At 69.4% G+C, this 111,643-nt stretch carries 114 protein-coding genes and 1 tRNA gene (2 of these 115 running past the window's edge); 69 read left to right on the forward strand and 46 right to left on the reverse strand.

Annotated features, from left to right (window positions below; all coding sequences use genetic code 11):
• A protein-coding gene (locus ACYVOK_RS17220; RefSeq protein WP_460663442.1) for a WD40 repeat domain-containing protein crosses the window boundary here: on the forward strand, positions 1-136 show its end. The gene continues 1,382 nt to the left of window position 1, outside the view; the window shows 136 of its 1,518 coding nt (coding positions 1,383-1,518); the start codon falls outside the window, past its left edge; it ends in the stop codon at positions 134-136.
• Here ACYVOK_RS17220 and ACYVOK_RS17225 read toward each other — a convergent pair.
• Entirely contained in the window at positions 133-912 is a 780-nt protein-coding gene (locus ACYVOK_RS17225) for an SDR family NAD(P)-dependent oxidoreductase (protein WP_460663443.1), read from the reverse strand. The two genes, ACYVOK_RS17220 and ACYVOK_RS17225, sit on opposite strands and share 4 nt — an antisense overlap.
• A gap of 254 nt (positions 913-1,166) precedes the next feature.
• Here ACYVOK_RS17225 and ACYVOK_RS17230 point away from each other — a divergent pair, with 254 nt between their 5' ends.
• A complete protein-coding gene (locus tag ACYVOK_RS17230; protein WP_460663444.1) occupies positions 1,167-2,390 on the forward strand; it encodes an MFS transporter in 1,224 nt (407 codons plus the stop codon).
• Positions 2,387-2,881, forward strand: coding sequence for an AAA family ATPase (locus ACYVOK_RS17235; protein WP_460663445.1), 495 nt, complete (start codon positions 2,387-2,389; stop codon positions 2,879-2,881). Before ACYVOK_RS17230 ends, ACYVOK_RS17235 begins: the two co-directional genes overlap by 4 nt.
• On the opposite strand, the gene ACYVOK_RS17240 is transcribed toward ACYVOK_RS17235, so the two are convergent.
• Positions 2,871-5,843 carry an AfsR/SARP family transcriptional regulator gene (locus ACYVOK_RS17240; protein ID WP_460663446.1) on the reverse strand — a complete coding sequence of 991 codons (2,973 nt, stop codon included), beginning with the start codon at positions 5,841-5,843 and terminating at the stop codon, positions 2,871-2,873. The two genes, ACYVOK_RS17235 and ACYVOK_RS17240, sit on opposite strands and share 11 nt — an antisense overlap.
• 133 nt (positions 5,844-5,976) lie before the next feature.
• Between ACYVOK_RS17240 and ACYVOK_RS17245 the strand changes: the two genes are divergently transcribed.
• Entirely contained in the window at positions 5,977-6,741 is a 765-nt protein-coding gene (locus tag ACYVOK_RS17245) for a sulfite exporter TauE/SafE family protein (RefSeq protein WP_460663447.1), read from the forward strand.
• Positions 6,742-6,772: 31 nt separating this feature from the next.
• Here ACYVOK_RS17245 and ACYVOK_RS17250 read toward each other — a convergent pair whose 3' ends face one another.
• From ACYVOK_RS17250 to ACYVOK_RS17265, 4 genes are read right to left on the reverse strand one after another with little or no spacing between them, the layout of a single operon-like run.
• Complete coding sequence (locus ACYVOK_RS17250) at positions 6,773-7,786, reverse strand: LacI family DNA-binding transcriptional regulator (RefSeq protein ID WP_460663448.1); 1,014 nt, start codon at positions 7,784-7,786, stop codon at positions 6,773-6,775.
• A 17-nt stretch (positions 7,787-7,803) separates the two neighbouring features.
• Entirely contained in the window at positions 7,804-8,694 is an 891-nt protein-coding gene (locus ACYVOK_RS17255) for a carbohydrate ABC transporter permease (protein ID WP_460663449.1), read from the reverse strand.
• On the reverse strand, positions 8,691-9,605 hold the full coding sequence (locus ACYVOK_RS17260) for a carbohydrate ABC transporter permease (RefSeq protein ID WP_460663450.1): 915 nt from the start codon (positions 9,603-9,605) through the stop codon (positions 8,691-8,693). The genes ACYVOK_RS17255 and ACYVOK_RS17260 overlap by 4 nt, the downstream gene beginning before the upstream one ends.
• On the reverse strand, positions 9,602-10,924 hold the full coding sequence (locus ACYVOK_RS17265) for an ABC transporter substrate-binding protein (RefSeq protein WP_460663451.1): 1,323 nt from the start codon (positions 10,922-10,924) through the stop codon (positions 9,602-9,604). The genes ACYVOK_RS17260 and ACYVOK_RS17265 overlap by 4 nt, the downstream gene beginning before the upstream one ends.
• Positions 10,925-11,103: 179 nt before the next feature.
• On the opposite strand from ACYVOK_RS17265, the gene ACYVOK_RS17270 reads away from it, so the two are divergent.
• From ACYVOK_RS17270 to ACYVOK_RS17280, 3 genes are all read left to right on the forward strand, one after another.
• Positions 11,104-13,098, forward strand: a complete 1,995-nt coding sequence (locus tag ACYVOK_RS17270) for a beta-galactosidase (protein WP_460663709.1) — start codon at positions 11,104-11,106, stop codon at positions 13,096-13,098.
• Positions 13,099-13,371: 273 nt separating this feature from the next.
• The gene (locus ACYVOK_RS17275; RefSeq protein ID WP_460663452.1) at positions 13,372-14,688 is read left to right on the forward strand and encodes a glycoside hydrolase family 53 protein; all 1,317 of its coding nucleotides are present in this window, start codon (positions 13,372-13,374) and stop codon (positions 14,686-14,688) included.
• Positions 14,689-14,760: 72 nt separating this feature from the next.
• Entirely contained in the window at positions 14,761-16,029 is a 1,269-nt protein-coding gene (locus tag ACYVOK_RS17280; protein WP_460663453.1) for a D-arabinono-1,4-lactone oxidase, read from the forward strand.
• Positions 16,030-16,195: 166 nt separating this feature from the next.
• Here the strand turns inward: ACYVOK_RS17280 and ACYVOK_RS17285 are convergent, their stop codons facing one another.
• Entirely contained in the window at positions 16,196-16,699 is a 504-nt protein-coding gene (locus tag ACYVOK_RS17285) for a MarR family winged helix-turn-helix transcriptional regulator (RefSeq protein ID WP_460663454.1), read from the reverse strand.
• Positions 16,696-17,985 (reverse strand): nicotinate phosphoribosyltransferase, encoded by a 1,290-nt coding sequence (locus ACYVOK_RS17290; protein ID WP_460663710.1) that lies wholly within the window; start codon positions 17,983-17,985, stop codon positions 16,696-16,698. The genes ACYVOK_RS17285 and ACYVOK_RS17290 overlap by 4 nt, the downstream gene beginning before the upstream one ends.
• Positions 17,986-18,091: 106 nt before the next feature.
• Here ACYVOK_RS17290 and clpS point away from each other — a divergent pair, with 106 nt between their 5' ends.
• The 10 genes from clpS (at position 18,092) to ACYVOK_RS17340 (ending at position 28,236) form a co-directional block, all read left to right on the forward strand.
• Positions 18,092-18,379: an ATP-dependent Clp protease adapter ClpS gene (gene clpS / locus ACYVOK_RS17295; RefSeq protein WP_460663455.1), complete on the forward strand. Its 288-nt coding sequence runs from the start codon at positions 18,092-18,094 to the stop codon at positions 18,377-18,379.
• On the forward strand, positions 18,376-18,927 hold the full coding sequence (locus ACYVOK_RS17300; RefSeq protein WP_460663456.1) for a DUF2017 domain-containing protein: 552 nt from the start codon (positions 18,376-18,378) through the stop codon (positions 18,925-18,927). The genes clpS and ACYVOK_RS17300 overlap by 4 nt, the downstream gene beginning before the upstream one ends.
• A complete protein-coding gene (ileS, locus tag ACYVOK_RS17305; protein ID WP_460663457.1) occupies positions 18,928-21,996 on the forward strand; it encodes an isoleucine--tRNA ligase in 3,069 nt (1,022 codons plus the stop codon).
• A 10-nt stretch (positions 21,997-22,006) separates the two neighbouring features.
• Complete coding sequence (locus ACYVOK_RS17310; protein ID WP_460663458.1) at positions 22,007-22,984, forward strand: aldo/keto reductase; 978 nt, start codon at positions 22,007-22,009, stop codon at positions 22,982-22,984.
• Between the two features lie 71 nt (positions 22,985-23,055).
• Positions 23,056-23,511 (forward strand): M67 family metallopeptidase, encoded by a 456-nt coding sequence (locus ACYVOK_RS17315; RefSeq protein ID WP_460663459.1) that lies wholly within the window; start codon positions 23,056-23,058, stop codon positions 23,509-23,511.
• Positions 23,512-23,790 (forward strand): MoaD family protein, encoded by a 279-nt coding sequence (locus tag ACYVOK_RS17320; RefSeq protein ID WP_460663460.1) that lies wholly within the window; start codon positions 23,512-23,514, stop codon positions 23,788-23,790.
• Positions 23,791-23,792: 2 nt separating this feature from the next.
• Complete coding sequence (locus ACYVOK_RS17325; protein ID WP_460663461.1) at positions 23,793-24,740, forward strand: PLP-dependent cysteine synthase family protein; 948 nt, start codon at positions 23,793-23,795, stop codon at positions 24,738-24,740.
• A gap of 117 nt (positions 24,741-24,857) precedes the next feature.
• Entirely contained in the window at positions 24,858-25,568 is a 711-nt protein-coding gene (locus ACYVOK_RS17330) for a hypothetical protein (RefSeq protein ID WP_460663462.1), read from the forward strand.
• A gap of 44 nt (positions 25,569-25,612) precedes the next feature.
• The gene (locus ACYVOK_RS17335; protein ID WP_460663463.1) at positions 25,613-27,586 is read left to right on the forward strand and encodes a sensor histidine kinase; all 1,974 of its coding nucleotides are present in this window, start codon (positions 25,613-25,615) and stop codon (positions 27,584-27,586) included.
• Positions 27,583-28,236 carry a response regulator gene (locus ACYVOK_RS17340; RefSeq protein WP_460663464.1) on the forward strand — a complete coding sequence of 218 codons (654 nt, stop codon included), beginning with the start codon at positions 27,583-27,585 and terminating at the stop codon, positions 28,234-28,236. Before ACYVOK_RS17335 ends, ACYVOK_RS17340 begins: the two co-directional genes overlap by 4 nt.
• Positions 28,237-28,395: 159 nt before the next feature.
• Here ACYVOK_RS17340 and ACYVOK_RS17345 read toward each other — a convergent pair whose 3' ends face one another.
• The gene (locus ACYVOK_RS17345; RefSeq protein ID WP_460663465.1) at positions 28,396-28,767 is read right to left on the reverse strand and encodes a hypothetical protein; all 372 of its coding nucleotides are present in this window, start codon (positions 28,765-28,767) and stop codon (positions 28,396-28,398) included.
• A 257-nt stretch (positions 28,768-29,024) separates the two neighbouring features.
• Between ACYVOK_RS17345 and murI the strand changes: the two genes are divergently transcribed.
• Positions 29,025-29,828 (forward strand): glutamate racemase, encoded by an 804-nt coding sequence (gene murI / locus ACYVOK_RS17350; RefSeq protein WP_460663466.1) that lies wholly within the window; start codon positions 29,025-29,027, stop codon positions 29,826-29,828.
• A gap of 176 nt (positions 29,829-30,004) precedes the next feature.
• Positions 30,005-30,751 carry an MBL fold metallo-hydrolase gene (locus ACYVOK_RS17355; RefSeq protein WP_460663467.1) on the forward strand — a complete coding sequence of 249 codons (747 nt, stop codon included), beginning with the start codon at positions 30,005-30,007 and terminating at the stop codon, positions 30,749-30,751.
• A 12-nt stretch (positions 30,752-30,763) separates the two neighbouring features.
• On the opposite strand, the gene ACYVOK_RS17360 is transcribed toward ACYVOK_RS17355, so the two are convergent.
• Both ACYVOK_RS17360 and ACYVOK_RS17365 read right to left on the reverse strand, forming a co-directional pair.
• Positions 30,764-31,603, reverse strand: a complete 840-nt coding sequence (locus ACYVOK_RS17360; RefSeq protein WP_460663468.1) for an SAM hydroxide adenosyltransferase — start codon at positions 31,601-31,603, stop codon at positions 30,764-30,766.
• A 166-nt stretch (positions 31,604-31,769) separates the two neighbouring features.
• Positions 31,770-32,942, reverse strand: coding sequence for a Gfo/Idh/MocA family protein (locus tag ACYVOK_RS17365; protein ID WP_460663469.1), 1,173 nt, complete (start codon positions 32,940-32,942; stop codon positions 31,770-31,772).
• 172 nt (positions 32,943-33,114) lie between these two features.
• On the opposite strand from ACYVOK_RS17365, the gene rph reads away from it, so the two are divergent.
• Genes rph through ACYVOK_RS17380 form a run of 3 tightly spaced genes read left to right on the forward strand, consistent with a single transcriptional unit; the run spans position 33,115 to position 35,029 of the window.
• Positions 33,115-33,831: a ribonuclease PH gene (gene rph / locus ACYVOK_RS17370; RefSeq protein WP_460663470.1), complete on the forward strand. Its 717-nt coding sequence runs from the start codon at positions 33,115-33,117 to the stop codon at positions 33,829-33,831.
• Positions 33,828-34,433, forward strand: coding sequence for an RdgB/HAM1 family non-canonical purine NTP pyrophosphatase (rdgB, locus tag ACYVOK_RS17375; RefSeq protein WP_460663471.1), 606 nt, complete (start codon positions 33,828-33,830; stop codon positions 34,431-34,433). Before rph ends, rdgB begins: the two co-directional genes overlap by 4 nt.
• A 5-nt stretch (positions 34,434-34,438) precedes the next feature.
• Positions 34,439-35,029 carry a hypothetical protein gene (locus tag ACYVOK_RS17380; protein WP_460663472.1) on the forward strand — a complete coding sequence of 197 codons (591 nt, stop codon included), beginning with the start codon at positions 34,439-34,441 and terminating at the stop codon, positions 35,027-35,029.
• 12 nt (positions 35,030-35,041) lie between these two features.
• On the opposite strand, the gene ACYVOK_RS17385 is transcribed toward ACYVOK_RS17380, so the two are convergent.
• The 3 genes from ACYVOK_RS17385 to bcp form a co-directional block, all read right to left on the reverse strand.
• Positions 35,042-35,122: transfer RNA gene (locus ACYVOK_RS17385), tRNA-Leu, on the reverse strand.
• Between the two features lie 58 nt (positions 35,123-35,180).
• Positions 35,181-36,821, reverse strand: a complete 1,641-nt coding sequence (locus ACYVOK_RS17390; protein ID WP_460663473.1) for a substrate-binding domain-containing protein — start codon at positions 36,819-36,821, stop codon at positions 35,181-35,183.
• A gap of 346 nt (positions 36,822-37,167) precedes the next feature.
• Entirely contained in the window at positions 37,168-37,635 is a 468-nt protein-coding gene (gene bcp, locus ACYVOK_RS17395) for a thioredoxin-dependent thiol peroxidase (protein WP_460663474.1), read from the reverse strand.
• Positions 37,636-37,699: 64 nt separating this feature from the next.
• On the opposite strand from bcp, the gene ACYVOK_RS17400 reads away from it, so the two are divergent.
• The 3 genes from ACYVOK_RS17400 to ACYVOK_RS17410 all read left to right on the forward strand — a co-directional run bounded on the left by ACYVOK_RS17400 (position 37,700) and on the right by ACYVOK_RS17410 (position 39,416).
• The gene (locus tag ACYVOK_RS17400) at positions 37,700-38,743 is read left to right on the forward strand and encodes a glucose 1-dehydrogenase (protein WP_460663475.1); all 1,044 of its coding nucleotides are present in this window, start codon (positions 37,700-37,702) and stop codon (positions 38,741-38,743) included.
• A gap of 74 nt (positions 38,744-38,817) precedes the next feature.
• The gene (locus tag ACYVOK_RS17405; RefSeq protein ID WP_460663476.1) at positions 38,818-39,081 is read left to right on the forward strand and encodes a DUF3618 domain-containing protein; all 264 of its coding nucleotides are present in this window, start codon (positions 38,818-38,820) and stop codon (positions 39,079-39,081) included.
• The gene (locus ACYVOK_RS17410; protein ID WP_185759412.1) at positions 39,078-39,416 is read left to right on the forward strand and encodes a GroES family chaperonin; all 339 of its coding nucleotides are present in this window, start codon (positions 39,078-39,080) and stop codon (positions 39,414-39,416) included. The genes ACYVOK_RS17405 and ACYVOK_RS17410 overlap by 4 nt, the downstream gene beginning before the upstream one ends.
• Positions 39,417-39,449: 33 nt before the next feature.
• Here the strand turns inward: ACYVOK_RS17410 and ACYVOK_RS17415 are convergent, their stop codons facing one another.
• From ACYVOK_RS17415 to ACYVOK_RS17425, 3 genes are all read right to left on the reverse strand, one after another.
• Positions 39,450-39,740, reverse strand: coding sequence for a hypothetical protein (locus tag ACYVOK_RS17415; RefSeq protein ID WP_460663477.1), 291 nt, complete (start codon positions 39,738-39,740; stop codon positions 39,450-39,452).
• 370 nt (positions 39,741-40,110) lie between these two features.
• A complete protein-coding gene (locus tag ACYVOK_RS17420) occupies positions 40,111-41,229 on the reverse strand; it encodes an amidohydrolase family protein (protein ID WP_460663478.1) in 1,119 nt (372 codons plus the stop codon).
• 2 nt (positions 41,230-41,231) lie between these two features.
• The gene (locus ACYVOK_RS17425) at positions 41,232-42,296 is read right to left on the reverse strand and encodes an FAD-dependent oxidoreductase (RefSeq protein WP_460663479.1); all 1,065 of its coding nucleotides are present in this window, start codon (positions 42,294-42,296) and stop codon (positions 41,232-41,234) included.
• 159 nt (positions 42,297-42,455) lie between these two features.
• On the opposite strand from ACYVOK_RS17425, the gene ACYVOK_RS17430 reads away from it, so the two are divergent.
• Genes ACYVOK_RS17430 through dapC form a run of 3 tightly spaced genes read left to right on the forward strand, consistent with a single transcriptional unit; the run spans position 42,456 to position 45,083 of the window.
• Positions 42,456-43,052 carry a TetR/AcrR family transcriptional regulator gene (locus ACYVOK_RS17430; RefSeq protein WP_460663480.1) on the forward strand — a complete coding sequence of 199 codons (597 nt, stop codon included), beginning with the start codon at positions 42,456-42,458 and terminating at the stop codon, positions 43,050-43,052.
• 28 nt (positions 43,053-43,080) lie between these two features.
• A complete protein-coding gene (locus tag ACYVOK_RS17435; protein WP_460663481.1) occupies positions 43,081-43,962 on the forward strand; it encodes an alpha/beta fold hydrolase in 882 nt (293 codons plus the stop codon).
• Positions 43,963-43,982: 20 nt separating this feature from the next.
• Entirely contained in the window at positions 43,983-45,083 is a 1,101-nt protein-coding gene (dapC, locus tag ACYVOK_RS17440; RefSeq protein WP_460663711.1) for a succinyldiaminopimelate transaminase, read from the forward strand.
• 107 nt (positions 45,084-45,190) lie between these two features.
• On the opposite strand, the gene ACYVOK_RS17445 is transcribed toward dapC, so the two are convergent.
• Complete coding sequence (locus ACYVOK_RS17445; protein WP_460663482.1) at positions 45,191-45,547, reverse strand: hypothetical protein; 357 nt, start codon at positions 45,545-45,547, stop codon at positions 45,191-45,193.
• Here ACYVOK_RS17445 and ACYVOK_RS17450 point away from each other — a divergent pair.
• From ACYVOK_RS17450 to ACYVOK_RS17470, 5 genes are all read left to right on the forward strand, one after another.
• The gene (locus ACYVOK_RS17450; RefSeq protein WP_460663483.1) at positions 45,516-46,592 is read left to right on the forward strand and encodes a M15 family metallopeptidase; all 1,077 of its coding nucleotides are present in this window, start codon (positions 45,516-45,518) and stop codon (positions 46,590-46,592) included. The two genes, ACYVOK_RS17445 and ACYVOK_RS17450, sit on opposite strands and share 32 nt — an antisense overlap.
• 119 nt (positions 46,593-46,711) lie before the next feature.
• A complete protein-coding gene (locus ACYVOK_RS17455; protein WP_460663484.1) occupies positions 46,712-47,368 on the forward strand; it encodes a hypothetical protein in 657 nt (218 codons plus the stop codon).
• 45 nt (positions 47,369-47,413) lie between these two features.
• A complete protein-coding gene (locus ACYVOK_RS17460; protein ID WP_460663485.1) occupies positions 47,414-48,568 on the forward strand; it encodes an amino acid deaminase/aldolase in 1,155 nt (384 codons plus the stop codon).
• Positions 48,565-49,863, forward strand: a complete 1,299-nt coding sequence (locus ACYVOK_RS17465) for a D-arabinono-1,4-lactone oxidase (RefSeq protein WP_460663486.1) — start codon at positions 48,565-48,567, stop codon at positions 49,861-49,863. Before ACYVOK_RS17460 ends, ACYVOK_RS17465 begins: the two co-directional genes overlap by 4 nt.
• A 42-nt stretch (positions 49,864-49,905) precedes the next feature.
• Positions 49,906-50,628: a PIG-L deacetylase family protein gene (locus ACYVOK_RS17470; RefSeq protein ID WP_460663487.1), complete on the forward strand. Its 723-nt coding sequence runs from the start codon at positions 49,906-49,908 to the stop codon at positions 50,626-50,628.
• 46 nt (positions 50,629-50,674) lie between these two features.
• On the opposite strand, the gene ACYVOK_RS17475 is transcribed toward ACYVOK_RS17470, so the two are convergent.
• The 4 genes from ACYVOK_RS17475 to gndA form a co-directional block, all read right to left on the reverse strand.
• Complete coding sequence (locus ACYVOK_RS17475) at positions 50,675-50,866, reverse strand: hypothetical protein (protein WP_460663488.1); 192 nt, start codon at positions 50,864-50,866, stop codon at positions 50,675-50,677.
• Between the two features lie 53 nt (positions 50,867-50,919).
• On the reverse strand, positions 50,920-51,456 hold the full coding sequence (locus ACYVOK_RS17480; protein ID WP_460663489.1) for a DUF6817 domain-containing protein: 537 nt from the start codon (positions 51,454-51,456) through the stop codon (positions 50,920-50,922).
• 272 nt (positions 51,457-51,728) lie between these two features.
• Complete coding sequence (locus tag ACYVOK_RS17485; RefSeq protein WP_460663490.1) at positions 51,729-52,199, reverse strand: DUF6319 family protein; 471 nt, start codon at positions 52,197-52,199, stop codon at positions 51,729-51,731.
• Positions 52,200-52,374: 175 nt separating this feature from the next.
• Positions 52,375-53,814 carry an NADP-dependent phosphogluconate dehydrogenase gene (gndA, locus tag ACYVOK_RS17490; RefSeq protein WP_460663491.1) on the reverse strand — a complete coding sequence of 480 codons (1,440 nt, stop codon included), beginning with the start codon at positions 53,812-53,814 and terminating at the stop codon, positions 52,375-52,377.
• Between the two features lie 178 nt (positions 53,815-53,992).
• Here gndA and ACYVOK_RS17495 point away from each other — a divergent pair, with 178 nt between their 5' ends.
• From ACYVOK_RS17495 to ACYVOK_RS17515, 5 genes are read left to right on the forward strand one after another with little or no spacing between them, the layout of a single operon-like run.
• Positions 53,993-57,166, forward strand: a complete 3,174-nt coding sequence (locus ACYVOK_RS17495) for a DUF2961 domain-containing protein (protein WP_460663492.1) — start codon at positions 53,993-53,995, stop codon at positions 57,164-57,166.
• On the forward strand, positions 57,163-58,806 hold the full coding sequence (locus ACYVOK_RS17500; protein WP_460663493.1) for a family 43 glycosylhydrolase: 1,644 nt from the start codon (positions 57,163-57,165) through the stop codon (positions 58,804-58,806). The genes ACYVOK_RS17495 and ACYVOK_RS17500 overlap by 4 nt, the downstream gene beginning before the upstream one ends.
• A 9-nt stretch (positions 58,807-58,815) precedes the next feature.
• On the forward strand, positions 58,816-59,349 hold the full coding sequence (locus tag ACYVOK_RS17505) for an isochorismatase family protein (protein ID WP_460663494.1): 534 nt from the start codon (positions 58,816-58,818) through the stop codon (positions 59,347-59,349).
• 39 nt (positions 59,350-59,388) lie between these two features.
• Positions 59,389-60,696 (forward strand): cytochrome P450, encoded by a 1,308-nt coding sequence (locus ACYVOK_RS17510; protein ID WP_460663495.1) that lies wholly within the window; start codon positions 59,389-59,391, stop codon positions 60,694-60,696.
• The gene (locus ACYVOK_RS17515) at positions 60,696-61,079 is read left to right on the forward strand and encodes a VOC family protein (protein WP_460663496.1); all 384 of its coding nucleotides are present in this window, start codon (positions 60,696-60,698) and stop codon (positions 61,077-61,079) included. Before ACYVOK_RS17510 ends, ACYVOK_RS17515 begins: the two co-directional genes overlap by 1 nt.
• A 13-nt stretch (positions 61,080-61,092) precedes the next feature.
• Here ACYVOK_RS17515 and ACYVOK_RS17520 read toward each other — a convergent pair whose 3' ends face one another.
• The gene (locus ACYVOK_RS17520) at positions 61,093-61,917 is read right to left on the reverse strand and encodes an NAD(P)H-binding protein (RefSeq protein ID WP_460663497.1); all 825 of its coding nucleotides are present in this window, start codon (positions 61,915-61,917) and stop codon (positions 61,093-61,095) included.
• A gap of 107 nt (positions 61,918-62,024) precedes the next feature.
• Positions 62,025-63,230 (reverse strand): tyrosine--tRNA ligase, encoded by a 1,206-nt coding sequence (gene tyrS, locus ACYVOK_RS17525; protein WP_460663498.1) that lies wholly within the window; start codon positions 63,228-63,230, stop codon positions 62,025-62,027.
• Between the two features lie 222 nt (positions 63,231-63,452).
• Here tyrS and idi point away from each other — a divergent pair, with 222 nt between their 5' ends.
• On the forward strand, positions 63,453-64,028 hold the full coding sequence (gene idi / locus ACYVOK_RS17530; RefSeq protein WP_460663499.1) for an isopentenyl-diphosphate Delta-isomerase: 576 nt from the start codon (positions 63,453-63,455) through the stop codon (positions 64,026-64,028).
• Positions 64,025-64,933 (forward strand): GNAT family N-acetyltransferase, encoded by a 909-nt coding sequence (locus tag ACYVOK_RS17535; protein ID WP_460663500.1) that lies wholly within the window; start codon positions 64,025-64,027, stop codon positions 64,931-64,933. Before idi ends, ACYVOK_RS17535 begins: the two co-directional genes overlap by 4 nt.
• On the opposite strand, the gene ACYVOK_RS17540 is transcribed toward ACYVOK_RS17535, so the two are convergent.
• The 4 genes from ACYVOK_RS17540 to ACYVOK_RS17555 all read right to left on the reverse strand — a co-directional run bounded on the left by ACYVOK_RS17540 (position 64,898) and on the right by ACYVOK_RS17555 (position 67,928).
• Complete coding sequence (locus tag ACYVOK_RS17540; protein ID WP_460663501.1) at positions 64,898-65,362, reverse strand: ketopantoate reductase C-terminal domain-containing protein; 465 nt, start codon at positions 65,360-65,362, stop codon at positions 64,898-64,900. The genes ACYVOK_RS17535 and ACYVOK_RS17540 overlap by 36 nt on opposite strands.
• Complete coding sequence (locus tag ACYVOK_RS17545; RefSeq protein ID WP_460663502.1) at positions 65,338-65,781, reverse strand: 2-dehydropantoate 2-reductase N-terminal domain-containing protein; 444 nt, start codon at positions 65,779-65,781, stop codon at positions 65,338-65,340. Before ACYVOK_RS17545 ends, ACYVOK_RS17540 begins: the two co-directional genes overlap by 25 nt.
• A gap of 17 nt (positions 65,782-65,798) precedes the next feature.
• A complete protein-coding gene (locus tag ACYVOK_RS17550) occupies positions 65,799-67,175 on the reverse strand; it encodes a HAMP domain-containing sensor histidine kinase (protein ID WP_460663503.1) in 1,377 nt (458 codons plus the stop codon).
• Between the two features lie 69 nt (positions 67,176-67,244).
• Complete coding sequence (locus tag ACYVOK_RS17555; RefSeq protein ID WP_460663504.1) at positions 67,245-67,928, reverse strand: response regulator; 684 nt, start codon at positions 67,926-67,928, stop codon at positions 67,245-67,247.
• A 166-nt stretch (positions 67,929-68,094) separates the two neighbouring features.
• Between ACYVOK_RS17555 and ACYVOK_RS17560 the strand changes: the two genes are divergently transcribed.
• The 6 genes from ACYVOK_RS17560 (at position 68,095) to ACYVOK_RS17585 (ending at position 75,618) form a co-directional block, all read left to right on the forward strand.
• Positions 68,095-69,888 carry an ABC transporter substrate-binding protein gene (locus tag ACYVOK_RS17560; protein WP_460663505.1) on the forward strand — a complete coding sequence of 598 codons (1,794 nt, stop codon included), beginning with the start codon at positions 68,095-68,097 and terminating at the stop codon, positions 69,886-69,888.
• Positions 69,889-69,892: 4 nt separating this feature from the next.
• A complete protein-coding gene (locus ACYVOK_RS17565; protein ID WP_460663506.1) occupies positions 69,893-70,870 on the forward strand; it encodes an ABC transporter ATP-binding protein in 978 nt (325 codons plus the stop codon).
• Positions 70,867-71,880, forward strand: a complete 1,014-nt coding sequence (locus ACYVOK_RS17570) for an ABC transporter ATP-binding protein (protein ID WP_460663507.1) — start codon at positions 70,867-70,869, stop codon at positions 71,878-71,880. Before ACYVOK_RS17565 ends, ACYVOK_RS17570 begins: the two co-directional genes overlap by 4 nt.
• Positions 71,877-72,803 carry an ABC transporter permease gene (locus ACYVOK_RS17575; protein ID WP_460663508.1) on the forward strand — a complete coding sequence of 309 codons (927 nt, stop codon included), beginning with the start codon at positions 71,877-71,879 and terminating at the stop codon, positions 72,801-72,803. The genes ACYVOK_RS17570 and ACYVOK_RS17575 overlap by 4 nt, the downstream gene beginning before the upstream one ends.
• 67 nt (positions 72,804-72,870) lie before the next feature.
• Positions 72,871-73,830: an ABC transporter permease gene (locus ACYVOK_RS17580; RefSeq protein ID WP_460663509.1), complete on the forward strand. Its 960-nt coding sequence runs from the start codon at positions 72,871-72,873 to the stop codon at positions 73,828-73,830.
• A gap of 189 nt (positions 73,831-74,019) precedes the next feature.
• Positions 74,020-75,618, forward strand: coding sequence for an ABC-F family ATP-binding cassette domain-containing protein (locus ACYVOK_RS17585; RefSeq protein WP_460663510.1), 1,599 nt, complete (start codon positions 74,020-74,022; stop codon positions 75,616-75,618).
• On the opposite strand, the gene ACYVOK_RS17590 is transcribed toward ACYVOK_RS17585, so the two are convergent.
• A complete protein-coding gene (locus ACYVOK_RS17590; protein WP_460663511.1) occupies positions 75,591-76,142 on the reverse strand; it encodes a DinB family protein in 552 nt (183 codons plus the stop codon). The two genes, ACYVOK_RS17585 and ACYVOK_RS17590, sit on opposite strands and share 28 nt — an antisense overlap.
• 70 nt (positions 76,143-76,212) lie before the next feature.
• On the opposite strand from ACYVOK_RS17590, the gene ACYVOK_RS17595 reads away from it, so the two are divergent.
• Both ACYVOK_RS17595 and ACYVOK_RS17600 read left to right on the forward strand, forming a co-directional pair.
• The gene (locus ACYVOK_RS17595) at positions 76,213-76,617 is read left to right on the forward strand and encodes an ArsR/SmtB family transcription factor (protein ID WP_460663512.1); all 405 of its coding nucleotides are present in this window, start codon (positions 76,213-76,215) and stop codon (positions 76,615-76,617) included.
• Positions 76,618-76,732: 115 nt separating this feature from the next.
• Positions 76,733-77,731 carry a cation diffusion facilitator family transporter gene (locus ACYVOK_RS17600; RefSeq protein WP_460663513.1) on the forward strand — a complete coding sequence of 333 codons (999 nt, stop codon included), beginning with the start codon at positions 76,733-76,735 and terminating at the stop codon, positions 77,729-77,731.
• Here the strand turns inward: ACYVOK_RS17600 and ACYVOK_RS17605 are convergent.
• A complete protein-coding gene (locus ACYVOK_RS17605) occupies positions 77,685-78,197 on the reverse strand; it encodes a GNAT family N-acetyltransferase (protein ID WP_460663514.1) in 513 nt (170 codons plus the stop codon). The two genes, ACYVOK_RS17600 and ACYVOK_RS17605, sit on opposite strands and share 47 nt — an antisense overlap.
• An 88-nt stretch (positions 78,198-78,285) precedes the next feature.
• Here ACYVOK_RS17605 and ACYVOK_RS17610 point away from each other — a divergent pair, with 88 nt between their 5' ends.
• Entirely contained in the window at positions 78,286-78,573 is a 288-nt protein-coding gene (locus ACYVOK_RS17610; protein ID WP_460663515.1) for a DUF1905 domain-containing protein, read from the forward strand.
• On the opposite strand, the gene ACYVOK_RS17615 is transcribed toward ACYVOK_RS17610, so the two are convergent.
• The 6 genes from ACYVOK_RS17615 to ACYVOK_RS17640 form a co-directional block, all read right to left on the reverse strand.
• On the reverse strand, positions 78,566-80,728 hold the full coding sequence (locus ACYVOK_RS17615; RefSeq protein ID WP_460663516.1) for a glycoside hydrolase family 31 protein: 2,163 nt from the start codon (positions 80,726-80,728) through the stop codon (positions 78,566-78,568). The two genes, ACYVOK_RS17610 and ACYVOK_RS17615, sit on opposite strands and share 8 nt — an antisense overlap.
• Positions 80,729-81,787, reverse strand: coding sequence for a glycoside hydrolase family 15 protein (locus ACYVOK_RS17620; RefSeq protein ID WP_460663517.1), 1,059 nt, complete (start codon positions 81,785-81,787; stop codon positions 80,729-80,731). It abuts the gene before it with no gap.
• 179 nt (positions 81,788-81,966) lie between these two features.
• On the reverse strand, positions 81,967-83,217 hold the full coding sequence (locus ACYVOK_RS17625) for an ABC transporter substrate-binding protein (protein ID WP_460663518.1): 1,251 nt from the start codon (positions 83,215-83,217) through the stop codon (positions 81,967-81,969).
• A 14-nt stretch (positions 83,218-83,231) separates the two neighbouring features.
• Entirely contained in the window at positions 83,232-84,035 is an 804-nt protein-coding gene (locus ACYVOK_RS17630; protein WP_460663519.1) for a carbohydrate ABC transporter permease, read from the reverse strand.
• Positions 84,028-84,966, reverse strand: coding sequence for a carbohydrate ABC transporter permease (locus ACYVOK_RS17635; RefSeq protein WP_460663520.1), 939 nt, complete (start codon positions 84,964-84,966; stop codon positions 84,028-84,030). Before ACYVOK_RS17635 ends, ACYVOK_RS17630 begins: the two co-directional genes overlap by 8 nt.
• Complete coding sequence (locus tag ACYVOK_RS17640) at positions 84,963-86,147, reverse strand: ROK family protein (RefSeq protein ID WP_460663521.1); 1,185 nt, start codon at positions 86,145-86,147, stop codon at positions 84,963-84,965. Before ACYVOK_RS17640 ends, ACYVOK_RS17635 begins: the two co-directional genes overlap by 4 nt.
• Positions 86,148-86,471: 324 nt before the next feature.
• Here ACYVOK_RS17640 and ACYVOK_RS17645 point away from each other — a divergent pair, with 324 nt between their 5' ends.
• Entirely contained in the window at positions 86,472-86,762 is a 291-nt protein-coding gene (locus ACYVOK_RS17645) for a hypothetical protein (protein WP_460663522.1), read from the forward strand.
• Between the two features lie 76 nt (positions 86,763-86,838).
• Entirely contained in the window at positions 86,839-87,993 is a 1,155-nt protein-coding gene (locus ACYVOK_RS17650; protein ID WP_460663523.1) for an epoxide hydrolase family protein, read from the forward strand.
• A 175-nt stretch (positions 87,994-88,168) separates the two neighbouring features.
• On the opposite strand, the gene ACYVOK_RS17655 is transcribed toward ACYVOK_RS17650, so the two are convergent.
• Complete coding sequence (locus tag ACYVOK_RS17655) at positions 88,169-88,726, reverse strand: hemerythrin domain-containing protein (RefSeq protein ID WP_460663524.1); 558 nt, start codon at positions 88,724-88,726, stop codon at positions 88,169-88,171.
• A 90-nt stretch (positions 88,727-88,816) separates the two neighbouring features.
• On the opposite strand from ACYVOK_RS17655, the gene ACYVOK_RS17660 reads away from it, so the two are divergent.
• The gene (locus ACYVOK_RS17660) at positions 88,817-89,443 is read left to right on the forward strand and encodes a DUF2461 domain-containing protein (protein ID WP_460663525.1); all 627 of its coding nucleotides are present in this window, start codon (positions 88,817-88,819) and stop codon (positions 89,441-89,443) included.
• A gap of 2 nt (positions 89,444-89,445) precedes the next feature.
• Here ACYVOK_RS17660 and ACYVOK_RS17665 read toward each other — a convergent pair whose 3' ends face one another.
• Complete coding sequence (locus tag ACYVOK_RS17665) at positions 89,446-90,315, reverse strand: helix-turn-helix domain-containing protein (RefSeq protein ID WP_460663526.1); 870 nt, start codon at positions 90,313-90,315, stop codon at positions 89,446-89,448.
• A gap of 448 nt (positions 90,316-90,763) precedes the next feature.
• On the opposite strand from ACYVOK_RS17665, the gene ACYVOK_RS17670 reads away from it, so the two are divergent.
• Both ACYVOK_RS17670 and ACYVOK_RS17675 read left to right on the forward strand, forming a co-directional pair.
• Positions 90,764-90,955, forward strand: coding sequence for a hypothetical protein (locus ACYVOK_RS17670; RefSeq protein ID WP_460663527.1), 192 nt, complete (start codon positions 90,764-90,766; stop codon positions 90,953-90,955).
• A gap of 29 nt (positions 90,956-90,984) precedes the next feature.
• Positions 90,985-91,170, forward strand: coding sequence for a hypothetical protein (locus ACYVOK_RS17675; protein WP_460663528.1), 186 nt, complete (start codon positions 90,985-90,987; stop codon positions 91,168-91,170).
• A 347-nt stretch (positions 91,171-91,517) separates the two neighbouring features.
• On the opposite strand, the gene ACYVOK_RS17680 is transcribed toward ACYVOK_RS17675, so the two are convergent.
• Complete coding sequence (locus ACYVOK_RS17680; protein WP_460663529.1) at positions 91,518-91,751, reverse strand: DUF397 domain-containing protein; 234 nt, start codon at positions 91,749-91,751, stop codon at positions 91,518-91,520.
• Between the two features lie 803 nt (positions 91,752-92,554).
• Between ACYVOK_RS17680 and ACYVOK_RS17685 the strand changes: the two genes are divergently transcribed.
• Positions 92,555-93,382, forward strand: coding sequence for an SAM-dependent methyltransferase (locus ACYVOK_RS17685; RefSeq protein WP_460663530.1), 828 nt, complete (start codon positions 92,555-92,557; stop codon positions 93,380-93,382).
• Positions 93,383-93,476: 94 nt separating this feature from the next.
• Here ACYVOK_RS17685 and ACYVOK_RS17690 read toward each other — a convergent pair whose 3' ends face one another.
• On the reverse strand, positions 93,477-94,964 hold the full coding sequence (locus ACYVOK_RS17690; RefSeq protein ID WP_460663531.1) for an FAD-dependent oxidoreductase: 1,488 nt from the start codon (positions 94,962-94,964) through the stop codon (positions 93,477-93,479).
• Between the two features lie 28 nt (positions 94,965-94,992).
• Positions 94,993-95,427, reverse strand: coding sequence for an SRPBCC family protein (locus ACYVOK_RS17695; protein WP_460663532.1), 435 nt, complete (start codon positions 95,425-95,427; stop codon positions 94,993-94,995).
• Between the two features lie 136 nt (positions 95,428-95,563).
• Here ACYVOK_RS17695 and ACYVOK_RS17700 point away from each other — a divergent pair, with 136 nt between their 5' ends.
• The 4 genes from ACYVOK_RS17700 to ACYVOK_RS17715 all read left to right on the forward strand — a co-directional run bounded on the left by ACYVOK_RS17700 (position 95,564) and on the right by ACYVOK_RS17715 (position 98,031).
• Positions 95,564-96,040, forward strand: coding sequence for an Hsp20/alpha crystallin family protein (locus ACYVOK_RS17700; RefSeq protein WP_460663533.1), 477 nt, complete (start codon positions 95,564-95,566; stop codon positions 96,038-96,040).
• Positions 96,041-96,054: 14 nt separating this feature from the next.
• Positions 96,055-96,720, forward strand: coding sequence for a hypothetical protein (locus ACYVOK_RS17705; RefSeq protein ID WP_460663534.1), 666 nt, complete (start codon positions 96,055-96,057; stop codon positions 96,718-96,720).
• Between the two features lie 2 nt (positions 96,721-96,722).
• Positions 96,723-97,109 carry a VOC family protein gene (locus tag ACYVOK_RS17710; RefSeq protein ID WP_460663535.1) on the forward strand — a complete coding sequence of 129 codons (387 nt, stop codon included), beginning with the start codon at positions 96,723-96,725 and terminating at the stop codon, positions 97,107-97,109.
• A gap of 97 nt (positions 97,110-97,206) precedes the next feature.
• Positions 97,207-98,031, forward strand: a complete 825-nt coding sequence (locus ACYVOK_RS17715) for a sigma-70 family RNA polymerase sigma factor (RefSeq protein WP_460663536.1) — start codon at positions 97,207-97,209, stop codon at positions 98,029-98,031.
• A gap of 16 nt (positions 98,032-98,047) precedes the next feature.
• Here the strand turns inward: ACYVOK_RS17715 and ACYVOK_RS17720 are convergent, their stop codons facing one another.
• On the reverse strand, positions 98,048-99,577 hold the full coding sequence (locus tag ACYVOK_RS17720) for an FAD-dependent oxidoreductase (protein ID WP_460663537.1): 1,530 nt from the start codon (positions 99,575-99,577) through the stop codon (positions 98,048-98,050).
• 77 nt (positions 99,578-99,654) lie between these two features.
• Between ACYVOK_RS17720 and ACYVOK_RS17725 the strand changes: the two genes are divergently transcribed.
• Complete coding sequence (locus tag ACYVOK_RS17725; protein WP_460663538.1) at positions 99,655-100,434, forward strand: DUF2231 domain-containing protein; 780 nt, start codon at positions 99,655-99,657, stop codon at positions 100,432-100,434.
• Here ACYVOK_RS17725 and ACYVOK_RS17730 read toward each other — a convergent pair.
• Positions 100,431-101,888, reverse strand: coding sequence for an alpha/beta hydrolase (locus ACYVOK_RS17730; RefSeq protein WP_460663539.1), 1,458 nt, complete (start codon positions 101,886-101,888; stop codon positions 100,431-100,433). The two genes, ACYVOK_RS17725 and ACYVOK_RS17730, sit on opposite strands and share 4 nt — an antisense overlap.
• Before the next feature lie 118 nt (positions 101,889-102,006).
• On the opposite strand from ACYVOK_RS17730, the gene ACYVOK_RS17735 reads away from it, so the two are divergent.
• The 3 genes from ACYVOK_RS17735 to ACYVOK_RS17745 are packed head-to-tail and all read left to right on the forward strand — an operon-like array spanning position 102,007 to position 105,326.
• Complete coding sequence (locus tag ACYVOK_RS17735; protein ID WP_460663540.1) at positions 102,007-103,122, forward strand: NAD(P)/FAD-dependent oxidoreductase; 1,116 nt, start codon at positions 102,007-102,009, stop codon at positions 103,120-103,122.
• Positions 103,123-103,157: 35 nt separating this feature from the next.
• The gene (locus tag ACYVOK_RS17740) at positions 103,158-104,243 is read left to right on the forward strand and encodes a baeRF2 domain-containing protein (RefSeq protein ID WP_460663541.1); all 1,086 of its coding nucleotides are present in this window, start codon (positions 103,158-103,160) and stop codon (positions 104,241-104,243) included.
• A 21-nt stretch (positions 104,244-104,264) separates the two neighbouring features.
• Entirely contained in the window at positions 104,265-105,326 is a 1,062-nt protein-coding gene (locus ACYVOK_RS17745; protein WP_460663542.1) for an NAD(P)-dependent oxidoreductase, read from the forward strand.
• On the opposite strand, the gene ACYVOK_RS17750 is transcribed toward ACYVOK_RS17745, so the two are convergent.
• Complete coding sequence (locus tag ACYVOK_RS17750) at positions 105,319-106,245, reverse strand: GbsR/MarR family transcriptional regulator (RefSeq protein ID WP_460663543.1); 927 nt, start codon at positions 106,243-106,245, stop codon at positions 105,319-105,321. The genes ACYVOK_RS17745 and ACYVOK_RS17750 overlap by 8 nt on opposite strands.
• 188 nt (positions 106,246-106,433) lie before the next feature.
• On the opposite strand from ACYVOK_RS17750, the gene ACYVOK_RS17755 reads away from it, so the two are divergent.
• Together ACYVOK_RS17755 and ACYVOK_RS17760 are read left to right on the forward strand one after the other, a co-directional pair.
• Complete coding sequence (locus ACYVOK_RS17755) at positions 106,434-107,306, forward strand: ABC transporter ATP-binding protein (RefSeq protein WP_460663544.1); 873 nt, start codon at positions 106,434-106,436, stop codon at positions 107,304-107,306.
• Positions 107,303-108,145 carry an ABC transporter permease gene (locus tag ACYVOK_RS17760; RefSeq protein ID WP_460663545.1) on the forward strand — a complete coding sequence of 281 codons (843 nt, stop codon included), beginning with the start codon at positions 107,303-107,305 and terminating at the stop codon, positions 108,143-108,145. Before ACYVOK_RS17755 ends, ACYVOK_RS17760 begins: the two co-directional genes overlap by 4 nt.
• Before the next feature lie 11 nt (positions 108,146-108,156).
• On the opposite strand, the gene ACYVOK_RS17765 is transcribed toward ACYVOK_RS17760, so the two are convergent.
• Positions 108,157-108,510: a VOC family protein gene (locus ACYVOK_RS17765; protein WP_460663546.1), complete on the reverse strand. Its 354-nt coding sequence runs from the start codon at positions 108,508-108,510 to the stop codon at positions 108,157-108,159.
• Positions 108,511-108,586: 76 nt separating this feature from the next.
• On the opposite strand from ACYVOK_RS17765, the gene ACYVOK_RS17770 reads away from it, so the two are divergent.
• The 4 genes from ACYVOK_RS17770 to ACYVOK_RS17785 all read left to right on the forward strand — a co-directional run bounded on the left by ACYVOK_RS17770 (position 108,587) and on the right by ACYVOK_RS17785 (position 111,562).
• The gene (locus ACYVOK_RS17770) at positions 108,587-109,603 is read left to right on the forward strand and encodes a zinc-dependent alcohol dehydrogenase family protein (protein WP_460663547.1); all 1,017 of its coding nucleotides are present in this window, start codon (positions 108,587-108,589) and stop codon (positions 109,601-109,603) included.
• 220 nt (positions 109,604-109,823) lie between these two features.
• Entirely contained in the window at positions 109,824-110,087 is a 264-nt protein-coding gene (locus ACYVOK_RS17775) for a hypothetical protein (protein WP_460663548.1), read from the forward strand.
• 68 nt (positions 110,088-110,155) lie between these two features.
• Positions 110,156-110,557 carry a ChaB family protein gene (locus ACYVOK_RS17780; protein WP_460663549.1) on the forward strand — a complete coding sequence of 134 codons (402 nt, stop codon included), beginning with the start codon at positions 110,156-110,158 and terminating at the stop codon, positions 110,555-110,557.
• Between the two features lie 186 nt (positions 110,558-110,743).
• On the forward strand, positions 110,744-111,562 hold the full coding sequence (locus ACYVOK_RS17785) for a MerR family transcriptional regulator (protein ID WP_460663550.1): 819 nt from the start codon (positions 110,744-110,746) through the stop codon (positions 111,560-111,562).
• On the opposite strand, the gene ACYVOK_RS17790 is transcribed toward ACYVOK_RS17785, so the two are convergent.
• Positions 111,546-111,643: the 3' portion of an alpha-N-arabinofuranosidase gene (locus ACYVOK_RS17790; RefSeq protein ID WP_460663551.1), read on the reverse strand. The gene runs 1,429 nt beyond the window's last position; the window shows 98 of its 1,527 coding nt (coding positions 1,430-1,527); its start codon lies off the right edge, out of view — the gene reads right to left on this strand; the stop codon is at positions 111,546-111,548. The two genes, ACYVOK_RS17785 and ACYVOK_RS17790, sit on opposite strands and share 17 nt — an antisense overlap.

Consider the following 111,643-nt stretch of genomic DNA (forward strand, 5'->3'; position numbering starts at 1 on the left):
CTTCTGGCAGAAGCCTGTCGTGACGACGTTCAGCGACACCGGCCTGACGAGCGGCCAAACGGTCTCCTACCGCGTCGTGGTGACCGATGGCCGCAACGCCAGGCAGGGGCCGGCCGCCGCGGTGCGGATCCGCTAGGCGGGCAGCAGATGGCCGCCGGTGACCCGGACGATCTCGCCCTGGATCGCGGTCGTCCGCGGTGAGGTGAGGAACAGGATCGCGTCCGCGACATCGGCGGTGTCCGGCAGTTTGCGGGCGCTGAACGTGGTCGCGATCTGTTCGACCGCAGGTCTCGGGATCACCCGGTGTTCGCCGTTCTCCAGCGTGATACCGGGCATCACGAGGTTGACCAGTACGCCGTCCTTGCCCAGATCGTGCTGGAGACTGGCGACCAGCCCGTGCAGCCCGGCCTTCGCGGCGCCGTACGGCCAGGCACCGGCCAGGCCGCGCTCAGCCAGATCCGTCGAGATCAGCACCAGCCGGCCGTGTGCCGACCGCCGCAGCGCCGGTGCCGCCTGCTGCACGAGGTGGTAGTTGCCCTCGAGGTTGGCCCGCATCACCGGCACCCACCACTCGGCTCGGCCGTCCTCGATCTTCTCCGGCCGCTCGTCGAACCCGGCGTTGCCCCAGTCGACCGCGTTGGCGACCACCACATCGAGCCCGCCCCAGTGCGTCACGGTCGCGTCCACAGCCGCCGCGATCGTCTCCGGCTCGTTCAGATCCATCGGTACGACGTACGCCGTACCGCCCGCCGTCTCGATCTCCTCCGCCACCGCCTCGGCCGCGTCCTTGCGCGAGTTGTACGTGATCGCGACCCGAGCCCCTTCCTGTCCGTACCCGATCGCTGTGGTCCGCCCGATCCCGGACGACCCACCCGTGACCAGCACCGCCGCATCCCGCAACCCCAGATCCATCGAAATCCTCCACATAGTTAGTCGGCTAATCAGAAACTTAGCCGCCTAACCAATCGCAGGCAAGCCGGCCCGGGTAAATCCGCTTGGCCGGGTGGTCGGCGGGTGGCTAGGGTGCGGGGGAGTCGAGTTTCGAGGAGTTGGAGATGCCCGGTCACTCGAGCACGCGCTGACCTGCCCCTGTCATCGCGTGCTGCTTCCGGTGTAAGCGGCGCGGTTTCTCCTGCCCGATTCCGGGCTGACTCGAAGGACTCCTCGTGTCGCTGTCGTCGCGCGCGCCCAGCCTGTGGGCGGATCGTGATTTTCTGAAGCTCTGGATCGGCCAGAGCGCCTCGCTGTTCGCCGTTCACGCCAGTCAGGTGACGTTGCCGCTGGTGGCAGTCGTGTCGCTGGGCGCCGGCGCTGCTCAGCTCGGCGGACTGCGGGCCGCGCAGCAGGTGCCGATCCTGCTGTTCTCGCTGTTCGCCGGCGTACTGGTCGATCGCTGGCGGGCTCGCGCCATGATGGTGTACGCCGACCTCGGCCGGGCCGTGCTGCTCGGGCTCGTGCCGATCGCGTGGACTCTCGGACTGCCGTTCCTGTACGTCGTCGCCTTCGTCGGCGGAGTGTTCAGCGTCTGCTTCGACGTCGCGTACCAGGCGTCGTTCCCGCGGCTGGTCCGGCGTGAGCAGTTGGCACAGGGCAACAGCATCCTCGAGAGCAGCCGCTCCGTCGCGCAGATCTCCGGACCGGCCCTCGGCGGCGGGCTGGTGTCGTTGCTGACAGCACCTTTCGCCGTCCTGGGCAGTGCCTTCTGCTTCGTCGTCTCGGTCGTGTCGATCTGGCGGATCCGCGGTCTCGACACGCCTCCGTCGGGTCGGTCCGGCAGCATCCGGGAAGGCCTGAAAGTTGTGGTCGGCGACAGGTCGCTGCGTGCCGTGGCAGTGGCGACGTGCATCTACCAGTTCTTCTTCACCGCCGTGATGACCGTGTACCTGCTGTTCCTGGTGCGCTCGCTGGAGTTGCCGGGTGCGGTCGTGGGCGTCGTCCTCGCCGCCTTCGGCCCGGGCGCACTGCTCGGCTCCCTGCTGTCCGGCTGGATGCCCCGCCGGTTCGGCTACGGCCGCGTTGTCGTGTTCGCCGCCCTCGTCTCCGATCTGGTGATGCTCTGTACGCCGGTCGTCCACGGCTCGGGCGTCTTCACGATCGGCGCGCTGATCGCGATCAACTTCCTGTACGGCGTGTTCAGCCAGAGCGTCGACGTCGCCGTCACGGCCATCCGGCAGGCGGTCACCCCCGCGCCGCTGCACGGCCGCGTCGTCGGCACGATCAACTTCCTCGGCATGGGCCTGACCCCGGTCGGCGCTCTGCTGGGCGGCCTGGCGGCCGGCATGGTCGGCGCCCGCGCGGCCCTGGCCGTCACCATCGTCGGCCTCTTCCTGTCCCCGCTCGCTCTGAGCCTGTCCCCGCTGGCACGGCTGGGACGTAGCCTGGCGCGGTGAAGCGGATTCTGGTCACCGGGGTGTCAGGGGTGGGGAAGTCGACGGTTGTGGCGCGACTGGCCGAACTCGGTCACCGGGCCGTGGACCTCGATTCTCCCGAGTGGTCGGAGTGGGTGGACAGTCCGGACGGTGAAGGACCGTCGCCGCTACAGCCTGGGAAGGACTGGGTGTGGCGGGAGGACCGGGTGCGGGAGTTGCTGGCGGCGGACGGCGACGGCGTACTGTTCGTCAGCGGCTGTGCGCCGAACCTGGGAGCGTTCCGGGATCGGTTCGACGGAGTCGTGCTGTTGAGTGTGACGGCCGAAGTGATGACCGAACGGCTCGCCCACCGGACGACCAACGACTACGGCAAGCACCCGGAGGAACTCGCTCGCAGTCTCGAGTTCAAGGAGACGGTCGAGCCGTTGCTGCGGGCAACTGCGGATCTGGAGCTGGACGGCGCCGCGCCGCTCGAGCAGGTGGTGACCGAGATCCTCCGGTTCAGCCGTTGATCTCGGCGAGGCGGCCGCGGAGGATGGCCGACCGCGGTGGGGCGAACTCGTCGGTGATGGCCAGGGCCTGTTCGAGATAGTCGATCGCCTTCTGCGGATCGCCGGTCGCGAGGGCGTGGTCGGCCAGGCCCTCCAAGGCCGACACAAGATACATGTGGTCCTTGTCGCCGCTCGCGCCGTTCGCCACCACCTCGAACGACTGGCGGGCGCCGTCGGTGTCACCGGTCGCCAGCAGCGTCTCGCCGAGCGCGAGCCGGATCGTCCACTGGGTCGGGAGCTGGCCGGTCATGTCGGCGGCGATCAGCGCTTCGCGCTGGAGGTCGACGGCCTTCTCCAAGTTGCCGCGGAGACGATGCACCCGGCCCAGCTGCGCCAGCGCGTAAGGAAGGCTGAAGATGCTGTCCAGCTCCACTGCTGTCCGGTGCGCCTCGGTGGCCGTCTCGACGGCGTCGTCGAGACGGTCGATGCCGAGGTAGCAGCTGGTCAGCCCGCTCAGGGCGTCGGCCATCAGGCCCGAGGGGCCGAACCGCCGCAGCAGGTTCAACGACTCCTGGTACGCCTGGATCGCGGCGTCGTAGTCGCGTGCGTTGCCGCGTGCGATGCCGGTGAAGACCAGCGCACGGGCGAGCAGTCGGTCGTCGTTCAGATCGCGGGCGATGTCGATCGCCTTCTGGAGGGTCGGCAGCGCTTCGCCGTACGGGTCCAGCGTCTGCAGGCAGATGCCGAGGGTCGAGTAGAGCTGCGAGCGGACCCGCGGATCCCCATCCTCGGGCAGGCGCTCCAGAGCTCGATGGAGTACGTCGACCGCTGCTCGTGCGCCCTGTTGACCCCGGACCAGGCGTGCCGTCGCATGCAGTATTCGTGCCTCGGCGTTCCGGTCGCCCAGACGGCGGGTCGCTTCGAGGGCGAGCTCGAGGACCCTCGTGTGCTGCTGGATCTTGCCGCGCTGCTGGAGCAGCACACAGCAGCACAGCCCCAGCATCCAGGCGTGATCAAGACGATCGGTCTCGGCTGCCTGCTCGACTGCGGCCGCGAGATTGGTGGCCTCCGCGTCCGCCCACGCCACCGACTCACGGATCGTCGCGATGCTCGGCAGGGGGACGGGAGGGCGCTCGGCGAGTTCGAGGAAGTCCGGGCTTGCCTGCTGCAGGAGCGGGTGCGAGGACGCCTGGAGGTAGTACTCGAGGAGGCGGTCGAGCGCCGCATCGAGGTCCGCCGCAGAGTCCGTGCTGCGGGCCAGGTCCGCGGCGTAGTGGCGGATGAGATCGTGGAACTGGTACCGGCCGGGCGTCGGCTGGAGGAGCAGGTTGGCGTCGACCAGGGACTCGGCGAGGTCGGCGGCCTCGTCCGGACTGCGGTCGAGCAGGGCGGCGGCGCCGTACTCGTCGAGGTCGCGGCCGGGCAGCAGGCCGAGGAGGCGGAACGTGCGCTGCTGGTCGGCGCTCAGCTGCGCGTAGGACAGCTGGAAGGCGGCCGCGATACCGAGGCCGTCGGCGCTGAGCTCGGTCAGGCGGCGGCCGACCCGATCGAGCCGCTGGTTGATATGGGCAACGGTCCAGCCGGGCCGGTGGCGGAGCCGGGCGCCCGCGATCCGGAGCGCGAGCGGAAGGTTTCCGCAGCGCTCGATCAGTCCGTTGCTGGCCGCAACATCGGCGCCGACGCGGTCGGCGCCGACGAGTTGGGCGAGGAGTGCGGCCGCGTCGTCGGCGGCGAGGAGTTCGAGGTGCAGGCGTTCGCGGACGTCGAGGCCGGTGAGCTGGTTGCGGCTGGTGACGAGGACGCCGCACGTCGGTGAGCCGGGGAGCAACGGCTCGACCGTCGCACTGTCGGGGGCGTTGTCCAGTACGACGAGCAGCCGCCGCCCGGCCACCGTCGTACGCCAGAGGGCCTGGGCCTCCTCGAGCGTGTGCGGGATCGCGGGACCCGGCACGCCGACGCCGGTGAGCAGATGCTCGAGGGCGGACTTGACGTCGAGCGGTGCCCGGCCGGGGGTGTGGCCGTGCAGATCGACGAAGAGGAGCCCGTCGGGATACCTGCTGCCGGCCTGGCGGGCGGCGTTGACCGCGAGGGCTGTCTTGCCGACACCGGCCATGCCGTCGATGGCGACGATCGGGGGAGCGGAGGCGCCGGCGTTGCCGAGTGCGGTGGCGAGGCGGGTCAGTTCCGTGGTGCGGCCGACGAAGGTGGCACCGGCGTACGGGAGTTCGTCACGGACCCGCGGCGGGGCCTCGTTGCGGAGGATGGTCTGGTGGATCTCGCGCAGCGCGGGCCCCGGCTCGACGCCCAGTTGGTCGACGAGAGTTGCGCGAGTGCGCGTGTAGACGTCGAGGGCGTCCGCCTGGCGGCCGTCGGCGGAGAGCGCGCGCATCAGTTGTCCGGCCAGGTGCTCGTCGAACGGCCTCGCGGCGACGGCCGGCACGAGTTCGGCGATCAGTTCCGCGTGCCGGCCGCGGTCGAGGTCGACGTCGACGCGGTCGGCGAAGACCTTGTCGCGGCGCTCGGTGAGGCGGAGTCGCTGGGCGGCCAGATACTGACCGGGCAGACCGGCCAGTGGTTCGCCGCGGAAGAGGTCGAGAGCGCGCCGGTACTCGTCCGCGGCGGCATCGAGATCACCGCGGTCACGGTGCCGGCCGGCCGTGCGTACGGCGGTCTCGAACACGGTGATGTCGAGCGCGTCGTCCGGAAGCCGCAGTACGTAGCCGTCCGTCGTCCGGTCGAGGACATCCGTCGGCAGAGTGCGGCGTAGCCGGTAGATGTACGGCGGCAGCACCTTGAGACCCGTCCCCGGTGGCTTGTCGTGCCAGACCAGGTCCAGGAGTTCCTCAGGTGGGCAGATCTGGTTCGCCCGCAGCGCCAGCACCGCCAGCAACGCCTGTTGCCGGTGAGGGCCGGGCGCAATCGTCCGGCCGTGCCATTGAACCCGGAGCGGCCCCAGCAGGTCGATCCGTAGCGGGCGGTTCACTCAGTGCAGTCTGCCCTGCCGAGGGTTCAGGCCTCAATGGACATCTCACGAGCTGAGGCCGGGGGCCCAATAGGCTGGACCGCATGGACTCCTCGGCCCCGCACAGCTGCACATTGCCTGGTCGCGGGCCGTCGTGACCGGGCCGGAGCATCTGGCCGTCGTCGCAGCCGGTCTCGGCGCGGGAGTGCTGACCTCGACGGTCGGCGTCGCGTCCTTGCTCAGCTTCCCGGTCCTGATCGCGCTCGGGATCCCGCCGGTGGTCGCGAACACGTCAAACACCCTCGGGCTGCTGCCCGCCTCGCTGAGCGGCTCGTTCGGGTACCGGCGGGAGTTGCGCGAGATACGGCGGCCGACCACGACCGCGGTCATCCTGACCTGCGCGATCGGCGCGGTCGGTGGTGCCGCGCTGCTGCTGGCCCTGCCGCCCGGGGTGTTCGCCGCGGTGGCGCCGTGGCTGATCCTGTTCACCTGCCTGATCGTCGGCGTCCAGCCGTGGATCACGAAGTGGCTGCGGTCGCGGCACGAGCACCCGCACACCGAGCGGACCACGATGTCGCCGGCGACCACGGTCTTCGCCGCGCTGACCGGTGTGTACGGCGGCTACTTCGGCGCCGGCGCGGGTGTGATGATGATGGCGGTGCTCGGCCTCGGGCTCGATCTCGACCTGCGGATCGTCAACGCGCTCAAGACCCTCGCGTTGCTGGCCGCTAACCTGGTCGCCGGCCTGATCTTCGTCTTCGTCGCCGACCTCGACCTGACCGTCGCGGGTTTGCTGGCGGCCGGCTCGGTCGTCGGCGGGTACGTCGGTTCGCACATCGGCCGCCGCCTCCCGGCCACGCTGTTGCGCGTCCTGATCGTCCTGGCCGGCATCGTCGCCGCCGTACTGATGCTGGGCTAGTGCGTCGAGACGAGCACGCGCCGGCGGGACGTCAGGTGGAGTCGCGACGGACCAAGGTGGTGGGCAGGATCACGGCGGCCGGTTGCTCGCCGTTGATGACGTCGCCGAGGAGCCGGACCATTTCGGAGCTGATCCGTTCGAAGGGCTGGCGCATCGTAGTGAGGGGCGGGGTCAGGGCCGCGGCGAGATAGGAGTCGTCGAACCCGCCGACGGCGACGTCGCCTGGCACCCGCCGACCCTGCGCGGCCAGCGTGGTCAGCGCACCGGCCGCCATCAGGTCGGAGGCCACGAACACCGCGTCGATGTCCGGCCTGCGCTCCAGCAGCTCCGCCATCGCCCGTTGTCCACCGAGTCGCGAATAGTCGCCGTGGGCAACGAGCGACTCGTCGTACGCGTCACTCAGCTCGTCGCGGTAGCCCTGCAGCCGCTGGACGCCGCCGGGGGTGTCGAGCGGTCCGGTGATGGTGGCGATCCGTTGCCGGCCGGTGTCGCGCAGGTGCCGGACCATCTCGCGTGCCCCGGCCACGTCGTCGGCGGCGACGTACCCGATCTTCCCCTCGTACCCGAGCGGCGTACCGCACGCGACCGTCGGGATGCCGTCGCGGAGCAGGGTCCCGACCACGGGGTTCCCGGCGTGGGACGAGATGAGCAGTACGCCGTCGACGTGGCCGGCCGTGACGTAGTCGGTGACGCGGCGCCGTTCCTCCGCTGTACCGGCGACCATCAGCAGCAGCGGCATGTCGCGCTTGGCCAGCGCGTCCGCGGCACCGCGGAGCAGGACCGAGAAGTTCGGGTCCTCGAACAGGAGCTGCTGGGGCTCGGTGAGCAGGAAGGCGACCGAGTTCGCCCGGCCGGTGACCAGGCTGCGGGCGTGCCGGTTGGCGGCGTACCCGGTGGACTTGATGGCGGCCTGGACCGCGGTGAGCGCCTCGGGCGAGACCCAGTGGCCGCCGTTCAGTACCCGGGAGACGGTGCCCCGGGAAACTCCGGCGACGGCGGCCACGTCCTTGATCGTGGGTCGCCTGCGGCCGCCGTTCTGCTCCACAGTGCCCGAGTCTAGTGTCAACTCTTCACCGCACCCGCCGCGAGATCGACCTTCCAGTAGCGCTGCAAGGTGAGGAAGAGGGCCAGCAGCGGGATGATCGACAGCAGTGAGCCGGTGACGACCGAGGTGTAGAGGCTCGGCTGGGACGCGCCCTGGTTGAGCAGCCCGGACAGTCCGACCGTGAGCGGGAACAGGTGGTCGTTGCCGAGCATGATGTACGGGAGCAGGAAGTTGTTCCAGATCGCCACGAACTGGAACAGGAACACCGTCACCAGCCCGGGCGCCATCAACGGAACCGCGATCGACCGGAAGATCAGGAAATCACCGGCCCCGTCGGTCCGGGCGGCCTCCACCAGATCGTCGGGTACGGCGGCCGCCGCGTAGATCCGGGCCAGGTAGATGCCGTACGGACTGATGATGCTCGGCAGCAGCACAGCCCAGTAGGTGTTGGTCAGCCCGACCTTGGCCAGCAGCAGGTACTGCGGAACCGCCAGCACCACGCTCGGTACGAGGACCCCGGCGAGCAGCACGTTGAACGCCGCCTGCTTGCCGGCGAAGGTGTACTTCGCCAACCCGTAGCCGGCGGCCGCCGAGACGAACGTCGACAACAGCCCACCGACACCGGCGTACAGCGCGGTGTTCGCCATCCACCGCCAGAACAGCCCGCCGCGGTAGGCGGTCAGGTCGGCGATGTTGCCGAACAGGTGCGTCGACGGGCTGAACGTGAACGTGGAGAACAGTTCCGCACCGCTCTTCGACGAGGCGATGACCACCCACGCCACTGGCAGCAGGCAGTACACGGCGCCGACCAGCAGGATCCCGGTCGCGACCGGACTGTGGGTCCGAGGCCGGCGTACGGCGGTCTGCACGACCGGGACGGTGCGCTCGGGGGTCATGGTCGTCGTCATCGGTTCTCCTGACCGAACGCGCGGTTCTGGACCAGCCGCAGGAAGCCGAACGACAGCACGAACGTCGCCATCGCGAGGATGACCGAGGTCGCCGCCGCCGAGTGGATGTCGTCGCGGGTGAACGCGTCCCGGTACACCTTCATCAACGGGGTCCAGGTGCTCGAGATGGTGTTGGTCAGCGGCCGCAGCGTCACCGGCTCGGCGAACACCTGCAGGGTCGCGATGATCGAGAAGACGAACGTCATGATCAGCGACGGCAGCACCACCGGGACCTTGATCCGCCAGGCGATCGCGATCTGGCCGCAGCCGTCCAGTTCGGCGGCCTCGTAGATCTCGGTCGGGATCGCCTTGAGCGCGGTGTAGATCACCACCATGTTGAACCCGACGCCACCCCAGACGGCGATGTTGGCGACCGCGAAGATGACCGACCCGGACGACAAGAGGTCGGGAAGCGCCCAGCCCAACCGGTCGGCGGCGTAGTGGAACGGGCTCACCGACGGCAGGTAGAGGAAACCCCACAGCAACGAGGAGATGACGGCCGGTACGGCGTACGGCAGGAAGATCGCCAACCGTGAGAACCTCCGGGCCCGGGCCCGCGGTGTGTCCAGCAGCAACGCGAACAGCAGGGCCAGTCCGAGCATGGCCGGTACGACGATCACGCCGTACGCCGCCACCCGCAGCACGCTCGAGGCGAACTCCGGATCGGTCAGCGCCTTGGTGTAGTTGGAGAACCCGGCCCACACCTGTTCGCGGGATCCCTTGCCGAGCCCGAGCCCGCGCACCTTGACGGTGCGCAGGCTCAGGTACACCGCGTACGCGATCGGCAGGGCGAGGAAGGCCGTGAACAGCACCACCGCCGGGGCGAGGAAGGCGTACGGCGCCAGGGGCCTACGCCGGGGGGTCGTGCTCACTTGACCGAGAACCCGGAGCTCTTGAGGTTGTCGAGTGTGGTCTTCTGCATCGTCTTCACCGCGGCCGTGAAGCCTTCCTTCGACTTCGCCCGGGCGGCCTTGCCGAACTCGTCGGTGTAGGCGGAGTAGGCGACGTTGACGTTCGGGCCGAAGGTGAAGCTGCGGGCGGTCTTGGCGATCTCGGCCGCCTTCGGGTAGAAGTCCGGCTGGTTGGCGAAGAACGGCGGTGCCGCGGACAGCGCCTGAGCCTGGCCCGGCTGGTCGGCCGGGTAGACGCCGCTGGTCTTGGCCAGTGCGCTGACGGCCTCGGGTGAGGTGTTGAGCCATTCGACGAACTCGGCCGCTTCGGCGGGGTGCTTGGACTGCGACGTCACGGAGGTCGCCGAGCCGCCCCAGTTGCCGGTGGCGGGCTGGTCCGGAGTCCACTGCGGCAGCGGAGCCATCGCCCACTTGCCCTTGGTGGCGGCGGCGTTGCCCTCCAGCACGCCTGGCGCCCAGATGGCCGAGAGCCAGCCGACCTGGGTGCCGTTGTTGAGCGCGGCGTTCCACTCCGGCGTGTACATCGGCTTGTTGTCGATCACGCCCTCGGCGACCAGGCCGCCCCAGTAGTCGGCGACCTTCAGCGTCGGCTCGTCGTCGATCGACACGGACCAGGATTCACCGTCGATGCTCCACCAGGACGCACCGGCCTGCTGGGCCAGTCCGGCGAACCAGCCGGGGTCGTTGGCCGAGAAGGTACCGAGGTACTTCTTCGGGTCGGCGGCGCGCAGCTTGCGGGCGACCTGCGCGTACTCGTCCCAGGTGGTCGGCACCTGCAGGCCGTACTGCTTGAAGATGTCCGTGCGGTAGTAGAACATCATCGGCCCGGAGTCCTGCGGTACGCCGTACACCGCGTCCGTGCCGAGAGTGATCGACTTCCAGACGGTCTCCGGGAAGTGGCCCGCGACGCCCGGGTCGAGGTGCTTCGAGATGTCCGCGAGCGCGTCGGCCGACACCAGCGTCGGGATCTTCTGGTACTCGGCCTGCATCAGGTCCGGGGCGCCGCTGCCGGCTTTGATCGCGGTCAGCAGCTTGGTGACCGCCGGGTCGCCACCGTCCTGCTTGTTCACGGTGACCTGGATCTCGGGGTGCGCGGCGTTCCAGGTCGCCACCACCTTGTCCATGTTCGGGGCCCAGGTCCAGAACGTGAGCTTCACGTTCTGCTGCCGCGTCTGCTGGGCGGCCGGCTCGTCGCTCGCGCCGGTGCCGGAGCAGCCCACCAGCAGCAGCGCGGCTCCGGCGGCCAGAGCGGTCAGCCGGCGGCGGGGGTTTCGTCGCATCGCTTGTCTCCTCCTCGGGGAGTGCCCGGTGTCGGGGGCGCCAACTGCGACCCAGCGGGCTGTGCACGTTCACAGTGATATTCGGGTCCAAATCTTGTCAACACTTCGATTCATCCTGTTTCCTTGCTGATACGTCCGGCCGATCGGCTGTGTGCGTGCACAGAAAGTGAGGCGTGTCGATGGGTGCGGGCTGGCTTCCGGGGATTTCGTCGATCAGCTACGGCGGTGACTACAACCCCGAGCAGTGGCCGGAGGAGACCTGGCCCGAGGACATCGAACTGATGCGGCAGGCCGGCGTGAACCTGGTCAGCATCGGGGTCTTCTCCTGGGCCCTGATCGAGCCGCGGCCCGGTGAGTACGACTTCGGCTGGATGGACCGGCTGTTCGCGCTGCTGCACGACGCCGGCATCCGGATCAGCCTCGGTACGCCGACCGCCTCGCCGCCGGCCTGGTTCTTCCACCAGCACCCCGAGGCCCGGGTGGTGACCCGCGACGGAACGGTCCTCGGCTTCGGTTCGCGTGGCATGGCCAGCCCCAGTTCACCGGCGTACCGGGACGCCAGTACGTCGATCGCCCGCCAGCTGGCGCGTCGCTACGGCAAGCACCCGGCACTGGCCGTTTGGCATGTGCACAACGAGTACGGCGCTCCCGTGTCGGAGTGCTACTCGGAGCAGAGCATCCGCGCCTTCCGCCGGTGGCTGCAGGAACGCTACGGCTCGCTCGACGCGCTCAACCAGGCCTGGGGTACGGCGTTCTGGGGCCAGCGCTACGTGGAGTGGGAACACGTCTCCGCGCCGGCCGTGTCGGCGAGCGTGGTGAATCCGGCCCAGCGACTGGACTTCGCCCGGTTCAGTTCCGACGCGCTGCTGCGGTGCTTCGTCGCCGAACGGGACGCGATCCGGGCCGAGTGTCCCGACGTCCCGATCACGACCAACTTCATGGCCGGTACCTGCCCCTCGGTCGACCTGTGGAAGTGGGCCGAGGCGGTGGACATCGTTGCCAACGACCACTACCTGGTCGCCGAGGATCCCCGCAGCCACGTCGGTCTGGCGCTGTCGGCGGACCTGACCCGGTCGATCGCCCGCGGCCGCCCGTGGATCCTGATGGAGCACTCGACCTCAGGGGTGAACTGGCAGCCGCGCAACCTGGCGAAGCGGCCCGGCGAACTGGCCCGCAACGCCCTCACGCATCTGGGCCGCGGCGCCGATGCGGTGATGTTCTTCCAGTGGCGGGCGTCCCGGTCCGGCGCGGAGAAGTTCCACTCGGCGATGCTGCCACACGCCGGCACCGGCAGCCGGATCTGGTCGGAGGTGTGTGCGCTGGGCGACGGACTGGGCCGGCTCGCCGAAGTGCTCGGCTCCGAAGTGCGCGCGGACGTCGCCGTCCTCTGGGACTGGGAGTCGTTCTGGGCGCAGGACCTGGAGTGGCGGCCGAGCGAGGACCTGTCCCACCGCGAGCGGGTCGACACCTTCTACGACCGGCTCTGGCGCGACGGGATCACCGTCGACTTCGCGCATCCGGAGTCCGACCTGTCGGCGTACCGATTGGTCGTCGCGCCGGCGTCGTACCTGCTCACAGAGGTTGCTGCGGGCAACCTTCGGCGGTACGTCGAGAGCGGCGGAACGCTGGTGGTGTCGTACTTCTCGGCGATCGTGGACGAGAACGACGCCGTCCACGCGGGTGGCTACGTGGCACCGCTGCGGGACGTGCTCGGACTGACCGTCGAGGAGTTCCTGCCGTTGCGGGCCGGTGAGACGGTCCGGCTGACCGGTGGGCTGACCGGCGACGTCTGGTCGGACGACGTCGCTCTGGAAGGCGCCGAGGTGATCGCCGCCTTCGAGGACGGGCCGGGGGAAGGGAAGCCGGCCGTCACGCGGAACGTGCTCGGCGCCGGTTCGGCGTACTACATCGCCACCCGGCTCGGCGTGGACGAGTTGGCCGTCGTACTGCGTCAGGCGTACGACGACGCGGGGATCGTGCCGGCGGACGGCCTGCCCGAGGTGGAGCTGATCCGGCGCCACGGCAGCGACGCCGACTACCTGATCGCGGTGAATCACGGCACCCGGCCGGTGGACCTGCCGGCCGGTGGCACCGATCTGCTGACCGGAGAGGCGGGTGACTCGCTGAAGCTCGACGCCGGCGGTGTCCGCGTCGTCCGGGTGGCACGACGCTAGGAGGGTTCAGATGAGACCGATCACCCGAAGGACCGCACTCGGCGGCGCGGCGGCCGTGATGCTCGGCGGTGCCGGGACCCGGCCGGCCATGGCCGCGAGCGGCGTGGTCAACCCAGGCTTCGAGCAAGGACTCGGTGGCTGGCAGGTGCTGGGCGACGTGAGTGCGGCGAAGATCGAGGGTGGCGGCCGGACTGGTGACCGGCTGACGCACTGGGCGGCCGCCGACTACCGCGTCACGACACGCCAGACGGTCGAGTTGCCGGGCCGCGGCTGGTGGACCGTGAGTGGGCCAAGTCCGGTGGCGCGCTCAACGCGAGCACGGTGTCGGTCCACGGCTGCGGACCGGCAGCCCGGATCGTGGTCGCGCAGACCGTGCAGGACGACCAGTGGGTCCGCTCCGCGGTCTCGGTGTACGCCGATCGCCGGAAGCCGTGCACGATCGAGCTGACCACGTCCGGGCCGGGTGGCACCTGGGCGAGCTTCGACGACGTCGGCCTGGCCGCCGGGCGGGTCGAGCGGACGATCCGTGGTGGCGACCTGTCCGGGCTGGCGAAGAACGAGGCGTTCGGTGCCGCCTACTTCGACGCGGACGGACGCCGCGGCGACGCCGTCCGGATCCTGGCCGGGGCCGGGATGAACCTCGGCCGGCTGAAGGTCTGGGTCGATCCGGCGGACGGTTTCAACGACAAGGCCCACGTGGTCGCCACCGGGAAGCGGATCAAGGCAGCCGGGATGAAGCTGCTGGTCGACTTCCACTACTCCGACCGCTGGACCGACCCGGGGGCGCAGGGCATCCCGGCCGCCTGGCGGAACTTCACGCCGGCCCAGTTGGCGGACGCGGTGGCCGCGCACACTCGCGACGTACTCCAGGCCTTGAAAGCGGCCGGCGCAACGGCGGACTACGTCCAGGTCGGCAACGAGATCAACCCCGGGATGCTCTGGCCGTGGGGCCAGACCTGGGACGTCGATCCGTCGGACCAGGTGGTCGGCGCGCAGTGGGACAACCTGGCGTCGTTCCTGACCGCCGGTTCGCGCGCGGTGAAGTCGGTCGACCGGTCGACCAAGGTGCTGCTGCACCTGACCAACATCAACAACGGCATCGGCAGCCTGACCTGGTGGTTCGACGAGGTGGTCGCCCGGAACGTGCCGTTCGACCTGATCGGGCTGTCGTACTACGGGTACTGGCACGGCAGCCTGGCCGACCTGCAGGAGGCGATCACCACGCTGTCCGCCCGGTACGACCGGGACGTGCTGAACGTGGAGACGGCGTACCCGTTCACGCTGGCCGACGACACGCCCGCCTTCGAGAACATCATCCGCGAGCCGGGTCAACTCGTCCCGGGCTACCCCGCGACGCCGGCCGGGCAGTCTGCCGCGTTCCGCGCCGTACAGGACGCGGTGGCCTCGGCCGAAGGCGGCCGCGGCATCGGGACCGTCTACTGGGAACCAGCCTGGACCGCGGTCGCCGGTGCCGGCTGGGATCCGGCGGACCCGTCGTCCGGCAACGCGTGGGAGAACCAGGCACTGTTCGATTTCACCGGCAGGCTGCTCCCCGCCGCCCGAAACCTTTCGCTGCTCGCCAAGGGATAAGACCCCTCGGTCCCGGCCCCGGCCGATGTGCGAGAGTCGGGGCCGAACGCCGTGTGAGAGAAGGGGCCGACGATGACGCAGCTGACCAACTGGGCCGGGAACATCAGCTTCGCGAGTCCGCTGCATCGCCCGCGGTCGGTGGCGGAGTTGCAGGAGATCGTCGCGCGTAGCGAGAAGGTCCGCGTCCTCGGCACCGGGCACTCGTTCAACCGGGTCGCCGACAGCACCGGCGCACTGGTCAGCGTCGCCGACCTGCCGACGGTGATCGAGGTCGGCGACGGCGGCGTGACCGTCTCGGCCGGGCTGAGGTACGGCGAGATCACCGGCGCGCTCCAGTCGCGCGGACTCGCCCTGCACAACCTCGGATCACTGCCGCACATCTCGGTGGCCGGGGCGTGCTCGACCGGGACGCACGGCTCCGGTGACACCAACGGCCCGCTCGCCGACGCGGTCAACGCGATCACGTTCGTCGACGCCGAAGGCGACCTCGTCACACTGACCCGTGACCACCCCGACTTCGCCGGCTCGATCATCTCGCTCGGCGCGCTCGGGGTGACGGTCAGCCTCACACTCGACGTGCAACCGTCGTACGAGATCAGCCAGGTCGTGTACGACGGTCTGCCGGTGGACCGGCTCGGCAGCGACTTCGCCGAGGTGATGGCGAGTGCGTACAGCGTGAGTGCGTTCACCGACTGGGTCGACCCGGATGTGATGGTCTGGCGCAAGCAGCGGGCCGGTGCGCCGATCGAAGCTGCGCCCGATTCCTTCCCCACCCCACCGCCCCGGTCGTGGCTCGGTGCTCACATCGCGGACGGGCCGCGGCACCCGATCAAGTCGATGCCGGCCGAGTACGCGACCCAGCAGGGCGGCGTACCGGGGCCGTGGAACGAGCGCTTGCCGCACTTCCGGCTCGAGTTCACCCCGAGCAACGGTGACGAGTTGCAGTCGGAGTACTTCCTGCCCAGGACCGCGGCGGCCGAGTCGTTCGAGGCGTTGCGGGCCTTGGGCAACCAGTTGGCTCCGGTGCTCCAGGTGTCGGAGGTACGGACGATCGCCGCGGACGAGCTCTGGTTGAGCCCGAGCCAGGGCCGCGACACCGTCGCCCTGCACTTCACCTGGATCCAGGACGAGGCCGCCGTACGCCCGGTCGTCGTCGCGCTCGAGGAGGCGCTCAACCCGCTCGGCGCCCGGCCGCACTGGGGCAAGGTGTTCGCGGCCGACGCGGCGTACCTGCGGTCCTGCTACCCGAAGGTTGCCGACTTCATCGACCTGGCCGCGAAGTACGACCCGACCGGCAAGTTCCGCAACCCGTTCCTCGACACGTACCTGCCCGGTTCGTGAGTTAGGTCGTGTCTGGCAATTCCCCGCCTACTGCGCGGCACTCGGCACGGCACCTCGGCGCACTGGAGCGAAGGCCACGATGCTCCGCATCGCAACCTCCGCTCCAGCACGCCGATGCACCGCACCGAGCACCTGCTCGCTACGGCGCGGAATTGCCAGACACGACCTACTCGGGGGAGATCGGCTCGAGGGTCGTGGTGATGGTCCACAGCAGGTTGCGCAGGACGCGGCGGTCCTCGGGGGTCAGCCGGGCCAGCGCGCGACGGCCGGCCTGGGCGTACACCTCCTGAACGGTACGGGCGAGTTCGGCGCCGCGGTCGGTGAGCTCGATGCTGACCTGCCGGGCGTCGGCCGAGTTCTTCACCCGGCGGACCAGGCCGGCCGCCTCCATCCGCTGGGTGGTCTTGGTCGCGGTCGGCACCTCGACGTCCAGGACCTTCGCGAGCTGGGCGACCGGGAGGGAGCCGTGGTGCAGCAGCTTGGCCAGCACCAACTCCTGACCCGCGTGCAGGCCGGTGCCGGCCAGTTCCTCGCTGATCGCCTTCCGGGTGGCCCGCTCGGCGAACCTCATCACGATCAGTACGTCGGCCTCGCTCGCCGGCGCGTCCGCCGGCCAGTTCACCTTCTTCCCCGCCTCACCGCCCTGGCCGGTCCGCGGTCCGGTGGTCACACGTGACTCCGGGGCAGGAACGGGTTCCGCGCGTCGTAGTCGCCGATGTACTCGGTCGGGATCGCGGGCTCGCCGCGACTCAGCTGGCTGGCGTAGCGGGGGAGCTCGTCGCGGACCTTCAGGTGGTGGGCCTGCGCCTCGGCCGGTGTGGTGCGGCCGATGATCTTGCCGCCCTCGACCAACGGCTTCAGCAGCTCGCGGTCGTCACCGTCGTCCGTCGGCGGCTCGCCGACGCCGATCAGCTCGACCTCGGCAACCCCGGTGTCCGAGCGCCGGCGCAACGCCCACTTGCGGCCGCCGATCGAGATCTTGTCCGGGCTCTTCTTGGCGACCGGGACCAGTTGCCCGTCCGCGTCCTCACGCGCGACCAGCTTGTACACGAAACCGCTCGTCGGGTAGCCGCTACCGGTGACCAGCGAGGTCCCCACGCCGTACCCGTCGACCGGCGCGGGTGCGAGCGCGGCGATCTGGAACTCGTCCAGGTCGCTGGTCACGATGATCCGGGTCTTGGTCGCGCCGAGGGAGTCCAGCTGCTCGCGGACCTGCGCGGCCAGCGACGGCAGGTCGCCGGAGTCGAGCCGGACCGCGCCGAGCTCGGGCCCGGTGATGTCGATCGCGGTCCGGACCGCGTCGGCCACGTCGTAGGTGTCCACCAGCAGGGTGGTGCCCTTGCCGAGGGCATCGACCTGGGAGGTGAACGCGTCCCGCTCCCGGTCGTGCAGCAGCGTGAACGAGTGCGCCGCCGTACCGGTGCTGGGGATGCCGAACCGGCGGGCAGCCTCCAGGTTCGAGGTCGCGGTGAAGCCGCCGATGTACGCCGCCAGCGCGGCGGCGACCGCGGCCCCCTCATGGGTGCGGCGCGACCCCATCTCGATACACGGCCGGCCGCCGGCCCACCAGGTCATCCGGGAGGCGGCGGAGGCGACAGCGGAGTCGTGGTTCAGGATGGACAAGAAAACGGTTTCCAGCAGCACCGCCTCGGCGAAACTGGACTCCACCACCAGCACCGGCGAGCCCGGGAAGTAGATCTCCCCGTCGGCGTACCCGGAGATGTCGCCGCTGAACCGGTAGTCGGCCAGCCAGTCGCGGGTAGCCTGGTCGACGACACCCCGATCGGCCAGGAACGCGATCGCCTGCTCGTCGAAGCGGAACCGGTCGAGCGCGTCGAGCAGCCGGTTGACGCCGGCCACGACGCCGTACCGGCGGCCGTCCGGCAGCCGGCGGGCGAACAGCTCGAAGACCGATCGGCGGTGCGCCGTGCCGTCGGCCAGGCTGGCCTGCAGCATGGTCAGCTCGTAGTGGTCCGTGAGGAGAGCGGTCGAGTCCGTCGCTGCGTGAGTCACAAGGGCAGCCTATTGCGAACCGGGAACCGATGATGGAGAGAATGGACAGGTGAGCACCGCACCCAGCGAACTCGAGAGCCCCGAGGTCGACGAGGCGATCGAGCTGAGCCCACCGTGGGTGACGATCGTCTGGAACGACCCGATCAACCTGATGGACTACGTCACCTATGTGTTCCAGACCTACTTCGGCTACTCCAAGCAGAAGGCGGAGAAGCTGATGCTGCAGGTCCACCAGGAGGGCAAGTCCGTGGTCTCCAACGGCAACCGCGAGGCGATGGAACGCGACGTCGAGGCGATGCACTCCTACGGCCTGTGGGCCACCTGCGAGAAGTCGTGACGCGGTTCCGCAAGCGCCGCAAGACCGTCGTCGTCAGTTTCGCCGAGCACGAGGCCGACATCCTGGCGAACCTGCTCCGCAACCTGGTGGAGCTGCTGTACGACGGGATGCCGCCGCGCGCCACCCAGTCGTCGGACCCGCTGGCCGCGCTGCTGGACAGTGACGGGCCGACGTCGCCGCCGGAGGACGTCGTACTCCAGCGGCTGCTGCCGGACGCGTACTCCGGGGACGACATGGCGTCGGCGGAGTTCCGCCGGTTCACCGAGCGCGGGCTGCGCGAGGGCAAGGTCACCGACGCCAAGCGGGTGCTGTCGGCGCTGGAGGAGTCCGGCGCGGACGAGATCGCGCTCGAACCCGACGAGCAACTGTCCTGGCTCCGCGCGCTCAACGACCTCCGCCTGGCGATCGGCACCCGCCTCGACATCAAGGAGGAGGACGACTACGCCACCTGGGAGAAACTCCCCGACGACGACCCCCGCCGCCTGACGTACGACCTGTACGACTGGCTGGGTTATCTGCAGTCGGCGCTGCTGCATAACATGCGGTGAGTGAGCTACCCGAAGACTCGTGATGTGCGCCTGAGTGCCAGTCCTGACTTTCCCGCGGTCGAGCGGGGGGTGCTCGAGTACTGGGAGAAGGACGGGACGTTTCAGGCGTCGGTCGAGCAGCGGGCGGCGGGGGAGGACGGGGCGAACGAGTTCGTCTTCTACGACGGGCCGCCGTTCGCGAACGGGTTGCCGCATTACGGTCACCTGCTCACCGGGTACGTGAAGGACGTCGTACCGCGGTACCAGACGATGCGCGGGCGCCGGGTCGAGCGCCGGTTCGGGTGGGACACGCACGGGTTGCCGGCCGAGCTGGAGGCGCAGCGGGTGCTCGGCCTCAAGACGAAGGCCGACATCCTCGAGCTCGGGATCGAGAAGTTCAACGAGGCCTGCCGCGCGTCCGTGCTCAAGTACACCGGCGAATGGCGCAGCTACGTCACCCGCCAGGCCCGCTGGGTCGATTTCGACAACGACTACAAGACGCTCAACCGCGACTACATGGAGTCGGTGATCTGGGCGTTCAAGACGCTCCACGACAAAGGCCTGGTGTACGAGGGCCTGCGAGTCCTCCCGTACTGCTGGAACGACGAGACACCGCTGTCCAACCACGAACTGCGGATGGACGACGACGTCTACCAGCCGCGACACGACCCCTCGGTCACCGTCGCGGTCGAGCTGGAGACCGGTGAACGCCTGCTCGCCTGGACCACCACCCCGTGGACCCTGCCGAGCAACCTCGCGATGGCGGTCGCCCCCGACCTCGACTACGCCGTGGTGGACGTCGACGGTCGCCCGACGATCCTGGCCGAGGCTCGTTTGGCCGCGTACGGCTACACCGAGGTGATCCGCAGGCTGAAGGGTTCGGAGCTGATCGGCCTGCGCTACACACCCCTCTTCGACTTCTTCGCCGGTACGGCCAACGCGTTTCAGGTCGTCGCCGCCGAACACGTGACGACCGACGACGGGACGGGCGTCGTCCACCTGGCCCCGGCGTACGGCGAGGAGGACCAGATCGCCTGTGAGGCCGTCGGGATCCCCACGATTCTGACCGTGGACGACGGTGCCCGGTTCACCGGCGTCGTGCCGCCGTACCAGGGCATGCACGTGTTCGACGCGAACCGGCAGATCATCCGCGACCTGCGGGCGGCCGGCGCGCTGGTGCGCGAGGACAGCTACGTGCACAGCTACCCGCACTGCTGGCGGTGCCGGAGCCCGCTGATCTACAAGGCGGTGTCGAGCTGGTTCGTCGAGGTGACCCGGATCCGGGACCGGATGGTCGAGCTGAACGAGCAGATCACCTGGGTCCCGGAGCACGTGAAGCACGGTCAGTTCGGCAAGTGGCTGTCGAACGCGCGGGACTGGTCGATCAGCCGGAACCGGTTCTGGGGGAGTCCGATCCCGGTCTGGCGCTCGGACGATCCGGCGTACCCGCGGATCGACGTGTACGGGTCGATCGAGGAGCTCGAGCGGGACTTCGGTGTCCCGGTGCCGGATCTGCACCGCCCGTACGTCGACCGGCTGACCCGGCCGAACCCGGACGACCCTACCGGGAGGTCGACGATGCGGCGGGTGCCGGACGTGCTGGACGTGTGGTTCGACTCGGGGTCGATGAGTTTCGCCCAGGTGCACTACCCGTTCGAGAACACCGAGTGGTTCGAGCACCACTTCCCGGGCGACTTCATCGTCGAGTACATCGGCCAGACCCGCGGCTGGTTCTACACGCTCCACATTCTGTCGACGGCGCTGTTCGACCGGCCGGCCTTCTCGTCCTGCCTGAGTCACGGCATCGTGCTCGGCAGCGACGGGCAGAAGATGAGCAAGTCGCTGCGCAACTACCCGGACGTCTCCGAGGTGTTCGACCGGGACGGCGCGGACGCGATGCGCTGGTTCCTGATGTCGAGCCCGATCCTGCGCGGCGGAAACCTGATCGTCACCGAGGAGGGCATCCGCGACGGCGTCCGCCAGGTCATGATCCCGCTGTGGAACGCGTGGTACTTCTTCGCCCTCTACACCAACGCTGCCGGGCGTGAGGCCGGTACGTCGATCACCTCGCCGGACCCGCTGGACAAGTACCTGCTGGCCAAGCTCCGGGTGTTCGTCGACGAGGTCCAGACGCGGCTCGACCGGTACGAGGTCGCGGCCGCCTGCGAGGCCGTCGTCGGTTACGTGGAGGTGCTGACCAACTGGTACATCCGCCGGTCGCGGGACCGCTTCTGGGAAGGCTCGCCCGAGGCGATCGACACGCTGTTCACCGCCCTGGAGGTGCTGACCCGCACGGTCGCGCCGCTGCTGCCGTTGACGGCCGAGGAGATCTGGCGAGGTCTCACCGGTGGCCGGTCCGTGCATCTCACCGACTGGCCGGCGGTGGACGAACTGCCGGACGACCCGGAGCTGGTGGCCCGGATGGATCGGGTCCGCGAAGTGTGCTCGGTCGCTTCGTCGATCCGCAAGGCGGCCGGGATCCGCGGCCGGCAGCCGTTGCAGACGCTGACGGTCGCCACGGCCGATGCGGATGCGCTGAAGCCGTTGGTGGCGCTCATCCAGGCCGAGGTCAACGTGCGGGACGTCGTACTCGCGTCGGCGGACGCCGTGGACGCGCCGGTCTCGCAGCGGCTGACGGTGAACGCACGGGCGGCCGGTCCACGGCTCGGACGTGATGTCCAGGCGGTGATCAAGGCGGCCAAGAGCGGCGACTGGTCGGTCTTCCCGGACGGTGTGGTCGTTGCCGGCGGCATCGAGTTGGCCGAGGGTGAGTACACCGTGGAAACCACGCTCGCGGAGGGCGGTACGGCGAGTGGGCTGTTGAGCGGCGGCGGATTCGTCGTGCTCGACACGACGCTGACGCCGGAACTGGAGGCGGAAGGGACGGCGCGCGACGTGATCCGGTCGATCCAGCAGGCGCGGCGGGACGCCGGTCTCGAGGTGACCGACCGCGTGCGGCTGACCCTGACCGCGACTCCGGACGTTCTCGCCGCCGTCAAGGCGCATCGCGACCTGATCATGGCCGAGACGCTGGCCGTGGAACTCGAGCTGTCGGAGGGCGCCGAACTGCGGATCGAGGTCGCTGCCTAGGGTTGTCTCCATGGAGATGCGGAGGCTGGGCCGGACCGGTCGGGACGTTGGTGTGGTCGGGCTCGGGGCCTGGCAACTGGGAGCCGACTGGGGCTCGGTCGACGAGGGCGAGGCGCTCGCCGTACTGCGGACGGCCGTCGAGGGCGGGGTCACCTTCATCGACACCGCGGACGTGTACGGCGACGGGCGCAGTGAGCGCCTGGTCGGGCAGGTGCTGAGGTCGTACGACGGACTGACCGTGGCGACCAAGATGGGCCGCCGGGTCGAGCAGGTCCCGGAGAACTACACGCTCGCGAACTTCCGGGCCTGGAACGACCGCTCCCGGCAGAACCTCGGCGTCGACACGATCGACCTGGTCCAGCTGCACTGCCCGCCGACGCCGGTGTACTCGACCGACGCCGTCTTCGACGCACTCGACACCCTCGTGGACGAGGGCTGGGTCGCGTCGTACGGCGTGAGCGTCGAGACCTGCGCCGAGGCGCTCACCGCGATCGCCCGGCCGAACGTCGCGACCGTCCAGATCATCCTGAACGCCTTCCGGCTCAAGCCGCTCGACCAGGTGCTTCCCGCGGCGCGCGAGGCGGGTGTCGGCATCATCGCCCGGGTCCCGCTGGCGAGCGGGCTGCTGTCCGGCAGGTACGACGAGCACACCACGTTCTCCGCCGACGACCACCGCAGCTACAACCGGCACGGCGAGGCCTTCGACGTCGGCGAGACCTTCTCCGGCGTCGACTTCGCCACCGGCCTGGAGGCCGTCCGCCGGCTGATGCCCTGGCTTCCGGCCGGGGTCACGATGGCCCAGTTCGCGCTCCGCTGGATCCTCGACCAGCCCGGTGTGAGCGTCGTCATCCCCGGCGCACGCAATCCGGCCCAGGTGGCCGGCAACATCACCGCCGCCACGCTGCCCCCGCTGACGGCCGACCAGTTGGCCGCCGTACGGGAGACGTACGACGAGCTGATCCGGCCCCAGGTCCACGACCGCTGGTAACGCTCTGTCCGCATGGTGGACCGACTGCCGGGTTGGCAGGACCGGTCCGGCGGCCCCCGTACCGTGGTCTCGTGCTGATCATCGAGCGTGCGACGTACGACGCGATCGTCGCGCACGCCCGCCGGGACCACCCGGACGAGGCGTGCGGCGTGGTCGCCGGGCCGGCCGGGTCCGACCGTGCGGTGCGGTTCGTCCCGATGCTGAACGCGGCGATGTCGCCGACGTTCTACGAGTTCGACTCGGGCGACCTGCTCCGGCTGTACAAGGAGATGGACGAGCGCGACGAGGAGCCGGTGGTGATCTACCACTCGCACACCGCGACCGAGGCGTATCCGTCCCGCACCGACATCGCCCTGGCCCAGGAGCCCGGCGCCCACTACGTGCTGGTGTCGACCCGGGACGGTGCGGATTCCCCGGCGTACGACGGCCCGGTCGAGTTCCGGTCGTACCGGATCATCGACGGCGAGGTCGTGGAAGAAGAAGTACGCGTGGTTGGTTCCTATGAAGAAAGCGAAGGAGACAGATAGATGGCGATCGAACTGCGCGTACCGACGATCCTGCGCACCTACACCGGCGGCGAGAAGGCCGTGAACGGCGACGGCGCCACCCTGGGCGAGCTGATCGACAACCTCAACGGCGCCCACCCGGGCCTGAAGGAGCGCATCGTCGAGGGTGAGCCGGAGGAACTGCGCCGATTCGTCAACGTGTACGTGAACGACGAGGACGTCCGGTTCACCGGCGGCCTGCAGACCGGTGTCAAGGACGGCGACGTGGTCGTCGTGCTGCCCGCGGTGGCCGGCGGCTGAGCATGCGTTTCGACAGCCTGCTCGACTCGGTCGGGGGCACGCCGCTGGTCGGCCTGCCCCGGCTGTCGCCCTCGGCCGACGTCCGGCTGTGGGCGAAGCTCGAGGACCGCAACCCGACCGGCTCGATCAAGGACCGGGCGGCGCTGCGGATGCTGCTCGACGCCGAGAAGGACGGCCGCCTCAAACCCGGCACCACCATCCTGGAGCCGACCTCGGGCAACACCGGGATCTCGCTGGCGATGGCGGCCAAGCTGCGCGGCTACCGGATGGTCTGCGTGATGCCGGAGAACACCTCCGAGGAGCGCCGGCAGATCCTGCGGATGTGGGGCGTCGAGATCATCTCGTCCCCGGCCGCGGGCGGCTCGAACGAGGCGGTCCGGGTGGCCAAGCAGGTCGCCGAGGAGCACCCGGACTGGGTGATGCTCTACCAGTACGGCAACCCGTCCAACGCGGCCGCGCACTACGACGGCACCGCGCGCGAGATCCTCGCCGACCTGCCGTCGGTGACGCACTTCGTGGCCGGTCTCGGCACCACCGGCACGCTGATGGGTGCCGGCCGGTTCTTCCGCGAGCACAAGCCCGAGGTGACGATCGTCGCCGCCGAGCCCCGGTACGGCGAACTCGTCTACGGGCTGCGCAACCTCGACGAGGGGTTCGTGCCCGAGTTGTACGACGAGACGCTGATCGACGCCCGGTTCTCGGTCGGTCCGCGCGACGCCGTCCGCCGGGTGCGGGAACTGCTCGACAACGAGGGCATCTTCGCCGGCATCTCGACCGGCGCGATCCTGCACGCCGCCCTCGGCCAGGCGGCCAGGTGCGTCCGCGAGGGCGAGTCCGCGGACATCGCGTTCGTGGTCGCCGACGGCGGCTGGAAGTACCTGTCCACCGGCGCGTACGAAGGCACCATCGACGAGGCCGAGGACCGCCTCGAGGGGCAGCTCTGGGCCTGATCCGCGGGCCGCTGTCCTCGTCGGCCTGATTCCTCAGCTGGTGGGACGATCCGTCCCTGGTGGCCGGGACGCCGGGACGGCCAAGGTCGAGACATTCGTTTCGACCTTGGAGGGGAAATGACCACCACGAGGACCAGTGCACCGGCTCCGCCGCTGACCACCGCCGAATGCGACCGGCTCCGCCGGGCCGGTCGGCTGCTGATCGGCGCGTTCGCCGGCTTCGTCGTGTCGGTGGCCACGATGATCGCCACCAACAACGGGTACGACGCCGCCTTGAGCGAGGCCGCCGAACAACGCGGTGTCGCGCTGAACGACCTGCCGGCCGAGGCGATCGCGCCGATCAACCACGAGTACAACGAGATCTGGAGCGGCCTGCTGACGCTGGCCCTGATCATGCTGACGCTCGGCACGTACATCGCCGGGGTCCGGATGACGGCGCGGGTCCGCGACGGCGGCACCCTCGGCAGGGCGGCCGTCGCCTGCGCGGCCGTGATGCCGGTGTGCTGGTTCGCCGTCTACACACTGGAGTACGCGGTCGGGACCGACAACCCCGGCCGGTGGATCGACATCTACGACGCCGCGTACGACCCGGTGATCGCGACCAGCAGCGTGACCGGCTCGCTCGCTCTGCTCGGCGTGGTCGTGCTGATGCGCCGGGCCGGTGTGGCCCGTCGTACCGGCGTCGTCGTCGCGGCCCTCGCCGTCCTGGTGATCGTCGCGGCCGTCGCGTTCGGGGCTCCGCCGATCGTGCCGTTGCTGCTCGGCGCGATTGTCGGCATCGTGATGGTCAGGACGGCACGCTCGGCCGCCATCGACGCGGTCGGCTGAGCAGAGCGGCAGACGGCTGCCGGCGAGGGGGAACCTTGGAGGACTTGAGGATCCGGTTGGCGCGGACCGTCGCCGTGGGCGTCACGCTGGTGGCGCTCACGACGGCGGTCCTCGGCACGCCCGCGGTGCGCCGCCGGATCCTGGTCCCGTGTGAGAGCGGCATCTGTGTGCCGTTCGAGCGGCCGACCGCCCCGTCGCTGGAGGTGCTGGCCGCGCTTCGCCTGTCGGTCGACGCCTATGCGATCGGCATCACGGTCATCAGTTGGGCCCTGCTGTTGCTGGCGCTCGGAGTCAGCCTGGTGCTGGTGTGGCGGCGTCCGTCGCTGCTCGCCGTGGTGACCGGCGTGCAGCTCGGTGGTGTGTTCGTCGGTCCGTTCGCCGACGGACTCGCCGCGGACGGCGGGGCTGCGGAGGTCCTGTACGTCGTCATCATCGGAGCGGTCCAGCTGACCACGCCGTTGCTGATCGGGTTGTTCCCTGACGGTCGCTGGCATCCGCGGTGGTTCCGCTGGGCGTGGCCGGTGGTCGGTCTGCTGGGTGCTGCGCTGGTGGTCGGAAACCGGCTGGACGTCGTACAGCCGGATTCGGCTCCGCAGGGCCTGTACGACCTGTCGTCGGTGATCCTGCTGGCCGGCATCCAGCTCCACCGCTACGTGCGGGTGTCGGACTGGACGGCTCGACAGCAGGCGAAGTGGTTCGTGCTCGGGTTCGTGGTGCTGGCCGGCAACGTCCTGGTGGCCAACGTCCTCTCGATCGTGGATCTGGTCGAACATTGGCAGCTCGGCCTGGTGGCGACGGCGTATTTGGCCTTCGTGGCGATGATCCTCGGTCTCGCGTTCGCCCTGCTGCGCTACCGGTTGTACGACGTGAGCCTGGTGCTGCGCCGCACCGTCCTGTACGCCGGTGCGGTCGTTCTGCTGCTGGCGGCGTACGTCGGTCTTGTTGCCCTCGCGAGCCTGTCGATGGCTCGCGCGTCCGCGTCGGTGGTGGGCGCTGCGGTGGTTGCGGCACTGGCGCTGGGTGGCGGTCTGCTCGTGGCCCGGGCGGGTGGGTGGTTCCGCGACCGGCTGCTGGGACCCGGTGGCCGGCCGGGTGGTGTCGCTGCTGTGCTTGCCCATGGCATCGCCGGCAGTCCGGCGAACCTCGCGGAGACGATCGCGGCCGCGCTGGTCCTGCCGTACGTCGAGGTTCTCGATGCCGATGACCGGACGTTGTGGGTCCACGGCGATCGTCCGGCGCAGGTGAACCGCGAGAGTGTGGTCGACGGTTCCGGTACGACGCTCGGCGCGCTGCTCCTGGGGTCGGCGGACGGCTCCCGACTGTCGCGCCGGGATCGGCGGGCGTTGCGTGAGGTGCTGCCGTTCGTCGTCCTGGTGCTGCGGGCGCAGCGTGAGGCGGGCGAGTTGCGGGCGGCTCGGGCGGTGGCCACGACCGCGCGCGAGGACGAGCGGCGGCGGCTGCGCCGTGACCTCCACGACGGCGTCGGGCCGTTGCTCGCGGGGCAGTTGCTGACGGTGGACTCGCTGCGCCTCGCGGCCGAGCGTGGTGTGCGGCCGGAGGACCTGCTGGCCCATCTGGAGGGGCAGGCGCGGGCCGCGATCACGGAGGTCCGGCGGATCAGCCGTGACCTGCAGCCGGCCGCGCTGGACGCAGGTCTCGGCCCGGCGCTGGAGTCGGAGGTGGACAGGTTCCGGACGGCTGGGCTCGATGTCCGGCTGCGGCTGTCGCTCGGCGATGCGTTGCCCGCGGCGGTGGAGGTCGCCGTACTGCGGATCGTGTCGGAGTCGCTGGCGAACGTCGTACGGCATGCCGAGGCTCGGTCGGCGAGCGTCGAGGTGGAGGTGACCGACGGCCGGCTCGAGGTGCGCGTTGTCGATGACGGCCACGGGATCGCCGACGGGACCGCGGAAGGAGTCGGGCTGGTGTCGATGCGGGAGCGGGCCGAGGCGCTCGGCGGGCGGCTCGAGGTCGAGAGTGGCCCGTCCGGGACGCGGGTGTGCGGGAGGATTCCGCTGTGAGCGCCGAACCGGTCGATGTGGTGCTGGTCGAGGACCATCCGATGTTCCGGCTCGGGTTGCGGACCCGGATCGAGCTGGAACCCGACCTGACCGTGGTCGGCGAGGCCGGGTCGGGACCGGAGGCGGTGGAGGTGGTCGAACGGCTCGCGCCGGACGTGGTCGTCGTCGATCTCAACCTGCCCGGGATGGGCGGGATCGAGGTGATCCGGCGGCTCGGGGTCAGCGCGCCGCGGGTGGCGCCGCTGGTGCTGACCATGGTCGACGACGAGTCGGTGTTCGGGGCGGTCCGGGCCGGGGCCCGCGGGTACCTGCTGAAGGACGCCGAGCCGGAGCGCATCGTGGCGGCGATCCGTGCGGTCGCGGCCGGGGAAGTGGTGTTCTCCGGTGCGGTCGCGGCGCGGTTGATCGCGCTGACAGACCAGCCCCCGTGGCCGAGGACGCCGGTGTTCCCGGAGCTGACCGAGCGGGAGCACGAGATCCTGACCCTGGTCGCGAACGGTCTCGGCAACGCCGCGATCGGTCAGCGGCTCGGGCTGCGACCGAAAACGGTCCGCAACTACGTGTCCAACGTGCTGACCAAGATCCAGGCCGCCGACCGCGCCGAAGCCGTCCTCCGCGCCCGCTCAGCCGGTCTTGGCGACGCCGGGTAGCCGGGCAGCGTCGTACGGCGGCGCTCGGCCGCTGCACTGTGGTGAGCCGGCGGGGGCGAGCCGTCGGGTGAGGGGACCGGCCGGGCTGGCGGAAGGCCCGGACCGGGTCGGGCGCCTTTGTTGCTGTCGGCACCTGGTGCTGCGTTACGTCATGGCCGCCTACGGTTGCTTGAAGAGGACTCTGCGTCCCAGTCGTGGATGGGTGCCGCGACCCTTGCAGCTGGTGCAGGGACGGGTCGCGTAGCTGAACAGCGAACCCCGGTGCCGGCCTGCGCCCTTGCACCGGTAGCACTTGGCGTTCGGGTGCAGGGACAACGAGACGACGTACAAGGCGAACGCCGCCAGGCCGAGCACCAGCAGCATCCCGGTCGGCCCCAGGGCCGCCGCGATGTCCGCCATGGTGCTGTTCGTGTCCGCAGCCTGACCGGCGGCCTGCCCAGCGGCCGTGGCGTTCTCCGGTTGCGGATTCGGTGCGGCGGTGGTGCTCAGCACCACCGCGATGTGCTGCGCCATGTTCAAGTCACAGTTCATGGCGTCACAAGGGGCGGTCGAACAAACATCGGTCCAGAGTGGCGCGCATCACGCGAAAAGGCAATTCCGCAGAGTAAAGATGTGGATAACTCCGGCGTGTCGTTTCCGGGCCCCGGATAAGGCCGGCTCCGGTACTGCCCGATCCCGGACCCGTCCGTACCCGATCCATATCCGATCCAGCCCCGATCCGTGGCCGATCCGTGGCCGATCCACAGCCGCCCGGTGGCCGCGGGCGGCCGCCGGTTAAGCTTTCCGGCGTGGCTGACGCACCGGTGGGGATCTTCGACTCGGGCTTCGGGGGACTCACGGTGGCCCGGGCGGTGCTCGACCAGTTGCCGCACGAGCCGATCCTCTACCTGGGCGACACCGCCCGGCAGCCGTACGGTCCGAAGCCGATCGCCGAGGTCCGCGAGTACGCGCTGGAGTGTCTCGATCACCTGGTCGAGGCCGGCGTCAAGATGCTCGTGATCGCCTGCAACTCGGCCAGTGCCGCGATGCTGCGGGACGCTCGCGAACGGTACGACGTACCGGTCGTGGAAGTGATCCTGCCCGCGGCCCGCCGAGCCGTCGCCGCCACCCGCAACCAGCGCGTCGGCGTCATCTGCACCCGGGCGACCGCCGCCTCGCTGGCGTACGAGGACGGGTTCGCCGCCGCGCCGCAGGTGGAACTGTTCACCCAGGCCTGCCCGAAGTTCGTCGACTTCGTCGAGTCCGGCGTCACGTCCGGTCCCGAGCTGCTCGAGGCCGCGCACGAGTACCTGGACCCGTTGGTCGAGGCCGGCGTCGACACCCTCATCCTCGGCTGCACCCACTACCCGTTGCTCACCGGCGTGATCTCCTACGTGATGGGTGACAACGTCACGCTGGTCAGCAGCGCCGAGGAGTGCGCGAAGGACGTGTACGGCGTCCTGACCAAGACCGGCCTGCTCCGGCCGGACAACCTGCCCGAGCCGCGTCACCGCTTCGTCACCACCGGCAGCCCGGCCGAGTTCGCCGCGATCGGCTCCCGCTTCCTCGGCCCGGTCCTGGGCGACGTCGACCAGTTCGCCTGGCTCCGCTAGGCCTTCAGGTCCAGGTGGTTGGTGCCGGGTGTGACGGGTCTCGCACGGGATGTTGTCCACGGCACCGGATCGGCCGGTGATGGGGCGCGGAATCATTGCCAGACAGCCGGATCAGCCCAGGTCCGACAGCACCGGCTTCCCTGCGAAGCAGACAACCCGCCGGTAATGTTCACGCTATGAAGCTCACCGTGATCGGTTGCTCCGGGTCCGTCCCCGGGCCGGACTCGGCCGCCTCGAGCTACCTGGTCACCGCCGACGGGTTCAACCTGATCCTCGACCTCGGCAGTGGCGCGCTCGGCTCGCTCCAGCGGCACCTCGCCGTACCGGAGATCGGCGCGATCGGCCTGTCCCACTTGCATCCTGACCACTGCATGGACCTGTGCGGACTGTACGTCTCGGCCAAGTACGCGCCCGGCGCACCGATCCCGCGCATCCCCGTGTTCGGTCCACCCGGTACGGCGGAGCGGATGGCGCTGGCGTACGACCTGCCGCTCGATCCGGGGATGGAGGAGGAGCTGGTCTTCCATACCTGGAAGGACGTTCAGCGGATCGGGCCGTTCACGGTCCGGACCGCGCCGATGGTGCACCCGGTGCCGGCGTACGCGATCCGTGTTGAGCATGGCAACAAATCGCTCGTCTACACCGGCGACACCGGTCCGAACGACGCCTTGGTCGAGCTCGCCCGCGGCGCCGACATGCTGCTGTCCGAAGCCGCCTTGCCGGACAACGACCCGCGCAACCCGACCGACCTGCACCTCACCCCGGCCGACGCCGGCGAACACGCCAAGAAGGCCGGCGTCAAACGTCTCGTCATCACCCACGTCCCGCCGTGGTACGACGCCGTCACCCAAGCCGAGAACGCCCGCAAGACCTATCCCGGCCCCGTCGAGCTGGCCACTCCGCACGCCGTCTTCGACATCTGACCCACCGCGGCACTAGGAGGCGGTCTCGGCCGGGTGGAGCGGGGAGTCGCCTGGGCGGAGGTTGAAGTGGGTGGCGGCGGAGGCGTTGCGGACGACGAGTTCCAAGTAGCCGGTGCCGGAGCTGCCCGGGATGAGGCCGGGGGCGTGGCGGGGGACGGCGGTGAGGTGCGGGTAGCAGGTCACGTCGGTGGTGGTGAGGACGCCGTCGGGGGTGCGGTGGGTGACCGGGAGGCTCGCGCCGAGGGTGAAGCCGACGGCGTCGGGGGTGCAGTTGAGTTTGCAGTTGCCGAAGTTGTCGATGACGCCGACGATCGGCGGCTCGTCCGGGATGAGTGGTACGACGGTCGGCGTCGAGGGGACCGGGCGGTCGTCGGCGACCCACCTGGCCAGCAGCGGGAGATACCACAGGCTGCGGAACTGGGTGTCCGCGATGCTGTCCACCTCGGACGGTCGGAGGTTGGACCAGGACGCTGCGGCCAGGACCTCGCGGATGTCGGTGACGAACACCTTCTGGACGTCGAGTTCCCGCCGTACCAGGCCCAAAGCCCTTGGATTGAAGGTGCTTGCGACCAGATGGTTGCCGTACCAGAAGTAGCAGAACGGTACGCCGTTCGGCCACGCGCCGTCGCGGGGCGCGATGTTGAGCAGGGTGATGGTCGGATGTCCGTCCTCACCGAGGGATTCCGTGGATCTCAGACAGTCGAGCAGGGTGAGGGCGGCGAAGGCCTCCGGGTCCGGGCCGTCCGCGGCGACGATGGTCGGCGTCCCGCCGAAGAGCGCGCCGATGCGGGTGCTGAGCCGGGCCCGGGCGTTCCCGTCGGAACAGTCGGTGAGGTAGGTGATCGGGTACATGCTTCTCCAAAGACGTTTGCAACTGGGACGAAAAGAGAGAGGCCCCCGATGACGGGGACCTCTCTCGCTGCAAGCGTCAACGTGCGCGCGCCGCTAGAGTCCTCCGCATCGAGGGCTCATCATTCGCATGGCGGCGTACACGGTCACGAACGGGATCCTAGCACTCCTACCGCTGCTGCCCGTTGTCGAAATACGAGACCAGGGCCGGGTCCAGCGGCGGTACGTCGATCGGTGTGCCGTTGTCGCGCAGGGACGTCGTGGCGGCGTACCCGGCGGCCACTGCGGCGCGTGCGGCGACCGGAGAGGTGAGCGTCGCTCCACCGTCGCGCACGAAGCGGATGTACTCCTCGACCAGCACCGGGTCGGCGCCTCCGTGGTGGTCGGTCTCGCCCGGAATCTCGACGACCTGATCGGCGTCCTCGCGGTACCCGGACCGGCGGCTGTTCCAGACCTTCACCACGCCGCCCGCGGTGTCGCCGAAGTTCTCCAACCGGCCGTGCGTGCCGATCACGGTGTAGTTGCGCCAGTAGTCCGGCGTGTAGTGGCACTGCTGGTAGGTGAGGTAGACGCCGTTGTCCAGCAGGAGATTCGCCATCGACAGGTCCTCGACGTCCATCACCGGCGCCAGGCCCTTCTGCGACAGCGGCGGCCAGTTGTCCGACGAGACGAAGTCGGCGAACCGCTGGTCCGAGCGGTCCATCCGGTCCTCGATCCCGCCGTACAGGGTGAGCCCGCCCATCGCGTTGACCCGGGTGGTGTACCCGCCGGCCAGCCAGTGCATCACATCGATGTCATGGGCACCTTTCTGCAACAGCAGGCCGGTGGTCCGGCGGCGGTCCGCGTGCCAGTCCTTGAAGTAGAAGTCGCCGCCGTGCCCGACGAAGTGCCGGCACCAGATCGCCTTCACCTCGCCGATCGCGCCGGACCGGATCAGGTCGCGCATCGTGAGTACGACGGGCATGTGCCGCATGTTGTGGCCGACGTACAGCCGTGAACCGCTCTCGTACGCCGCCTGCAGCACCCGGTCGCACCCGGTCGTGGTGATCGCCAGCGGCTTCTCCACGAACACCGCCACACCGGCCCGGAGGAAGTCGATCGCCGGGTCCTCGTGCAGGTCGTCCGGCGTGGTCAGGAAGACCCCGTCGAGTTTCTGGTCGAGCAGTTCGGTGTACTCGGCATGAACCGTGGCGTTCGGGTACTGGGCGTGGGCCGCGTCCCGCTGCGCGGCGGCCGGGTCGGCGAGGGCGACGACCTCGGACCCCTCGCCGGGCCGGTGGGCGTATTGCGCGATGCGGCTGCGGGCGCCGAGTCCCACCACACCGAACCGAAGATCAGTCATAACCAGGCAACTCCTGCACATAGTTGTTTGCATCAGCCTAGCTCCGCGCACTTCTGTCCTTCAATCACCCGTCGGGGTCGGCGTGCGGGGGACCCGTAGACGGCGCGGGCCGCTCAGCCCCGCCTGGCGACCGATGCGGAGGTGCGGCGCGCGGAGGCATAGGGTCTATGCCATGGCTCGTATCGATGGACGTACCGCGGATCAGCTTCGGCCGGTGACCCTGACCCGGAAGTGGCTCGACCATGCCGAGGGCTCGGTGCTGGTCGAGTTCGGGCGGACCCGGGTGCTGTGCGCGGCGAGTGTGACCGAGGGTGTGCCGCGGTGGCGCAAGGGTTCCGGACTCGGCTGGGTCAGCGCCGAGTACGCGATGCTGCCGCGGTCGACGAACACCCGGTCCGACCGCGAGTCGGTCAAGGGCCGGATCGGCGGCCGGACGCACGAGATCTCCCGGCTGATCGGGCGGTCGCTGCGGGCCGTGATCGACTACAAGGCGCTCGGCGAGAACACCATCCTGCTCGACTGCGACGTCCTGCAGGCCGACGGTGGCACCCGGACCGCCGCGATCACCGGCGCGTACGTCGCCCTCGCGGACGCGGTCTCGTACCTACGTGACCGCAAGCTGATCAAGAGCGAGCCGCTGACCGGTTCGGTGTCGGCGGTCTCGGTCGGCATCATCGACGGCACCCCGATGCTCGACCTCTGTTACGAGGAGGACGTGCGGGCCGAGACCGACATGAATCTCGTGATGACCGGCGACGGCAAGTTCATCGAGGTGCAGGGCACCGCCGAGGGCGCGCCGTTCGACCGCGCCGAGCTGGACAGCCTGCTCGAGCTCGGTACGGCGGGCTGCGCGGAGCTCACCAAGCTGCAGCAGGAGGCCCTCGCGTGAGTCAGGTACTGCTCGCCTCGAACAACCAGAAGAAACTCGAGGAACTGCGTCGCATCCTGACCCCGATCGTGCCCGGTATCGAGGTGCTCGGGCTGGGCGACGTACCGCCGTACGACGAACCGGCCGAGACCGAGCCGACGTTCGAGGGCAACGCGCTGCTGAAGGCCCACGCGGCGCTGGCGGCCACCGGGCTGCCGTCGATCGCGGACGACAGCGGGATCTGCGTCGACGCGCTGAACGGGATGCCCGGCGTACTGTCCGCGCGCTGGGCCGGGCCGGCGAAGGACAACCACGCGAACAACCTGCTGCTGCTCGGGCAGTTGGCGGACGTACCGGACGAGCGGCGCGGCGCGTCGTTCATCGCCGCGGTCGCGTTCGTCCGGCCGGACGCCGACGACGAGGTCGTGATCGGCGAGATGCGCGGCTCGGTGATCCGCGAGCTGCGCGGCACCGGCGGGTTCGGGTACGACGTACTGTTCCGGGCCGAGGGGTACGACCGGACGACGGCCGAGCTGTCGGTCGAGGAGAAGGACGCGATCAGCCATCGAGGCAAGGCGTTGCGAGCCCTCGCCCCGATCGTCGCGAAGGCGTTGGGAGGCTAGGAACGATGCTGTTCGCCGGATCGGATCGGGACGGGGTCGCGAACGGCCGGATCACCGCGGCGTACCGGCGCTGGGCCGAGCCTCGCGTGGTCGAGGGCCGGATCTATCGGACCAACGCCGGGCGGATCGAGATCGACAGCGTCCGTGAGATCAACCCGGACCTGATCGCCGACAACGACGCCGACGTCGCGGCCGCGGACCGCCGCAACGCCAAGGACGTCCGCCGCCGGCTGCGCGGCAACGAGGACTGGCCGACGTTCCTGATCAAGTTCCACCTGGTCGAGGGCCCGGACCCGCGTGAGCAGCTCGCGTCTCAGTCCACCCTGACTCCGGAGGACCTCGAGGAGCTCAAGTCCCGGCTGGCCCGCTTCGACGAGTTCAGCAACCAGGGTCCGTGGACCACCGCCACGCTCCGCCTGATCCAGTCCAAACCGGCCACCCGGGCCGCCGACCTCGCCGCCGAACTCGGCCGCGAGACCGCCCCCTTCAAACTCGACGTCCGCAAACTCAAGAACCTCGGCCTCACCCACAGCCTCGAAGTCGGCTACGAACTGACCCCCCGAGGCAAGGCCTACCTCGAGTCACTGACCCACTGAACGCGAACCGGGTGCCAGAGGCGGGATTTGAACCCGCACGCCCGGGGGCACCGGCACCTAAAGCCGGCGTGTCTGCCGTTCCACCACTCTGGCTGAAGGGATCCGCTCCCCTCGGGAAGACATCCTAGGGGAGCGGATCAGGTCGTGCCGGTCAGCGGCTCTGGAGGGCGTCGATGAAGACCTGGCGCAGGTCGGAGGGGTTGCGGGCGACGTAGCTCTGCCCGCCGGTGGCCTTGGCCAGGGCGCGGAGTTCGTCGGCGTTCGCCTCCGGGCCCATGCCGAGGGCGATGATCCGGACCGGGCGGGCCGGATCCTTCAGACCCTCGAGGGTGCGGACGGTCTCCTCCAGGGTGGGGCTGCCCGGGTCGTCGTTCTTGCCGTCGGTGAACAGCAGGATCGAGTTCACCGCCTTGGAGTCGTACTGCTGGCGTACGGCGCGCACCGCGGCGATCGCCGTGTCGTACAGCCCGGTGCTGCCGTTCGGGATCGGCCGCTGGATCTTCAGGTTGTCGAGGATCAGTTTGCGCTGCCGGTCCGACAGCGGCGCGATCGGGACGAGCTGTTTGTAGTCGGCGCCGTCCGGTCCGATCTTGGTCGAGAACGTCCACAGACCGAGCGAGGCGCTGTTCGGGAACAGCGACAGGCCGCCGCTGACCGCCTCGATGGTCAACTGCATCCGCGTCTTGCCGCCGACCTTGTCCGCCATCGAGCCGGAGACGTCGATCACCGCGAGCGAGTGGGTCGACAGCGACAACCGGGTCCAGTTCAGCAGCGTCTTGTCGATCGCCTCGTTGTTCACCTTGGGCAGCTGGGTGACGTCGCCGACACCGCGGCCGCCGCTCAGCGGGCTGGACAGCGTGTCCCGGAAGCCGGCCTCGTCACGGGCCTGGCCGGCGCCGTCGGTGAGCAGCTCGGCCGCCAGCGCCTTGGCGGCGTCGGTGGCCTGCTCGACGTCGGTCTTGGCGGTGACCACGATCGGGTAGTCCAGGGTCAGCGTCCCGGTGGCCGGCACGACCGCCTTCAGCTGGGCGTCCGGGTGGTCTTCCTGGTACTTCACGAAACTCTGCTCCGACGCCGCGACGACGACACCGCTGCCGTCCTGGTCGGCCCGGCCGAACAGCGCGTTCGGGTCGGTGTACGGCTTGGCCATCGAGCCGAGCCGCTGCGCCAGCGGCACGATCACCGAGGCGACCTGGGTGTCGGACGCGCTGGTGCGCTGCCGCTCCGACTGGATCGCGAGCAGGGCGAGCGCTCCCGGGGACGTGTTCAGCGGATCCAGCAGGGCCGGCTGGACGTTCGGCGCGCCCAGGGCACGCAGCCACGACGAGGTGTCGGCGAAGTTGGTGTTCCGCCCGACCAGGACCAGCGGGGAGGTGGCGACGGACGGTACGGCGATGGTCGGCACGCTCTCGCCGTCGTCGGCCTGTGCCACCCAGATCGTCGAGTCCGGGATCCACAGGTCGGGCCGGTTGTCGCTGTTGCCGGCGATGTCCTGGGCGACCTTCGCCGAGGGAGCCGCGGTGATGGTGAACTGCAGGCACGGAGTTCCGCCGTCGCCGCCCTTGGTGCCGAGCGACTTGGCCGCCGCCTCCAGCGAGGACTGCAGTTCGGGTGTGGTGCTCAGCGAGATCTGCGTGGGGTCGTCGCACGACTGGCTGTCGCTGCTGAGGAACCCGTCGGCGCCGGCCTCGGATCCGAAGGACCGGACCACGAACACGGCGCCCAGCGAGATCACCAGAAGCCCGATCGCGGTGATGTACACCGAACGACGGTTGTTGTTACTTCGCGTCACCGCAGAGGAATGTTTTCCCATCGCGGCAGGTCCCTCCCTCCCAGAGGCTGACTGCGCGCGCAGATTACCCGGTTTGGGCAGGTCAGGGCGAAGGTCGCAGTGGCTCATGACACACCCGACGTCGCACCGCAACGGAACCGTGGCGGGGCCGGGAGTACTGCTCTTTCGCAGGAACGCTCAAAAAGTCACTGATCGTAGTGACGCGGCTGCGGTCCGGTGAGATGGATGTGTGATCTAAATCACAGTAGTTCGCTTGCTCAAACGACCGTTCCATGGACCGCTTGCATGGAACGGTCGAAGGTTTCCCTCCGCCGCGGCGCCGGGAAGGTAGCTCGGTGACAACCGTTCAGAGGCCGAGGTCGCGCCGAAGTTTGGCGACGTGCCCGGTGGCCTTCACGTTGTACTGCGCCAGCGCGATCGTGCCGTCGGGGTCGATCACGAAGGTGGACCGGATGACCCCGGTGACCTTCTTGCCGTACATCGTCTTCTCGCCGAAGGCGCCGTACGCCGTCAGCACCTCTTTGTCCTGGTCGCTGAGCAGCGGGAACGTCACCCCGTCCCGGTCCCGGAACTTGGCCAGCTTCTCCGGCTTGTCCGGTGAGATCCCCAGTACGGCGTACCCGGCGGCCTGGAGGGCGTCGAGCGAGTCGCGGAAGTCGCACGCCTGCTTGGTGCAGCCGGGCGTCATCGCGGCCGGGTAGAAGTAGACGATCACGTTCTTGCCGCGCAGGTCCTTCAGCGCGACCTCGTTGCCGTCGGCATCGGGGAGGGTGAAGTCGGGTGCGGTGTCGCCGACGGACAGACGTTCGGACATCAGGCCCTCCACGGATCGTTGTGACTGCGGGCAATGTTACGTGGGACCCGGATAGCCTGAACGCATGCGGGCGATGACAGTGACGACGGGGAAAGCTGACTCCGCCGCGGTAGGAGAGGTCGACGAGCCACCGGAGACGGACGGCTCGATCCTGGTCGAGGGACTGCTCACCGGGATCTGCGGCACGGACGTGGAACTCGTCTCCGGAGTCTTCGGCAGCGGCAGACCGGGCTCGGAGCACCTCGTGATCGGCCACGAGTCGCTCGGACGGGTCCTGGAGGCGCCGGAGGGGTCCGGCTTCGCCCCGGGCGACCTGGTGGCCGGTGTGGTCCGCCGCCCCGATCCCGAGCCCTGTCCGGCCTGTGCCCGCGGTGAGTGGGACTTCTGCCGCAACGGCCGCTACACCGAGCGCGGCATCAAGGAGATGGACGGGTACGGCGCCGAACGCTGGCGAGTCGACCCGTACTTCGCCGTACCGGTGCCGAGTGTCCTCGGGCACCTCGGCGTACTCGTCGAGCCGGCCAGTGTGCTGGCCAAGGCGTGGGAGCAGGTGGACCGGGTCGCGTCGCGGTCGTGGTTCGGACCGGAGCACGTGCTTGTCACCGGCGCCGGTCCGATCGGTCTGCTCGCTGCCCTGATCGCGACGCAGCGTGGGTACGCCGTTCATGTCCTGGACCGGGCCAAGGACGGGCCGAAGCCTGAACTGGTGCGGGCGCTCGGCGGGACGTACCTCACGGACCTGGCAGACCTGGCTGTCACGCCGGACGTGGTCATCGAGGCGACCGGTGCGGGGCAGCTGGTGTTCGACTGCGCGAAGCTGCTCGGGCCGGCCGGTGTGATGTGCCTGATCGGCATCTCGCCGGGTCCGGCGACCATCGACGTACCGATGGATGCCCTCAACCGCCAACTGGTCATCCGCAACGCCGCGCTGGTCGGTGCGGTGAACGCGGCCAAGCGGCACTACGCGGACGCGGTCGACATCCTGAGCAGCGCCGACAAGGCCTGGCTGGAGCGGCTGATCACGCGGACCGTGCCGCTGTCGGACTGGCCGTCCGCATTGGTCCGGGAACCGGACGACATCAAGGTGGTCGTCGACTTGCAGGCATGACCTGCGAGGATGGAGTCAGTAGGGCAGGCCCGGCCATCCCGGGCCCGCCCCCGGAACGAAGGGAGTGTCGACAGGTGTCGGACACGCAGGCTCGGACCGCCGAGCAGATCGAGGCGGACATCGCCGCCACCCGCGCGCGACTGGCCTCGACCGTGGACGAACTGGTCGACCGGGCGCACCCGAAGAACGTGGCGAAGCGGCAGGTCGAGCAGGCGAAGGCGCAGGTCTTCGACGAGCGCGGCCAGCTGCGGACTCAGAAGATCGTCGCGGTCGGCGGTGCCGCGGTCGGCGTGCTGGCTGTACTGCTGCTGATCCGTCGCCTGGTGGGTCGCCGGTGACTCCTCGCAAGCGGCTCTCCGACGACAAACTGCCGATCCGGATGCTGCACGACCGGGTTCTGGTCTCCCTCGAGCAGGAGGGCGAGCGGAAGTCCTCGGCCGGCATCCTGATTCCGGCCACCGCGCAGATGGGCCGCCGGCTCGCCTGGGCGAAGGTGGTCGCGATCGGTGCGAACGTGCGCACGGTCGAGGTGGACGACCGCGTCCTGTTCGACCCGGAGGACCGGGCCGAGGTCGAGGTGCGTGGCGACGACTACATCCTGCTGCGTGAACGCGATCTGCACGCGGTCGCGGCCGGCCGCCTCGAGGACGGCCAGACCGGCCTCTACCTGTAAGGGCGGCGGGCACCGGCGACCCCGAGTACGGAGCTAAGCCGGCCGCAGCTGGAACGGGATCTCGCGGTCTCCCTCGATGAACTTGATCTTCAGCACCGCCGCGCGGGTGGTGTCCGGGAGGACGAACAGCACCTCGCCGAGTTTGGTCGAATCGCCGCGGACGAGCTCATTGAGCCCGCCGGACGCGGGATAGGTGTCCGGCCCGGCGATCACACGAAAGTTCGCGTCCCAGAAGTTGGCGTCGTAGCGATCGTGGTTGGTCATCCGAACCGACACGGTGAGGGCGAGCTTGCCGTTCGCGTCCGGCCTCGTCGTGGCGCTCACCAACTCGTACGCGACTTGGCCGACACGAACCTTCTGCCCGAACGGGAGCCCTACGCTGAAGTGGCTGGACGGTGCGGAGGACGACCCAGGGCCGGAACTCGGCGGGTCATCGGTCGCCGTTTCCGAGGGGTGCTGTTGCGAGGCCGCTGGCGGAGGCATTCCTGTCGTCGAGCCACCGATCACGCCGATCTGGTTCAGTCCCACCACGAGGCCCGTCACGGCGGTCAGTAGGGCGGCCACCGCCGTCAGGATCCCGGGCATGGTCGTCCACCAACTCGCCGGCTTGTCATCGGCCATGAGCGCCCCCTACCAGAACTGTTCTTCTCAGTAGAGCAGTAGTCAACGGGTGACCAACAGCGATTGCCGTCCGTCAGTCGAGTTGGTAGAGGCGTATGGCGTTGTCGCGGGCCCACAGCCTCGCCACCCGTTCGGCGTCCTCGGCCGACCAGTCACCCTGCTGCACGAACCCACCGAGCACTGATGTCACCGCACGCCGCCACAGTGTGGCCCCGAGGTAGTGCAGCTCGGCAGGTCCCCACGCGTCGGACGAGTAGAGCAGCTTGGCGAAGGGCGTCAGCTCCAGGCCTTCGGCCAGTACGGCGGCCGCCCGCGCACCGACGTACATGGTGGTGAGGCCGAGGTCGAGGTGCACGTGCGGGAACACGTGAGCGAGGTACCCGGCCTCACGGTGGAACGGGTAGCAGTGCAGCAGCACCACTTGCGTGCCCAGCGGCTCGATCAGCCGCAGCCACTCGGTCAGCAGTAGCGGGTTCGTCCTGTGCAACTGCAGGTCCGTGTCACCGAAGCCGGCGTGCAGCTGAAGCGGCAGACCACGGCGTGCACCGGTCCACAGCAGCCAGCGAAGCAGCACGGGGTCGGTGACACGAGTAGTGCCAGACGCGTACCAGCGATCCAGAGCCGTCAGTATGTCGGGCGCACTCGGCTCAGTCGGGTCGAAGTCGAACCCGTGCCGGTACGCCACGATGCTCTTCAGCCCGACCGCACCCGCGGTCCGCTCCTCGAGCCGCCGTACCAGCGCATCAGGTACGGCGACCACGTTCGACTCCTCTGAGGCGACGTACTCGAGCTCCGACTCCAGCCGCACCACCTCATGTGTGCGAGAACCACTCAGCCGTGCCAGGTCCTCCACACCGGTCACCGCATCACCCAGATGGCCGGTGTCGACCAGGTAGTCACTCACACCGGCAGCACCCAGGAACAGTCGGTTCACAGCCTCCTCGCCTAGTTGAGATCGCGCCGCCAGGTAGTCGTCGGCTGACGCGTGCTCAGGCAATTCGAGGAGCGGAGCGCAGTAGCGGCGTATGGCGAGCCCCAGCTGCGAGTCGAACGTCGACATCCACGGCGGCACAGGCCGATCCGACTCGGTGATCAACTGCTCGAACCCGGCCCGGTCCAGCGGGCCCGTGACCGCGCCGTGCACGTGGTGGTCCACCAGCGACAGACCCGCGACCACCTGTTCGACGGCCATCGCTACCGGCCTGCGTGACTGCTGAGCCGGAACCGCGCCGGCGGCGACGCCTCGCCGGTCACCAGACCCCGGACGTACTCACCGACCAGCGGCACGAACTTGAACCCCTGCCCGCAGAACCCGACCGCCACCGTGATGGGCCCGACTCGGTCGATGACGAAACTGTCCGTCGGCGTGTTGTCGTAGAGGCAGCTGATGGCCGTCGACCGGCTCGTGTCCAGCCCGGGGAACCACTCCTCGACGTACCGCAGCAGCCGCGCGTCCCGCTCGGGTTCGACCGCGAAGTCCCGTGTATCCGGGTCAACCACCACACCGGAGCGGTGCAGGCCGACCTTCACGCCGGACCCCGCCTCCAAGAGCCCATAGCTGTTGAAACCCCAGTGCACGAACGAGGGCCACTCGAGCTCCTGCGACAGCGGTGCGAAGAAGCGCGGTTGCTCCTGCGTCACCTGGAACGGCGGCAGCGGCACCAGCCCGGTCAACAGCTTCGGAGCCCATGACCCGGCCGTCACCACCACGTGCCGCGCCTGGACAGCCCCACCGGGTACGTCGAGCTCGACCACGTCGCCGTGGACCCGCAGTGCCTTCACCGGCGACTGCTCCCGGAACTCCGCGTCTGCCACCCTCTGCAGTGCGCTCACGGTGCGGTCGGCGTACAGACGTCCCGAGCCCGGCTGGTAGAGCACCGGTGTCTCGAACCGCATGCCCTGCCAGCGCTCAGCCGCCTCGTCTGCTGTCAGCACCTCTCCGTCCGGGTGGAGGCTGCGGAACGTCGCGGCGGTCGCCTCGTCGACGCCGTGGTCGATCCCACCGGTCACCTCGAACAGCGTCTCGCCGGACTCTGCCTCCAGCGCGCGCCAGAGTGGACGTGCCTGCTCGGTCAGCCGCGCTACCTCAGGGTTGTCCGCAGACGGCCGGAACAGCCGGGTCCCGCCGTGCGACCCACCCCTCACGTGGCCCAGCTCGTACTGCTCCAGTACGACGACCTCACGCCCGGCAGCTGCCAGTGCCCGCGCAGCCGCCGACCCCATGGCGCCCGCGCCGACCACGGCAACGTCGTACGTCATCTCTCATCACCCGGCCCTGATCGTCGTACCGCGCCCCGCGTCAGGCCTTCATCTTCCCCCTGTTCGACCCATCAGGGTGAACGCCCGCGGCTCGGGCAGCAAGTCCGTCGTCCGATCCGCGGCTTGCCAGGAGGCGAACGGTCGTGCTTTTATCGTGGGGTGGGTAAAGGGGAGCAGACCCGGGCCGCGGTGCTGGACGAGGCCGCGCGGGTGGTGAGCGCGTCGGGGCTGAGCGGGCTGACCATCGGGCTGCTGGCCGACCGGATGCAGCTGTCGAAGAGCGGCCTGTTCGCGCACTTCCGCTCCAAGGAGCAACTGCAGGTCGCCGTGGTCGAGCGCGCGGCCGAGCTCTTCGCCGAGCGCGTCGTCCGGCCGGCGCTGCAAGCTCCGCGCGGCGAGCCCCGCCTGCGCGAGCTGTTCGACCGCAAACTCCGCTGGGACAACGGCGATCTGGCGCTCCCCGGTGGCTGCTTCTTCGCCAGCGTCTCCGCCGAGCTGGACGACGCACCGCCGAGCCCGGTCCGCGACCGCGTGGTCAGCGCCGAGCGCGACTACGCCGACCTGCTCGCCAACGTGTTCCGCACCGGTATCAGCGAGGGCCACTTCCGGCCCGACGCCGATCCCGAGCAGTACGCCTTCGACATCCGCGGCGTCCTGCTGTCGTACCACCACGCCAGCCGCCTGCTGGCCGACCCCAAGGCCGAGGACCGGGCGCGCACCGCCTTCGAGGCGCTGCTCCGGGCGGCCCGCCTCTGACCCGTCGACCGATCTGGAGAACGCACCTATGGCGGCCAAGAAAAGCACGAACGTTCGGTCCTTGAATCTCACCTTCGGCCTGTTCGAGCGCGTTGCACCGGCTGCCGGCGTCGGTGTTCTCAACCGGCTCTGGTTCCGCGTCCCCGCCGTACCCGAGAAGGTCCGGCGGCCGCGTGGCGAACTCCCGGTCGCGACGCCGTTCGAGGTCGGCACCATCCGCGGGCGGTCGTACGGCGACGGGCCGGCGATCTACCTCGTCCACGGCTGGGGCGGCTGGGGCCTGCAACTCGGGGCTCACATCCAGCCGCTGGTCGATGCCGGCTTCCGCGTGATCACGTACGACGCGCCGAGCCACGGCGACTCGGGCCCCGGTCGGGAGGGCAGAAGCGTGTCCACGGTCCTCGAGTCCGCCTCCGCTCTGAAGGCAGTCGTCGCCGCGCAGGGACCGGCGTACGGCGTTGTCGCTCACTCGCTCGGCGCTCCCGCCAGCGCACTCGCGATGCGCGACGGGCTGGACGTCGAGCGCGTCGTCTTCATCGCGGCCGCGACGGACTTCGTCGAGACCCTGGACCAGATGCAGGCTTTCCTCGGCTTCGGTCCGCGCATCCGCGCCGGTTTCCTGCGCCGCTTCGAGACCCGCTTCGGCCCGATGGACTCGTTCCGCATGGATGCGATCGTGCCCGCCATCGCGGCCCGTCGCCCGCTGCCGCCGCTCCTCCTGGTCCACGATCGCAACGACCCCGAAACGTCGTACCAAGGCAGCGTCGACCTCCTTTCTCATTGGCCGGGAGCCGGTCTCGAAACCAGCGAAGGTCTCGGCCACCGCCGGGTCCTTCGCGACCCCGACCTGGTGAAGAAGGCGGTCGAGTTTCTCGCGGAGCGGGCGCCTGCTGATCGGCGAGCGGGCTGACGGGAGACAATGCGGGGGTGATCTTCCAGACTTCGCGGCGGTTGCCGGACTTCCCGTGGGACAAGCTCGCGCCGTACAAGCAGAAGGCGGCGGCGCATCCCGACGGGATCGTGGACCTGTCCATCGGCAGCCCGGTCGACCCGGTGCCGGACCTGATCAAGACGGCGCTCGCGGAGGCGGCCGACGCCCCGGCGTACCCGACCACGATCGGTACGCCGACCGTCCGGCAGGCGGCTGTGGACTGGATGGCGCGCCGGCTCGACGTCGCGGGGGTGGACCCGCAGACCGGCGTCCTGCCGGTGATCGGCACCAAGGAACTGATCATGCTGTTGCCGACGCTGCTCGGGATCGGCCCCGGTGACACCGTACTCATCCCGGACCTCGCCTACCCGACGTACGAGGCCGGCGCCGCGCTGGCCCGCGCCACCAGCGTGCCGGTCGCCGACCCGACGACGTACGACGGACCGGTCCGGCTCGCGTACCTGAACTCCCCGCGCAACCCGTCCGGCGAGATCACCTCGGCGGAGGACCTGCGTCGCGCGGTCGAGTGGGCCCGGGCGAACGACGTGCTGCTGGTCAGCGACGAGTGCTACACCGAGTTCGGCTGGGACGCGCGGCCGGTGTCGGTGGTGCATCCGGACATCTCAGGCGGCAGCTTCGACAACCTGCTCGCGGTGCACTCGCTGTCGAAGCGGTCCAACCTCGCCGGGTACCGCGGTGGGTTCGTGGCCGGTGACGAGACCGTGGTCGCCGAACTGCTCGCGGTCCGCAAACACGCGGGTCTGATGGTGCCGTCGCCGATCCAGGCGGCGATGGCGGCCGGGTTCGCCGACGACGCGCACGTCGACGAGCAGCGGGAGCGGTACCTGCGGCGTCGCGCCGTACTACGCGACGCTCTGACCGACGCCGGATGGGTCATCACCCTGTCCAACGGCGGTCTCTACCTGTGGGCCGAGCACCCCGAGTACGACTCCTACGGCTCGGTGAGCGCCCTCGCGGACCGCGGCATCCTGGTCGCGCCCGGAGCCTTCTACGGTACGGCGGGGGAGCGGCACGTCCGCGTCGCCCTCACCGGAACCGACGAGCGCGTCGACGCCGCGGTGAAAAGACTGCAGGAGTAACCCAACTTCTGGGCAATGTGTGACGTCTTCCTCTTCGACTGCGTCTTCTGTGGGTAGAAGGTAGCGGTGGGGGGACCTTGCCGGTCCCGGTGAGGAAGAGGGGGCGTTCAGATGATCTGGCGAGCTTTCGGGGTGGCGTTGACGGCGGTACTGCTCGCGGCCGGGATGCCGGCGGCCGGGGCGGCGGCGGTCGACGATCCGGCACCGCCGACGAACGGGACGCCCTCGGCGACCCCGTCGGAGACACCGTCCGCCACGGTCGGGGAGCCGACCCCGACGCCCACGCCGAGCCCGAGTCCCACGCCGACGCCGAGCCCCACGCCGACGCCGAGTCCGACGCCCACGCCGAGTCCGACGCCGAGCAGGTCAGCGGCGGCGGAGTGGTCGATCACGCTGGACAAGCCGGCCGCGTCGTGGGAGGACCGGCCGACGGTGTTCACCGGCAGGATCAGCCAGCCGATCACCGGCTCCTACATCACGCTCTGGCAGCGGGTCCCCGGCGCGTGGGTGCTGCGCGCGTCGACCCGCACCACGACCGGCGGCGTCTACAGGTTCGTCTACACCTCGGCCACGCCGGGGACCTGGGCGTTCCGGACCATGATCGGCGTCAAGGCCGAGACCGCGCTGGCGATCTCCGCGTACCAGACCTCGAACATCCAGGACCGCAAGGTCGTGCTCAACACGCCGGCGCCGTGGTACGCGACCCTGACCGGCGTGTCGGTCAGCGGCCGGATGGTCCCGGCCGAGCCGGGCAAGGAACTGGCGCTGCAGGACTACCTCGGCAGCGGCAGGTGGCGGCTGCTCGCGATCGGCACAATGGATGCCGCAGGCAACTTCCGGCTCCGGGTCCCGGACGACGTCCCGGCCACCCGGACCGTCCGCGTGGTGACGCGCTGGGTCACGCAGGCCCAGATGGAGTACTCCGGCCTCGCCACCGTCGTGGTCAAGGCCGCCTTGAATCCCAAGGTGTACGCCGTCACGGCCGCGATGATCCCGTACACGTACCGGGCCGGCTGCCCGGTCAAGCCGTCGTCGTTGCGGCTGCTCGCGCTGAACTACTGGGGTTTCGACGGCAAGGTGCACCGCGGTGAGCTGATCGTGCGGGATGCCGCCGTCCAGAAGATGATCACGGTCTGGACGTCGACGTTCGCGTCCAAGTTCCCGATCCGGCAGATGCGCCGGGTGGACCGGTTCGGCGGCAGCGACATCAAGTCGATGGCGGCCGACAACACCTCGGTCTTCAACTGCCGCCGCGTCACGGGCAACCCGTACGCCCTGTCGCCGCACTCCTACGGCTGGGCCATCGACATCAACACCGTCGAGAACCCGTACCTGGCAGCCAACGGCGTCTGGTACCCGTCCAACGGCCTCGCCTACCGCAACCGCTCGATCTCCCGCCCCGGCATGCTGTTCGCGAGCAGCACGGCCACCAAGGCCCTGATTTCCCAGGGCTACTTCTGGGGTGCCTACTGGCGCAAGCCCGACTACCAGCACTTCCAACCGAAGTGAGAGGCGTCAGCGCTGCGGTGGTCCTCTCGCTGCTGCTGGTCGGCTGCAGCGCCGAGGAGAGCCCGCAGGCAGCACCGACCCCGAGCGAGACTCCCATCCCCAGCACTGTGGGTGGGACGGTGCCCGTACCCACCAACACGTTGAGCACCGAGAAGCCGACGGACGCCGCGGTACCGCCCGAGGTGCCAGAGGAGGCCACCGCACCACCTCCTGCGACAGCCGGCCCGCTCAGCGCCCGGAACCTGCCGGCACCCGAGAAGCTGGGTCCAGGATGGAAGACGTACGTCGACCCCGGCGGCGCGGAGGAGGGCTTCCTCGGCAATCAGACGTGGACCCGTCGACGTGAGCCGCACCAGGCTGCTTATGAGGCACTGCCGCTCGGATGCGCCGGTCAACTCCCGTCCGGATCCTTGCCCGTCCCGCAGTACGCACTGCAAGGCGCCTACCGCACGGCAGACGACAAGCCCGGCACCGCGCTGCTCCTGCGCTTCGCAGATGCCGGCACAGCGTCGGCGTACCGCACCGGCTACCAGGCACGCATGGCAGCCTGCGGCGAAGGCGGAGACCTGAGCGTCAAGCAGCTGTGGACGGAGGACAGCGCTGCAGCCGCCGTACGACGCTACGGGGGCGACGAGGCCGAGCAGTACGTCGACGTGTCGGTGGTGCACGGGGCCACGGTCGCACTGCTCGCTGCCGCCTCCACCCAGCCCGAGACCCAATTCGACTGGGCGCACACCGTCGTGCAGGCTCTGAAGGCCGTGATCGACGCATCCTAGAGAAGCTGTATTACCTTTCAGTATTTCCTGTCCTACACTCGCGTTATGGGTGACTTCGACCGGTATGCCCGGCTGACGGCGGACCTCGACGCGCCGTTCGCGGTGGTCGACCTGGCCGCGTTCCGGCGGAACGCGGACGACCTGGTCCGCCGTGCCGCGGGCACCCCGATCCGGGTCGCGTCGAAGTCGGTCCGCTGCCGCGCGCTGATCGCGGCCGCGCTCGAGCGGCCCGGATTCCATGGCGTGATGAGTTACTCGCTGCCGGAAGCGCTCTGGCTGGCCGGCCATGGCGTCGACGACATCCTGCTCGGCTATCCGACCACCCACCGGGCTGCCCTGCGTTCACTCGCCGCGGATCCCGTGGCCGCCGCCCGGATCACCCTGATGGTCGACTCACCGGAGCACCTGGCGTTCATCAAGTCGGTGACCGCCGGTGGCGCGCGGATCCAGGTCTGCCTCGACGTGGACGCGTCGTTGCGGGTGCTCGGGCAGCACCTCGGCGTACGTCGTTCGCCGCTCAGGACTCCCGCGGACGCCGCCGGACTCGCCCGCGAGGTGGTCGCCGACGAGGCCTTCGACTTGGTCGGTGTGATGTTCTACGAGGCCCAGATCGCCGGGCTGCCGGACACGTCACCTGCGGTCCGTTGGGTCAAGCGCCGCTCGGCCGCCGAGCTCGCCGAACGCCGCGGGGCCGTCGTCGACGCGGTCAAGCAGTTCGCCCCGCTGCGACTCGTCAATAGCGGCGGCACCGGCAGCCTCGAGATCAGCAGCGCGGACCCGATCGTCACCGAGGTCACCGCCGGCTCCGGTCTCTACGGTCCCACGCTCTTCGACAAGTACGACGTCTTCCAGCCGGCGCACGCGGTCGCCTACGCGCTCGACGTCGTACGGCGTCCTGCTGAGCAGATCGTGACACTGTTCGGCGGAGGGTATGTCGCCTCCGGACCGGCGAAGAAGTCGCGGTTGCCGCTGCCGACGTGGCCGGCCGGGCTGAAGCTGCTGAATACGGAAGGTGCCGGAGAAGTGCAGACTCCCGTCCGTGGCAGGTCCGCCGAAGGGCTGCGACTGGGGGACCGGGTCTGGATGCGCTACGCGAAGGCCGGCGAGTTGCTGGAGCGATTCGACGTCGTGTACGCGATCGACGGTGACCAGGTGCGCGAGTTGGCGACGTACCGGGGTGAGGGGAAGAACTTCGGATGAGCACCTGGCGGAACTGGTCGGGCACCGAGTCGGCGACCGGTGTGGAACTGCTCCGGCCGAGCTCGACCGACGAACTCGCAGCCGCGGTGAAGACCGCCGCCGAGCAGGGCAAGAAACTCAAGGCGGTCGGCGCGGGCCACTCGTTCACCGGCTGCTCGGTACCCGAACAGGTGATGATCCGGCTCGACGGCCTGTCCTCGATCACCAACGCCGACAAGGAGTCCGGCACAGTCACCGTCGGCGCCGGGACCGGACTGCGCAAGCTCAACGCCGGGCTGGCCGCGTTCGATCTGGCGATGCCGAACCTCGGTGACATCGACAAACAGACCATCTCCGGCGCGATCTCCACCGGTACGCACGGCACCGGCGCCCGACTCGGCGGCCTCGCGACCCAGGTCGTCGCGCTCGACCTGGTCACCGCCGACGGGTCGGTGCTGCACTGCTCCGCCGAGGAGAACGCGGACGTCTTCAACGCCGCCCGGATCTCGGTCGGGGCGCTCGGCGTGATCTTCTCGGTCACCCTGCAGTGCGTGCCGGCGTTCCTGCTGCGGGCGCAGGAGATGCCGCTGCCGCTGTCCGAGGTGCTGGACGGCTTCGACGAGTTTGCCGACGGCAACGACCACTTCGAGTTCTACTGGTTCCCGCACACCGACGTCGCGTTGACCAAACGGAACAACCGGGTCGCGGCCGGCGTCGGTGCGTCCCCGATCGGCCGGATCCGCGGCTGGGTCGACGACGAACTGCTGTCCAACAAGGTGTTCGAACTGACCAACCGGCTCGCGGTGCAACGCTCCGGCCTGGTGCCACGGATCAACCGGATCGCGTCCCGGGCGCTGTCGGCCCGCGAGTACGTCGACGCGTCGTACAAGGTCTTCTGCTCCGAGCGCAACGTGGTGTTCCGCGAGTCGGAGTACGCCGTACCGCGCGAACACGTGGTCGAGGTCATCCGCCGGCTCCGCGCCTGGATCGACGCCTCGGGGACCCGCATCCCGTTCCCGATCGAGGTCCGGGTCGCCGCCGCGGACGACATCTGGCTGTCCACCGCCTACGGCCGCGAGACGGCGTACGTCGCCGTCCACCAGTACCACCGCCTGCCGCACGACACCTACTTCGAGGCCTTCGAACGGATCGTCGCCGACTACGACGGCCGTCCGCACTGGGGCAAACTCCACACCCTGACAGCTTCGGAGCTGGAGTCCCGCTACCCGCGTTTCAACGACTTCCTGGCCGTCCGGGACCGGCTGGACCCGGCCCGGGCCTTCGCCAACCCCTATACCCGCCAAGTCTTCGGCTGACCACACCTCCCGCGCTGATCCGGTCCGGGCTAGCCTGCGGGAATGACTGGTGTGGAGAAGCTGGAAGCGCTGGCGGAGGACTGGCAGAAGGCGCTGGCGGTCGTGGCCCACCCCGACGATCTGGAGTTCGGGTCGGCGGCCGCGGTGGCGCGGTGGACCGGGCAGGGCAAGGAGATCGTGTACTGCCTGCTGACCTCGGGCGAGGCAGGCATCGACGGCGTCGCCCCGGACGAGTGCGGACCACTCCGCGAGGCCGAGCAGATCGAGTCCGCGCGGATCGTCGGCGTGTCCGCGGTCGAGTTCCTCGGGCAGCCGGACGGCACGATCGAGTACGGCGTCGCGCTCCGCCGCGTCATCACCTCGGTGATCCGGCGGCACCAGCCGGAGATCGTCATCACCAACAACTTCCGCGACACCTGGGACGGCGCGACACTGCTCAACCAGGCCGACCACATCAACACCGGCCGCGCGACCCTGGACGCCGTCCGTGACGCGGCCAACCGCTGGATCTTCCCCGACGCGGGGGAGCGCTGGAACGGCGTACGCCAGGTCTGGGCCGCCGGCTCACCCCAGTCCCGTCACGCGGCCGACACCACTGACACCTTCGACCTCGGCGTCCAGTCCCTCCGTGCGCACAAGGCCTACATCGAGGGCCTCAACCTCTCCGACTTCGAGCCGGCCGAGTTCCTCGAAGGCCTCTCCCGCACCGCCGGCACCCGCCTCGGCACCAAGTACGCCGCCACCTTCGAGGTCTTCACCCCCTGATCCAACACCCGGCCGGCCGCGAACCAGCTGCGCCGTGTGGCGCGACCTAGCTGCCCGCGTGCGACCTGAGGGCGAGTTCGAGGTAGTCGGCGTCGGACAGGAGTCGTTGGGTCTTCGCGCGGGCAACTACTTCGTACCGGGCCATGCCTCGATCATCCGTCGGGCGCAGCACCTTTTCCAGGAAGCCGGATGGCAGGAAGCTGCCCGGGTCGAGGGCTGCCGCGCCGGCCCCCGGCATCACTCCCGCCCGACGCCGGTCGGAACTGGTCGCGGGTCAGCGGTGGTCGCCGGTCAGAGTTGGAGGACCCGGTTGGCCTCGGCGAGGACCGCGGGAGAGGCGAGCGACTGCCAGCGCGGAATCTGCTCCTGGAGGAACGGCTTCAGCTTCGGCTCCAGAGCCGGAGCGTGGTCCAGTACGTCGAGCTCGTTGACGATGGTGAGGTCGACGAAGTCGCGCAGCTCCGCGATCGACAGTTCCTCAGACGTACCGGTGAAGCGGTCGGTGACCGTGTGGTGCTCGGCGAGGTCGCGCCAGGTGGTCTCGCGTTCGCAGGAGCCGTAGCGGTAGACGATCAGCTCGGCCTCCGGGCCGATGACGGCTTCCAGGACCGGGCGTTCCTGCTGCCAGTCGAACAGGTGCGTGGGGAACCCGTCGGTCCCGTACGCCGCGTGCGCGAGCCCGGCCAGGACCAGGGTGTCGGACGCACCGAGCGTGGTCAGGCGCTTGGCGACGCGGTGCAGGTGGACGTACAGGCTGCCGCCCGCGTGTTCGAGCTCGTCGGCACCGCGCACCAGCAGCAGCGATCCCATGTCCTGGAAAGCGCTCATCTGACCCCTTCATCCGGAGTGGCCAGGGCCCAGCAGGAACGGCCCAGGCAATCACGGTAAGGCCTTGCTCACCACCACGCCCAGACATCCGGCGCGGCGGGTTCGTCACATTCTTCGGTTGTCCGCGCCGGTTGCGGGTGCGGACAGCTGCCGTTTGGTGCTTCCCACCCTTGTGCGGGAGGTGCGCACGTGAGGTCGCAGTCAGCGGGTGGGAAGCACCAAACGGCAGCAGCTCTGGAACGCCGGCCAGGACGGGTGGTGGCCGGTCCGGATCAGTTGGCGAGGTCGGCGAGAGCCTTGCGGGCTGCTTCCAGTTCGGCCTCGAGGGCGGCGACCTTGGCTGCCTGCTGCTCCCGGGCGGCTTCGATGACCTCGTCGATCGGGGTGGAGAGGTCCTCGTGCAGCTCCTTGGCGGCGCGGGAGACGGCCGCGGCGGCGACCGCGAGGTTGCGGGCCAGGTAGGTGCTGCCCTGCTTGAGCTCGGCGTGCCACTCGCCGTCCGCGGTGCCGGTGACGGTCAGCGTCAGCTCGAGGGTCTTGGTCTTCTTGGCGGCGGCCTTCTTCGCCGGGGCCTTCTTCGGCTTCTCGGCCGCCGGAGCCGCGTCCGCTGCCGGAGTCACGTCGGCTTGTGCGGCGTCCGACGTCGAGGCACCAGTGGCCGGCACGGCGTCCGCAGGGGCCAGGGTGCCGGGAGTGTCGGCGACGTCAGACGGCGCTTCTACTGCCAGAGTGTCTACAGTCATCGTTGCGGCGATCTCCTTCTGAACATCGCCCGCCGTGAGCGGGCTGGCGCTGAGCGTCTATTAGAACACATGTTCGACCCTCCGGCCAATTCCGCACCTTCTGCACCACCTGTCACAACCAGCGCAACGAAAAGCCGGGCCCGGCGGGGACGCCGGACCCGGCTGAAGACAGCCGTCAGACCTGAGATTCGGTCCGGTCGCCGGACCAGTTGAGGTGGAAGGCGCCGTCACGGTCCGTGCGGCGGTAGGTGTGCGCGCCGAAGAGATCCCGCAGACCCTGGATCAGCGCGGCCGGGAGACGTTCGGCGCGCAGTCCGTCGTAGTACGACAGCGACGCGGAGAAGCCCGGCGCCGGGACGCCGACCGAGGCGGCCGTGGCGACCACGCGGCGCCAGGCCTCCTGCCCGTTCGAGACGGCCTCCTTGAAGTAGTCGTCGACGAGCAGCGACGGCAGGTCCGGGTTCCGGTCGTACGCCTCCTTGATCCGGTCGAGGAACCGGGCCCGGATGATGCAGCCGCCGCGCCAGATCGTCGCCATCGCGCCGAGGTCGATGTTCCAGTCGTACTGCTCGCTGGCCGCCCGGATCGCGTCGAACCCCTGCGCGTACGCGACCAGCTTCGACGCGTACAGCGCGTGCCGTACGTCGTCAATGAACGCGTCCCGGTCCACGTCCGCCTTCGTCTCGGCCGGCCCGGGCAGTACGCCGGCCGCGGCAGTACGCCGTACGACGTCACCCGACAGGGACCGGGCGAAGACGGCCTCGGCCATGCCGCTGACCGGGATGCCGAGGTCGAGCGCGGACTGCACGGTCCACCGGCCGGTGCCCTTCTGCTCGGCCTGGTCCAGGACGACGTCGACGAACGGACCGCCGGTGGCCGGGTCGGTCTGGCTCAGCACCTCGGCGGTGATCTCGATCAGGAACGACTCGAGGTCGCCGCTGTTCCACTCCCGGAACACGTCGGCCAGCTCGGCCGGGGACAGTCCGAGGACGAGCCGGAGCAGGTCGTAGGCCTCCGCGATCAGCTGCATGTCGGCGTACTCGATGCCGTTGTGCAGCATCTTGACGAAGTGGCCGGCGCCGTCCGGGCCGACGTGCACGCAGCACGGCTCGCCGTTCACCTGCGCGGCGATCTTGGTCAGCATCGGCTCCAGGGCGGCGTACGACTCCGGTGAGCCGCCCGGCATGATGCTCGGGCCGTTCAGCGCGCCTTCCTCGCCGCCGGACACGCCGCTGCCGACGAAGTGCAGGCCCTTCTCGCGCAGCGCGGTCTCCCGGCGCCGGGTGTCCTCGAAGTGGGCGTTGCCGGCGTCGACGACGATGTCGCCCTCGTCCAGCAGCGGCACCAGTTCGTCGATGACCGCGTCGGTGGCCTTGCCCGCCTGGACCATCACGATGATCTTCCGCGGCCGCTCCAGCGACTCGACCAGCGCGGGCAGGTCGGCGGCGGGGACGAACTCGCCCTCGTGGCCGAACTCCTCGATCAGCGCGTCCGTGCGGCCCTGCGACCGGTTGTGGACGGCGACACGGAACCCGTTGCGCGCCAGGTTCCGGGCCAGGTTGCGGCCCATCACCGCGAGGCCGGTGACGGCGATCTGGGCTGGAGCAGAACTCATCGAATCTCCCGCAGTCTCGAGTTGTGTGCGGACCCAGTCTGGCCCGCGCGGCAAGCCTTCCCGCGACTGGGCCCGCCCCGTGGACGGTGAAGGAAAAGCCGCTGAGGTCTTCTCAACCACCCCGCGGCGATGGTAGACATCTCAGAAATCGATTTCCCACGAAGTCGGAAGGCCGCCCATGCTCCGTCGTGTCGCCGCGCTCGCCACCAGTTCGCTGCTCGCCCTCGCCGTCCTCATCCATCCCGGTACGGCGTCGGCCGCACCTCCCGACACCAACGGCCCGGTCGGCTGGGACGTGTACCGCAACCTCGACCGGCTGCCCGAGCTGCAGACCGGCGTGCGGACCAAGCAGTTCTCCAGTTTCGGCCGGGACGGGACGAACAACGACGGCTTCGACGGCAAGTACTCGTGCCTGCGGACGTCCGCGGCCGGTTGCGTCATCGCCGAGGACGAGGGTCCCGGTGAGGTGGCGACGATCTGGTTCACCCGCGACGACGGCAACGTCACCAGGACGGGCACGATCACGATCGAGCTCGACGGCAAGCAGGTGATCCACACGTCGCTGCAGGACCTGGCCGACGGCAAGCTCGGCGCGCCGTTCGTCTACCCGCTGGTTGCGAACGCGAAGGAGACCAGCGGCGGCGTCTACATCCGGGTGCCGATGCCGTACCGGCACTCGATGCGCATCACCACCCAGAGCAACCCGTACTTCTACCACGTCGGTTACCGCGAGTTCCCGGACGCGACCGGGATCCGCACGTTCGACCCCGCCGACAAGGCGGAGGACGTGATCGCGCTGCTGAAGGCGGCCGGCACCCGGGACCCCAAGCCCGCGCAGCCCGACGCGCGGACCAAGGCGACGGACCTGAACCTTGCCCCCGGCAAGAAGGTCCCGCTGGCCGACAACGCCGGCCCGGGCGAGATCAGCGCCCTGCGGCTCCGGCTTCCGCAGATCGTCGGCCTGGATCTGAAGTCGCTCGCCGACGACGGCCGGGCATTCACCGGCAGCAGCACGTTCACCCTGAAGGTCGACCCGGCCAACACCGGTGTGAAGCTGATCCGCCGGATGGACCTGCGGATCGGCAACCAGCGGGCGAAGGTGCTCGTGGACGGCGTCGAGGCCGGCGAGTGGGCACCGCTGAGGGCGCAGGGCGCGCAGTGGCACGACCAGACCGTCGACCTGCCCGCTCGGCTCACGGCCGGGAAGTCGCAGATCACCATCACCAACCAGTTCATCTCCTCCGACCTCGACTTCAACGAGTTCACCTACTGGGCCGACTCGATCGTCGGCGGTACGGCGAAGCGCACCGACACCTTCGACCTCGGCCCGAACCACCTCGCCGAGGAGCAGGCGCACGGCTACGCCATCACCAAGCAGAACTGGAGCGGTTCGCACGCGATGACGTACGCCGCGACCGAGGAGGACGCGGCCCGCGTCAAGCCGTCCGACTCACTGCTGGCCGGGGTCCGGGTGCAGGTGACGATCGACGGCCAGAAGCGGGTCGACGCCCCGATCGGCGAGTTCTTCGGCTCCGGCCTCGGTGAGAACCCGGTCCGCTCGCTGTTCTTCGCGATGGACCCCGACGGCTGGTACTCCGCCTGGTGGCCGATGCCGTACGTGGGACGCGCCACGGTCACTCTGGTCAACAATTCGACGTACGCGCTCGAGGGCAAGGCCGAGGTGACCGCGTCCCGGGACGCGCGGAAGGCGGCCGGCCTGCTCACCGGGAAGACCGGATACTTCACCGCGATTTCGCACCGCGGCGAGACCACGCAGGGCCGCGACTGGACGTTCGCCGACGTCACCGGCCGCGGCAAGTTCGTCGGCGTCTCCCAGACGATGGAAGGTTTGCTTGCCGACGGCAACACTCGGGGCTACCTGGAGGGCGACGAGCGGGTGTACGTCGACGGCGAGCGCACCCCGGCGATCCACGGCACCGGGACGGAGGACTACTACGAGTCCGGCTGGTACTTCAACGCCGGCACCTACTCGACGCCGTTCCACGGCAACTCCGCGCACGAGGTCAAGGCCGGGTTCTGCACGTACGAGTGCGACGGCGCCTGGCGGTTGCACATCACCGACGCGATCGGGTTCCACAACCACCTCGGCTTCGGCATCGAGCACGGTCAGCAGAACGACCACCCGGCGATCTACGGTTCGACGTCCTTCCTCTACACCGCGCCGAAGTTCGGTGCGCGTGAGACCGACCGGATCGACACCGGTTCGGCGGCGAGCCGCCAGCAGCACGGGTACGCCGACAGCGGTGCGCAGACGTACGACGTGACCTCGGTGTACGAAGGTGAGCACGATGACATCGCCCTGACCGACCAGGTGAGGGCGACCGCGCAGCCGATCAAGTTCAGCGTGAAGGTCGACCCGGCCAACCGTGGTGTGACGTTGCGCAGGACGAGCGATCAGAACACCGCCGGCCAGTCCGCGAGGGTGATTGTCAACGGCAAGGATGCCGGCACGTGGCTGCAGCCGCTGGGCAACGATCGGCAGCGCTGGCTGGACGACAACTACCAGTTGCCGCCGTCCCTCACCTTCGGCCGCACCAAGCTCGACATCGAATTCCGGCCGACCGGGCCGAGCTGGACGGCTTCGGCGTACGTCGTCCAGTCCCTTGTCCTCCCGTACGACGACAAGCGCGCGCCCGGCCAGGTCACTGCCGTCGCCGCGACCGGGCGGACGAACAACGCGATCGACGTGCGCTGGTCCGACACCGCCGACGAGAGCGGCGTCGCGCGGTACAACATCTACGGCGCGAAGTCCGGCGAGGCAGAGAAGCTGGTCGGCACCAGCCCGCTGCCCGGATTCGTGCACCGCGACCTCGGGCTGCACGAGACGTGGTCGTACCGGGTCGCCGCGGTTGATCTCGCCGGCAACGTCGGGCCCAGGTCGGCGGTCGCGCAGGCGACGACCGGCAACACGCTGCGGGTCGAGGGTGAGTCGATGCTGCCGCCGGTCTCGTCGACGGTGCCGGTCGATCCGCAGGGGAACTGCTGCGGGGTGAGTTGGTCGAACGGTACCCAGGCGTGGATCCACGGCGCCAAGGCCGGTGACAAGGTCGTGCTCGGGTTCACGGTGCCGACCACCGGCACGTACGACTTGTCCGCGGTGCTGACCAAGGCCGTCGACTACGGCATCGCCGACGTACAGGTCGACAACGGCGCCAAGGTGAGCTTCGACGGTTACGTGCCGTCCGGCGTCACCACGCAGCAGGTCGACCTCGGCTCGGCGCAACTCACCGCCGGCAATCATCAGTTGACCATCACCCTGACCGGCAAGAACCCGGCCGCCACCGGCTATCTCGTCGGCCTGGACTTCCTCGACCTGGTGCTCGACTCATGATCCGCAAAGTCCTCGCCGTACTGGCCGGCCTCGCTGTCGTCACGGCACCGCTGCAGGCCGTCGCGTCTCCCGATCCGGTCCGGATCACGCCGTACGTCGAGGTCGACAAGGTCGTTGGGGCCGGCGAGTTCGTCAAGGTGTACGACCCGAGCGTGGGGGAGACCGAGCCGTGGTACTACAACGACCACACCCTGGTGCAGGACCGGGCCACCGGCACCTGGCACGTCTACGCGATCACGCACGCGGAGCCGGCGAACCCCCTCGACGAGAAGAGTTTCGGTCACGCGACCGCGCCGACGCCGAACGGTCCGTGGACGAAGCAGCCGCCGGCGCTGGTCGCCGATCCGGCCGCGGGCGAGAGTCACATCTGGGCGCCGTACGTGCTGTACGACGCGGGCATGTACTACATGTTCTACGCCGCCGGGACCCCGGACCACACGGCGTACCGGATGCATCTGGCCACGTCGACCGATCTCGTGCACTGGACCCGGGATACGGCCAACCCGCTGTTCACCGACGGCTTCGACGGGCGCGACCCGATGGTGCTCAAGGTCGGCGACCGATGGGTGATGTACTACACGGCCAACTCGACGCCGGCCGGCGGCAACCACATCGTTGCCTACCGCACCAGTACCGATCTGCGGCACCGGAGCGACCGGCAGACGGCGTTCCGGCATCCGGCGACCGGCACCTTCGGCGGTCCGACCGAGTCGCCGTACGTCGTCCAGCGCGGCAGCGACTGGTACCTGTTCGTCTGCTGTGACGGCGGCTACGAGTCGACCAAGGTGTACAAGAGCAAGGATCCACTGCATTTCACCATCGATCAGCAGGTCGGGACGATCCGGGCGCACGCGGCCGAGGTCGTCCAGGACGGGCAGGACTGGTACGTCACCGGAGCCGGCTGGGGGAAGGGCGGTCTGTTCCTCGCGCCGCTCGACTTCGCCAAGCTGCAGGTGACGAAGGGTCGCGTGGTGAGTACGGCGCACTACCGGGCGACGGTCGAGACCAGCCCGCGTGCTGCGCTCACCGGTCTGGAGGTCGATCCGGCCGGCCGCCGGGAGTACCGCCCGGCCCTGGACTCGAGCGGACGATCCACTGCGCCGTATCTGGCGGTCGGAAACTTCGGCGCCACCGACATCAGCGGACCCGCCGCCCAGGTCGACACGGGTCGCTCGTCGTTGACGCTGCGCGGTGTCCCGTTCGGTGACGAGCCCGTGTCGGCAGACTGGTCGTTCGACTTCGGCCCGACCACCATCGACCTGCGCCTTGCCTGGACCGTGCAGGCGCCGACGAACGCACCTGTGTGGGAGGTGGCGCTGAACGTCGACTCGGCGCTGCCCGACCAGGGTGATCCCGGCGGTTTCGGGCGTACGGGCGATGTCCCGGGGCTGCCACGCTGGTCGATGGCGACAGGACCCGGCCTCAGTGTCGTGACGGCGTACCGGCCGGGCTCGGCGTGGTCCGCGGACAATCACTGGTACGACCCGTCGAACGGCTCGGTCGCCTGGCAACCGCCCTGGCAGCCGGGTGGACGGCCGCTCCCACCGGGCTCGTACGACGGTGGCCGTTGGCGGCTCGGCTTCTCCGGCACCGAGCGAGACGTGCCCTTCGCCGAAAGGCTGGCGGCCGGCCTGAACTAGGGTCGGAGTATGACCGAGCTCAAGCTGGACCCGCGGAGTACCGCGCTGGTCCTGATCGACCTGATGCCGCGGATCGTGGCGCTGGAAACGGCGCCGCTGTCCGGGCCCGAGGTGCTCGAGCGGTGCATCGCGTTGGCGAAGGCGACGCGGTCCGTAGGTGGGCTGGTCGTCAACGTGCGGGTGGAGCGACCGGGCGTCGAGGTGCAGCCGGAGGGCAGCGGGTTCGCGCCCGGTGCCCAGCCGGAGCCGGGGGACCTGGAGATCGTCAAGCGGACGCTCGGTGCCTTCGGCCGGACCGAGCTCGATCGGGCGTTGCAGACGCGGGGGATCGAGACGGTCGCGCTGGCCGGGATCGCGACCAACTTCGGAGTCGAGTCCACCGGGCGCGCCGCGGACGACCTCGGCTACGACACCGTCTACATCGCCGACGCGATGACCGGGCTCGACGGCCGCGCCCACGAGTTCGCCGTGTCCTCGATCTTCCCCAGGCTCGGCACCGTCTGCTCCGGGACCGAGTACGTCGCCGCGCTGAGCCCGGCCTAGCTGCCGTTTGTCGGTGGGGAGGCCGGGAACCGGACGAGCATGCTTCCCACCGCGACGATCCCGGATGCCGCGCGGACGCTGCGTGACGTGCTGCTGCCGGTGGTCGCGCAGGGCGCGATCCTGCGGCGGACGGCAGCATCCCGGGCCGCCGAACTCGTCCACGCCGACGGCCGCGCACTGCGGCGAGTCCGCGCGCTGCGGCAGAAGTACGGCGAAGGGCCGCTGCTGATCCGCCTCCCCGGCCGGACCATCGCACTGGTCCTCGACCCCGAGCACGTTCACCGCATCCTCCGCGAAACCCCCGAACCGTTCTCGGCGGCAACCGCCGACAAGGTCGCCGCCCTGAACCACTTCCAGCCGCACGCCGTCCTTACCACCGACCCGCCGCTGCGCGCGCCCCGCCGCGCACTGAACGAGGAAGCCCTCGACACCCACCGCCCGGTCCACCGCCACGCCGACTCGATGGTCGCGGCCATCACCGAGGAGCTCACTCCCGACGGCACGCTGGGCTGGACCGACTTCCGGGAGAGCTGGTACCGGATCGTCCGCCGCATCGTGCTCGGCGACAAGGCCCGCGACGACACCGAGCTGACCCGGCTGATCGACGTACTGCGGTCGAACGCCAACTGGGCGGCCGTGCACCCGCGCAACCGGAAGGCCCGGGAACGTCTGGAGCGCAAGCTCGGCGAGTACGTCGAGAACGCCGCACCCGGCACCCTGGTCGAGGCCCTCATGCTGAGCACGATCCAGCGGGACAGCCGAACCGTCGAGCCGGGCGGCGGACTCGATCCGGCCGGTCAGGTGCCGCACTGGTTGTTCGCCTTCGACGCCGCCGGGATCGCGCTCTGGCGTCTGCTCGCGGTACTCGCGACCAGGCCGGACGCGGTGGAACGGATCGCCACCGAGGACTCTCCGCTGCTGGCGTACGCCGGCGCGGCCGCCGAGGAGTCGGTGCGGTTGTGGCCGACGACTCTCGTCGTACTGCGGGAAGCGCGGACCGAGACGTTCTGGGAGGCCGGGAGCGCGCCGGCCGGGACGGAGTTCGCGATCGTCAGCTCGGTGTTCCATCGCGACGACGAGGCGCTGGACTACGCGAACGACTTCGTCCCGGAGATCTGGCTGGACGGGCGATCGGACGGCTCGTGGCCGCTGATCCCGTTCAGCGAAGGTCCGGCGGTGTGTCCCGGGCGCAATGTCACCCTGCTGACGATCAGCGCGGCGACCAGGCACCTGGTGACGCACTACGATCTCGACCTGGACCCGCACACCCGGGCCAAGCTAACCGGCGGCCCGCTGCCGACCACGTTCGACCACACCGCGCCCCGGATGGGGTTCTGGAGGAAGTGATGAACGACAGACCGGCCGAGATCGGCGACCTTCGACTGGCGACGATCGTCGTCAACGCGCTCGACATGGACCGCGCCGCGAACTTCTGGGCTCGCGCGCTCGGGTACGACCGTCGAGATCGCGTCGGTCCGCAGGAGCAGTACACCAAGCTGACGGATCCCGTCGGCAGCGGTCCGGCAGTGCTGATCCAGCGTGCCGAGCGGATCCCGTCCGACCCGGCGCCGGTCCACATCGACCTATACACCAGCAAGCGCGATGAGCACGTCGACCGCATGGTCGCCCTCGGTGCGACCCGTGCCGAGTGGCAGTACCCCGACGAGCACGACTTCATCGTCCTTCGCGACACCGAGGGCAACGAGTTCTGCGTCATCCAGGTCGACTAGACAGCCTGGCGGCCTAGGCGAAGAGCGCGGCGTTCTCGCGGGTCCAGTCCTGCAGCGTGCGCGGGGCGTGGCCGGTGATCTTCTCGACGGTGTTGTTGACGGAGGTTTCGTCGACGGTGCCGTCGCCGAAGAAGCTCTCGATGGCTGCGGCGTACTGCGGCGGCATCGTCGCCTGCAGCTCCGCATGGGTCTCCGCCCGCGTCATCGGGTACGCCGTCAGCGGTCGGCCGATCGCCTGGCCCAGGATCTCCACCTGCTGCGGGGGAGTGAGGGCGACCGGCCCGGTGAGCCGGTGAATGGCGCCGCCGTGGTCCTCGGTGAACGCGCGCACCGCGACCTCGGCGATGTCGAGCGGATGGATCGTCGAGATCGCCACCTCCGGAAACTGCACCCGGACCACGTCGCCCGCCCGCACCTGGTCCAGCCAGCGCAGTGTGTTCGACATGAACGAGTTCGGCCGCAGGAACGTCCACTCGAGACCGGACACCTTCACCGCTTCCTCAGCGGCCTGGTGGTACGCCGCAATCGCGTTCGACGTGTCCGAGCCGTCCAGCGAACTGCTCGACAACAGCACGACCTTGCGAACCCCGGCCCGTACGGCGTTGTCCAGCAACTCCTCGACCCGGTCGTATCCGCTGAGCAAGAAGATCCCCGTCACACCAGTCAGCCCGTCGGCAAACGACTCCGGCCGATTGAGGTCGCCGTACACCGGCTCGATCCCCGCCGGCAGCGCGACCTCCTTTCGCACCAGCGCCCGTCCCGGCAGCCCCGCGGCCGACAGCGCCTGCACCACCGCGCCACCCGCGTTGCCAGTCGCACCCGTCACCAAAACCGTCATGCAGCCCCATTCCTCCAAGCCCGCACGGCTGCCTGAAGCTCCGTGCCTGGGTCGTCCTCATGGTAGATGCGTCGGTGGGCGGCTCCGGGCGGCTGCGGCAAGGAACCTCAGGCCGGCCGCCGGATGCGGTGCCACGTGCGCGGGCCTGACTTGAGTACGACGTCAGCGGTCAACTCCACGCTGTCGAAGGCATCGTTCACCCGGGTGCCGTTGACCGAGACCGCGCCCTGGCGGATCAGGCGGCGGAGTTCGGAGCGTGTGTCGGTGGGGCGGGCAGCCTGGAGGAGATCCAGGACCGTCGCGGTCGGGTTGGCGACGACGACCTCCGGGATGTCGGTTGGCAGACCACCGTCGGAGAAGGTGCGGGTGAAGGTTTCCAGTTCGGCGCGGGCGGTGCCGGCGCCGTGGAAGCGGGTGACGACGGCCGCGGCCAGGCGGAGCTTGGCGTCGCGCGCCGCCGGACCGCCCTCGGCCGCGGCTGATCCCAGCGCGGCGACGGTGTCGAGGGGTAGTTCGGTGTAGACGCGGGCGAAGCTCTCGACCAGGGTGTCGGGGATGCTCATCAGCTTGCCGAACTTGTCCCGCGGGGTGTCGGTGAGCGCGATGTAGTTCTTCAGCGACTTCGACTGCTTGGCCCGTCCGTCGATCCCCGGCGTGATCGTGGTCGTGATCACCACCTGCGGCGGCGCGCCGAGGCGCTGCTGGAAGTGCCGGCCCAGTTGCTCGTTGAACAGCTGATCCGAACCCACGATGGTCAGGTCGCTCCGCATCGCGAAACTGTCGTACCCCTGCAGCACCGGGTACACCAGTTCGTGCACCGCGATCTCGCGCCCGGCCGCGACCCGCTCGCGGAACATGTCCCGGGCCATCAACTGGGCGTGGGTGACCTGGCCGAACAGGCTCAGCAACTCGGCCACCCGCATCCCGTCGTACCACTCCGAGTTCCGCCGTACCTCGAACACCTCGGGCTCGGTGCGCAGGACGATGGACACCTGCTCGAGGAACGACTGCGCGTTCGCCTCGATCTCCTCGGGCGTGAGCAGCGGCCTGGTCTCGGAGCGTCCGGTCGGGTCGCCGACGCGGGTGGTGAGGTCGCCGAGCAGGAACACGACCTGGTGGCCGAGGTCCTGCAGTTGCCGCATCATCCACAGGTTCACCGCGTGGCCGAGGTGGAGGTCCGGTGCCGTGCAGTCGACGCCGTACTTGATCCGCAGCGGCCGCCCGGACGCGAGCCGGTCGAGCAACTCGCTCTCGCCGACGATGGTGTCGGTGGTACGGCGTAACCGTTCGACCACCGTACTCGGTTCGATCATGGGATTCCTCTCAGCACAGGAGGCACCCCGCAGAGGCCTCCGGACAACGGAAAGAGGCAGGAACCGGACGGTTCCTGCCTCGGAGGCTCTGGGTGGAGCGAGTTGTGGGTACTACCGAATACCGGCTCCTCCCAGAGCCGGTCGATACGCCACGCCTCGCTTGATCACGTGGCCAGGTTAGCAAACGGCGGCCGCCGACGATATCGGGTTAGGCTCCAGGGTGTGACGGAGGAGCTTGTGGTGCTGCTGGACGAGGCCGGCCGGGCGATCGGGACCGAGCCGAAGGCGACGGTCCACCACGCGGCGACGCCGTTGCACCTGGCGTTCTCCAGTTATGTCGTCGACGACGCCGGCCGGGTGCTGATCACGCAACGCGCGCCGGACAAGCCGACCTGGCCGGGCGTCTGGACGAACAGTTGCTGTGGGCACCCACTTCCCGGTGAGCCGGTGGCGGACGCGGTACGGCGGCGCCTCGCCGACGAACTCGGGATCGTCACGGACCGGATCGACCTGGTGCTGCCGGAGTTCCGCTATCGCGCCGAGATGCCGAGCGGTGTGGTCGAGAACGAGCTCTGCCCCGTCTACCGAGTCACCTGGACCGGCGACCCCACGCCCGACCCTGCGGAAGTCGCGTCGTACCGCTGGGAGCCCTGGCCCCTGAACGTCCCCGGCCTCTCCCCGTGGTGCGTCCTCCAACTCGACGAACTCGCCCGCCTCGGCCCCACCCCCGCCGACTGGCCCGTCGCCGACCCGGTCACGCTGCCACCGGCAGCGCGCGATCCGGAGAGGGAGAAATGATCGAGATCAGGCAGGCGCTGACCGACGCGGACTACGAGGCCTGGCGCGACGTGAGGATCGCGGTACAGCCCGCCGAGCGCAATCTGAGCGTGGCCGAGCTTCGCGAGCTCGACCGGCCTGAACGCCTGCTCCTGTTGGCGGAGGTCGACGGCGCGGTCGTGGGCAGCGGCCTGTCGGATCGGTCCAGCGAGTCCGGCCGTGCGTTCGTCGTACCGCGGGTGCGGCCGGACGCACGGCGGCGAGGGGTCGGTACCCGGTTGCTCGTCGCACTGACCGAACATGCCGTTGCCGAAGGCTACACATTTGCCGGATCCGTCGTGGAGGACGAGGGTTCACTCGCGTTCGCGCGACGGTTCGGCTTCACCGAGACCGGCCGACAGGTCGAGCAGGTCCGCCGGATCGGCGCCGAGCCGTGGCCGGCCGTGCCCTCGTCGTACCAGGTGATCAGCGTCGCGGACCGACCCGAGCTGTGGGCGAAGGCGTACGAGCAGGTCGCGCTGCCGACGTTCCGCGACATGGATGTACCGACCCCGATGGACGTGTCGGCCGAGGAGTGGGCGACCGAGTGGATCAACGACCCGGCCGCGATGTTCCTGGCCGTCGTCGACGACGACGTGATCGGGGTCGCCGGTCTGATGGTGGACACGGATCGCCCGGAGCGTGCCGAGGTGGCGTACACCGCCGTACGACGGGAGTGGCGCGGCCAGGCGGTCGCGTCCACCCTCAAACGGGCCAGCATGGCCTGGGCGGCCGAGCACGGCATCAGCGAGCTGTACACCTGGACCCAGCAGGGCAACGAGAACATGCGTCGCCTCAACGAGCATCTGGGTTTCACGTACGGCGCCGTCGCGATCAGCGTCCGCGCGAAGCTACCCCTGCAACTCCCGGAGGAGCTCCGGGCCTGACCAGGTACGCCGCTGTGCCTCGGCCGCGCGGAGCAGGGTGACGAGTTTGGTGTTGACCGGGGCCGGGCGGTCGAGGGATTCGGCCAGGCGGACGACCTCGCCGTTCAGGTAGTCGATCTCGGTGGTCCGGCCGGCCTCGAGGTCCTCCCACATGGAGGTCCGGGCCAGTGGGTCGATCGCGAGCATCGAGGCGGCGAGACGGCGGAAGACGAAGTCGGGCAGGCGCAGGATCAACGGGAAGCGGTGCATCGGGACCGGCAGCAGCTTGGCCGGCGTGATGCCGGCAGCGTCGAGGAGTGCGAGGGCTTCGGCCTGCGCTGCGGCCAGGCAGCGGCGGTACGAACGCTGTGACAGCTCCTCCCGCAGCGGTACGCCGGACAGCGCGTTGATCGGATTGTTCAGGTTCAGCAGAAGTTTCGCCCACTGCACCGGCAGGATGTCGTCGTGCTGCGGTTCAGCACGTTGAACGGCACCATCCCGGGCACCACGACCTGGTCCGTCAACCGCGCTCGCAGCAACTCCCCGTTGCGTACGCCGTTCTGGAAGCTGACGACGATCGCACCAGGTTTCAGCACCCCGGCCAGTTCCCCGGCCGCGGTCTCCGTCGCGGCCGACTTCACCGTCACCAGCACCAGATCCGCCTCCGCGGCCGCCGCCGGTGAGGTCTCGTACCGCACCTCCGCGACGCGCAGGTCCCCACCCAGGTAGTCCGTCAGCCGCAGTCCGTGCGCAGCCAACTCGTCCGCCATCCGCTGCCGCCCGACGAACGTCACCGGTGTCCCTGTCGCCGCCAACCGCCCGCCGACGTAACAGCCGATGCCGCCCGCGCCGTACACCACGATCCGCACCGCCACACGGTACCGAATCAGGTCGCTTTGGCCGGGAGTTCGACGGTGAACCGGGCGCCGCCGGTGGGGCGGTCGGAGACCTGGATGGTGCCGTGGTGCCACTGGACGTGCCGGGCGACGATGGCCAGGCCGAGGCCGACACCGCGGCTGCGGTTACTGGTCTCGCCGCGGCCGAAGCGTTCGAAGATGCGCTCGCGGTCCTCGACCGGGATACCGGGACCGGAGTCGTCGACGGTGATGATCACGCCCAGGCCGCCGGCTTCCACACCGACGCCCTTGCAACCGCCGGCGTGGTCCTCGGCGTTCTCGACCAGGTTGGCGATGACCCGTTCCAGCCGCCGCTTGTCCGCCTGCAGGCTGAGGCCCTCGGCGTCCGGCGCCACGGTCGTCACGTCCCGCCCGGCGGTGGTGTTCGCGGCGGCGCGGACCAGGTCGGCGATCCGGACGATCTCACGGCTGCCCTGGTCGCCGCCGTCGTCCCGGGAGATCTCCAGCAGGTCGATGACCAGCCGGCGGAAGCGTTCCAGGTCGTCACCGAGCAACTCGACCGGCTCGCGGACCGGGGCCGGCAACTCGGCCCGGTGGTTCTGGATCAGCTGCATCGAGTTCAGCATCGTCATCAACGGCGTCCGCAACTCGTGGCTCACGTCGCCGGCGAACCGCGCGTCCGCCGCGACCCGGCGTTCCAGGTTCGCCGCGGTCTGGTTGAACGACTGCGCCAGCCCGCCCAGGTCCCGGTCGTTCTCCACCTGCAACCGGGCATCCAGTTGGCCGCGGGCGACCGCGTTCGCCACCCGGGTCAGAGCGGCCAGCGGCCGCAGTGCCAAGGTGCTCGCGAGCCGCCCGACGGCCAGGCCGATCAAGGCGGCGACCATCGCCGCCGAGACCAGCGTGATCTTCAACGTGCGCAAGGTGTTGTCCAGACCGGACAGCGGATGCCACTCGAAGAAGGCCTCGCCGGAACGGCTCATCGGTACGCCGACGGCCAGCACCTGCTGACCACCGACGGTGATGCGGCGATGGGCCGTCTGCCCGTTGCGAACCGTGTCGATCAGGTCCGCGGGCAGGTCGGACGGCTTGCCGGTCAGGGAGTACCACTGGTTGTCGTAGTACACCATCGAGGCGGCGGAGTCGGTGGAGGGCAGGCTGTTCAGCAGATCGATGACGCTGACGTCCGGGTTGGGCGTCGGGCTCCCGCACTCGGCCCGTTCGCGAGCCGGTCGGCACGGCTGGGGTGCGCCGTACAACCCGTAATGGAAGGCTGCGGCGTTGTCGGCCGTCTCGACCATCGCGGACGATTGGCGCTGCTCGGTGAGGTACTCCGAGACGACGCTCCAGGTGACGAGTGCCAGCACCGACGACAGTCCGAGTGCGAGCAGGCCGTATGCCAGCATGACCCGGCCCCGCAGGCTGAGCTGGAATCGTTCCCGGCTCCACCGACCCGATCGCCGCGCCCGCACAGGTCAGCTCACCAGTCGGTAGCCCAGGCCGCGGGCCGTCACCAGGTGTTTCGGGCTGGCCGGGTCGTGCTCGATCTTCAGCCGCAGCCGGCGGATGTGGACGTCGACGATCCGGCTGTCACCGAAGTACCCGTATCCCCACACCTTGGACAGCAACTGTTCGCGGCTCAGCACCTTCCCCTCGGCACCGGCCAGCTCGGCCAGCAGCTTGAACTCGGTGCGGGTCAGCGGCAGCACGGTGTCGCCGCGGCTCACCTCGGCGCCGGCGACGTCGATCCGCAGGTCGCCGACCACGAGCAGGTCCGACTGCCGCGCGTTGTTCGGCTCGACCCGTCGCAGCAGCGCCCGGATCCGCGCCGACAACTCCTTGGCCACCAGCGGTTTGGTGACGTAGTCGTCCGCACCCGCCTCCAGCCCGGCGACCACGTCGTGGCTGTCGGTCCGTGCGGTGACCATGATGACCGGTACGTCGCTGGTACGGCGGATCTCGCGGCAGACCGTGAAGCCGTCGCGATCCGGCAGCATCAGGTCCAGCAGCACCACGTCCGGCGGCTCCCGGCGCAGCGCGGCCAGAGCGTCGTACCCGTTGGCCGCCTCGGCGACCTGGTACCCCTCGTCCTCCAGGGCGAGCCGGAGTACCCGCCGGATGCGCGGCTCGTCATCGACCAACAGCAGGCTGTGTGCCACCGGTCCAGTGTGGCCTACGGAAGGCCCAAACGACGGTGACTTCTGTCATGACTTCGTCATCTTCGCGCAGGGTCGGGGTGACAAGGCTTTGACGGTTCTGTGACCACGCCTCCAGGCGGCTCCGCGAGTCCTAACTTCGGCCCTATCGAGTCCTGGAGGAGGACCAATGGCCAGAAGACGGCTGGCGGCACTATCCCTTGCCGCCGTGGCGACCCTCGTGCTCGCCGCATGCAGCAGTGGTGGCGGATCACCGTCCGGATCCGGCAGTACCGCGGCCACACCGGTCACCGGCGGCACCCTCAACATGCTCGGCGCCGGTGACGTCGACTACATGGATCCCAACCTCACCTACTACTCCGCCGGCTACCTGAACGTGCGGATGTGGGCACGCCAGCTGTTCACCTATCCGGCGGAGCCGGGCGGCGAGAACACCAAGCCGGTGGCCGACCTGGCCACCGAGATCCCGACGAAGGACAACGGCGGGATCAGCGCCGACGGGAAGACGTACACGATCAAGATCCGCCCCGGCGCACAGTGGAACACCACGCCGGCCCGGCAGGTGACCGCGGCCGACCTGGTCCGCGGCGTGAAGCGGACCGCGAACCCGTTCCAGCCGTTCGGCGGCATCCCCGACTTCGCCGACCTGATCGTCGGGTACAACGCGTTCGCCGACGGTTTCGCCAAGGTGGACAAGACCCCGGCCGCGATCCAGGCCTACATCGACAAGACACCGCTGCCCGGCGTGGTCGCCAAGGACCAGACCACGGTCGTGTTCCACCTCACCCAGCCGGCCACGTACTTCGTCGACATGCTCACCCTGCCGGCCTTCTCACCGGCCCCGGTCGAGGTGCTCAAGTACCTGCCGGGCAGCACCGAACTGGGCAACAACTTCCCGTCCGACGGCCCGTACAAGGTCGACTCCTGGGTGCCGACCAAGTCGATCTCGTACTCGCGCAACCCGGCCTGGAACGCCTCCACCGACCCGGTCCGCAAGGCGTACGTCGACAAGATCGTGGTGAACGAGACGGTCAGCCAGGAATCGGTCCAGCAGCAACTGCAGACCGGTACGCCGAGCGCAGACCTCGAGTTCGACGTCGGCCCGCCGCCGTCGCAACTGCCGGCGCTGATCGCGAAGAAGGACCCGAACCTGAACCTCGGCCCGACCGCGTCCAGCAACCCGTACGTCGTCTACAACACCGCCTCGCCGAACAACAACAAGGCGCTGGCCAACGTGAAGGTGCGCCAGGCGATCTCCTACGCGATCAACCGGGACCACGTCCTGCAGGTGCTCGGCGGCCCGACGGTGAACCCGCCGCTGACCCACGTGCTGCCGGAGAACATCCTCGGCTCCAAGCAGATCGACCCGTACCCGTACGACGTGGACAAGGCCAAGCAACTGCTGGCCGAGGCCGGTCACCCGCACCTGACGCTGAAGTTCCTGTACCGCAACGCGTCCGAGGGCAGCAGCAAGGCCTTCCAGACGATCCAGCAGGATCTGTCCAAGGCCGGGATCACGGTGGTCGGCGTACCGTCGCCGAACGCGGACTTCTACGTGAAGTACCTGCAGGTGCCGAGTGTCGCCAAACGCGGCGTCTGGGACCTGTCGCTGGCCGGCTGGGGAGCGGACTGGTACGGCAACGCGGCGCTGTCGTTCTTCAAGCCGCTGTTCTCCGGTGAGCCGTCGTACCCGCCGATCGGCAGCAACTTCGGCCTCTACTCGAACCCGGCCACCAACGCGCTGATCGACGAGGCGGCCAAGGCGACCACCGAGGAGCAGGCGGCGGAGCTGTGGGCGAAGGCCGACGCGCAGGTGATGGCCGACGCGCCGTTCTTCCCGCTCACCAACCCGAAGAACGCGAACTACCACGCGTCGCACGTGCACAACGCGGTCTACATCCCCGCGCTGCAGATGTTCGACCCCACGAACGTCTGGCTCGCCAAGGACAAGCAGGGCGGCTGACCTCATGGCCCTGCTTGAGGTAAGGGACCTCCGGGTCTCCTTCGACACCCCGGACGGCACCGTCCGCGCCGTCCGGGGCCTGTCGTTCGACGTCGAGGCCGGTCAGACGCTGGCCGTGGTCGGCGAGTCCGGCTCGGGCAAAAGCGTCGCCACCCAGACCGTCACCGGTCTGACCAGGGGAGCTCAGGTGTCCGGTACGGCGTACTTCGACGGAACGGACCTGATCAGTGCCGATCAGGCCACCCTGCGCCGGTTGCGCGGGGCCCGGATCGGGATGATCTTCCAGGACCCGCTGTCCAGCCTGCATCCGCACTACCGGATCGGCTGGCAGATCGTGGAGATGATCCGGGCGCACGACCGGGCCATCGGCAAGTCGGCGGCCCGGCAGCGGGCCGCCGACCTGCTCACCCTGGTCGGCATCCCGCGGGCCGCGGAACGGATCGACGACTACCCGCACCAGTTCTCCGGCGGGATGCGGCAACGGGTGATGATCGCGATGGCGATGGCGCTCGACCCGGCGCTGCTGATCGCGGACGAGCCGACCACCGCACTCGACGTGACCGTGCAGGCCCAGGTCCTGAACGTGATGCGCCGGCTGCAGGAGCAGTTCGGCACGGCGATCGTGCTGATCACCCACGACCTCGGTGTGGTCGCGGAGATGGCCGACGAGGTGGTGGTGATGTACGCCGGTTCGGTGATGGAACGCGCACCCCGCCGGGACATCTTCTACCGCAACCATCACCCGTACACCCAAGGGCTGCTGGCATCGTTGCCGGCCCGCAGCGGTGAGCGGCTGACCCCGATCCCGGGCAGTCCGCCGAGTCTGATCAGCCTGCCGCCCGGGTGCCCGTTCGCGTCCCGCTGCCCACATGTGTTCGACAAATGCGCGGAGACGCCGCCACTGACCGATGTCGGTGGTGATCCCCGGCACCAGTCGGCGTGCTGGCTGCCCCACGACGTCAGCGAGGCGATTGCGTCATGAGCGACGTACTGCTGAAGGTGGAGGACGTTCGGAAGGAGTTCCCCACACACTCGCGGGAGGTGGTCCGCGCGGTCGACGGCGTCTCGCTCGAGGTGCACAAGGGCGAGACGCTCGGGCTGGTCGGTGAGACCGGGTGCGGCAAGTCGACACTGGCCCGCTGCATGGCTCACCTGTACGACGTGACGTCCGGATCGGTGTGGTTCGACGGCACCGAGATCAGCACGCTGTCCCGCAAGGCGATGCGGCCGGTCCGGCGGGAGATCCAGGTGATCTTCCAGGACCCGTACGGCTCGCTGAACCCGCGCCGCCGGGTCGGCTCGATCATCGGCGACCCGTTCAGCATCCACGGCATGGCGTCGGGGCAGGAACGGAAGAAGAAGGTCCAGGAACTGATGGAGCTGGTCGGGCTGAACCCCGAGCACTACAACCGGTTCCCGGCCGAGTTCTCCGGCGGCCAGCGGCAGCGGATCGGGGTCGCCCGGGCGCTGGCACTGCGGCCGAAGCTGGTGATCTGCGACGAACCGGTGTCGGCGCTGGACGTGTCGATCCAGGCGCAGATCATCAACCTGCTGGCGGATCTGCAGCGCGAGTTCGACCTGACCTACGTGTTCATCTCGCACGATCTGTCCGTGGTCCGGCACGTCAGCGACCGGATCGCGGTGATGTACCTGGGCAAGATCGCCGAACTGGCGCCGACCGACGAGCTGTTCGGGCAGACCCGGCATCCCTACACGCGGGCGTTGCTGTCGGCGTTGCCGGTGGCGGACCCGGACACCGCCGACAGCCGTGAGCAGATCATCCTGGGTGGCGACATCCCGGCCGCGACGAACCCGCCGGAGGGGTGCAGGTTCCACACGCGGTGCCCGAAAGCCCGGGCCGACTGCGCCGCCGTCGAGCCGCCGCTGGCCGCCGTACTGGACGATGCCGACGCACATCGGACCGCGTGCATCCATCCGCTCCGGCTGGGCGAAGACCTGTCCACCGCCGTACCGGACCTGAGGGCATCATGACAGCTGCGCTCGAGATGGTTGATGTTGTCGACGAGCCGAGGGTGATCGAGGGGCGTAGTCCCTTCGTGCTGGCGTTGCGGCGGTTGCGGCGGGACAAGGTGGCGATGGTCTCGCTCGCGGTCATCGTGCTGATCGTGCTGATGGCGATCTTCGCGCCGGTGTTCGCGCACCTCACCGGGCACCCGCCGAACGAGCAGTACCGCGACATCGGGCTGACCCCGGACGGGTTGCCGCGCGGGCCGAACGCGACGTTCTGGCTCGGCACCGACGACCTCGGCCGCGACATCCTGGTGCGGATCGCATACGGCGCGCGCGTGTCGCTGCTCGTCGGCGTCATCGCGACCGCGATCACCGTCGTGATCGGCGTCGTCCTCGGGCTGGCGGCCGGTTTCCTCGGCGGGATCGTGGACACGGTGCTGGCCCGGCTGATCGACGTCGTCCTCTCGGTGCCGTTCCTGCTGGTGGCGATCGCGCTGGTGTCGGTCACCGGGCCGAGCCTGACCGTCACCGTGCTGGTGATCGGGCTCTTCAGCTGGGCGTCGGTGGCCCGGATCGTCCGCGGTCAGGTGCTGTCATTGCGCGAGCGGGAGTTCGTCGAGGCGGCCCGGTCGCTGGGGGCGGGGGACGCCCGGATCATGTTCGTCGACGTCCTGCCGAACTTGCTGGCTCCGGTGATCGTCTACACCACGCTGCTGGTCCCGACGGTGATCGTCACCCAGGCGACGCTGTCGTTCCTCGGGCTCGGACTGCCGCCGCCGACCGCCGACTGGGGCGGGATGATCAGCGCGTCGCAGAACTACTACACCACCGCCTGGTGGTTCATCCTCTTCCCCGGGCTGGCGCTGCTGATCACCACGCTGGCGTTCAACCTGTTCGGCGACGGCGTCCGGGACGCCTTCGACCCGCGCGCGGATCGGACCTGATGATGGCGCTCTTCGGCTGGGGCAACTACTGGATCGACACCGCCAACGGTACGGCCAGGAGGCGGCGATGGTTCTTTTTCTGATCCGCCGGATCGGGCACGGGATCCTCGTCCTGTGGCTCATCACGGTGGCCGTGTTCGCCCTGTTCTTCGTTGCTCCGAGCAACGTTGCGCAGACGCTGGCCGGCCGGCAGGCGACACCGGAGACGATCGCGCTGATCAAGCACCGGCTCGGGCTGGACCTGCCGGTCTGGAAGCAGTACCTGCAGTTCGTCGAGAACGCGCTGCAGGGCAACCTCGGGTACGACTACTACCACCAGGTGCCGGTGACCACGATCATCGGCCAGGCGTTGCCGATCACGGTCTCGCTCGCGCTCGGCGCCGCCGTACTGTGGTTGCTGCTCGGGGTGTTCAACGGGGTGATCTCGGCGGTGCATCCGCGGTCGGTGGCCGATCGCGGGCTGACGTTGTTCTCGTTGGTCTTCTACTCGTTCCCGTCGTTCCTGCTCGGGTTGCTGCTGCTGTACTTCCTGTACTTCCGGCTCACGCTGGCAGGGTTCCACTGGTTCCCGGCCGGTGGGTACTCGGCGCTGAGTGCCGGGGTCGGGCCGTGGTTCCAGCATCTGTTCCTGCCGTGGATCGCGCTGGCGTTGTTGCTGGCGGCCACCTACACCCGGCTGACCCGCGGATCGATGCTCGACGTGCTGGGCGAGGACTACATCCGTACGGCGCGATCGAAGGGCATCCGGGAGAGCCGCGTCATCGTCCGCCACGGCCTCCGCAGCGCGCTGACGCCGGTCGTCACCCAGTTCGGCATCGACCTCGGGCAGCTGGTCGGCGGCGTCGTGGTCATCGAGACCGTCTTCAGCCTCCCCGGTCTCGGTCAGACCGCCGTCACCGCCATCAACCAGCAGGACCTGCCCGTCATCATCGGCATCGTCCTGTTCGCCTCGGCCGCCGTCGTCGTCGCCAACATCCTCGTCGACCTCGCCTACGCCCTCCTCGACCCCCGAGTCCGTCTCCACTAGCCACCATCCCGGGGGAACCCCCGGAGCAGCCCTCCGGGGGTGGCGCTGCTCCGGGGGCCCGGGGATAAATCAGCTGACGGGACTTTGGGGGATCTCTATTCTTGGGGGCATGGCTACTTGCCTCTGTGTCTAGCTGCGGACCCGCTTCCACGCCAGAAGTGTGTCCACCAGCTATCACGGAGAGTAACCATGATCACCGTTCGCGGTGTAGAGATTCGCGTCGGCGCCCACCTCCTGCTGTCCGACCTGTCGTTCCACATCAGCCCCGGCGACCGCATCGGCCTGGTCGGCCGCAACGGCGCCGGCAAGACCACCTTGCTGAAGACGCTGGCCGGCGAGGACCGTCCGGCCGCCGGTTCCATCACCGTGTCCGGCTCCGTCGGCTACCTGCCCCAGGACCCGCGCGCCGCCGACCCGAACCTCACCGTCACGGCCCGGATCCTGTCGGCCCGCGGCCTGGACGTCGCCGTATGCAACCTGCGCAAGGCCGAGGAGGCGATGAGCACAGCCACCGGCGACGCCCAGCAGCGCGCGATGGCGGCGTACGCCCGCGCGGAGGCGGAGTTCCAGGCCGGTGGTGGCTATGCGGCCGAGGCGGAGGCGGCCCGGCTGGCGGCCGGCGTCGGCCTGCCCGCTCGCGCGCTCGAGCAGCCGGTCGGCGAACTGTCCGGCGGTCAGCGGCGCCGGGTCGAGCTGGCCCGGATCCTGTTCGCACAGCACGACACGCTGCTGCTCGACGAGCCGACCAACCACCTGGACGCCGACTCGGTGCTGTGGTTGCGGCAGTTCCTGCTCGGCTACTCGGGCGGCCTGGTCGTCATCAGCCACGACCGCGAGTTGCTGGCGGCAACGGTCAACCGGGTGTTCCACCTGGATCCGCAGCGGACCACGATCGACGTCCACAACACCGGCTGGGCGAAGTACCTCGAGCAGCTCGAGCTCGACGAGCGCCGCCGTACCCGGGAACGGAACACGGCGGAGCGCAAGGCTGCGGTCCTGCACGCCCAGGCGGCGAAGATGCAGTCCGGCGCCAACACGGCCGTTGCCGCGCGCAACATGGCGCGGCGGGCGGACAAGCTGCTCGCCGATCTGGAGCCGGTACGGCGAGCCGCCCGGGTGGCGCGGATCCGCCTGCCCGAGCCGGCGCCGTCCGGGAAGACCCCGCTCAGCGCGGTCGGTCTCAAGAAGGCGTACGGCGGCCTGCAGGTGCTGGACGGCGTCGACCTGGCCGTGGACCGGGGGAGCCGTGTCGTCATCCTCGGCCTCAACGGTGCCGGGAAGACCACGCTGCTCCGGCTCCTGGCGGGTCGTGAGCAACCGGACGACGGCAAGGTCGTCCACGGTCACGGGCTACGGCTCGGGTACTTCGCCCAGGAACACGACACCCTGGATCTGGCGGGCACCGTCCGGCAGAACCTGGCCTCGGTCGCGCCCGGCCTGACCGACGGTGAGGTCAGGAACGTGCTCGGCTCGTTCCTGTTCAGCGGCGACGACGCGGAGAAACCGGCCCACGTGCTGTCCGGCGGCGAGAAGACCCGCCTGGCGCTCGCCGGGCTGGTCCACTCCGGCGCCAACGTCCTGCTCCTGGACGAGCCGACGAACAACCTGGACCCGGCTTCCCGCGACGAAGTACTCGGTGCGGTCGGCAGCTACCCGGGCGCGATCGTCATGGTCACCCACGACGAGGGCGCCATCGAGGCCCTCCGCCCCGACCGGGTCCTCATCCTCCCCGACGCGACCGAGGACCTCTGGTCCGACGACTACCTCGACCTGGTCTCCCTCGCCTGACTTCGAGGCGAGGGGGCAGGGGCGGGGTGGCGGATCGCGTCGAGGAGGAGGTCGAGGTGACCGCGGTGCTGGGCGGTCTCTTCGATCATGTGCAGGTAGATCCACCGTAGGCTGACCAGCTTGTCTCCGAACGACGGCCGGGCGGCCAGTACGTCGAGTGAGTTGAGCCGCGCCACGACGCGCCGACTGGCGTCACACGCGGTGAGATAGAGCGCCCGGAGTTCGCCGACAGTGTTGTCCGCGGCCGAGTGGAACTCCCAGTCCCGGTCCTCGGCGAACGGCGCCGAGCGCCACGGTTCCGCACTCGGTACGTCGAGCAACTTGTGGCTGAACCACAGGTCCTCCACCGCGGCCAGGTGCTTCACGATCCCGCCGACGGTCAGGTCGGTCGCCGGCAGCACCCGCGCGGCCGCCTGCTCGTCGGTCACCTGGTCGAGCGTGCGCAGCACGCCGGCGCGATGAAAGTCCAGGAACTGCTCCAGCATCAGCCGCTCGCCGGCTGCCACCTCGGGATAATTGGTCACCGGCACAGTCTGCCCGGCCCGACACGCCGGGGACTGGCCGTACGGTGAGTGCCCAGGCTACTCTTCACATATGAAGAGTTCTGCAGATGTGCAGAGCATGGACGCCTGCAACGTGAAGCTGGTCGACCCCGAGCGGGTCGCCGCTGTCTACGCCAGGATGCCTGCCGAGCACGATGTCGTCGACACGGCCGACGTGTTCAGCCTGCTCGGCGACCCGCGCCGGCTGAAGCTGCTGGTCGCCCTGCTCGACGGGGAACTCTGCGTCTGCGATCTCGCCGCCGTCACCGGGATGAGCGAGTCCGCGACCTCGCACGCACTGCGTCTGCTCCGGGCGCACCGGGTCGTCGCCGTACGGCGGGACGGCCGGATGGCGTACTACCGCCTGGACGACGCGCACGTCCGGATGCTCGTCGACCTCGCGGTCGCGCACACAGAGCACACCGACGCCATCCACCCTGAGCGGTCCGACGCATGACTGTACTGATGCCACGCCTCCGGCGCGGCGGGTCATGGGGCTGTTGCTCCCGGCCTTCCCTCGTCGCTCCAGTCGCTTCGCTCCCTCCGCTCCTCAGTCCAGGCCGGGAGGCCCCATGACCGGGGACGCCGGGCAGGGGCATGGACATGGACATGGGCACGGGCACGGGGTCAGTGCGGCGGCGGACCGGAAGCTGCTGAGCGGGGCGCTCGCGCTGATCGTCGGGTTCATGGCGGCCGAGGTGGTCGTCGGTGTCGCGGCCGGTTCGCTGGCGCTGATCACCGACGCCGCGCACATGCTGACCGACGCGATCGCGATCGTGCTCGCCCTGATCGCGATCCGGCTGGCCGCCCGCCCACCGGCCGGCGGGTTCACCTACGGCTTCAAGCGGGTCGAGATCCTCTCCGCCCAGGCGAACGGGATCACCCTGCTGCTGCTCGCGGCGTACTTCGTCTACGAGGCGATCATGCGGATGATCCACCCGCCCGAGGTGAAGGGCGGGCTGGTGCTGATCACCGGTGTGGTCGGCATCGTGGTGAACCTGATCGCCACCTGGCTGATCAGCAAGGCGAACCGGACCAGCCTGAACGTCGAGGGCGCGTTCCAGCACATCCTGAACGACCTGTTCGCGTTCATCGCCACCGCGATCGCGGGCTTCGTCGTCCTGGTCACCGGCTTCGCCCGCGCCGACGCGATCGCCGCGCTGGTCGTGGCCGCGCTGATGCTGAAGGCCGGGGTCTCCCTGGTCCGCGACTCCGGCCGGATCTTCCTGGAGGCCGCGCCCACCGGGCTGGACCCGCAGGCGCTCGGTGCGGAGTTGTGCGCCGTCGGAGGCGTGGTCGAGGTCCACGATCTGCATGTCTGGGAGATCACCTCGGGTGAACCGGCCGCGTCCGCGCATGTCCTGGTCGCGGAGGGCCTCGACTGTCACCGGATCCGCGTGGAGATCGAGACGCTCCTGGCCGACCGTCACCGGCTGACCCACTCGACCCTTCAGGTCGACCATGCCACCGGGGACGAAGTCGAGGCTCACTGTCCCGAGGCCCACGGCACGGTCCACCGGTCGGTCACAGCCGCTGGGAGAGGACCTGACCCAGCCATTCCGAATCCTTGACCGGTACGGCGAACTCGACGTCCCGGGTGAACCCCTGCTTCTCGTAGTACCGGACGAGCGCACCATCTCCGCCCGCGAAGCAGTCCACCCGCAGCAGGCTCACCCCCGCAGAACGCGCCAGTTCGCGGGCGTGGTCGAGCAAGGCGGCACCGATGCCCTGACCGGCCGACGCGCGGTCCGTCACGAGCAGCCGCACGTACAACTCCGGCTCACTGGCCGGCGGCACGTACGGCAACGCCGCGCCCACCGCGAGTGCGCCGACCACCCGCCCGCCGGCCTCGGCCAGCCACAGCCCGCCGTCGTCGGCGAATCCGGTGATCTGCTCCACCCGCCGCGGATTCGTCGAGTGCGGCTCGGTGCCCCACTGGTCGGTCCGGCCCTGCGCCACCAGCCACTCGGTCGCGCGGTCCAGCAGCGCCAGCACATCGGGTACGGCGGAGCGCCCCGCCGGGCGGATCGTGATCACCGGTCAAGAATAGGTGTCAGCAGATGTCGAAATACGGCTGTCGGTCTCTACCTCCTGGGTGAAGGCACCGTTTCGAGAGGAGCTCACCGTGACCAAGAAGACCGGAAAGCTGGACAAGACGTTCACCGCGCCGCTGCTGAAGAGCGACGCGAAGGGCGGCTGGACCTACGTACAGATGCCGGACTCGGCCGAGTACTTCGGCACCCGCGGGCTGGTCAAGGTCCGCGGCACGATGGACGGCCACCCGTTCGAGAGTTCGTTCATGGCCCTCGGCGACGGCACCCACAAACTGCCGGTGAAGGGCGACCTCCGCACCCGGATCGGCAAGGAACCGGGTGAGGAGATCACCGTCCACCTCGAGGAGCGCCTCAGCTGAACACCTCGAGCAGGGCGGGATTGCGCGTGTAGACCGGTACGACGTCGATCGGCACCTCCCGCGTCACCAGGCCACTCGGGACGCGCTCGCCGGTCCAGACGTCGTACCAGGTCCCCTCCGGGAGGTACGTCGTCCACGTCGAGGCGCCCGGGGTCAGGACGGGGTTGACGAGGAGGCCGTCGCCCAGGAGGTACTCGTAGGGGTGGTTCCAGATCTCCGGGTCGTCCGCGTGGTCGAAGAAGAGCGGACGCATCAACGGCCGGTCGGTGGCGACCGTGCGCGCGGCTTGGTCGCTCAGGTACGGGACCAGCTTCTCGCGGAGTACGGCGTACCGGCGGAACACCGGGATGACTCGGTCGTCGCCGGTCGTCTCCGCGACGTGCCACGGAGTGCGGTCGCGGAGGGGGAGTTGGTGGTGGTTGAACTCCGAGTGGTACTGCATGATCGGCATGAAGGCGGACGCGGCGGCCGCCCGCAGGTACAACTCGGCGTCGGGGACCGGACCGGAGAAACCGGCCAGGTCCCAGCCCCAGTAGACGATTCCGCAGGAGGCCGCGGTCAGGCCGGCGGTGACGGACGAGCGGAACGCCTCCCAGGTGGAGTCCTCGTCGCCGGCCCAGAAGATGCCGTGGGCCTGGGAGCCGGTGAAGCCGGCGCGGGAGAACGTCACCGGGGCCTTTCCGGCGGAGCGGAGCAGGTCGCCGAACGCGCGCGCGTAATGGACCGGGAAGAGGTTGTTGCCCTCGTCCCCGCGCCGTCCGTCGGCGTACCGCAGGTCGTGACCCCACGCGTGCTCGCCGCCGTCGGTCTTGAACCCGTCGACGTCGAGGTCCTCGACCAGATAGCGGCGCTTCTCGGTCCACCAGTCACGGGTGCGCTGCACCGACAGGTCCGGCATCAGCGCCTGCGGGAACCACCAGCCGCGGTTGTGGTACGCCGTACCGTCCGCCTCGAGGACGGCGTGCCCGTCCCGGACCATCGCCTCGGCGTCAGCGGCGACCTGGCCGGTGCTGAATTCCGACTTCTGCAACGGGATCTGCCAGAGGACGACCTTGATCCCGCGCCGGTGCAGTTCGTCGATCATCGCCTTGGGCGACGGCCAGGCACCGTCCGGGGGGTAGGTGAAGTCGCTCGCCTTGTGTGCGCTGCCGTCGGGCGTGACGTCGTACTGCGCGTCCCGCCAGATGGTGATGCCTTCCTCGTCGCTCCACGCCTCGATCACCACGGTGCCGACCGGGATGCCGAGGTCGCGGTGCGCATCCATCCGCGCCATCACCAGCTTCTGGGTGTTCCATTCGTTGCCGGAGGCCCACAAGCGGAAGACCCACGAGGGCAACTCCTCGGCGCGGCCGACCTCGTCGAGGAACGCGGTCAGCACCTCCGTCGGCGATCCCTCGTAGATGCCGAGGTCAACCACCGGTTCGTCGCCGAGGGCAATCTCCACCGTCAGCTCACGGTCGTCGGACGAGAACCAGGTACGGCGCGACGTCCGGACATGGAACCCCCAGCCACCCCCTTCGGCGTTCACCACATGCGCGAACGGCATCGGCAGGTACGTCCGCCCGTGCACGCCTTGCGACTTGTACTGCTCGAACACCACCGCATCCAGCGCACGGCCGCGCTGATCCAGTACGTCGTACCGCTCGCCGAAACCCACCAGCCGATCGCCGGGGCGCAGCGGCATCGCGAACCGGCACCGGTGCACGCCATCGGCCGAAACCAGCCACTCGACGTTCCGGACCCGCTCGCCGCTACCGAGCACCTTCCCACCCTCGGGAACCCAGGTCCCGGGCGAGACGCCGAACCACTCGGTCGACGCGGGCGCCCCGCTCGCGCCGTACGCCCGGAATCTGTAGTTCACCGGCTCCGTCACCGGAGGTGTGACCACTGACCACCCGCCGTCGGCACCCAGCGACTTCGCCTGCGCCTCGCTGAGATGGCCCTCGCCGCCGGCCAGGGCCGCGGCGTCGGCAGTCGTGTCGGCCGGTGACAGTTCCAGCTCGGTCGAGCCCCAGTCGCAGACGATCCGGGTGACGTCGGGGGAGGCGACGACGCCGAGGCGGACCGGGGTGCCCGCCAACGGCAGGACCGGGGTGCGCTGGTCGGGGGAGGAGGCGTAGGGGTGCTCGATGCCGTGCGGGCGATGGGTGATCATTCAGACCGCCTTGCGGGTGATGCCGAGTTCGTCGGCGAGGATCAGGTACATACCGTGCGACCAGAGCAGCGGGCTGGCCACGGGTCCCCAGCGCTCGATCCACTCGTCGCGCGATCCGGGGTGCAGCAGGTGGTGCGGCACCTGCTCCGGCAGCTCACCGGCGGGGTCGGCCTGCGCGGCGATCCACCGCAGATGCCGCCAGGCTCCTTCGGTGTCGCCGGCGACCGCCAGGTTCCACCCCAGCAAGGCCGACAACAGGATCCACTGCCCGCCGCCGTAGAACACGTCGGCCGTGAACCGATGCACCCCGCCGTCGACATCCAGGTCCCGCGCCACCGCCTCGAGCGTGCCCGCCGCGACGTCGCCCGAGACCAGTCCGAACGGTACGACGCACGCCGGCAACGAACCGTCGACCTCCGGTGCTCCGAGCCATTTGGTCAGGTGGCCGTCGTGGATGCCCTCGGCATCGACCAGTTCCCGGATGCTCGCGGCGACCTCCGCTACCGGCACCGGGGTATAGGGGCTGATGGCAACCAAACCGCCGTGGATCGCGCCGAGGGTGGACACGTGCCGATGCTCGACGTGCTCCTCCCACCAGTCGTAACACGGCCGGTCCCAGGAAGCGACCAGGTAGTCCACCGCGACGTCGATCCCACCCCGCCAGCGTTCGAGATCGAGCCCGTGCCGCTCCGCATGTGTGACCACCGACCACAGCCACGTCCCGTACCCGTCGGTCTGGAAGTCCCACCACGGGTCCGACCCGTCCGCGCCGTCGAAGGTGAACCGCGTCGGCAGCATCGCGGAGGCGTCCGGCACCTCGCCGCGGGCGACCGCCGCGACGAGGCCGTCCACCTGGGCCCGGCGCCCGCGCAGCACCCGGTCCACCCAGTCGTGAAACCGGTCCGCCGACGCGACATCGCCGTACCGCGAGACGCCCTCCGCGGTGAACGACCCGTCCCGCAACCACGCATACCCCTTGTACGCCGAAAACGTCGGCGCCGCCGGATAAGCCCCACCCACATCCTGATGCCCAACAATCACCGCATAACTACGCTCCACCAACTCCCGCAACCCTTGAAGAGTCTCGGGCGATGCCCCCGGTCCCGCAGTCTCGGGCGATGCTGCTCCCGGTCCCGCAGTCTCGGGCGGTGCTGCTCCCGGATCCGCAACCCCGGGGCGGAGTGCTCCCGATACCTCCCCCGCCCCCGAGCGGAGCGAGGGGGCGGGTTCTGTTTCCTTCACTTCTTCAGCAGTCCGTTCACCTTGGTCTGGGCATCCGCCAGCGCCTTCTCCACCGGCTTCCGCCCGGCGGCCGCTGACGTCAGCTCCTGCGTGACGATGTCCTGCATCTCCTGCTGACGCTCCACGACCGGCGGCAGCACCGGCTCGTCCAGCGCGGCGAACACGGCCTCCCGGTTGGCCGGCTTCGGCTGCTGCAGGTACGGCGCCAGCTTCGCCTCGTCCGCCACCGGCGGCAGCTCCCACGACGTCGCCAGCCGGGTCTTCGTGGTCTCGTCCGACGACGCCAGGAAGGTGATCCACTTCTGCGCGGCCTCGAGGTTCTTCGAGGCGGCATTGACCACCAGCCCGTTCACGAACATCGCCGACGCCTTCCGGGTGTTCCCCGGCTCGACCACCACATCCCAGTCGAACTTCGCGTCGGCCAGGCCGGAGAACATCCAGATCCCGGTGTGCCACATCGCCAGCTTGCCGGACTTGAACAGCTTGGAGTCGAAGTCCGGCGTACCGGCGCCGTCGGCCTCGGTCGGCATCGTCTTGCCGACCTTGCCGATCAGGAACTTCGCCGCCTCCACGCCCTCCGGCGAGTTGAACGTCGCCTCGGTCCGGTCCGCGTTCAGGAACTCACCGCCGTTCTGCGCGAGCACCTTGTAGAACTCGTTGTACGACACCGGCTGGTAGTCGCCCCACACCTTCGCGCCCTTGTTCGTCAGCTTCTCGGCCGCGGCCTGCTCGTCCTTCCAGGTCCAGTCGGCGGTCGGCTCGGCCACGCCGGCCTGCTTGAACAGCGTCCGGTTGTAGAAGAGCACGACGTTCGAGAACGATTCGGGTACGCCGTACTGCTTGCCGTCGGAGGTGAACGCGTCGTACAAGGACTTCTTGTAGACCGACGAGTCGACGTCCTTGAGTTCCGCCAGCGAGCCGTTCTTGGCGTACGTGACGAAGTTCTCGTAGTTGAGCTCGAACGTGTCGGCCGCGGTGCCACCAGCGACCGCGGTCTGCAGCTTGGTGAAGTAGTTGGCGTACGGCACGGTCTCGACCTGGACGGTGATGTCCGGGTTGGCCGCCTGGAAGGCGTTGACGATCGCGGTCAGGTCCTTCTCGTGGCCGTCGTTGGCGGAGAAGTTCATGTACCGCACAACGGCCTTGCCCTCGGGTGCGGCGGCCTCCTTGGTCGCGGACCCCTGCCCGCAGGCGGTCAGCGCGAGCACGCCGGCGAGACCGGCGGCCGCGAACTTCAGTGAGCGCATGGCGTTTTCCCCTCTTACTTGATGCCGGTGTGTGCTACGCCGGCGATGATGTGGCGCTGCGCGAGCAGGTAGACGATCGCGATCGGCACGATCGAGACGACGGAACCCGCCATCACGACGTCCCATTGGGTGGTGAACTGGCCTTGCAGCGTGGCCAGTCCGAGCGGCAGGGTCATGAACTCCGGCGACCGGATCACGACGAGCGGCCAGAGGAAGCTGTTCCAGCTGCCCATGAACGCGAACACCGCGACGGTGGCGAGCGCGGGCCGGATCAGCGGCAGCACGATGGTGGTGAAGATGCGCAGGTGCCCGGCCCCGTCGATGGTGGCCGCCTCGTCCAGTTCGGCGGGTACGGCGGTGACCGCCTGCCGGAGCAGGAACACGCCGAACGCCGACGCGATCGTCGGTGCCAGCAGCGCGAAGTACGTGTCCTGCAGGTTCAGCGTCCTCATCTCGATGAACAGCGGTACGACGAGTACCTGCATCGGCACCATCAGCGTCGCCAGGTAGCAGCCGAAGATGACGTTCTTCAACGGGAACCGCAGCCTGGCGAACCCGTACGCCGCCATCGCCCCGGTGATCAGCTGGAACACCGTCGAGGCGATCGCGATCAGCAGCGAGTTGACCAGGATCCGCCAGATCGGCATCGCGTCCAGCAGCGTGCGGTAGGCGGCGAGCGTCGGATTGTCGACGATCAGCGTCGGCCCGTCGGCCAGCGACCCTTCCGGCGTGATCGAGGTGATGACCGTCCACAGGAACGGGAACAACATGATCGCCGCTCCGGCCAGCACCGCGAGATAGAGGAACGCCCTACGCATAGTGCACCCACTTCCGCTGGCCGCGGATCTGGATCGCCGTGATCACCAGGATCACCGCGAACAGGATCCAGGACAGCGCGGACGCTTCACCGGCACGCCCGTACCGGAAGGTGAGGTCGTAGATCTGCCCGACCACCACCTGGCTCGACCCGGACGGCCCGCCGGCGGTCATCACGTACACCTGGTCGAAGACCTGGAAGCCGTTGATCAGCGAGATCACCACCACGAAGAAGGTGGACGGAGACAGCAGTGGCAGGGTGATCCGCCAGAACCGTTGCCAGGCGCTCGCTCCGTCCACGGTCGCCGCCTCGTACACGTCGGACGGGATCGACTGCAGCCCGGCCAGCAGGATCACCATGACGAAGCCGAGGTCCTTCCACGCCGACGACAGGATCACCGCGGGCAGCGCCCACTGCGGATCGGTCCACCAGCCCGGAGCCGGCAAGCCGATTGCCTCAAGCAACTGGTTGACCAGACCGTTGGACGGGTTGAGCAGCCACTTCCACACCAGCGCGACGACCACCCAGCTGGTCACCACGGGCAGGAAGTACGTCGCCCGTAGGAAGGCCCGGCCTCGTAGCTTCTGGTTGAGTGCCAGCGCCAGACCGAGGCCACCGACGTACACCAGGGGGAGATAACCGGCGACGTAGATCAGCGTGTGCAGAAAGACCTGCCGGGTCATCGGATCGGTGAGCAGGTTCGTGTAGTTGCCGAGCCCGACCCACTCCATCGGCGAGATCAGGTTCCACCTGTGCAGGCTGACCCACAGGCTGGACACCATCGGCACCAGCGTGAAGACGACCAGCGGGATCGCGCTCGGCAGCAGGAAGAACAGTACCCAGCCGAGCTTCTTCCATCCCAGACCCCGCCGCCCTGAGCCTTGCTGCTCAGCAGTTTGCGGCTTCGGCCGGCTGAGCGTCGCCGTACTCATGCCAGCCTGGCCCGGACCAGGCGGCTCTGCTCGCCGCCGTTGCCGGTGGCGTCGAACGGTGACGCCAGCACGAGGGAGGCCGCGCCTCGGGCCCACTGGTCCTCCGTCCACGGTTCGACGGCCAGCGCCACGCCTTTGCGGGCCGGCAGCAACGATCGCCGGAACGACGGCTCGAACCCGGTCTGCCAGAACTCCCATCCGTCCACTCCTTCGCCGAGCAGTACGACGACCTCCGGATCGACGGTGTGAATGACGCCGGCCAGTGCGCGCCCGAGCAGTTCACCCGCCTCCGCGTACACCGCCCGGGCCCGCTCGTCACCGGCCGTTGCCGAACGCAACAGCTCGTCGAGCGATGCGATCTCGCACCGGGCCCGCGCCGTCCGCAACAGGCCTTCGGCGCCGATGTAGGCCTCCAGACAGCCCGTCGATCCACAGGTGCAGGGCGGCTCGTCGCCACCGGACGTCCAGACCGGGATGTGGCCGATCTCGCCGGCGCCGCCGTTGGCGCCGCGGTAGATGCCGCCGTCGACGACGATCGCGCAGCCGATCCCGCGCCCGATCGTCACCACCAGGTACGACGAGTGCTCGCGGCCGATCCCGTACAACCGCTCGGCCGCGGCCAGTGTGTTCACGTCGTTGTCGACCAGGACCGGCGTACCGAGAGCCTGACGCAGGACCGGACCGACCGGAGCGGCCCGCCATGACAGTGTGGGTGCGTCGACGACGCCGGACGCCTGCGAATCAACGGATCCCGGAACGCCGACGCCGACGCCGAGCAACCGGTCGTCGAGCCCGGCGACCTCGGCCGTGAGAATCCGGCCCAACTCGGCGACGGCCTCGCTGCTGTTCGGGTCGTACGGATGTGACCGGGTGGACCGGACCGTGCCGTCCAGTTCGACTGTGACGACGGCGACGTGATCGGCGGTGACCTTGGCGCCGAGGGCGACACCGGACTGGCTGACCAGCCCGAGCAGCCGGGCCGGGCGGCCGCCGTTCGACGGCACCGACTCCAGTTCCTCGACCACGCCGCGGGCGATCAGGTCCTTCGTCACCTGGGTGACGGTCGCCGGGCTGAGTCCGAGACCGCGGGCGATGTCGGTCCGCGATGTCGGCCCGCGGGTTCCCAGCAGCGCGACGATCCCGGACGGCACCAGGTCGCCTCTCGGCCCCTGACCAGTCACGGACACCTCCGATCACGACTTACTTCGGCACTAAATTTAGTGCAAAAGTAAGCACCCCGGTGCTCGGCCTGTCAAGACGCCGGAACCGAGAACCACGAACTGTGGCCGGACGGCCACGCAGGGGCGCGTGATCGGGGCCACAGTGCGCTCTGAGACGATCGTCACGATCGGTCATGTCCTGAGTAAGGACTGTGTGAAGAATCAGTGCTGACCCTGCGCACGGGTGTGGATCATCCGGCGCCGGACCGTAAGTTCGACCAGGGTGGTCAGTCGAGGTCAGGGAGTGAACGAAGTGCAACGGGGCTCACGGGGCGTGCCGTCGGCATGCCCACACTTCGCGGCGCCGGGGTCGTCGTGACGACGCTGAACAAGATTCTCGCGATCGCCGGAGTGATCGTCGTGTTGGTCGGGGTGGCCCTCGGCTTCCGGTCGGTCTCGGCCGGCGGCACGGACTGCGGCTCCGCCTTCGAGCCTGCCGCCGGCATCACCCCGATGGCGTGTGACAACGCCCTGAACGGCGCCGGCACGCTGGTGACGGTCGTGATCAGTGCGGGTGTGCTCTGCCTGATCGCCGCAGCGGCGGTGAAGGTGGTCCACGACAAGGTCAGCGCGTGAAGGCTGTGCTGGTTCCTTCTCCGCCCCACCGCCCCGGCGAGGTGCGGCACGGCGGCCGCCACGGCAGGCTGCCGGTGTGAGTGTCGAACCGTTCCGGCTGGCCGTGCCGGAGAGTGACCTGGCGGATCTGCGCACCCGCCTGGACCTGACCCGCTGGCCGGACGAGCTACCTGACGTCGGCTGGGCGTACGGCGTACCCCTCGGCCATCTCCAGGACCTCGTGACCTACTGGCGTCACGAGTACGACTGGCGCAAGGCCGAGGCCCGGTTGAACGAGTGGCCGCAGTACATGACCGTCATCGACGGCGCGACGGTCCACTTCGCGCACATCCGATCGCCTGAGCCGGACGCGACCCCGCTGATCATCACCCACGGTTGGCCGGGCTCGATCGTCGAGTTCACGCACATCGCCGGACCGCTCTCCGACCCACGCGCGTACGGCGGTGACCCGGCCGACGCCTTCCACCTGGTGATCCCGACCATTCCCGGCTTCACCTTGTCCGGCCCGACGCGGGAGACCGGCTGGGAGTTCAAGCGCGTCGCCCGGGCCTGGTCGGAGCTGATGACGCGGTTGGGCTACCAGCGGTACGGCGTCCAAGGGGGCGACTGGGGTGCGGCGATCTCACGGGAGCTCGGGCGAATCGACGAGCGGGTCATCGGCGTACACCTCAACCTCATCCCCGGCGGCGGTGCGACGTCCGAGCCGACACCCGAAGAGCTGGAGCCGCTCGACTCCTCCGAGCGCGAACGCACCTGGGCGTCCTGGCGGCGGTACCAGGAATGGTCGAAGGAGCGGCAGGGGTACGCCGACCTGCAGTCGACGCGACCGCAGACGTTGGCCTACGCACTTACCGACTCACCGGTCGGCCAGTTGGCCTGGATCGCCGAGAAGTTCGAGGAATGGACCGATCCGGCGAGCACGATCGACCGCGACCTGGTGCTCACCAACGTGATGCTCTACTGGCTCACCCGGACGGCGGGATCCGCGGGCCGGATCTACTACGAGCGAGCGCACGCGCCGCACTGGGGGCAACCACCGGAACCGTCGAGCACCCCGACCGCGCTGCTGGACCTTGCCCACGACAACTTCATTCCGCTGCGCCACGTCGTCGCCGCCACCGACAACATCGTCCGCTGGACAAGTCATCCGCACGGCGGCCATTTCGCGGCCCTGGAACAACCCGCAATCCTGGTCGAGGACATCCGAGCCTTCTTCACCGCCCTCCGCTGATACCAGCCCCGGCCGCCACCAGCCCGCGCTGAGACCGGTTCGTGCGGAGAGTGGGCTGCGGTGAGGCCGATCCGTGCGGGGAGAGCGGGCGGCGGTGAGGCCGGGTGTGTGCTGAGGGTTGGGCTGAAGCGGTGCGCCGGCATGCGCCAGGTGTTGCCGGCGCACCTGCTCAGGGTCAGCTCTGGGCTTCGTTCTCGACCTTCTTCTTCAGCTCGTCCTTGCTCAGCCCCGACGTACCGGAGACGCCGGCGTTGCTCGCCTGCTGGGCGAGCTGTTCCCGGGTCATGTCCCCGGGCTGCTCACCGAGGTGTTGCTTGCGGCTGGCAACGAACGCCTCGCCGAGCTCCATCCGCCGCTCGTCGGACAGGTTGGAGCGCATACCCGGCAGCACCTTGGTCTCCTCCTCCTCGACGTGGTGCGAGACCGCGTCGACGAGGTTCTGCAGCACGGTGTCGAACTCGGCCGACATCGGGTCGGTCTGCGCGAGCTTCGCCAGCAACTGGTCGGCCTCGATGTGCTCCTGCTGGCTGTGCGACACCTCTTCCTTCTCCCCGGCCTCGCTGGCGGCGACCGGGTACACCTCCGCCTCCTCGGCGCGGCTGTGGGCGGTGAGCAGTGTGGTGAGCACCGGCAGCAGGTTCGGCCGCTTCTCCGGGTTCTCCTTCAGCTCGTCGAACAGTCGTTCGACCTCACGGTGGTCCTGCATGATCAGATCGACAACGTCGGCGGGCATTTTGTGTCCTTTCAGGATCGTTCCTGCCTGGTGCTCGCCCCGGTACCCGCGCCCTAATCGCCGACGTGGGACCGAACTATGGTGGACCGCATGAGTTTCACCGGGTTCCCGGTCGCGGCGCTGGACTTCTACGACGACCTCGAGCTGGACAACACCAAGACGTTCTGGACCGCCAACAAACACGTGTACGAGGAGTCGGTGCGGGCGCCGATGGCGGCGTTGCTGGCGGAGCTCGAGGATGAGTTCGGTCCGGCGAAGCTCTTCCGGCCGTACCGCGACGTGCGGTTCGCCCGGGACAAGACGCCGTACAAGACGCACCAGGGCGCGTTCATCGACGTCGCGCCGGCGACCGGGTGGTACGTCCAGGTGTCGGCGCCCGGCGTCCGGGTCGCGGCGGGTTTCTACGAGGCGAGCTCGGAGCGGCTCGGCCGGGTGCGGGCGGCGATCGACGACGACCGGCGCGGCAAACAACTCGAGCGGCTGCTGGCCGACCTGACCTCGACCGGCTGGACCGTCGGCGGTGACCGCCTGAAGACGAGCCCACGCGGCTACGACCCCGACCACCCGCGCATCGACCTGCTGCGGCACAAGTCCCTGACAGTCAGCAAGTCCTACGGCTTCGAACCGATCATCCACACCCCCGCCCTGGTAGACCACATCCGCAACGACTGGCGCGCCACCAAACCCCTGATCACCTGGCTCACCGACAACAGCTGACGTCAGTCGTAGTCGCGGAGGATCTCGAAGAGGATGTCGCGGGTGGCGGCCGGTTGTGCGGCTGCTACGCAGAGGGCTTCCATGGTGGCGGTGTACCGATCGAGCTCCTCGGGCTTGTCGAGGTAGAGCGCACTGGTGAGGTGCTCGATGTAGACGATGTCCGGCAGATCCTGATCAGGAAAACGGAGGATGCTGTAGGCGCCGCCGGTCGCGGCGTGACCACCGGACCTGAACCGCATCACCTGCAGTGTCAGGTTGGGCATGTCGGTCAGCTCCAGCAGATGCTCCAACTGCAGACGCATCGTCTTCACGCCGCCGATCGGCCGGCGCAGTACCGACTCGTCGATGACCGCCCACAGTCGGGCAGGGTTGGGGCGGGTGAGGATCTCCTGCCGGTTCACCCTTAGAGCGACGCGGCGGTCGACTTCCTCGGCCGGGATCAGGCCGCGGCCGAGCTGGACGACGGCGCGCACGTACTCCGGTGTCTGCAGCAGACCCGGGACGAACTGCAGCTCGTAGGTACGAATCAGCTGGGCGGCGCGCTCCAGGTCCAGGTAGGAGTGGAACCAGCTGGGCAGTACGTCGCCGAAGCGGTGCCACCAGCCGGGGTTGTTCGCGTCGCGGGCCAGTGCCAGCAGACGTTCGCGTTCCTCGAGGTCGTCGAGGCCGTAGAGCGTGAGCAGGTCGCTGACGTCGCGCTCCTTGAAGCCGACGCGCCCGAGCTCCATCCGGCTGACCTTGGATTCCGACGAGCGGATCTCCCAGCCCGCGTCGGAGCGGCTGATCCCCGCCGCCTCCCGCATCCGCCGCAGGTGCGCTCCGAGGATGATCCGAAGCGCAGTCGGCCCGCTTTGCGCGCCCGACTCGGTCACACCCACCTCCCACGGCCCCCAGCAGCTCAGCTCAGCGGTGACTACGACCGCAGACAGACATCATCGCACGGACGACCTCCATTCTGCCGAAGTTCTTACATAAGGCGTCGGCTACCGCCGCGCCGATCACGGAGCGTAGCACCAAACCCGGCAGACGATGCGGCTTTGTCAGAACAAAGTTGGCGCGACTCGCCCGGTCGAACGCTGTTCGAGCGGCTTCCCGGGAGGTGGTCCTGAGGCGGAAAACGAGGTTTTCGGGTCACGAAGCGGAAAACGTGCGGATGCACGTGCATCCGACGCTTGCATTCGCAGCGTGCCGACGCCATGATTGCTACATGCACAGAAGGTGAGCTGAATCTCGCGAAAAGTGATCGCGGGATCCGGCAGGCCGGTCCTACAGACCGCCGGTGCGCACGCGCCGGCACGACTGGTTGGGGAACCCGAGTCGATGAACGACGACGACAGTGAGGCAGCCGAGCACACCGCCGATCTGAGCGGCCGCGCGCCCGACGAGCTGACGGAGCGGGAGATCCAGGAACTGGTCGCGCGTTGCCCTGAGCAACAGCGCTGGGCCTTCGAGGGCTGGCTGCGCGGCGTCCGTCAACTCGACGGCGACCCGATCGTGAGCCTGGCCCCATGACCACCGACCGAGCAGCAGGAGGCCGAAAAATGGTGCGGATCTGGTTGGGAGACCACCTGATCGCCGAGTACGTCGCCGAGCCGGACCGCGCCTCGCGGTACCAGCGGGTGATGACGCCGAAGTTCACCGGATTGCGAATCACCGTTGACAACTCGGCCGGCGGGACGGCGTCGGAGCTGCCCAACGAGCAGCTCTGGCCGCTCACAGTCCAGTAGTCCGCACCCGCCCCGAACACCACCAAGGCCGACCCTCGCCAGAGGGTCGGCCTTCGTCGTTCTCGAACAGCTCGTACGGCGTTCTTCAACGGCTCGTACGTCGTACTTCCTGGCTCGTGCGCCCGTTCGGCCTGGCTCGTGCGGCGTTCAGCCTGGCTCGTGCGCCGTACTTCCCTGGCTCGTGCGCGCTCTTCATCGCTCACGCGGCGCCCCCGGCCACATCGGATGGCGTCCCGTCCGGCGCCGTATGGCTGCCGCGTGCGACCGGCCGACGGACGGCGGACCGCAGACATGAAGAGGCCCCTTCGTCACTCGCCTGGCGAAGGGGCCTCTCGCATACCGGTCGATCAGACGAGGTCGTCGAACTCGCCGTCCTGGACGCCGCCGAGGAATGCCTCGATCTCGGCCTTGGTGAACACCAGCGCCGGGCCGTCGGTGTGACGCGAGTTCCGCATCGCCACGCCGCCGCCCGGAAGCTTCGCCACCTCGACGCAGTTGCCGCTCGGGCCACTGCGCTGACTCTTCCGCCAGATCAGCTCGTTGATCGAGTCGCCGGGCATGCCGTTGTAGACAGCAGTCATCAGCTGCACCTTCCGTACGTCTTTGGCATATGCACGTGCATTTGGCATTGCATTTGCATCGTACACGTTTGGGACCGATGTGTCCGCTCCGTTACACGGAGTTGCCAAAACTGTGGTGATCGCTCCCCAGGCCGCCCACAAGACCCCCGTTCGTGACCCTCCGCCTCCTCGACCCCGGGGCTCCGCTTCTGCCGGTGTTCTCTCCGTGTGTCATCGCCGGCCAGGGCCCGCCGTCGTCGCAGCCGTCCCGCGCGGTGAGGGACAACCCGGGAGGTGGTGGGTTAGGACGCGTTTGGTGGTTCGGCCCGAACCGTGGTGGATCAGCCCACGGGGTGGTGGGTTCGCACGGCTGAGCTCGGTTGGTCAACCCGTGCGGTGAGGGTTAACCCGGGTGGTGGTGGGTCGGGCCGTGTGCTGGTGGGTTGGCCTGCATGGTGGTGGGTTGGTGCACGCGTTGGTGGGTCCGCATGGCTGAGTTCGGTTGGTCGACCCACGCGGCGACTGGGAGCGTTGACCCACGGGCTGGTGGGTTGACCCGGGTGGTGGCGGGTAGGTGCCGCCAGTCGGGTGGTGGGGTGAGGGGAGGTTGGAGTGGGGGTGGGTGGGGAAGGGTGGGGTGGAGCCCGGGGAGCGGGTGGTTTGTCAGGACGTGGTGGATCTGAAAAGGCTTGTGTGCTTGACGATTCAGGCAGATTGGCCGACTTTCGGACCGACACACGCGCAGCGCCGAACCAGTGCTCCAAGAGGTCCGGAACTGCCCTACGATGACAACCCCGACAATTCCCGACACGAAGGCTGCGCCGATGGCGACTCCCGACGCTCCGGATGCCACACCGGAGTTCGACACTTCCCAACCGACCATCGCTCGCGTCTACGACGCCCTGCTCGGAGGCAAGGACAACTTCGCCGCCGACCGGGACGGCGCGGCGCTCTACCTGAAGTACGTCCCGGACGCCGGTCGCTGCGCGATCGAGAACCGCGAGGCGCTCGTCAGGGGCGTGCAGTTCCTGGCCCGCCAGGCCGGTATCGACCAGTTCCTCGACATCGGCAGCGGTCTGCCGACGCAGAAGAACACCCACGAGGCGGCCCAGGAGGTCAACCCGACCGCCAGGGTCGCGTACGTCGACAACGACCCGATCGTGCTGGCGCACGGCCGGGCGCTGCTGGCGACCAACAACAGCACCATCGTGGTGACCGCGGACCTGCGCCGGCCGCAGGAGATCCTCGATCACCAGGACATCAAGAACCACCTGGACTTCACCTGTCCGATCGCGCTGATGGTCGTCGGCCTGCACATGCACTTCCACGACGACGAGAAGCCGGACGAGTGGGTCCGCACGATCATGGACGCGCTCGTCCCGGGCAGCTACCTGTTCATCACCGACTTCGTCGACACCGGTGAGCCGCTGCAGAAGGGCATGGAGCGGGCGGGGCTGGAGAGCCTCGGCAACGGCTGGATCCGGACGCCGGAGCGGATCGAGCAGCACTTCCTCGGCATGCCGCTGGTGCCGCCGGGCCTGGACTTCCTGGCCCGCTGGTTCCCGGAGGACCCGGACGCCGACGTCCCGGCGGCGGAGGACCTGGAGCCGTACCAGCGGATCCTGATGGCGGGCATCGCCAAGAAGGTCTGACCTCGGCAATTTCGAAGGCGCGCGTCCCACCTGGGGCGCGCGCCTTTCGCTTCTCCGGAACCGTCAGCCGGACTGCCCTGACTCGAGCTGGCGCTCACTGTGGTGGCGTGAGCGGTTTGGTGGTGGGGCCGTCGAGCACGGCTCCGGTGTGGCTGTAGCGGGAGCCGTGGCAGTTGCAGTCCCAGGTGGTGTCCGCGGCGTTCCAGCGGAGCGGACAGCCCATGTGGGTGCAGACGGGGTTGACCGTGTGCAGCTGCCCGTCCTCGTCGCGGTAGGCGCCCACCGTCTTGCCGTCGTCCAGGGTGAGCAGACCGCCTTGGCCGACCTCGAGATGGTCGAGTCCGCCCTTGAGTCGTTCCAGGTGGCCGGATGCGAACTCCTTGCCGACGTGCAGGTTGTCCTTCACCAGTTTCGCCACGGCCTGGACGTCGCCGATGCGGCCGGCGTCGTACAGACCGGCCCATGGGTTGTCGCGGCCGAGGACGAGGTCGCGCAGGATGCCGGCGGCAACGGTTCCGTTGCTCAGTCCCCATTTGTGCATGCCGGTGGCCACCAGGATCGGCGTTCCGGGCGCCTTGCCGACGAAGGGCAGCATGTCCGGAGTGCTGTAGTCGTGGGCGGACCAGCGGTACTCGGGGACGGCGTCGAAACCCCAGTTCGACCCCACCCAGTCGACGAGGTTCTGGTACGTCGTCTCGGCGTCGGTCTCCTGGTCACTGCCGACGACGATCAGGCCGTTCGGGCCGCCGCCCGGCCACGGACGGGTGGAGCGCACCGATGAGTCGACCGAGATCGCCATCCCGCGGGGTGCCTCGACCGGGAGCCGTACGGCGATGCCGTAGGACTGACCCGGCCGGGTCCGGGCGAAGTAGCCGCCGGTCAGACCGATCGGCAACAGGGTCGCGAGGATCGCGTGGTCGGCGCGGACCAGCGGCCCGTGCGCGGTGACCGCCTGGATGTCGTGATCGGTGTCGACCTCGACCACCCGGCTGTTCTCGAAGATCCGGCCACCGGCCTGGGTGAACGCGGCCGCGAGGCCGGCCAGGTAGCGAACCGGGTGCAGGTAGAGCTGGTCGTCGAAGCGCACGGCCTCGGCGGCCTTCACGGGCAGGCCCATTTCCTCCGGGTCCACGAACTGCGCCGGCAGACCGAGGGCACCCGCGACGTCGGCTTCCCGGCGCAGCGGCGAGTCGGGCTCGCTCGAGTAGACGAAGGCCGGCGTACGGGTCAGCTCGCAGTCGATGCCGAGCCGGTTCACCAGGTCGGCGACCTCCTCGACGGCGGCCTGGTTCGCGGCCGCGTACTGGCCGGCCTTGCCGGGACCGTGCCGGTCGAGCAGGTCCGCGTAGATCGCGCTGTGCTGCGACGTCACCTTGCCGGTGGTGTTGCCACTGGTCCGGGCGCCGAGCCGACCGGCCTCCAGGAGTACGACGTCCGCCCCTTCTTGCTGCAGGTGGAGAGCGGTGGTCAGTCCGATCAGGCCGCCGCCGACCACCACCACGTCGGCATGCTTGTCGGCGCTGACTGCGTCGTACTCGGGAATTGTCGCGGTTTCCAGCCAAACGGAACGATGCGTCGTCATGTCATGCCGGTACCCGCCGTGACGGATCTCAGTGGTTTCGTTCGGCCAGCAAGGCCAGCCGGCGCAGCGTCTCGTGGTTGCGGGCGCGGAGGATCGGGTCGATCAGGGCGTGCGGGATGGTGGCGGCCGGTCCTTTGACGGGCTCCTCGCGCATCACCAGGTGGCAGTGGCCGTCGCGGTCGGTGGCGACGAACTCGACCTGCCCCTCGCCGGTCGGCCAGGCGCGGACCCGGAGCTGGAGGAACCGCAGCGGCTCGTACTGCTGCACTGTCGTGGTGTCGTCGAGCACCAGCGGCCAGACACCGACCGAGTGGTGCAGGCTGGTTCCGGGCTGCGGGAATCCCTCGTCGACGTCGCGGACCCTGGAGGCGCCGACGACCCACGCGGCGTACGTCCATCCGTCGGTCAGAATCGCGAACACGTCGGGCACCGGGGCCTGGATCAACCACTCGTTCTCCGTCATGCCGCCGCCGGTACCCACCTCCGATGCGCTGTCAACGAAATGACGACAGCTTACTTGTCAACGGATCGATGACATGCTATCCAGGTAAGTGCGTGTTGACAGCGGAACTGTCGATGGACCTGGAGGTGGGAAGACGATGTTGATGCGCACCGACCCGTTCCGGGAGTTCGACCGGCTGGCCCAGCAGCTGACCGGCGCGGCGACGCCGGGGACGTGGTCGAGGCCGAGCCCGATGCCGATGGACGCCTACCGGTCGGGTGACGAGTACGTGATCCTGTTCGACCTGCCCGGGGTGACCCCGGACGCCATCGACCTCGACGTCGAGCGGAACGTACTGACCGTGAAGGCCGAGCGCCGTCCGGTGGCCGTGGACGACGGCGTCGAGATGCAGGTGGCCGAGCGGCCGCTCGGGGTGTTCTCCCGGCAGCTGTTTCTCGGCGACACCCTCGACGCGGACGGGATCAGCGCCTCGTACGACAACGGCGTGCTGACCGTGAAGATCCCGATCGCCGCGCAGGCCAAGCCGCGCAAGATCGCCGTCGCCGGCGGCGAATCCGGCCACCGGACCGTGACCGGTGAGACGGTTGACGACACCTTGCAGATCGACGCCTGACACCGGGAGGGCAGATGCCGCAGCCTGACGTGGACGACCGCACACCGGCGGCGGCTCTCGAGTACCTGGTGGATGTGCTGGGGAGGCTGCCCTCCGCCCCGAACGTGCCCGGGGCGGAGGCTGCTTCCTCGGCGGACGAGCTGCTCGAAGCGCTGGTGCGGTTGCGCGAGTTGCGCGAGCAGCTGACCGGCTGGGAACCGCGGCTGATCGAGGCGGCCAGGGCCGCCGGGGCCAGCTGGATCCAGCTCGCCCCGGCGCTCGGGGTGACCAGCCGGCAGGCGGCCGAACGGCGGTACCTCCGGCTCAACCCGCACGCGTCCCGGCCGGACCTGAACGGTGAGCAGCGGGTGCGGGCCGCCCGGGACCAGCGGGCCGGCGATCGCGCGGTCGCGGTCTGGGCCCGGGACAACGCGGCCGACATCCGCCGGTTGGCCGGCCAGGTGGCCGCGCTCGACGGGCTGGACCGCCGGGCCCAGGCGACCGTCGACGCCGTCCACGACGCTCTCGGCAACAACGACTCGGCCGCCCTGCTCGCCCCACTGGCCGCCGCGGCCGAGCAACTCACCAAGGACCACCCGGCTCTGGCCGACCGCATCTCCGAGATCGGCGCCCGCAGCGACGCGGCCCGCCGCTCCGGCCGGAACCGCCACCAGGAACGAGCGGAAGGGAAGGCTGACTGACGATGCGACTGCTGTTCGAACTTCACCCGGTCGAGCACCTCGAAGCCAGCGTCGACTATTACCGGGAGCTCGGCCTGGAGCCGATCGCGTGGCCCGGTGACGACGCCGCCCTGCTCGGCCCGCGCGGCCAGGGGCCGACCATCGCCCTCGTCCGCGACCCCGCCGAGGCCGCCCTCGGGACCGGCGGGGTGTACGACGTGGGAGACGTCGACACGTTCTTCGAGGACCATCGCGAGCTCGACTGGCTGCTCAGCCCGGCGGACAGTGCTTTCGGCCGATACGCCGTCTTCGCCGACCGCACCGGCACCGCGATCCGGCTCCTCGACCCGGCGCCCGGCGACGGTTCGGAGCAGGCCGGGACCACCGAGCGGAAGCTGATGCATGCGTAACGCATGACTTTCGCCCGGATGGGTACGGGCTTTCTCGCAGGCATGACCGTGGTCCAGATACGTGCCACGCCGTGACGGACAGTCGCGAGGTCATACCATGGTTACCAGCATCACTGAACAGGCTCCTGTTCACTGTTCGACCGCGGCCGAGCGGGCCGCGAGGGAAGCAGCCACCCGCGAGTTGATGGAGCGCAGGGCTGCCAGCACCGACGAAGCCGAGCGGCAACGGCTGCTCGAAGAAGTGGTCGAGCTCAACATCGAGATGGCCAGGGGGATCGCGCGCCGGTTTCGTGGCCGCGGGGCCGAGGCCGACGACCTCGAGCAGGTCGCGTACCTGGGCCTGGTGAAGGCCGCCCACCACTACCGGCTCGACGCCGACACCCCGTTCATCGGGTTCGCGATCCCGACCATTCGGGGCGAGGTGAAACGCTACTTCCGCGACTGCGCGTGGACCGTCCGGATCCCGCGCAGGCTGCAGGAGATGCAGGGCACCATCGCCACCAAGCTGCCGCTGCTGGAGCAGCAGCTGAACCGCGAGCCGACCCCGGCCGAGATCGCCGACCACCTGGACGTCGATGTCAGCGAGGTCGAGCAGGCCCTGGCCGCGAAGGGTTGTTTCAACGTCCTCTCGCTGGACCGGCCGTCCGACGTGGACGCCGACCTGACCCTGGCCGACGTGGTCGCCGACGACGAGGACGTCAGCATCGACCAGCTCGAGACGGTGGAGATGCTGCAGCCGGTGCTCGAGGAACTCGGGCCGCGGGAGCGCCGCATCCTGCAGCTGCGGTTCATCGAGGGGTGGACGCAGTCCGAGATCGGCCGCGACATCGGGGTCAGCCAGATGCAGGTGTCCCGGGTTCTGCGCAAGATCCTGGACGACCTGCGGGCCAAGCTGACCACGCCGATGCCGGCCGCCGCGTAGGTCTCGGCCGCCGGAGTCAGAGCGAAAGCACGGCTCCGGCGGCCGCCAGGTCGTCCTGCAGTCGCCGTACGTCAACCTGCTGCACCGTGCGGCCGGTCGACACCGCCTGCGCCGCGGCGATCCCGGCTGCCTGGCCGAGCATCTCGTACTGCACTTCCATTCGCACCGACGCGAACGCCACCTGCGACGCGCTCAGGCAGACCGGCACGAGCAGATTCCGGCAGTCGTCGTACCGCGGCACGATGGAGCGGTACGGGATCTGGTACGGAGCGACCGCAACGGACGCGTAGCCCTCGTTGAACACCGACGCGACCGGGTCCGGATGTTCGTACGCGACCGACCACGTGCGCTGGATCTCGCGGATGTCGATGTGGTACGACCCCATCGCCACGGCGTCGTACTGCGTCACCGGCCGCGGCAGCAGGTCCTTCTGCGTCAGTTCGTACTCGCCGAGCATGCGACGGCCCTCGCGGACGTAGAGCTGGTGCGGGATGCCGCCGGTGTCGGCGAACTCGTCGGCCGGCAGGCCCCACTCCGACAGCCCGTCGCGCACCGCCTTCGGCACGTCCGGATCAGTCGTCATGAACCAGAGGAAGTCGCGGGTGTAGTCCTCGTGCTGCTGCCGGATCCGCTCGCGGTCGTCCGGTGCGGCGTCGGGGTAGGCCCAGTTCGTCCCGTCCAGCAGGCTGAGCGACAGCGGCCCGATGGAGTTGCCGTCGCACTTGGCGTTCGGCAGGTTCGGGACCAGGCCGATCACGTCACCGGCCGCCGGTTCGACGCCGTTCTGACGCAGTACGGCGAACCATCGGCGGGCCAGCTCCCATTCCGCCGGGTCGTAGCCGGGCCGCTGCTCGAACGGGCGCCGGTCGGCGGCCCGGGTGAGGCAGACGCGGTAGCCGTACGCCATCACACCGCCGTCGCCGGCACCGACCTCGACCAGCGGACGGTCGTGGACGAGCGGAAGCACGCCGTCGTCGGTCAACGGCGAGACGAACGGCGGGAACTGGTGCTTGCCCGGGGCAAACTCGCGCCGGCCGGCCAGCGATTCGCCGTACTTCGACCGACTCTCCCGCCCGACGTCGTACGGCACCCCGGCCGCGGCCATCAGATCACCTTCGTACGACGCGTCGACGTACACGCCGGCCCGGTAGTCGCCGGTCGTCGTACTCACGGCCGTGATGATGCCGTCGGCAACCGTTGCCCCGGTCAACCGGCTGCCGAAGATCACGTCGACGCCGTCGAGCCACCCGGTCAGGATGCGCTCGGCGACGTGTGGCTCCGGACCGGCGTAGTGGCCCGGCGGTACGCCGTACCATTCGGCGATCGCGAGCATGAACTCCCGGCCGAGCCCGCCGAGCACCCGGCTGTCGCCCAGATCGGTGTAGCCGAGTCCGCCCGACACCATTCCGCCGAGGTGCTGACCCGGCTCGAGCAGCACGACCTGCGCACCGGCACGGGCCGCCGCCACCGCGGCGCACACGCCACCGGCCGTTCCGCCGTACACAACCACCTCGGCCGTGACGCCGGCCGACTCTGCGTCGTTCATCCCACCGACCCTATGACTCGCCAGCCGGTGGTTGTCACCCAGGGCGCCGGGTACCTGCACAATGGGGGAAACGACGGATGGAGTCGGTGGTTTTGGCGTTCCGGATGTTCAGGACGGTGCCTGCGGACGCGCTGGCCATCGTGCGGGCGTACCCGCCGATGGTGGTGTGCTTCGCGGCCGCGCTGACCGGTACGGCCCTCGTCTTCGACGTCTTCTACCTGGTCGCCAGTCCCGGGCTGACGCTGGCGCTGGTGTACACGGTGCCGGTGCTGGCCGGGCTCATCGCCGGCCTGGTCGCGGCCGCGGACGACGTCGAACTGGAACGACCGGTGCTGTTCCGCACGGTCGGGGTGGCCGTTGCCTTCGGCATCACCAACGTGGTCGTCGTGGCGATGATCGCCGCGATGCGGCGGACCGATCCGTCGAACTGGTCGGCCGGCGGCCGGGCGGTGCTGTTCGCCGGCTGCACGGTGTTCGCGGTCGCCTGGGCGATCGTTGCCTGCCGCAAGCTGATCGACGCCCTCGGCATCGAACTGCGGACCAAGCTGCCGCGCCGGCCGGTCCGCGACCCGTTCGCCGCGGCGCAGCTGACCACCCAGGTGGCGCAGCCGCGGGTGAGCAAGGAATCGGCCGCCCGTGCCAAGCCTGTCCCGGTGCCGGCACCGCCGCCACCGGCGGACGAGGAGGAGACCATCCACATCTTCGTCCCGCCGCCGCCGAAGGTCGTGGACCTCGAAGAGGCCCGCCCGGTCACCACGTCGACCGACTCCACCGGCCACGCCGACCGGCTCGTCCCACGCCAGCGCCGTACCCCTGCCCGCCGGACCCCCAAGCCGGGCAGACGCCCGGGTACCTAGCAGGTCAGGTCCACGCCGGGCAGGTGGCCGCTGAGGAGATACGAGATGACCGCCTTGTCGACGCAGTCGTTGCCGTACTCGCCGAAGATGCCGTGCTTACGGGCGTTCTCCAGCGTCAGCAGACGTGCCGCGGTGAGACCCTTCCGCAATTGGGCGGCGTTCGCGTAGACGGATCTCGGGTCGCCGTCGGCGGCCACGATCAGGGCCGGTTCGGCGTTCGCGATCCGGGTCGGCGGCTCCTGTGGTTCGACCGGCCAGAAGGCGCACGGCGAGACCATCCGGGTGAGCGAGCCGAAGTACGGCTCGTCGCGGCGATGCTGCTGGATGTCGCGCCAGTAGACCTGCTGATCACGCGGCACGGCCCGGTCGCCACACGTGATCGCGGTCATTCCGCTCACGAGCGGCGACAGCGCCGGCGTCAGCAAGGCATCGAGGAACTCCCCGAGCTCCGCCCCCGGCTCCACCGGTCCACTGGTGGCCTTCAGCAACGTCCGGACGAACGTGGTGTAGACGGCCCGGGCCGGATCCCGATCGTCGGCCAACGGGCCGAAGAGCACCATCGGCACGGACCCGTCGTCGAGCGTGTACTTCCCCACGTGGAGGCCCTTGTCGGAGGCCGCCCGGTAGATCCGGTCGATCTTCGCCAGTACGTGGCTGGTCGTCGTACCCAGGTGGTACGTCGAATCGCGCGCGGCGGCCCATGACGCCCAGGCGCGTAACGCCGCCTCGTTCGCCGGGCCGGCCGACCGCAGGAGCCGTGGCCCGGACGTCGCCGGATCCATCGGCCCGTCCAGGACGACACGATCGGTCCGGCCCGGGAACAGTTGCAGGTAGACCGCGCCGAGGTAGGTGCCGTAGGAGTAGCCGAGGTAGGAGATCTTCTTCTCGCCGAGTGCGATCCGGACCTGGTCGATGTCCCGTGCGGTGTTCCTGGTGTTGACGTACCGCAGGACGGAGCCGGCGTTGTCACCACAGCGTCCGGCGATCTCGGCCTGGAGCCGGGTGGAGCGGAGGAACGACGACCGGTCGGTGCCGCCCGACCACGGCCAGCCCGCCATCGGCAGCTTGCAGTCCACCGGTGTACTGCGGCCGACGAACCGGGGATCCAGTCCGATCAGGTCGTAACGCGACCCCGCTTCCCCCATCGCGACGCGGAGCCGCAACGGCATGCTCAGCCCGGGTCCGCCCGGTCCGCCGTCGTTGAGCACCATCGTGCCGATCCGGTCACCGGTCGCTTCCAGCCGCGACATCGCGATGGTGATCTTCGGCCCGTCCGGCCGGCTGTAGTCCAACGGGACCTTCAGCTCGCCGCACTTCACACCGGCCCGATCCAGTCTCGCCCCCTCGGAGTCCTTCTCGTCGAGTTGGCAGTGGTGCCACCGAATGGACGGCGGCGGTTCTTCGGTGGCGACCGCCGTACCCGATAGCAGCGCCAGCACCAGCAACAGTTTCATCGATCCTCCTCGAAGTCACTGTCGACGCTAGGGATCGGCGCAGCCCGGCACAGTGCCCCCGGCACCCGGCCCGCGGCAGCGTGCGCGCTACCGGGCGTCGAGCCTGCACACTGGGCGTGTGTGGGATCTGGTGGTGATCGGGGCCGGGCCGGCTGGGGCTTCTGCTGCGCTCGGGGCGCTGGCGGTGGATCCCAGCCTGTCGGTGTTGCTGCTGGATCGACACGACTTCCCGAGGGACAAGGCGTGCGGGGACGGGATCGCGCCGCACGTGTTCGACCTGCTGGCCGAGGTCGGTGTCACCGGACTCGTGGACGACTGGACACCGGTACGGCGGTTCGCGCTGACCCGGGGTGAGGTCGGAGTCGACCGTGACATGGCCCGGCCGAACTGGGTGGTGCCGCGGACGGTGTTCGACCAGCGCCTCGCGGAGGCGGCCCAGTCCGCGGGGGCCGAGCTCGTCCGCCGTCGCGTCCGCGGCATCGAGGTCGCCCGGCGGTCCGTCACCGTGGACGGCGACCTCGCGGCCCGGTACGTCGTCGGCGCCGACGGGGCGCATTCCGTCGTACGGCGGGATCTCGGGGTGAAGCCGGGTCCGGTGGCGCTCGCGATCCGCGGGTACGCGCCGACACCGCCGGAGCGGGCCGCCAGTCAGGTGATCGCGTATGGTCCGGGGCGGCAGCCGTCGTACGCCTGGTCCTTCGACCGCGGCGACGGCTGGTCGAACGTCGGGTACGGCGAACAGCTGACACCGGACCGGTCACGGCCGACCCGAGCGGAGCTGCTCGAACACCTCGAAGTACTGCTGCCCGGTGCCACCGACGGCGGGAAGTCGTGGTGGGGTCACCACCTGCCGCTGTCGAGCTGGTCCTGGCGCCCGCAGTCCGGTCCGGTGATGCTCGCCGGCGACGCGGCCGGGCTGATCAACCCGATGACGGGCGAAGGCATCTACTACGCCGTCGCGACCGGTCTGCTCGCCGGGCGGGCGGTCGCGGACGCTCTGCGCAAGGACACTTCCGACGCGGGTACGACGTACCGTCGCACAACCACCCGAGTGCTCGGCAGACACCTGCGGCACACTGCTCTGACGGCTCAACTCACCCGTTCCGGCCGGGTCCTCGACGCCGGTATCCGGGCCGCCGCGGCCGACCAGGCGATCTTCGACGATCTGGTCGAGCTGGGCCTGGCCGACGGGCTCATCACCCGCCGCCTGCTGACCGCGCTGGTCCGGTCCTGACGTTTTCCGCACTGGTCGTCGGGTACCCGGGCGGCATGGACATCTCGCGTCTTGCCTCTGTGTACCAGGCCGATGGCCCGTTCGCGACCGTCACACTCGACGTCGGTCACGACACCGAGAACGCGGCGCACGAGCACGAGTTGAAAGTCCGCGACGCCTGCGAACGCCTGACCCGGGCCGGTGCGGGCGACGACGTCGTACGGCAGATTTCCGAACTGCTCGGGGAGACGGTCGACCAGCCGGCTCCGGTGACCCGGACCGTGGTCGCCACCGCCGAGGGTGTGCGGTTCGACGAGGTGTCTCATCAGCGGATCGACCAGCCGGTGGTCAGCTGGGAGCCACTGCCCGACCTGCTCGGGTGGGTGCGGATGGCCGAGCGGAACACCCGGTTCGTGCTGGCGCTGGTCGACCACGAAGGTGGCGACATCGCGGTCTACAACTCCGACGTCCCGGAGCCGGACTTCGAGACGACCGCGGGCGGGGAGACGGTCCACGTGCACAAGACCGGCATGGGCGGCTGGGCGGCGCTCAAGTACGAGCACGAGACCGAGAACGTCTGGAGCCGCAACGCCGAGGCCGTGGCCGACGAACTGGAATCCCTCATCCGCGACGGCATCCGGCTGGTGCTGGTCGGCGGCGACCCCAAGTCGCTCGGTCAGGTGACGGAACGGCTGGAGAAGTCGCAGGCCGAAATCGTGCAGTTGGAGTCCGGCAGCCGCCACCAGGACGGCGGCGAAGAGGCACGCGCCGACGCGATCCGGAAAGCGCTGCTCGACCATTCCGTGTCCCGCCGCCTCGAACTGTCTCACCTGCTGAAGGACCGCCTCGGTCAGAACTTCGCCGTCGCCACCGGGGTCCGTGACGTCGCCGACGCGTTCGTGCAGGGTCAGGTGGAGACACTGATCACCGACCCGGACACGCTGAAGGAGCACGACCTGGCGGTGAAGGACCACCCCGGCCTGTCCATCGGCGTACCGGGCGATGCGCCGGTTCGTGCCGACCTCGGCCTGCTGGCGGCCGCCATACACACCGGAGCGCAGGTCACCACCCTTCCGCAGGCCGCGATCGCTGGTGTCCCGGTCGCGGCCCTGCTCCGGTGGGACCAGGGGAGCAGCGCCTAGCGCGTGTGACATCGTGGCCGGGTGGAGCTTCCGAACACTGCGTGGCAAGGGGTCGAGCTCGAGCAGCGGCTGGCCTGGGCGCGCCGATGGATGCCGCGGACGGCCGCGGCGGGCGGGCGGCTGCCGGACCTCGCGTCCGTCCGGCTTGCGGTCACCGCACACATCGATCTGAAGTCGGCTCTGTTCCTCCGGGCCTTCCGGGAGGCCGGAGCCGCGGTGGTCCTGCATCCGGCCGATCCGGCGACGACGCGGGACGACGTACGTCGCCTGGTCGAGACCTGGGGCATCGAGGTCACCACACCGGCCGGTTGCGTCGAGTGGGGTCCCACGCACACCGTCGAGATGGGCGGGGACATCGTGGTCGAGGCGACCGCTCGCGAGTACGGCGGGGTGGTCGCCGGGATCGAGATGACCCGGACCGGCATCAACCGGGTCGCCGGGCTGGCGTTGACCCACCCGGTGTTCGACCTGGACGCCGTACCGGTGAAGAACCAGTTGCACAACCGGTTCGCGGTCGGCTCGAGTACGTGGCACACGGTCCTCGCCCGCACGCAGTTGTCACTGCACGGTCTCGACGTCGTGGTGGTCGGCTACGGCGAGGTCGGCGGAGGTCTGGCCCGGACGGCGCGGAGCCTCGGGGCGATCGTGCAGGTGGCCGAACTCGACCCGGGACGGGCGCTGGTCGCGTCGTACGATGGCTTCGAGGTGGTGGAACGGATCGGTGACAACGCCGACATCGTCGTCACCGCGACCGGACGGACCGGGACCGTCTCGGCCGAGGTGATCGCCGGGCTGAAGGACGGTTGCCTGCTGGTGAACGCCGGCCATTCCGCCGAGGAGATCGACCTCGATGCCCTCGGCAACGGTGAGGACGTGTTGCCGGCGGTGACGAGTCACCGGGTGGGCGGCCGGGAGATCCTGCTGTTCGCGGGTGGGCACGTGGCGAACCTGGCGGCGGGCGACGGCGACAGCCTGAACGCCTTCGACATCACCGCCGCGCTGATCGTCGACTCGACCGGCTGGCTGGTGGCCCGCGGCAACGAGTATCCGCCGGGCCTGCACCCGTACGCGGGACCTACCTGAGTCCGGCCAACTGCTCCGGGGTGAGACGAGCCGGGGCCGGGATCGCGGTGTAGGTGTCCGGCGCCGGCTGATGGAGTACGACGGGGTCGGTGTAGTCGGCGTACTTCGCGGCGTTCGCGAGGGCGTCGGTGATGCGGGACGGCGTCCAGCCCAGCGCGGTGGCGAGTTCATGGGCGGTGAGCGGGCGGGCCGCGTGCAGGAGTGCGGCCAGCGCGGTGAGGGCGTCGTCGATGACCTCGAAGGCGGGACCGCCGGCCATGTCCTCCCCGAGGCGGTGGAAGAACTCGGCCATCTTCCTCAGGCGCTCGCCGGCGGGCGTGTCCCGGCCGAGCAGTTCGGCACCTTCGCCCGCGGTCTCGGCCCAGTTGAGGTTGGTGCGGGCGCTCACCTTCCAGGCGTGAACCCAGACGTCCTCGGCGATGATGAAGTGCTGCAGCCGGCGGCGCGGGTCGGGCTCCCGGCGGATCATGCCGACCTGCTCGAGGTAGCCGACCGCCTTCGAGACCGACGCCGGGCTGACCTGGAGCGAGCGGACCAGGTCGGCCGCGGTGAGGCTGCCCGCGTCGGCCGTGTACAGCCGCGCGAGCACCCGGGCCGCCATCCGCGGCAGGCCGCCCTCGACCATCATCGCGGCGAACCGCTCGGCGAAGCCCTGGACGGCATCCGGCGTCCGTCCGTCCGCATCGGCGGCCGGCTCACCGTCCGGCGCGGCCGGCTTGCGGCGGCGAGCACGTGAGGTGGTCGCGTAGTGGGCGTGGTCGGCCCGGTAGCCGTGGGCGCCGCCGTTGCGCGCGACCTCGCGGCTGACGGTCGAGGTGGGCCGATCCAGTCGCCGGGCGATCTCGGCGTACCCGAGCCCGGCGGTCAGCCCGGCGGCGATCTCCCGCCGCTCCTGGTGTGTCAGCCTGCCTCCCGGCATCGGCCCTCCTCGGTGCGTTCGTCGTCAGCTCATTGCAACGAGAGATTGCGTTCAGCGTCATCGCATTGCACAGATTGCCATGAATCGGCCCGAAATTCAGCGGGTCGACCGCTCGAGCTGATTGCCGGCTCTGTGAACGCAACGTAGCTTTCAGGCGTTCGTGAACGACTTGAAAGGAGAACTGTCGCATGGTGCTTGCGGTCGACGGCCTGCGGATGCGCTACGGCGACACCGAGGTCCTGCACGACATCTCGTTCCAGGCCCGGCGCGGTGAGGTGGTCGCCCTGCTCGGTCCGAACGGCGCGGGCAAGAGCACGACGATCGAGATCCTCGAAGGATTCCGGCTGCGGTCGGCCGGGACGGTCGAGGTACTCGGGGTCGATCCGGCCTACGGCGACGAGCGGTGGCGGTCGCGGCTCGGCATCGTGCTGCAGTCCTGGCGCGACCACGGCAACTGGCGCGTCCGTGAGCTGCTGCACCACCTCGGCACGTACTACGCGCCGTACTCGACCAGCACGATCGAACGGCCCTGGGACACCGGCGAACTGCTGGCCTCGGTCGGCCTCACCGAGCACGCGAACCAGAAGATCAAGACCCTGTCCGGCGGTCAGCGGCGCCGGCTCGACGTGGCGATCGGCATCGTCGGCCGGCCCGAACTGCTGTTCCTGGACGAGCCGACCACCGGCTTCGATCCGCAGGCGCGGTACGAGTTCCACGACCTGGTCCGACGCCTCGCGGCCGAGGACGAGACCACGATCCTGCTCACCACCCACGACCTCGACGAGGCGAGCAAACTGGCCGATCGCATCCTCATCCTGACCGGCGGGCGGATCGTCGCGGCCGGCTCGCCCGCGGAGCTCACCACGCTGATCGCGGGGGACGACGAGGTCCGCTGGAGTATCGACGGCCGGCGCTTCCGTACGTCGACCGCCGACTCGACCGAGTTCGTCCGTGGTCTCTTCACGCAGTACGGCGCCGCCGTCCGCGAACTCGAAGTACGCCGGGCCTCCCTGGAAGACACGTATCTCGCGCTGGTGCGCGGAGAGGAGCGGGTGGCATGAGAGCCGTTGCCGTGCGGGCCGGCTGGCAGCGCGGCCTGATCGAGCTGCGTCAGTCCTTCACGAACGGGCCCGAGCTGTTCAGCCACTTCCTCTGGCCGGTGCTGATGCTGGTGGCCCTGTTCTTCCTCCGGAACCGCGACTTCGGCTCGACCGGGCTGCTGCTCGGAGCGCTCGCGTTGCCGAGCATCCTCGGGATGAACGCGGCGATGGGAATGGTCAGCATGAGCCAGCAACTGACCGCCGACCGCGAGGACGGCACGCTGCTGCGGGCGAAGGCCACCCCGGACGGGATGCTCGGCTACCTCGTCGGCAAGGTCGTCTCGGTCGCCGGCGGACTGCTCGCCGATCTCGCCATCCTGCTCGTCCCGGGCCTGCTCATCGTGGACGGACTGGCGCTCGGTTCGGCGTCCGGCTGGTTCACGCTGGTCTGGGTCCTGATGCTCGGCATGGTCGCGACGCTGCCGATCGGCGCGATCCTCGGCTCGGTCTTCACCACCGCCCGCTCGCAAGGACTGCTCCAGTTGCCGGTGCTCGGCCTGATCGCGATCTCGGGCATCTTCTATCCGATCACCGCGCTGCCGGACTGGCTGGAGTGGATCGGGCAGGCCGGCCCGATCTACTGGCTGGGCCTCGGCATGCGGTCGGCGTTACTGCCCGACAGCGCGGTCGTGGTCGAGATCGACGGCTCCTGGCGTCAGCTCGAGACGGCCGCCGTACTGGGCACCTGGGCGGTGGTCGGGCTGGTTGCCGCTCCCGTCGTACTCCGGCGAATGGCCCGGCGGGAGTCCGGCTCCAAGGTCGCCGAACGGCGTGAACGTGCTTTGCAACGGGTTGCCTGAGTCGTGCGGCCTCACTGCCAGATCAGGCAGAACTCGTTGCCGGCGGGGTCTCGGAGGACCTGGAACTCGTCGCCCGCGTAGATGTCGTCGGCGCGCGTCGCGCCGAGTGAGAGGGCTCGCTCGACGGCTTCACGCCGTACTTCGGCGGCAACGCGCAGATCCAGGTGCAGCCGGTTCTTGCCGTCCTTGGCGTCGTCCTTCACCTGCTGGAAGTAGAGGTGGATCGGTCCGCCCTGCAGGTCGACGTCGCCGTTCTGGGTGTGGACGAGGTCCCCGCCCAGCAGACGTTGCCAGAAGCGGGCGACCTCCTCCGGGTCCACCGCGTCGATCACCACCGCGTCCAGGACCGGTACCAGAGTGTTCATGACATCACCGCCTTCGGTCACGGTCCTCCGGTGCCCGCAGTGCCCGCAGACATGCGGATTCTGAGATCGTCGAGGCATGGGCGACGAGATGGACGTGTGGGCGGTCGACCGGCCCGCGCCGATCGATGACGGGCCGTTGCGCCGCGTCCGCCGTACTGTCCCCGCACCTGGCCCGGGAGAGGTGCTGGTCGAGGTCGAGGCGTGCGGGATCTGCCGGACCGACCTGCACCTGTGCGAGGGCGACCTCGAGCCGCGCCGGCCGGGCGTCGTCCCCGGGCATCAGGTGGTCGGGTCGGTCGTCGGTCGGGGCGCGGGTGCGGAGCGGTTCGCGACCGGTGAGCGCGTCGGGATCGCCTGGTTGCGCGGAACGTGCGGAGTGTGCGAGTTCTGCCGGGACGGATCCGAGAACCTGTGCCCGCGATCGACGTACACCGGCTGGGACGCGGACGGCGGTTTCGCTCAGTACGCCGTGGTGCCGCAGGACTACGCGTATGCCCTGCCCGCTGACCGGCCGGCCGAACAGCTGGCGCCGTTCCTGTGTGCCGGGATCATCGGCTACCGGTCACTTCTCCGGGCGAATCTGCCACCGGGCGGACTGCTCGGGATCTACGGCTTCGGTTCGAGCGCGCACCTCACCGCACAGCTCGCCGCCGCCCAGGGCGCCGAGCTGTTCGTGATGACTCGGGGTGAACGCAACCGGGAGCTGGCCCGTTCGCTCGGCGCGGTGTTCGTCGGCGAGACCGCCGACCGGCCGCCGGTTCCGCTCGACTCGGCGATCGTGTTCGCCCCGGCCGGCGACGTCGTGCCCTACGCCTTGGAGGCGCTCAAACCCGGCGGCACGGTATCGGTGGCCGGGATCCACCTGCCCGACGTGCCGGTCCTCAACTACGAGCGGCACCTGTTCCACGAGCGCGACCTGCGCAGTGTCACCTCGAACACTCGCCGGGACGGGGAAGAACTCTTCCGGCTGGTTGCGCGGCTGCCGATCCGCGCCCACACCACAGCGGTGCCGTTCGCGGAGATCGGCCGGGCGCTGTCCGACGTGGCGCACGGACGTGCCGCGGGGTCGCTGGTCGCCGTACTGAACGTTTGAACACTTCCCTGGCGGTGATCGTTAGAACTGGGTGAAGATTCAACCCCGGGCCCGGGTCCGGACTTCTGGGGCGGCGACTAGCTACGTTAGATTTGATCAAATGTTGTTGACCTACCAGGGAGGGTGAACGCCATATGCGAGGTCTGGCCAGGCAGGTGTGGTCGGTCCTTGCGGCTGCCTTCCCAGGGTCCTCGCGGCCGCGCGCGCTGCGGGACGGGCAGTGCTGAGCAAGATCCTCGGCGCGGTGGGTGTGGTCCTGCTGATCGCCGGGGTGGTGGTCGCCGTCCGCCCGGTCTCGGTCGACGACCGCAACTGCGGGTCGGTGTTCCAGCCGGACAAGGGCATCACGCCGATGCAGTGCGACCCGCGGCTGGACCGCCGCGGCGACGTGGTCGTCGGGCTCGGCACCGGCGGCGTCGCCCTGATGCTGACCGGTTTCGCCGTGGCCGCCGTCCGCGACCGCCGTACTGGCGTCACCTCCTGAGCTCTCTGCCGGGACGGGTCTCCCCGAAGCAATCGGGGTACCGGCCCGGCGAGGAGAGGAGGAGTGCGATGCCCGGCAGACAGGAACTCCCGTCCACGCTGCGTCGCTCACCCGAACACGCCCAGGACATCTGGATCGAAGCCCACGACGCCGCGGTCGAGACGTACGGCGAGGGCGAACGAGCCCACCGGACCGCGTTCGCCGCGCTGAAACACCAGTACGAGAAGATCGGCGACCACTGGGAAGCGAAGCAGCAGGCCGGTCCGTCGGACGAGCAGGCCCGGAGAACCGCGCCGTCCTCGGTGGAGTCCGACGAGACCGCCGGCGGAGTGGACGCGAACGCGAGCAAGCAGCATCTGTACGACGTCGCCCGCCGGCTCGGCATCCCCGGCCGCTCCACCATGACGAAACCCGAACTGGTCGACGCCATTCAGCGCGAAAACGACCGGCGGACCCGCCGCGCCCGCTGACCCGCTCGGACCGGTTTCATCCACCGGCTCACGGGTACAGCGCCCGTGGGCGGCCGGGCGGCGGTGGGTCACTCCGGAAGGTCCGTCACCCCGGCCGCCCACTGTTCGGCTTCTCCGCGTGGCCGCGACCGGCTCTTCTTGACCGATGGTTGACCTTGACACCGTGTCAAGCAGGAAGGTGGTCGCATGTTCACCATCGGGGACTTCGCGGCGTTCGGGCAGGTGTCTGCCCGGATGCTCCGGCACTACGACGCGATCGGGTTGCTCCGGCCCGCGGTTGTCGACGAATCGACCGGCTACCGCTACTACTCGGCGGACCAGCTCAGCCGCCTGAACCGGATCATCGCGCTGAAGGATCTCGGCTTCAGCCTGCAGCAGGTTCACGAGATCGTCGACGCCAAGCTGTCCGCGGAGGAACTGCGCGGCATGCTGCGGCTGCGGCGGGCGCAGCTCGAGGAGGAGCTGGCGCAGAGCGCTTCCCGGTTGGTCAGTGTCGAGGCGAGGCTCCGGCTGATCGAGAAGGAAGGTCACATGTCCACCGACGACGTCGTCCTGAAACGCATCGCCCCGGCCCGAGTCGCCGAACTCAGTGCGCTCTCCAAGAGCTACGACGGTGAGGACATCGGCCCGGTCATCCAGCCGTTGTTCGGCCAGTTGTTCGAGCGGCTCGGAGTGGCCGGCGTGATGCCGTCCGGCCCGCCGGTCGCGTACTACGAGGACGCCGAGGACGACCAGATCCTCGTGCACGCCGCCGTACCCGTCGAGGCCGACCGGATCGCCGACCTCGACGTGTACGAACTACCCGAGCTCCCGCAGGCCGCGACCATCGTCCATCAGGGCGACATGTACGACGCCGACCGCAGCATGCAGACGCTGGCCCGCTGGATCGAGGACAACGGCTACCGCAGCCAGGGCTACGCCCGGGAGGTGACGTTGCAGTTCGACCCCGACAACCCGGCCAACTGGGTGCACGAGTTCCAGATCCCGGTCACACGTCCAGACTGACGGTCGCGAACGAGTGCGGCGGAAGCGTGACCCGCAGCCCCCGCGGGTCCGCCTCCACCGCGGTCAACGCCACCGGTGCCA

This window comes from Kribbella swartbergensis (genome assembly GCF_054784135.1).

Bases quoted from the DNA above. Each gene is read 5' to 3' on its own strand.
- ACYVOK_RS17225 (WP_460663443.1), bottom strand. From the start codon at position 912: ATGGATCTGGGGTTGCGGGATGCGGCGGTGCTGGTCACGGGTGGGTCG.
- ACYVOK_RS17255 (WP_460663449.1), bottom strand. From the start codon at position 8,694: ATGACGACGACCATGACCCCCGAGCGCACCGTCCCGGTCGTGCAGACC.
- ACYVOK_RS17265 (WP_460663451.1), bottom strand. From the start codon at position 10,924: ATGCGACGAAACCCCCGCCGCCGGCTGACCGCTCTGGCCGCCGGAGCC.
- ACYVOK_RS17270 (WP_460663709.1), top strand. From the start codon at position 11,104: ATGGGTGCGGGCTGGCTTCCGGGGATTTCGTCGATCAGCTACGGCGGT.
- ACYVOK_RS17280 (WP_460663453.1), top strand. From the start codon at position 14,761: ATGACGCAGCTGACCAACTGGGCCGGGAACATCAGCTTCGCGAGTCCG.
- ACYVOK_RS17290 (WP_460663710.1), bottom strand. From the start codon at position 17,985: ATGCTGCAGGCCAGCCTGGCCGACGGCACGGCGCACCGCCGATCGGTC.
- ACYVOK_RS17310 (WP_460663458.1), top strand. From the start codon at position 22,007: ATGGAGATGCGGAGGCTGGGCCGGACCGGTCGGGACGTTGGTGTGGTC.
- ACYVOK_RS17320 (WP_460663460.1), top strand. From the start codon at position 23,512: ATGGCGATCGAACTGCGCGTACCGACGATCCTGCGCACCTACACCGGC.
- ACYVOK_RS17325 (WP_460663461.1), top strand. From the start codon at position 23,793: ATGCGTTTCGACAGCCTGCTCGACTCGGTCGGGGGCACGCCGCTGGTC.
- ACYVOK_RS17330 (WP_460663462.1), top strand. From the start codon at position 24,858: ATGACCACCACGAGGACCAGTGCACCGGCTCCGCCGCTGACCACCGCC.
- ACYVOK_RS17345 (WP_460663465.1), bottom strand. From the start codon at position 28,767: ATGAACTGTGACTTGAACATGGCGCAGCACATCGCGGTGGTGCTGAGC.
- ACYVOK_RS17355 (WP_460663467.1), top strand. From the start codon at position 30,005: ATGAAGCTCACCGTGATCGGTTGCTCCGGGTCCGTCCCCGGGCCGGAC.
- ACYVOK_RS17360 (WP_460663468.1), bottom strand. From the start codon at position 31,603: ATGTACCCGATCACCTACCTCACCGACTGTTCCGACGGGAACGCCCGG.
- ACYVOK_RS17365 (WP_460663469.1), bottom strand. From the start codon at position 32,942: ATGACTGATCTTCGGTTCGGTGTGGTGGGACTCGGCGCCCGCAGCCGC.
- rph (WP_460663470.1), top strand. From the start codon at position 33,115: ATGGCTCGTATCGATGGACGTACCGCGGATCAGCTTCGGCCGGTGACC.
- ACYVOK_RS17380 (WP_460663472.1), top strand. From the start codon at position 34,439: ATGCTGTTCGCCGGATCGGATCGGGACGGGGTCGCGAACGGCCGGATC.
- bcp (WP_460663474.1), bottom strand. From the start codon at position 37,635: ATGTCCGAACGTCTGTCCGTCGGCGACACCGCACCCGACTTCACCCTC.
- ACYVOK_RS17400 (WP_460663475.1), top strand. From the start codon at position 37,700: ATGCGGGCGATGACAGTGACGACGGGGAAAGCTGACTCCGCCGCGGTA.
- ACYVOK_RS17420 (WP_460663478.1), bottom strand. From the start codon at position 41,229: ATGGCCGTCGAACAGGTGGTCGCGGGTCTGTCGCTGGTGGACCACCAC.
- ACYVOK_RS17425 (WP_460663479.1), bottom strand. From the start codon at position 42,296: ATGACGTACGACGTTGCCGTGGTCGGCGCGGGCGCCATGGGGTCGGCG.
- ACYVOK_RS17435 (WP_460663481.1), top strand. From the start codon at position 43,081: ATGGCGGCCAAGAAAAGCACGAACGTTCGGTCCTTGAATCTCACCTTC.
- ACYVOK_RS17460 (WP_460663485.1), top strand. From the start codon at position 47,414: ATGGGTGACTTCGACCGGTATGCCCGGCTGACGGCGGACCTCGACGCG.
- ACYVOK_RS17465 (WP_460663486.1), top strand. From the start codon at position 48,565: ATGAGCACCTGGCGGAACTGGTCGGGCACCGAGTCGGCGACCGGTGTG.
- ACYVOK_RS17470 (WP_460663487.1), top strand. From the start codon at position 49,906: ATGACTGGTGTGGAGAAGCTGGAAGCGCTGGCGGAGGACTGGCAGAAG.
- ACYVOK_RS17475 (WP_460663488.1), bottom strand. From the start codon at position 50,866: ATGCCGGGGGCCGGCGCGGCAGCCCTCGACCCGGGCAGCTTCCTGCCA.
- ACYVOK_RS17480 (WP_460663489.1), bottom strand. From the start codon at position 51,456: ATGAGCGCTTTCCAGGACATGGGATCGCTGCTGCTGGTGCGCGGTGCC.
- ACYVOK_RS17485 (WP_460663490.1), bottom strand. From the start codon at position 52,199: ATGACTGTAGACACTCTGGCAGTAGAAGCGCCGTCTGACGTCGCCGAC.
- gndA (WP_460663491.1), bottom strand. From the start codon at position 53,814: ATGAGTTCTGCTCCAGCCCAGATCGCCGTCACCGGCCTCGCGGTGATG.
- ACYVOK_RS17495 (WP_460663492.1), top strand. From the start codon at position 53,993: ATGCTCCGTCGTGTCGCCGCGCTCGCCACCAGTTCGCTGCTCGCCCTC.
- ACYVOK_RS17500 (WP_460663493.1), top strand. From the start codon at position 57,163: ATGATCCGCAAAGTCCTCGCCGTACTGGCCGGCCTCGCTGTCGTCACG.
- ACYVOK_RS17505 (WP_460663494.1), top strand. From the start codon at position 58,816: ATGACCGAGCTCAAGCTGGACCCGCGGAGTACCGCGCTGGTCCTGATC.
- ACYVOK_RS17510 (WP_460663495.1), top strand. From the start codon at position 59,389: ATGCTTCCCACCGCGACGATCCCGGATGCCGCGCGGACGCTGCGTGAC.
- ACYVOK_RS17515 (WP_460663496.1), top strand. From the start codon at position 60,696: ATGAACGACAGACCGGCCGAGATCGGCGACCTTCGACTGGCGACGATC.
- ACYVOK_RS17520 (WP_460663497.1), bottom strand. From the start codon at position 61,917: ATGACGGTTTTGGTGACGGGTGCGACTGGCAACGCGGGTGGCGCGGTG.
- tyrS (WP_460663498.1), bottom strand. From the start codon at position 63,230: ATGATCGAACCGAGTACGGTGGTCGAACGGTTACGCCGTACCACCGAC.
- ACYVOK_RS17535 (WP_460663500.1), top strand. From the start codon at position 64,025: ATGATCGAGATCAGGCAGGCGCTGACCGACGCGGACTACGAGGCCTGG.
- ACYVOK_RS17550 (WP_460663503.1), bottom strand. From the start codon at position 67,175: ATGCTGGCATACGGCCTGCTCGCACTCGGACTGTCGTCGGTGCTGGCA.
- ACYVOK_RS17560 (WP_460663505.1), top strand. From the start codon at position 68,095: ATGGCCAGAAGACGGCTGGCGGCACTATCCCTTGCCGCCGTGGCGACC.
- ACYVOK_RS17565 (WP_460663506.1), top strand. From the start codon at position 69,893: ATGGCCCTGCTTGAGGTAAGGGACCTCCGGGTCTCCTTCGACACCCCG.
- ACYVOK_RS17570 (WP_460663507.1), top strand. From the start codon at position 70,867: ATGAGCGACGTACTGCTGAAGGTGGAGGACGTTCGGAAGGAGTTCCCC.
- ACYVOK_RS17575 (WP_460663508.1), top strand. From the start codon at position 71,877: ATGACAGCTGCGCTCGAGATGGTTGATGTTGTCGACGAGCCGAGGGTG.
- ACYVOK_RS17580 (WP_460663509.1), top strand. From the start codon at position 72,871: ATGGTTCTTTTTCTGATCCGCCGGATCGGGCACGGGATCCTCGTCCTG.
- ACYVOK_RS17585 (WP_460663510.1), top strand. From the start codon at position 74,020: ATGATCACCGTTCGCGGTGTAGAGATTCGCGTCGGCGCCCACCTCCTG.
- ACYVOK_RS17595 (WP_460663512.1), top strand. From the start codon at position 76,213: ATGAAGAGTTCTGCAGATGTGCAGAGCATGGACGCCTGCAACGTGAAG.
- ACYVOK_RS17600 (WP_460663513.1), top strand. From the start codon at position 76,733: ATGACCGGGGACGCCGGGCAGGGGCATGGACATGGACATGGGCACGGG.
- ACYVOK_RS17615 (WP_460663516.1), bottom strand. From the start codon at position 80,728: ATGATCACCCATCGCCCGCACGGCATCGAGCACCCCTACGCCTCCTCC.
- ACYVOK_RS17625 (WP_460663518.1), bottom strand. From the start codon at position 83,217: ATGCGCTCACTGAAGTTCGCGGCCGCCGGTCTCGCCGGCGTGCTCGCG.
- ACYVOK_RS17630 (WP_460663519.1), bottom strand. From the start codon at position 84,035: ATGCGTAGGGCGTTCCTCTATCTCGCGGTGCTGGCCGGAGCGGCGATC.
- ACYVOK_RS17635 (WP_460663520.1), bottom strand. From the start codon at position 84,966: ATGAGTACGGCGACGCTCAGCCGGCCGAAGCCGCAAACTGCTGAGCAG.
- ACYVOK_RS17645 (WP_460663522.1), top strand. From the start codon at position 86,472: ATGCCCACACTTCGCGGCGCCGGGGTCGTCGTGACGACGCTGAACAAG.
- ACYVOK_RS17655 (WP_460663524.1), bottom strand. From the start codon at position 88,726: ATGCCCGCCGACGTTGTCGATCTGATCATGCAGGACCACCGTGAGGTC.
- ACYVOK_RS17660 (WP_460663525.1), top strand. From the start codon at position 88,817: ATGAGTTTCACCGGGTTCCCGGTCGCGGCGCTGGACTTCTACGACGAC.
- ACYVOK_RS17670 (WP_460663527.1), top strand. From the start codon at position 90,764: ATGAACGACGACGACAGTGAGGCAGCCGAGCACACCGCCGATCTGAGC.
- ACYVOK_RS17675 (WP_460663528.1), top strand. From the start codon at position 90,985: ATGGTGCGGATCTGGTTGGGAGACCACCTGATCGCCGAGTACGTCGCC.
- ACYVOK_RS17680 (WP_460663529.1), bottom strand. From the start codon at position 91,751: ATGACTGCTGTCTACAACGGCATGCCCGGCGACTCGATCAACGAGCTG.
- ACYVOK_RS17685 (WP_460663530.1), top strand. From the start codon at position 92,555: ATGGCGACTCCCGACGCTCCGGATGCCACACCGGAGTTCGACACTTCC.
- ACYVOK_RS17690 (WP_460663531.1), bottom strand. From the start codon at position 94,964: ATGACGACGCATCGTTCCGTTTGGCTGGAAACCGCGACAATTCCCGAG.
- ACYVOK_RS17695 (WP_460663532.1), bottom strand. From the start codon at position 95,427: ATGACGGAGAACGAGTGGTTGATCCAGGCCCCGGTGCCCGACGTGTTC.
- ACYVOK_RS17700 (WP_460663533.1), top strand. From the start codon at position 95,564: ATGTTGATGCGCACCGACCCGTTCCGGGAGTTCGACCGGCTGGCCCAG.
- ACYVOK_RS17705 (WP_460663534.1), top strand. From the start codon at position 96,055: ATGCCGCAGCCTGACGTGGACGACCGCACACCGGCGGCGGCTCTCGAG.
- ACYVOK_RS17710 (WP_460663535.1), top strand. From the start codon at position 96,723: ATGCGACTGCTGTTCGAACTTCACCCGGTCGAGCACCTCGAAGCCAGC.
- ACYVOK_RS17715 (WP_460663536.1), top strand. From the start codon at position 97,207: ATGGTTACCAGCATCACTGAACAGGCTCCTGTTCACTGTTCGACCGCG.
- ACYVOK_RS17720 (WP_460663537.1), bottom strand. From the start codon at position 99,577: ATGAACGACGCAGAGTCGGCCGGCGTCACGGCCGAGGTGGTTGTGTAC.
- ACYVOK_RS17725 (WP_460663538.1), top strand. From the start codon at position 99,655: ATGGAGTCGGTGGTTTTGGCGTTCCGGATGTTCAGGACGGTGCCTGCG.
- ACYVOK_RS17730 (WP_460663539.1), bottom strand. From the start codon at position 101,888: ATGAAACTGTTGCTGGTGCTGGCGCTGCTATCGGGTACGGCGGTCGCC.
- ACYVOK_RS17740 (WP_460663541.1), top strand. From the start codon at position 103,158: ATGGACATCTCGCGTCTTGCCTCTGTGTACCAGGCCGATGGCCCGTTC.
- ACYVOK_RS17750 (WP_460663543.1), bottom strand. From the start codon at position 106,245: ATGCCGGGAGGCAGGCTGACACACCAGGAGCGGCGGGAGATCGCCGCC.
- ACYVOK_RS17755 (WP_460663544.1), top strand. From the start codon at position 106,434: ATGGTGCTTGCGGTCGACGGCCTGCGGATGCGCTACGGCGACACCGAG.
- ACYVOK_RS17760 (WP_460663545.1), top strand. From the start codon at position 107,303: ATGAGAGCCGTTGCCGTGCGGGCCGGCTGGCAGCGCGGCCTGATCGAG.
- ACYVOK_RS17765 (WP_460663546.1), bottom strand. From the start codon at position 108,510: ATGAACACTCTGGTACCGGTCCTGGACGCGGTGGTGATCGACGCGGTG.
- ACYVOK_RS17770 (WP_460663547.1), top strand. From the start codon at position 108,587: ATGGGCGACGAGATGGACGTGTGGGCGGTCGACCGGCCCGCGCCGATC.
- ACYVOK_RS17780 (WP_460663549.1), top strand. From the start codon at position 110,156: ATGCCCGGCAGACAGGAACTCCCGTCCACGCTGCGTCGCTCACCCGAA.
- ACYVOK_RS17785 (WP_460663550.1), top strand. From the start codon at position 110,744: ATGTTCACCATCGGGGACTTCGCGGCGTTCGGGCAGGTGTCTGCCCGG.